Annotated in this window: 109 protein-coding genes, 1 tRNA gene and 1 pseudogene (2 of these 111 running past the window's edge); 26 read left to right on the plus strand and 85 right to left on the minus strand. The window is 43.3% G+C overall.

What is annotated here, in order from left to right; translation table 11 throughout:
- Positions 1-209: the 3' portion of a phosphoenolpyruvate--protein phosphotransferase gene (gene ptsP, locus B9Y67_RS06010; protein ID WP_085505860.1), read on the plus strand. It extends 1,507 nt beyond the left edge of the window; 209 of the gene's 1,716 nt are visible here — the last part of the coding sequence; the start codon falls outside the window, past its left edge; the stop codon is at positions 207-209.
- Between the two features lie 96 nt (positions 210-305).
- Positions 306-479 (plus strand): YtzI protein, encoded by a 174-nt coding sequence (ytzI, locus tag B9Y67_RS06015; RefSeq protein WP_085505861.1) that lies wholly within the window; start codon positions 306-308, stop codon positions 477-479.
- 32 nt (positions 480-511) lie between these two features.
- On the opposite strand, the gene cysI is transcribed toward ytzI, so the two are convergent.
- The 9 genes from cysI to B9Y67_RS06060 form a co-directional block, all read right to left on the minus strand.
- Entirely contained in the window at positions 512-2,227 is a 1,716-nt protein-coding gene (gene cysI / locus B9Y67_RS06020; RefSeq protein WP_085505862.1) for an assimilatory sulfite reductase (NADPH) hemoprotein subunit, read from the minus strand.
- A gap of 34 nt (positions 2,228-2,261) precedes the next feature.
- The gene (locus B9Y67_RS06025) at positions 2,262-4,103 is read right to left on the minus strand and encodes an assimilatory sulfite reductase (NADPH) flavoprotein subunit (RefSeq protein WP_085505863.1); all 1,842 of its coding nucleotides are present in this window, start codon (positions 4,101-4,103) and stop codon (positions 2,262-2,264) included.
- Positions 4,104-4,166: 63 nt separating this feature from the next.
- Positions 4,167-4,970 carry a uroporphyrinogen-III synthase gene (locus B9Y67_RS06030; RefSeq protein WP_085505864.1) on the minus strand — a complete coding sequence of 268 codons (804 nt, stop codon included), beginning with the start codon at positions 4,968-4,970 and terminating at the stop codon, positions 4,167-4,169.
- Positions 4,971-4,975: 5 nt separating this feature from the next.
- On the minus strand, positions 4,976-5,626 hold the full coding sequence (locus B9Y67_RS06035; protein ID WP_085505865.1) for an NAD(P)-binding protein: 651 nt from the start codon (positions 5,624-5,626) through the stop codon (positions 4,976-4,978).
- Positions 5,616-6,374 (minus strand): sirohydrochlorin chelatase, encoded by a 759-nt coding sequence (locus tag B9Y67_RS06040; protein ID WP_085505866.1) that lies wholly within the window; start codon positions 6,372-6,374, stop codon positions 5,616-5,618. The genes B9Y67_RS06035 and B9Y67_RS06040 overlap by 11 nt, the downstream gene beginning before the upstream one ends.
- Before the next feature lie 21 nt (positions 6,375-6,395).
- Positions 6,396-7,163: a uroporphyrinogen-III C-methyltransferase gene (gene cobA, locus B9Y67_RS06045; protein WP_085505867.1), complete on the minus strand. Its 768-nt coding sequence runs from the start codon at positions 7,161-7,163 to the stop codon at positions 6,396-6,398.
- A 50-nt stretch (positions 7,164-7,213) separates the two neighbouring features.
- The gene (gene cysC, locus B9Y67_RS06050) at positions 7,214-7,807 is read right to left on the minus strand and encodes an adenylyl-sulfate kinase (RefSeq protein WP_085505868.1); all 594 of its coding nucleotides are present in this window, start codon (positions 7,805-7,807) and stop codon (positions 7,214-7,216) included.
- Positions 7,808-7,812: 5 nt separating this feature from the next.
- Positions 7,813-8,970: a sulfate adenylyltransferase gene (gene sat / locus B9Y67_RS06055; RefSeq protein WP_085505869.1), complete on the minus strand. Its 1,158-nt coding sequence runs from the start codon at positions 8,968-8,970 to the stop codon at positions 7,813-7,815.
- Positions 8,971-9,000: 30 nt separating this feature from the next.
- A complete protein-coding gene (locus tag B9Y67_RS06060; protein ID WP_085505870.1) occupies positions 9,001-9,735 on the minus strand; it encodes a phosphoadenylyl-sulfate reductase in 735 nt (244 codons plus the stop codon).
- 425 nt (positions 9,736-10,160) lie between these two features.
- On the opposite strand from B9Y67_RS06060, the gene B9Y67_RS06065 reads away from it, so the two are divergent.
- Positions 10,161-11,066, plus strand: coding sequence for a sulfite exporter TauE/SafE family protein (locus B9Y67_RS06065; protein WP_085505871.1), 906 nt, complete (start codon positions 10,161-10,163; stop codon positions 11,064-11,066).
- Positions 11,067-11,183: 117 nt separating this feature from the next.
- Here the strand turns inward: B9Y67_RS06065 and B9Y67_RS06070 are convergent, their stop codons facing one another.
- Positions 11,184-11,762, minus strand: a complete 579-nt coding sequence (locus B9Y67_RS06070; RefSeq protein ID WP_085505872.1) for a nitroreductase family protein — start codon at positions 11,760-11,762, stop codon at positions 11,184-11,186.
- Positions 11,763-12,105: 343 nt separating this feature from the next.
- Here B9Y67_RS06070 and B9Y67_RS06075 point away from each other — a divergent pair, with 343 nt between their 5' ends.
- Genes B9Y67_RS06075 through B9Y67_RS06090 form a run of 4 tightly spaced genes read left to right on the plus strand, consistent with a single transcriptional unit; the run spans position 12,106 to position 16,302 of the window.
- Entirely contained in the window at positions 12,106-13,854 is a 1,749-nt protein-coding gene (locus tag B9Y67_RS06075) for an alkaline phosphatase D family protein (RefSeq protein WP_085505873.1), read from the plus strand.
- A gap of 11 nt (positions 13,855-13,865) precedes the next feature.
- Positions 13,866-14,600, plus strand: coding sequence for a twin-arginine translocase subunit TatC (tatC, locus tag B9Y67_RS06080; protein WP_085505874.1), 735 nt, complete (start codon positions 13,866-13,868; stop codon positions 14,598-14,600).
- Between the two features lie 27 nt (positions 14,601-14,627).
- Positions 14,628-16,064 carry an alkaline phosphatase PhoX gene (locus B9Y67_RS06085; RefSeq protein WP_085505875.1) on the plus strand — a complete coding sequence of 479 codons (1,437 nt, stop codon included), beginning with the start codon at positions 14,628-14,630 and terminating at the stop codon, positions 16,062-16,064.
- A gap of 19 nt (positions 16,065-16,083) precedes the next feature.
- Complete coding sequence (locus tag B9Y67_RS06090; protein WP_085505876.1) at positions 16,084-16,302, plus strand: twin-arginine translocase TatA/TatE family subunit; 219 nt, start codon at positions 16,084-16,086, stop codon at positions 16,300-16,302.
- A gap of 168 nt (positions 16,303-16,470) precedes the next feature.
- Here B9Y67_RS06090 and eno read toward each other — a convergent pair whose 3' ends face one another.
- The 8 genes from eno to B9Y67_RS06135 all read right to left on the minus strand — a co-directional run bounded on the left by eno (position 16,471) and on the right by B9Y67_RS06135 (position 24,921).
- Positions 16,471-17,757: a phosphopyruvate hydratase gene (gene eno / locus B9Y67_RS06095; RefSeq protein ID WP_085505877.1), complete on the minus strand. Its 1,287-nt coding sequence runs from the start codon at positions 17,755-17,757 to the stop codon at positions 16,471-16,473.
- A 25-nt stretch (positions 17,758-17,782) separates the two neighbouring features.
- Complete coding sequence (gene gpmI / locus B9Y67_RS06100) at positions 17,783-19,321, minus strand: 2,3-bisphosphoglycerate-independent phosphoglycerate mutase (RefSeq protein ID WP_085505878.1); 1,539 nt, start codon at positions 19,319-19,321, stop codon at positions 17,783-17,785.
- Positions 19,314-20,075, minus strand: a complete 762-nt coding sequence (gene tpiA, locus B9Y67_RS06105) for a triose-phosphate isomerase (protein ID WP_085505879.1) — start codon at positions 20,073-20,075, stop codon at positions 19,314-19,316. The genes gpmI and tpiA overlap by 8 nt, the downstream gene beginning before the upstream one ends.
- An 18-nt stretch (positions 20,076-20,093) precedes the next feature.
- A complete protein-coding gene (locus B9Y67_RS06110) occupies positions 20,094-21,275 on the minus strand; it encodes a phosphoglycerate kinase (protein WP_085505880.1) in 1,182 nt (393 codons plus the stop codon).
- A gap of 111 nt (positions 21,276-21,386) precedes the next feature.
- Positions 21,387-22,394: a type I glyceraldehyde-3-phosphate dehydrogenase gene (gap, locus tag B9Y67_RS06115; RefSeq protein WP_062441159.1), complete on the minus strand. Its 1,008-nt coding sequence runs from the start codon at positions 22,392-22,394 to the stop codon at positions 21,387-21,389.
- 43 nt (positions 22,395-22,437) lie between these two features.
- On the minus strand, positions 22,438-23,466 hold the full coding sequence (locus B9Y67_RS06120) for a sugar-binding transcriptional regulator (RefSeq protein WP_085505881.1): 1,029 nt from the start codon (positions 23,464-23,466) through the stop codon (positions 22,438-22,440).
- Between the two features lie 148 nt (positions 23,467-23,614).
- Positions 23,615-23,854 (minus strand): glutaredoxin family protein, encoded by a 240-nt coding sequence (locus B9Y67_RS06125; RefSeq protein WP_254901727.1) that lies wholly within the window; start codon positions 23,852-23,854, stop codon positions 23,615-23,617.
- 993 nt (positions 23,855-24,847) lie between these two features.
- Positions 24,848-24,921, minus strand: a tRNA-Arg gene (locus tag B9Y67_RS06135).
- Between the two features lie 211 nt (positions 24,922-25,132).
- On the opposite strand from B9Y67_RS06135, the gene B9Y67_RS06140 reads away from it, so the two are divergent.
- From B9Y67_RS06140 to clpP, 9 genes are all read left to right on the plus strand, one after another.
- On the plus strand, positions 25,133-26,134 hold the full coding sequence (locus B9Y67_RS06140; protein WP_085505883.1) for an ABC transporter ATP-binding protein: 1,002 nt from the start codon (positions 25,133-25,135) through the stop codon (positions 26,132-26,134).
- Positions 26,127-27,128, plus strand: a complete 1,002-nt coding sequence (locus B9Y67_RS06145; RefSeq protein WP_085505884.1) for an ABC transporter ATP-binding protein — start codon at positions 26,127-26,129, stop codon at positions 27,126-27,128. Before B9Y67_RS06140 ends, B9Y67_RS06145 begins: the two co-directional genes overlap by 8 nt.
- Before the next feature lie 39 nt (positions 27,129-27,167).
- A complete protein-coding gene (locus tag B9Y67_RS06150) occupies positions 27,168-28,814 on the plus strand; it encodes an ABC transporter substrate-binding protein (protein ID WP_369668743.1) in 1,647 nt (548 codons plus the stop codon).
- Positions 28,815-28,960: 146 nt separating this feature from the next.
- The gene (locus tag B9Y67_RS06155; RefSeq protein ID WP_085506707.1) at positions 28,961-29,965 is read left to right on the plus strand and encodes an ABC transporter permease; all 1,005 of its coding nucleotides are present in this window, start codon (positions 28,961-28,963) and stop codon (positions 29,963-29,965) included.
- 17 nt (positions 29,966-29,982) lie between these two features.
- On the plus strand, positions 29,983-30,879 hold the full coding sequence (gene nikC, locus B9Y67_RS06160; RefSeq protein WP_394463514.1) for a nickel transporter permease: 897 nt from the start codon (positions 29,983-29,985) through the stop codon (positions 30,877-30,879).
- 307 nt (positions 30,880-31,186) lie between these two features.
- The gene (locus B9Y67_RS06165; protein ID WP_085505886.1) at positions 31,187-31,777 is read left to right on the plus strand and encodes a DUF6305 family protein; all 591 of its coding nucleotides are present in this window, start codon (positions 31,187-31,189) and stop codon (positions 31,775-31,777) included.
- Positions 31,778-31,788: 11 nt separating this feature from the next.
- Positions 31,789-33,153, plus strand: a complete 1,365-nt coding sequence (locus tag B9Y67_RS06170) for a sensor histidine kinase (RefSeq protein ID WP_085505887.1) — start codon at positions 31,789-31,791, stop codon at positions 33,151-33,153.
- Positions 33,150-33,752 (plus strand): response regulator, encoded by a 603-nt coding sequence (locus tag B9Y67_RS06175; RefSeq protein WP_085505888.1) that lies wholly within the window; start codon positions 33,150-33,152, stop codon positions 33,750-33,752. The genes B9Y67_RS06170 and B9Y67_RS06175 overlap by 4 nt, the downstream gene beginning before the upstream one ends.
- A 173-nt stretch (positions 33,753-33,925) precedes the next feature.
- Positions 33,926-34,516: an ATP-dependent Clp endopeptidase proteolytic subunit ClpP gene (gene clpP, locus B9Y67_RS06180; RefSeq protein WP_062441188.1), complete on the plus strand. Its 591-nt coding sequence runs from the start codon at positions 33,926-33,928 to the stop codon at positions 34,514-34,516.
- 123 nt (positions 34,517-34,639) lie between these two features.
- On the opposite strand, the gene B9Y67_RS06185 is transcribed toward clpP, so the two are convergent.
- The 22 genes from B9Y67_RS06185 to hprK all read right to left on the minus strand — a co-directional run bounded on the left by B9Y67_RS06185 (position 34,640) and on the right by hprK (position 54,475).
- Entirely contained in the window at positions 34,640-34,891 is a 252-nt protein-coding gene (locus tag B9Y67_RS06185) for an HPr family phosphocarrier protein (RefSeq protein ID WP_085505889.1), read from the minus strand.
- Between the two features lie 148 nt (positions 34,892-35,039).
- Complete coding sequence (gene whiA, locus B9Y67_RS06190) at positions 35,040-36,005, minus strand: DNA-binding protein WhiA (protein WP_085505890.1); 966 nt, start codon at positions 36,003-36,005, stop codon at positions 35,040-35,042.
- 34 nt (positions 36,006-36,039) lie between these two features.
- Positions 36,040-36,993 (minus strand): gluconeogenesis factor YvcK family protein, encoded by a 954-nt coding sequence (locus B9Y67_RS06195; protein ID WP_085505891.1) that lies wholly within the window; start codon positions 36,991-36,993, stop codon positions 36,040-36,042.
- A 2-nt stretch (positions 36,994-36,995) separates the two neighbouring features.
- On the minus strand, positions 36,996-37,886 hold the full coding sequence (gene rapZ / locus B9Y67_RS06200) for an RNase adapter RapZ (protein WP_085505892.1): 891 nt from the start codon (positions 37,884-37,886) through the stop codon (positions 36,996-36,998).
- Positions 37,887-37,954: 68 nt separating this feature from the next.
- Positions 37,955-38,422 (minus strand): NUDIX hydrolase, encoded by a 468-nt coding sequence (locus B9Y67_RS06205; protein ID WP_085505893.1) that lies wholly within the window; start codon positions 38,420-38,422, stop codon positions 37,955-37,957.
- A gap of 254 nt (positions 38,423-38,676) precedes the next feature.
- Positions 38,677-39,627, minus strand: a complete 951-nt coding sequence (gene trxB / locus B9Y67_RS06210; RefSeq protein ID WP_085505894.1) for a thioredoxin-disulfide reductase — start codon at positions 39,625-39,627, stop codon at positions 38,677-38,679.
- Between the two features lie 133 nt (positions 39,628-39,760).
- The gene (locus B9Y67_RS06215) at positions 39,761-40,768 is read right to left on the minus strand and encodes a tetratricopeptide repeat protein (RefSeq protein ID WP_085505895.1); all 1,008 of its coding nucleotides are present in this window, start codon (positions 40,766-40,768) and stop codon (positions 39,761-39,763) included.
- Between the two features lie 104 nt (positions 40,769-40,872).
- Positions 40,873-41,496 (minus strand): bifunctional phosphoribosyl-AMP cyclohydrolase/phosphoribosyl-ATP diphosphatase HisIE, encoded by a 624-nt coding sequence (gene hisIE, locus B9Y67_RS06220; protein WP_062441214.1) that lies wholly within the window; start codon positions 41,494-41,496, stop codon positions 40,873-40,875.
- Entirely contained in the window at positions 41,493-42,251 is a 759-nt protein-coding gene (gene hisF / locus B9Y67_RS06225; RefSeq protein ID WP_085505896.1) for an imidazole glycerol phosphate synthase subunit HisF, read from the minus strand. Before hisF ends, hisIE begins: the two co-directional genes overlap by 4 nt.
- Positions 42,251-42,979 carry a 1-(5-phosphoribosyl)-5-[(5-phosphoribosylamino)methylideneamino]imidazole-4-carboxamide isomerase gene (hisA, locus tag B9Y67_RS06230; protein WP_085505897.1) on the minus strand — a complete coding sequence of 243 codons (729 nt, stop codon included), beginning with the start codon at positions 42,977-42,979 and terminating at the stop codon, positions 42,251-42,253. The genes hisF and hisA overlap by 1 nt, the downstream gene beginning before the upstream one ends.
- The gene (gene hisH / locus B9Y67_RS06235) at positions 42,976-43,623 is read right to left on the minus strand and encodes an imidazole glycerol phosphate synthase subunit HisH (protein WP_085505898.1); all 648 of its coding nucleotides are present in this window, start codon (positions 43,621-43,623) and stop codon (positions 42,976-42,978) included. Before hisH ends, hisA begins: the two co-directional genes overlap by 4 nt.
- Before the next feature lie 2 nt (positions 43,624-43,625).
- Positions 43,626-44,219 (minus strand): imidazoleglycerol-phosphate dehydratase HisB, encoded by a 594-nt coding sequence (gene hisB, locus B9Y67_RS06240; RefSeq protein WP_085505899.1) that lies wholly within the window; start codon positions 44,217-44,219, stop codon positions 43,626-43,628.
- On the minus strand, positions 44,212-45,489 hold the full coding sequence (gene hisD / locus B9Y67_RS06245; RefSeq protein ID WP_085505900.1) for a histidinol dehydrogenase: 1,278 nt from the start codon (positions 45,487-45,489) through the stop codon (positions 44,212-44,214). Before hisD ends, hisB begins: the two co-directional genes overlap by 8 nt.
- Positions 45,486-46,124: an ATP phosphoribosyltransferase gene (hisG, locus tag B9Y67_RS06250; protein WP_085505901.1), complete on the minus strand. Its 639-nt coding sequence runs from the start codon at positions 46,122-46,124 to the stop codon at positions 45,486-45,488. Before hisG ends, hisD begins: the two co-directional genes overlap by 4 nt.
- Entirely contained in the window at positions 46,117-47,301 is a 1,185-nt protein-coding gene (locus B9Y67_RS06255; RefSeq protein WP_085505902.1) for an ATP phosphoribosyltransferase regulatory subunit, read from the minus strand. Before B9Y67_RS06255 ends, hisG begins: the two co-directional genes overlap by 8 nt.
- Positions 47,302-47,575: 274 nt before the next feature.
- Entirely contained in the window at positions 47,576-49,249 is a 1,674-nt protein-coding gene (locus tag B9Y67_RS06260) for a glycerol-3-phosphate dehydrogenase/oxidase (RefSeq protein WP_085505903.1), read from the minus strand.
- A gap of 772 nt (positions 49,250-50,021) precedes the next feature.
- Positions 50,022-50,564: a glycerol-3-phosphate responsive antiterminator gene (locus B9Y67_RS06265; RefSeq protein WP_085505904.1), complete on the minus strand. Its 543-nt coding sequence runs from the start codon at positions 50,562-50,564 to the stop codon at positions 50,022-50,024.
- Positions 50,561-51,106, minus strand: coding sequence for an acyltransferase (locus tag B9Y67_RS06270; protein ID WP_085505905.1), 546 nt, complete (start codon positions 51,104-51,106; stop codon positions 50,561-50,563). Before B9Y67_RS06270 ends, B9Y67_RS06265 begins: the two co-directional genes overlap by 4 nt.
- Before the next feature lie 6 nt (positions 51,107-51,112).
- Entirely contained in the window at positions 51,113-51,751 is a 639-nt protein-coding gene (gene ppaX / locus B9Y67_RS06275; protein WP_085505906.1) for a pyrophosphatase PpaX, read from the minus strand.
- Positions 51,726-52,682, minus strand: coding sequence for a nucleoside recognition domain-containing protein (locus tag B9Y67_RS06280; RefSeq protein ID WP_085505907.1), 957 nt, complete (start codon positions 52,680-52,682; stop codon positions 51,726-51,728). Before B9Y67_RS06280 ends, ppaX begins: the two co-directional genes overlap by 26 nt.
- 17 nt (positions 52,683-52,699) lie before the next feature.
- A complete protein-coding gene (lgt, locus tag B9Y67_RS06285; RefSeq protein WP_085505908.1) occupies positions 52,700-53,527 on the minus strand; it encodes a prolipoprotein diacylglyceryl transferase in 828 nt (275 codons plus the stop codon).
- A gap of 12 nt (positions 53,528-53,539) precedes the next feature.
- Positions 53,540-54,475, minus strand: coding sequence for an HPr(Ser) kinase/phosphatase (gene hprK, locus B9Y67_RS06290; RefSeq protein ID WP_062441263.1), 936 nt, complete (start codon positions 54,473-54,475; stop codon positions 53,540-53,542).
- A gap of 179 nt (positions 54,476-54,654) precedes the next feature.
- Between hprK and B9Y67_RS06295 the strand changes: the two genes are divergently transcribed.
- Entirely contained in the window at positions 54,655-54,912 is a 258-nt protein-coding gene (locus B9Y67_RS06295; protein ID WP_085505909.1) for a transcriptional regulator SplA domain-containing protein, read from the plus strand.
- On the plus strand, positions 54,906-55,934 hold the full coding sequence (gene splB / locus B9Y67_RS06300; protein ID WP_085505910.1) for a spore photoproduct lyase: 1,029 nt from the start codon (positions 54,906-54,908) through the stop codon (positions 55,932-55,934). The genes B9Y67_RS06295 and splB overlap by 7 nt, the downstream gene beginning before the upstream one ends.
- A gap of 60 nt (positions 55,935-55,994) precedes the next feature.
- Here splB and B9Y67_RS06305 read toward each other — a convergent pair whose 3' ends face one another.
- From B9Y67_RS06305 to B9Y67_RS06370, 13 genes are all read right to left on the minus strand, one after another.
- The gene (locus B9Y67_RS06305; protein ID WP_085505911.1) at positions 55,995-56,339 is read right to left on the minus strand and encodes a phage holin family protein; all 345 of its coding nucleotides are present in this window, start codon (positions 56,337-56,339) and stop codon (positions 55,995-55,997) included.
- Entirely contained in the window at positions 56,336-56,533 is a 198-nt protein-coding gene (locus tag B9Y67_RS06310; RefSeq protein WP_085505912.1) for a PspC domain-containing protein, read from the minus strand. Before B9Y67_RS06310 ends, B9Y67_RS06305 begins: the two co-directional genes overlap by 4 nt.
- 20 nt (positions 56,534-56,553) lie before the next feature.
- A complete protein-coding gene (locus B9Y67_RS06315; protein WP_085505913.1) occupies positions 56,554-57,615 on the minus strand; it encodes a DUF4097 family beta strand repeat-containing protein in 1,062 nt (353 codons plus the stop codon).
- A 705-nt stretch (positions 57,616-58,320) separates the two neighbouring features.
- Positions 58,321-58,989 (minus strand): bacillithiol biosynthesis deacetylase BshB2, encoded by a 669-nt coding sequence (gene bshB2 / locus B9Y67_RS06325; RefSeq protein WP_085505915.1) that lies wholly within the window; start codon positions 58,987-58,989, stop codon positions 58,321-58,323.
- Positions 58,986-59,357, minus strand: a complete 372-nt coding sequence (locus tag B9Y67_RS06330; RefSeq protein WP_085505916.1) for a YojF family protein — start codon at positions 59,355-59,357, stop codon at positions 58,986-58,988. Before B9Y67_RS06330 ends, bshB2 begins: the two co-directional genes overlap by 4 nt.
- Before the next feature lie 75 nt (positions 59,358-59,432).
- Entirely contained in the window at positions 59,433-62,306 is a 2,874-nt protein-coding gene (gene uvrA, locus B9Y67_RS06335) for an excinuclease ABC subunit UvrA (RefSeq protein WP_085505917.1), read from the minus strand.
- A gap of 6 nt (positions 62,307-62,312) precedes the next feature.
- Positions 62,313-64,298, minus strand: coding sequence for an excinuclease ABC subunit UvrB (uvrB, locus tag B9Y67_RS06340; RefSeq protein WP_085505918.1), 1,986 nt, complete (start codon positions 64,296-64,298; stop codon positions 62,313-62,315).
- Between the two features lie 199 nt (positions 64,299-64,497).
- A complete protein-coding gene (locus B9Y67_RS06345; protein ID WP_085505919.1) occupies positions 64,498-66,084 on the minus strand; it encodes a peptide chain release factor 3 in 1,587 nt (528 codons plus the stop codon).
- Positions 66,085-66,307: 223 nt separating this feature from the next.
- Positions 66,308-67,060: an ABC transporter ATP-binding protein gene (locus B9Y67_RS06350; RefSeq protein WP_085505920.1), complete on the minus strand. Its 753-nt coding sequence runs from the start codon at positions 67,058-67,060 to the stop codon at positions 66,308-66,310.
- The gene (locus B9Y67_RS06355; RefSeq protein WP_085505921.1) at positions 67,060-68,010 is read right to left on the minus strand and encodes an ABC transporter permease; all 951 of its coding nucleotides are present in this window, start codon (positions 68,008-68,010) and stop codon (positions 67,060-67,062) included. The genes B9Y67_RS06350 and B9Y67_RS06355 overlap by 1 nt, the downstream gene beginning before the upstream one ends.
- Before the next feature lie 15 nt (positions 68,011-68,025).
- On the minus strand, positions 68,026-68,472 hold the full coding sequence (locus B9Y67_RS06360) for a nitrous oxide reductase accessory protein NosL (RefSeq protein ID WP_085505922.1): 447 nt from the start codon (positions 68,470-68,472) through the stop codon (positions 68,026-68,028).
- The gene (locus B9Y67_RS06365; protein ID WP_085505923.1) at positions 68,469-69,809 is read right to left on the minus strand and encodes a right-handed parallel beta-helix repeat-containing protein; all 1,341 of its coding nucleotides are present in this window, start codon (positions 69,807-69,809) and stop codon (positions 68,469-68,471) included. Before B9Y67_RS06365 ends, B9Y67_RS06360 begins: the two co-directional genes overlap by 4 nt.
- Positions 69,810-69,883: 74 nt before the next feature.
- The gene (locus B9Y67_RS06370) at positions 69,884-70,951 is read right to left on the minus strand and encodes a multicopper oxidase domain-containing protein (RefSeq protein ID WP_085505924.1); all 1,068 of its coding nucleotides are present in this window, start codon (positions 70,949-70,951) and stop codon (positions 69,884-69,886) included.
- 375 nt (positions 70,952-71,326) lie between these two features.
- Here B9Y67_RS06370 and B9Y67_RS06375 point away from each other — a divergent pair, with 375 nt between their 5' ends.
- A complete protein-coding gene (locus B9Y67_RS06375) occupies positions 71,327-74,539 on the plus strand; it encodes a DEAD/DEAH box helicase (RefSeq protein WP_085505925.1) in 3,213 nt (1,070 codons plus the stop codon).
- A gap of 110 nt (positions 74,540-74,649) precedes the next feature.
- Here B9Y67_RS06375 and B9Y67_RS06380 read toward each other — a convergent pair whose 3' ends face one another.
- The gene (locus B9Y67_RS06380; protein ID WP_085505926.1) at positions 74,650-75,540 is read right to left on the minus strand and encodes a COX15/CtaA family protein; all 891 of its coding nucleotides are present in this window, start codon (positions 75,538-75,540) and stop codon (positions 74,650-74,652) included.
- 181 nt (positions 75,541-75,721) lie between these two features.
- Between B9Y67_RS06380 and B9Y67_RS06385 the strand changes: the two genes are divergently transcribed.
- A complete protein-coding gene (locus B9Y67_RS06385; protein ID WP_085505927.1) occupies positions 75,722-76,369 on the plus strand; it encodes a haloacid dehalogenase type II in 648 nt (215 codons plus the stop codon).
- Positions 76,370-76,405: 36 nt separating this feature from the next.
- Here the strand turns inward: B9Y67_RS06385 and B9Y67_RS06390 are convergent, their stop codons facing one another.
- Together B9Y67_RS06390 and B9Y67_RS06395 are read right to left on the minus strand one after the other, a co-directional pair.
- Positions 76,406-77,737 (minus strand): CoA-disulfide reductase, encoded by a 1,332-nt coding sequence (locus B9Y67_RS06390; protein WP_085505928.1) that lies wholly within the window; start codon positions 77,735-77,737, stop codon positions 76,406-76,408.
- 3 nt (positions 77,738-77,740) lie between these two features.
- Complete coding sequence (locus B9Y67_RS06395) at positions 77,741-78,679, minus strand: RluA family pseudouridine synthase (RefSeq protein ID WP_085505929.1); 939 nt, start codon at positions 78,677-78,679, stop codon at positions 77,741-77,743.
- Between the two features lie 120 nt (positions 78,680-78,799).
- On the opposite strand from B9Y67_RS06395, the gene B9Y67_RS06400 reads away from it, so the two are divergent.
- A complete protein-coding gene (locus B9Y67_RS06400) occupies positions 78,800-79,129 on the plus strand; it encodes a four-helix bundle copper-binding protein (protein ID WP_085505930.1) in 330 nt (109 codons plus the stop codon).
- A gap of 161 nt (positions 79,130-79,290) precedes the next feature.
- On the opposite strand, the gene B9Y67_RS06405 is transcribed toward B9Y67_RS06400, so the two are convergent.
- Complete coding sequence (locus tag B9Y67_RS06405; protein ID WP_085505931.1) at positions 79,291-80,403, minus strand: D-alanyl-D-alanine carboxypeptidase family protein; 1,113 nt, start codon at positions 80,401-80,403, stop codon at positions 79,291-79,293.
- Positions 80,404-80,685: 282 nt separating this feature from the next.
- Between B9Y67_RS06405 and B9Y67_RS06410 the strand changes: the two genes are divergently transcribed.
- The 3 genes from B9Y67_RS06410 (at position 80,686) to B9Y67_RS06420 (ending at position 82,847) form a co-directional block, all read left to right on the plus strand.
- On the plus strand, positions 80,686-81,687 hold the full coding sequence (locus B9Y67_RS06410; protein WP_085505932.1) for a F510_1955 family glycosylhydrolase: 1,002 nt from the start codon (positions 80,686-80,688) through the stop codon (positions 81,685-81,687).
- A 96-nt stretch (positions 81,688-81,783) separates the two neighbouring features.
- A complete protein-coding gene (locus B9Y67_RS06415; RefSeq protein ID WP_085505933.1) occupies positions 81,784-82,083 on the plus strand; it encodes a rhodanese-like domain-containing protein in 300 nt (99 codons plus the stop codon).
- Positions 82,084-82,223: 140 nt separating this feature from the next.
- A complete protein-coding gene (locus B9Y67_RS06420) occupies positions 82,224-82,847 on the plus strand; it encodes a class I SAM-dependent methyltransferase (RefSeq protein ID WP_085505934.1) in 624 nt (207 codons plus the stop codon).
- A 78-nt stretch (positions 82,848-82,925) separates the two neighbouring features.
- On the opposite strand, the gene B9Y67_RS06425 is transcribed toward B9Y67_RS06420, so the two are convergent.
- The 19 genes from B9Y67_RS06425 to B9Y67_RS06525 form a co-directional block, all read right to left on the minus strand.
- Positions 82,926-84,428: a multicopper oxidase family protein gene (locus B9Y67_RS06425; protein ID WP_085505935.1), complete on the minus strand. Its 1,503-nt coding sequence runs from the start codon at positions 84,426-84,428 to the stop codon at positions 82,926-82,928.
- A gap of 131 nt (positions 84,429-84,559) precedes the next feature.
- The gene (locus tag B9Y67_RS06430; RefSeq protein ID WP_085505936.1) at positions 84,560-86,653 is read right to left on the minus strand and encodes a heavy metal translocating P-type ATPase; all 2,094 of its coding nucleotides are present in this window, start codon (positions 86,651-86,653) and stop codon (positions 84,560-84,562) included.
- Positions 86,654-86,672: 19 nt separating this feature from the next.
- Positions 86,673-86,915 carry an SHOCT domain-containing protein gene (locus tag B9Y67_RS06435; protein ID WP_085505937.1) on the minus strand — a complete coding sequence of 81 codons (243 nt, stop codon included), beginning with the start codon at positions 86,913-86,915 and terminating at the stop codon, positions 86,673-86,675.
- A gap of 154 nt (positions 86,916-87,069) precedes the next feature.
- The gene (locus B9Y67_RS06440; RefSeq protein ID WP_085505938.1) at positions 87,070-87,321 is read right to left on the minus strand and encodes a hypothetical protein; all 252 of its coding nucleotides are present in this window, start codon (positions 87,319-87,321) and stop codon (positions 87,070-87,072) included.
- A gap of 75 nt (positions 87,322-87,396) precedes the next feature.
- Positions 87,397-88,077, minus strand: coding sequence for a response regulator transcription factor (locus tag B9Y67_RS06445; protein ID WP_085505939.1), 681 nt, complete (start codon positions 88,075-88,077; stop codon positions 87,397-87,399).
- Positions 88,070-89,461: a sensor histidine kinase gene (locus B9Y67_RS06450; protein WP_085505940.1), complete on the minus strand. Its 1,392-nt coding sequence runs from the start codon at positions 89,459-89,461 to the stop codon at positions 88,070-88,072. The genes B9Y67_RS06445 and B9Y67_RS06450 overlap by 8 nt, the downstream gene beginning before the upstream one ends.
- Positions 89,462-89,484: 23 nt before the next feature.
- Positions 89,485-90,216, minus strand: a complete 732-nt coding sequence (locus tag B9Y67_RS06455) for an urease accessory protein UreH domain-containing protein (RefSeq protein WP_085505941.1) — start codon at positions 90,214-90,216, stop codon at positions 89,485-89,487.
- A 232-nt stretch (positions 90,217-90,448) separates the two neighbouring features.
- Positions 90,449-91,633, minus strand: a complete 1,185-nt coding sequence (locus tag B9Y67_RS06460) for a PDZ domain-containing protein (protein WP_085505942.1) — start codon at positions 91,631-91,633, stop codon at positions 90,449-90,451.
- Positions 91,634-91,772: 139 nt separating this feature from the next.
- Positions 91,773-93,284: a S41 family peptidase gene (locus tag B9Y67_RS06465; RefSeq protein ID WP_085505943.1), complete on the minus strand. Its 1,512-nt coding sequence runs from the start codon at positions 93,282-93,284 to the stop codon at positions 91,773-91,775.
- Positions 93,285-93,415: 131 nt separating this feature from the next.
- On the minus strand, positions 93,416-94,792 hold the full coding sequence (locus B9Y67_RS21090) for a murein hydrolase activator EnvC family protein (RefSeq protein WP_085505944.1): 1,377 nt from the start codon (positions 94,790-94,792) through the stop codon (positions 93,416-93,418).
- Between the two features lie 64 nt (positions 94,793-94,856).
- A complete protein-coding gene (gene ftsX, locus B9Y67_RS06475; protein ID WP_085505945.1) occupies positions 94,857-95,753 on the minus strand; it encodes a permease-like cell division protein FtsX in 897 nt (298 codons plus the stop codon).
- On the minus strand, positions 95,743-96,429 hold the full coding sequence (ftsE, locus tag B9Y67_RS06480; RefSeq protein ID WP_085505946.1) for a cell division ATP-binding protein FtsE: 687 nt from the start codon (positions 96,427-96,429) through the stop codon (positions 95,743-95,745). The genes ftsX and ftsE overlap by 11 nt, the downstream gene beginning before the upstream one ends.
- 351 nt (positions 96,430-96,780) lie before the next feature.
- Positions 96,781-97,137: a cytochrome c551 gene (gene cccB / locus B9Y67_RS06485; RefSeq protein WP_085505947.1), complete on the minus strand. Its 357-nt coding sequence runs from the start codon at positions 97,135-97,137 to the stop codon at positions 96,781-96,783.
- A 66-nt stretch (positions 97,138-97,203) separates the two neighbouring features.
- The gene (locus B9Y67_RS06490) at positions 97,204-98,079 is read right to left on the minus strand and encodes a YitT family protein (RefSeq protein WP_441007556.1); all 876 of its coding nucleotides are present in this window, start codon (positions 98,077-98,079) and stop codon (positions 97,204-97,206) included.
- Positions 98,080-99,024: 945 nt separating this feature from the next.
- Positions 99,025-100,464: a sodium/pantothenate symporter gene (panF, locus tag B9Y67_RS06505; protein WP_085505950.1), complete on the minus strand. Its 1,440-nt coding sequence runs from the start codon at positions 100,462-100,464 to the stop codon at positions 99,025-99,027.
- Positions 100,461-100,733 carry a YhdT family protein gene (locus tag B9Y67_RS06510; protein WP_085505951.1) on the minus strand — a complete coding sequence of 91 codons (273 nt, stop codon included), beginning with the start codon at positions 100,731-100,733 and terminating at the stop codon, positions 100,461-100,463. The genes panF and B9Y67_RS06510 overlap by 4 nt, the downstream gene beginning before the upstream one ends.
- A gap of 144 nt (positions 100,734-100,877) precedes the next feature.
- Positions 100,878-101,979, minus strand: a protein-coding gene (gene prfB, locus B9Y67_RS06515) for a peptide chain release factor 2 (protein WP_139823746.1) whose coding sequence is annotated in 2 segments (ribosomal slippage) — positions 100,878-101,906 and positions 101,908-101,979 — 1,101 coding nt in all. Because the reading frame shifts where the segments join, the coding sequence is not laid out codon by codon here.
- A gap of 77 nt (positions 101,980-102,056) precedes the next feature.
- Positions 102,057-104,570 (minus strand): preprotein translocase subunit SecA, encoded by a 2,514-nt coding sequence (gene secA, locus B9Y67_RS06520; RefSeq protein WP_085505953.1) that lies wholly within the window; start codon positions 104,568-104,570, stop codon positions 102,057-102,059.
- Positions 104,571-104,749: 179 nt separating this feature from the next.
- Positions 104,750-104,968, minus strand: a complete 219-nt coding sequence (locus tag B9Y67_RS06525; RefSeq protein ID WP_085505954.1) for a hypothetical protein — start codon at positions 104,966-104,968, stop codon at positions 104,750-104,752.
- A gap of 536 nt (positions 104,969-105,504) precedes the next feature.
- Between B9Y67_RS06525 and B9Y67_RS06530 the strand changes: the two are divergent.
- Together B9Y67_RS06530 and B9Y67_RS06535 are read left to right on the plus strand one after the other, a co-directional pair.
- Positions 105,505-107,126, plus strand: a pseudogene (locus B9Y67_RS06530) (IS1182 family transposase).
- Between the two features lie 104 nt (positions 107,127-107,230).
- Positions 107,231-108,793, plus strand: a complete 1,563-nt coding sequence (locus tag B9Y67_RS06535; RefSeq protein WP_085505220.1) for an IS1182 family transposase — start codon at positions 107,231-107,233, stop codon at positions 108,791-108,793.
- 167 nt (positions 108,794-108,960) lie between these two features.
- Here B9Y67_RS06535 and hpf read toward each other — a convergent pair whose 3' ends face one another.
- The 9 genes from hpf to flgL form a co-directional block, all read right to left on the minus strand.
- Positions 108,961-109,515, minus strand: a complete 555-nt coding sequence (hpf, locus tag B9Y67_RS06540; RefSeq protein ID WP_062441391.1) for a ribosome hibernation-promoting factor, HPF/YfiA family — start codon at positions 109,513-109,515, stop codon at positions 108,961-108,963.
- A 296-nt stretch (positions 109,516-109,811) separates the two neighbouring features.
- Complete coding sequence (locus B9Y67_RS06545; RefSeq protein ID WP_085505955.1) at positions 109,812-110,165, minus strand: hypothetical protein; 354 nt, start codon at positions 110,163-110,165, stop codon at positions 109,812-109,814.
- Positions 110,165-110,554, minus strand: coding sequence for a flagellar export chaperone FliS (gene fliS, locus B9Y67_RS06550; protein WP_085505956.1), 390 nt, complete (start codon positions 110,552-110,554; stop codon positions 110,165-110,167). Before fliS ends, B9Y67_RS06545 begins: the two co-directional genes overlap by 1 nt.
- Before the next feature lie 15 nt (positions 110,555-110,569).
- The gene (locus tag B9Y67_RS06555) at positions 110,570-112,132 is read right to left on the minus strand and encodes a flagellar hook-associated protein 2 (RefSeq protein ID WP_085505957.1); all 1,563 of its coding nucleotides are present in this window, start codon (positions 112,130-112,132) and stop codon (positions 110,570-110,572) included.
- 124 nt (positions 112,133-112,256) lie between these two features.
- Positions 112,257-113,183 (minus strand): DMT family transporter, encoded by a 927-nt coding sequence (locus B9Y67_RS06560; RefSeq protein WP_254901730.1) that lies wholly within the window; start codon positions 113,181-113,183, stop codon positions 112,257-112,259.
- 17 nt (positions 113,184-113,200) lie between these two features.
- Entirely contained in the window at positions 113,201-113,434 is a 234-nt protein-coding gene (gene csrA / locus B9Y67_RS06565; RefSeq protein WP_085505958.1) for a carbon storage regulator CsrA, read from the minus strand.
- Positions 113,406-113,876: a flagellar assembly protein FliW gene (gene fliW / locus B9Y67_RS06570; protein ID WP_085505959.1), complete on the minus strand. Its 471-nt coding sequence runs from the start codon at positions 113,874-113,876 to the stop codon at positions 113,406-113,408. Before fliW ends, csrA begins: the two co-directional genes overlap by 29 nt.
- 11 nt (positions 113,877-113,887) lie before the next feature.
- Positions 113,888-114,475, minus strand: coding sequence for a DUF6470 family protein (locus tag B9Y67_RS06575; RefSeq protein ID WP_085505960.1), 588 nt, complete (start codon positions 114,473-114,475; stop codon positions 113,888-113,890).
- Between the two features lie 726 nt (positions 114,476-115,201).
- Positions 115,202-115,343 carry the 3' end of a flagellar hook-associated protein FlgL gene (flgL, locus tag B9Y67_RS06580; RefSeq protein ID WP_085505961.1) on the minus strand. Its footprint extends 740 nt past the window's final position, so only the last 142 of its 882 coding nucleotides appear in the window; its start codon lies beyond the right edge, outside the window; its stop codon occupies positions 115,202-115,204.

The following is a 115,343-nucleotide window of genomic DNA, read 5'->3' on the forward strand; positions in this document are numbered from 1 at the left end:
GCGAAATGGCCGGAGACGCTATAGCTATTCCTATCCTGCTTGGATTGGGACTTGATGAATTCAGTATGAGCGCAACATCCATTCTTCCTGCACGTACACAGTTGAAGGACTTATCCAGAGAGGAAATGGCTTCTTATAAAGACACCTTGCTCTCTATGGGTACAGCAGATGAAGTTGTGGCATTCATTAAAGAAAAAACAAATCAATAATAGTAATTTGTGGGTAATAATGACACAATAAATGAAAAAGAAGGGGATCCGCTCTCCTTCTTTTTCATTCATCTTTTTAATGAAAGAAGTGTTAACATGACTTATACAATTATCATCATTGTTTCCATCCTCATTGTTTTGGGAATTGCTGCCGCTTTCGGTTTCGCTGTCAACTCTGGCTACAATTATAAGCACACGGTAGATCCACTTCCAGATAATGAAGATAACAACCCTGAACATAAAACTGAAAATGAAGCTCCAAAAAGCTGACACTTTCCTGGAAGGCGTCAGCTTTTTGTGTTTCACTTATGGAAATCAAGGCCCGAATGAACCTCTTCTACATACCCAGCACGGATTACAAAATCTCCGAAATGTTCTTTGTCCTCTTTCTTCTCTGCATAATCGAACAATATAGGTTTTAATTCAGCAAGAATTTCCTCTTCTCCTATATTTTCACGATAAAGTTTATTTAAACGGTCGCCAGTGAAACCGGCACCCAAATACATATTATATTTACCTGGTGCTTTTCCGATGAAGGCAATCTCACCCAATGCAGGTCGTGAGCATCCATTGGGACAGCCTGACATTCGGATGACTATTTCTTCCTCTTCAAGACCTGCTTCTTTCAGAATATCTTCGATTTTATCCAGCAGCACAGGCAGGTAACGTTCGGACTCCGCCATTGCCAAACCGCAGGTAGGCAGAGCAACACAAGACATAGAATTTCTACGCAGTGCAGAATTCTCTTTACCATCGGTCAAACCGTATTTTTGGACAAGTGAATCAATTTCCCGTTTCTTTTCTTCCGTCACATTGGCAATGATTACATTCTGGTTCGGAGTAAGCCGAAAATCACCCGTATGAACTTTGGCAATTTCTCTTAAGCCCGTTTTCAGGGACTGTTCATGGCTATCCTGAATCCTTCCATTCTGGATGAACAATGTCAAATGCCATTTCCCATCACCTTTCATCCATCCATAACGGTCACCGTTATTTTCAAAGTAATACGGATGCTCTTCTGCCAGCTCCCATCCCAGTCTATCGTTCAATTCCCTGATTAGCCAATCCACTCCATGTGCATCAATCGTATATTTAAACCGGGCATTTTTCCGCTCGGAGCGGTTTCCATAATCGCGCTGGATGGTAATGATGGTTTCCGCAACCTCTGTAATCTTATCAGCAGGACAAAAGCCGATGACACGCCCCAATTGAGGGTATGTGTTTGTATCGCCATGAGTCATCCCCATGCCGCCACCTGCAGTTACATTAAATCCTTTTAATTTGCCTGCTTCCACAATCGCAATAAATCCTAAATCCTGCGAAAACACATCAATATCATTAGAAGGAGGCACCGCGATTCCGATTTTAAATTTTCTTGGCAGATAGTATTTACCATACATTGGCTCGATTTCTTCAGGTTCCCGGCTGTCGGCTACTTTTTCCTCATCCAGCCAAATCTCATGGTAAGCTTTCGTTTTCGGAAGAAGATGATCGCTTAATTCCTTCGCAAGATCATAGACCTCTGCATGGGTTTCTGACTGGTATGGCTGAACATTACACATGACATTACGGTTGACGTCACCACAAGCAGCTATGGTATCCATTAGCGACTGATTCATCTTTTGAAGACTTTTCTTCATATTCCATTTTAAAACTCCATGCAGCTGGAACGTCTGACGAGTGGTCAGTTTGAGTGTCCCATTTGCATAATGGTCAGCTATCTCATCCATGGTAAGCCATTGATCCGGCGTTGCTAAGCCCCCTGGGAGACGGACACGCACCATGAATTGGTAAGCTGGCTCCAGCTTCTGCTTTCTACGTTCATTCCGTACATCCCGGTCATCCTGCTGATAGCTGCCATGAAATTTCAACAGCTTGGCATCTTCATCCTTTATTCCCGCTGTAAGCGGGTCGGAAAAGCTTTCGGTAATTGTACCCCGGAGATAGTCGCTTTCTTCTTTTATATTCTCCATTTCACTGGGCGGGCCATGTTGTTGCTTCTTTTTCTGGTCTGTCATACTTAAACTCCTTCCCCTTTATGTCCCTGTTTCCTTAGTAAACGTCACGCTGGTATCGTTTTTCCTGCCTCATTTTACTCAGATAATCTTCTGCTTCTTCCTTTTCCAGACCGCCTTCCTGTGCCAAAACAGTCAGGAGGGCATTTTGAACATCATGAGCCATATGTTTTTCATCGCCGCATACATAGATGACGGCTCCTTCGATCAACCATTGGTAAAGTTCTTTGCCTTTTTCCAGCATCCGATGCTGAACATAGATTTTCTCCTCCGTGTCCCGGGAAAATGCGACATCCATCCTGGTAAGCACGCCTTCCTTCAGCCACTTCTGCCATTCCGTCTGGTAAAGGAAATCTGATCTAAAATGCTGCTCACCGAAAAACAACCAAGTTTTTCCCTCTGCTCCGATTTCCTCCCGTTCCTCCAGGAATGCCCGATAAGGTGCCACCCCTGTTCCTGCCCCGATCATGATGATAGGAGTATCTGGGTTTTCCGGAAGTTTGAAATTAGGATTATGCTGAATGTAGACTGGAAGCGTGTTGCCAGGCTGAGATCGTTCTGCACACTGGACGGAACATACGCCCGATCGGCTTCGCCCATGAGCGTCATACCTCAACGCGCCAATGGTAAGATGTACTTCATCCGGATTCGCCTTCAGGCTGCTCGCAATTGAATACAATCGTGGTGGTATTTTCCGTAATATAGTCACGAACTCCTGTGGTGAAGCTTGTATTTTATAATCCTGGATAAGATCAAGCAGATCCCTGCCTTCCAGATACTCTTTCAAATCTTCTTTCCGTTCAGGTTCAAGGAGTGTGTTTAACTGCTCATTACTAGTTAGATCTGCTGCCTGTTCCAGCAACGGTTTCGTCAACCGGGTAATTTCAAAAAAGGAAAGGAGCGCTTCCCGAACGGACCTTAATTCCCCTTGTTTATCTACCTGTACCGATTCTTCCGGGCTCCACCCCATTCCTTCTATAAGTTGTTCGACAAGAACAGGGTCATTTTGTGGAAATATCCCTAAACTATCGCCTGGTTCATACACAAGATTTGAACTTTCAAGATCCAGTTCCAAATGCCGTGTCTCTTTATTTGATCCTCTGCCATTCAGATTCAGGTTCTCCAATATTTCTGCATCAAAAGGCTTTTTTCTTGAATAGACCTGTTCGGAAGACGCCTCAGCTACTGTTGCTTGAGATGATGTTGCATTTCCTTGCTCTCCCCGGCTTGCATTCAATTTAGTTAATACACCTTCAAACCATTCTTCCGCAGAATCTTCAAAATCGACATCACAATCAACTCGGGGATGAAGCCTTTCTGCTCCTAATTCTTCCAGACGTTTATCAAAATCTTTTCCCGTCTGACAGAAATATTCGTAAGAACTGTCTCCAAGGGAAAGAACAGAGAAACGGACATCTTGAAGCTTTGGAGCCCGTTTACTATGGAGAAATTCGTAGAATGAAAGTGCATTATCCGGTGGATCTCCTTCACCATGGGTGCTGGCGATGATCAATAAATCCTCTGCATCCTTAATGGACTTCGGTTTGAAGTCATCCATGGAAGAAAGTGTGACCGTATAATCTTTTTCTTCCAGTTTTTTCGTCAATTCATCCGCAAGCCCCTGCCCATTCCCTGTTTGGGAACCAAAAAGGACCGTTACTTCACGGACAGCAGCCGCTGCCTCTTCAACCGAAGCAGGTGCAGTTGACGAACCCTCACGGACAGGCCCCTCCATTGTTGCTGCTGATTCCCCGCCAAAAGAAGCAGACAGACAACCGCTTAACCATATTTTCTGCGCCTCTGTCAATGTTGGCAAAAGGCGGTTCAGATATTCTACCTGCTCTTTAGTAAATGGACTATTCTCTACCTGAAACTGCAAAACTATCCACCTCACAAAAATTAATCTTTTTATACTGCAAATACTGCTTAACCTTTAACCTAGTCACGGGCTTTGTGCTTGCCGATAGTGGTGGTCAATGGCCACTACCATCGCCCCCATTTTAGAATCAACAGGCTGAAGAACGTCAGTAATGCCTTGTGCCGACAGCTCACCAGCTGTTACTTTCCCGATGGCTGCTGGTAAAACTTTATGGTTGAAGGCTTTCACTAGAATTTCACGGCCACTTTCATCATGGAATAAGTTTCTGACCTGGGTTTTACTGGTGAACACCACTGTATCCAGGTAGAGATCCGCAATATCACACTTCAGACTATTAATCACTTTATCCAGCGGCTTCTCATAATAATAAGGCTGTGACAGATAAACAGAGTATCCAAGATGATCCAGCGAATCTTTCAATCTGGCATCGTCCTGGTTATAAGCCTGCAAAAAAATACCTTCCTGATTAGCATTCGTAGCAAAAGCTGAAAGAAGACTTTCCATCGTCCCATCTGGTGAAACAATTTCTGCCTGGAGAGAATTCTCCTTCAGCCATTGCATTGTTTTCCTTCCTCTGACTGCCAATTGCGCCTGGTGTAATTTGTTGAGAAATTCTTTATGAACCCCTGCTTTCTTTGCTTCGTCTTCTAGAGTTACCGCTCCTATTCCTGTGGTTAAAACCACCCAGTCAAACGGTTTTTCCAGAAAGTCATGGATGTTCTTCCTGCTCGTATCCTCATCCAGATGCTGCATACCCTGTAGCGGGTAGATAACAGGGATGCCGCCTTTATTCCGAATCATTTTGCTGATGACCTCGGCTTTTCTTTCTGCGGCTATCCCGATACGTCTTCCCTCCAGATTACTCACGCTTCTCACCCTCCTGCTGCCAGTTTCTTAAGCCATAAGATTGTCTGTTGCTGCTTTTCTTCATTCATAAAGGATTCATCTAAGAGTTCATGAAGAAATTGTCGTTTTTCCTGTTTAGTAAGGAGAGAATTCTTAATCAGCTGTCGGCACTCATATAAAAAATCCACATAACCTTCATAATCTGATTCAAATCGATTTTCCAACTCTTCTTTGATTTGAGAAGTAAGCATTGGACTTGCCCCACTAGTCGATACCGCTAGGGTCAATTTTCCTCTTGTCAGAAAAGCTGGAAACTGAACATTCCCCCTGCGTGCTTCCCCCGCAGAATTTACGAGCGGCAAACCTGAAGTGGGGTGGGGTACAGATAAAATCACTGACGGGTCATTCGTTGCCACGACAGCCATGAATGCTCCTTCAAGATCATCAGGCTCAAAAAACTTCTTTTTCCAATTAACTTTCTTTTGCTCCCATAACTTTTCTAATCCCGGTTCCAATGAAGGACTGATGACCGTAATTACGGCCCCGCCCTGGAGGAGCACCCTGGCTCTTTTAGCTGCCACCTTTCCTCCTCCGATAATGACGACGCTCCTGCTGTTGAAGTCGATCATCAATGGCTGGAAATTGACTTCTTGCTGTTCTATGGATTCATTGGGCATAATTTTTCACCTTTTTACCAGGAAGGAGTTCATAGACTCGTTCCGCTAATGCTTCAACCATCATTGGATGATCACCAAGATGATCGCATAAAATCACCTGATGACCGTCCTTCTGATACTCCCTGACTTTCTTCTGCATCGACTGTATTAAAATGCCAGTGAACCATAGATATGGGACAACAATTGTCTGGCTATAACCTGCTTGAATGGACTTTTCCAGACCTTTTTCAAAAGAGGGCTGACAGGCAGCCAAGTAACAGGCATCCACATTCATTCCACTAAGTTTTTGGGAAAGCTGCTTCTGAATCTTCTGTATAGCCGCAGGCGTTTCGGGGTTTCGACTTCCTCTGCCCACCAGGAGAATATTAGCATCTGGACAAATGGGGCCGTGCTTTTCCTTTATACGCTCGATTAAAATATCAATTAGTCGATCCTGGACTCCCAGCGGTTTACCATATTGAAATTCTATATCAGGATACTTGTTTTTAGCTGCTTCGATTCCCTTAGGTATATCTGTATAATAATGGCCTGCACGCAGCAATAATACAGGAATAACTGCAATCTTATCTGCTCCCTTTTCCGCCAGCAGTCTGATTCCTTCCGCCATATCCGGTTGTGCCAGTTCCAAGTAACAGATTTCCTGAAGCCCTATCCCCACCTTGGACTGGACAGAGTGAATGCAATCAACTGCTTGTCGTCTTGCCTCCGGGACCCGGCTGCCATGGCTGACGTATAATATTCCTTGCATAATGACCGGCCCTCCTTATTCCTACCCGACAACAGTCTTTGTTTCGTCTGGTTGCAGCTGCTCGAACCATTGTAACTGATCACGAAGCTTTACTACTTCCCCCACAATGATCATAGCCGGGTTCTTTATCCCTTTCGCTTTTTGTATGATATCTTCCAATGTACCCGTCACTGTGAGCTGATCATCGGTTGTGCCCGCCTGCACAAGGGCCACAGGGGTTTTACTATGACATCCGTTTCGAATCAGCATCTCACAGATTTTTGGCAGTTTGTTTACACCCATATAGATGCAAAGCGTATCCATGCATTTTACAACGTGACTCCAATACGATTCTTCTTCTGGACCGAGCTTGCTTACTCCGGAAATAAAAGCGACAGAAGAACTGTAATCACGATGGGTGACAGGGATTCCGGCATAAGCGGGAGCAGCGACCCCTGAGGTAATCCCTGGGACAATTTCGAAGGGTATCCTTCGTTTGGCAAGCTCCCTGGCCTCCTCTCCTCCTCTGCCGAAGATGAATGGGTCGCCTCCTTTTAGACGCGTGACTGTTTTTCCTTGTAAGGCGAACTTGCAAAGCAGTCCATTAATGCTCTCCTGGGTCAGTGAATGATTATCTGGACTTTTCCCGCAGTAAATAAGTTCAGCATAATCTGGAGCTTCCTCAAGAAGCTGTTCATTAATCAACCGGTCGTACAATATTACGTCTGACTGCTGGATTGCTTTCAGTCCTTTAACGGTAATCAGATCAAGTTCCCCAGGACCTGCCCCGACCAAAAATACTTTTTTCATCGTAAATCATCACTCCTTTTCCCCAAACCAAAACTTATTATTTGGCATCCTTACAGCCATTCATTTTTCTCGAGAAAAGAAATGAGCTGCTCTGCACATTCATCTACACTGTATGCGTTCGATTCCAGTACCAGTTCTGGCGAAGCCGGTGACTCATATGGGGAATCAATTCCCGTAAATCCTTTTATTTCTCCAGTTCTTGCTTTTTTATAGAGGCCTTTCGGATCCCTGGACTCGCATTCGGACAGCGGGCAGTCGACATGCACCTCCAGAAAGTCACCAGGATCGATGATATTCCGTACACGGTCCCTGTCTTCCTGATACGGAGAGATAAATGCGGTCAAAACAATGGTCCCGCTGTCTGCGAACAGCTTGGCGACTTCCCCGATTCTTCTTATGTTTTCTTTTCGATCCTCAGGTTTAAACCCCAGGTCCGCATTCAACCCATGTCGGATATTGTCACCATCCAGAATATAACTTTGAATACCTCTTTCATACAGCTTCTTATTCACTTGATTGGCAATACTTGATTTGCCTGAACCAGACAGCCCGGTAAGCCAGACTACTCCACTGTGGTGTCCGTTTTTGCTCCGGTAATCCTTCGTTTCAATTGTCGCTTGGTGCCAGACTATATTCGAATTCAATCAGCTCACCCTTCCTGTCCTTGCTTTACAGTCTTCTGGCTGTTCAATCCATTGATCAGTATTTCGACGACTTCAGGACGACTGAATGTTTTCGGAGGTTTTTCCCCATTTCTTAACAGCTCCCGTACTTTTGTCCCCGACAATATAACGTGCTGGTCGTCATCATGTGGGCACGTTTTATGAGAAGCCATCCCCTCACATGCCAGGCAGTAAAAGCTATGTTCAAAAAAGAGTGGGGTGATTCCAAGCTCTTCGGGTTCAAAATTTCTGAAGATCTTCTGTGCATCGTAAGTGCCATAGTAATCACCCACACCGGCGTGGTCACGCCCGACTATAAAGTGGGTACATCCGAAATTTTTCCTGACTAGTGCATGGAATATCGCTTCCCTGGGACCTGCGTAACGCATTGCCGCATTAAAGACTGCGAGAGTAACGCGGCCTTCAGGATAATAGTTTTTTAATAGCACCTGGTAGCTTTCCATCCTGACATCACTTGGAATATCATCACTCTTTGTTTCGCCGACTAACGGATTGAGGAATAATCCATCGACCGTTTCCAAGGCTGCTTTTTGAATATATTCGTGAGCCCTGTGGACAGGGTTTCTAGTTTGAAAGCCGACCACACGTTTCCACCCTGACTCCTTGAATAAAGCTCTCGTCTCGGCAGGATCTAAGTAGAATTTCCCCTCATGTTCTCGTTGTGGTCTTTGAAGCAATTGAATCTTTCCAGCTACATAAAAATCAGGCCGGTCAAATAGTTTTTTAACTCCTGGATGTTCATAATCAGAAGTTAAGTATACTTGCTTAGCTTCCTGCTCTTTATCGGGCTGATAAACCTCTTCGACTTTTATCAACCCATATACGGTATCCTCTTTATACAGCTCTGCTACCTCTCCTCTGTTCAAGCGCTCCGCCTGCTCCCGGCCGACCGGTAAAGTGATGGGAAGGCTCCAAGGAGTTCCATCCGCCAGTCTCATGCTCTCCACAACAGATTGATAGTCTTCTTTCGTAAGAAATCCTTCAATTGGGCTATAGGCTCCCGTAGCAATCAGCTCCAGATCGCTTAAAGCCATAGCATCAAGCTCGATACTTGTCGATGCTTCCTCCCAGCTTCCTTTCAGCCGGTTCACTAGCGTTCCTCCATGGGGGTCAATAAGTGTCATGAATAGTTCCTCCTTATGTCAGGTTTATGTCTATTTCTTTTCTTCTGAAGGTACATGAAGACCGCATTCGGTCTTGTTAAAACCGCTCCACCTTCCAGCTCTTGAGTCTTCTGTACCTTCAACAGCAAATGTGCAGGGTATACAACCGATGCTCGGATAATTGTTATCGTGAAGTTCATTGTAATTCAATTCATTTACTCGGATATAATCCCATACGTCTTCCCACGTCCAATAGATGAGCGGGCAAACCTTAATGGACTTGAAACGTTCATCTTTATTGACAAAATCAGTCTTACTCCGGCTTAAGGATTGCTCCCTCCTTAATCCTGAAATCCATGCATCCACTCCGCTAAGCGCATCCTCCAGGGGCTTAATCTTCCTGATATAACAGCATTGGTCCGGATTCTTTTTCCAAAGTGCTGAACCATGTTGTTGCGACTGCTCTTCTAGTGTCAGCTCGGGCTTTTTCATATGAATGATAAGATCAGGATATCTCTTTTTCACTTTCTCAATCAGGTCATAGGTTTCCTGGAAATGAAGACCGGTATCAAGAAAAACAATTTCTGCATCTTTTTTCACTTTTGCAATCAAATCAATTAAAACTATGCCTTCCGCTCCGAAGCTGCAAGCGTAAACAAGAGACAGTCCGTATGAGTTATAAGCCCACTTCAGGATCTCTGACGCCCCTTTTGTATCATCAACAGGCTCCCAGCCTTTAAAAGGGTCTCCTGGAAAATTTTTATAACTAACTGCTGGTTGGTTCATTCGCCCCCTCCTCCTATTCAAGAAATTTTGTTTCTTATTACAAAGTTTCTCAACAAATCCTTAACTTATAAATCCGATAAGTTAACTAGGTTTTATGCGATTGATAAACATGATATGTGTAATTAAAAATAATGTCAATACTAATCAAAATATTTATACTTTTTTCTCAGTTTTGATGATCATATTGGCATGCAGGAAGCTGCTGTTCGTCCCTCTGGTATCCTCGTTTCAAGGTTACTTCGTGCTTTTTTCCCCCAACTAGGCAAGTAGAACCGGTTTTTCATTACTGCTTGACAAGTAATGGATATTCCTTTAGATTGAAAGCTATTATTTCAAATAACAGCACTAGCTACTTTAAATTTATTTTTTTAGCACTTAATCCCGAGTAAACTCATAGGTTTAATATTAATTGGAGGTTGATTCGTTTGAGGAAATTAATCATTTTTACATTAGTAGGTTTTTTTGCCCAATTGATTGATGGTGCGCTCGGAATGTCATACGGTTTAACCTCATCCACATTATTGATTGCATATGGAGTAGCTCCAGCGGTGGTCTCTTCCTCTATCCATATGGCTGAAATTGCTACCACAGCCGTTTCCGGTTATTCCCATTATAAATTCGATAATATAGATAAAAAATTAGTCCTGCCGCTAATCATTCCTGGATCGATCAGCGCTTTTCTCGGAGCAGCCTTTTTGAGCAGCCTTCCCGGGGAAAAGATCAAACCATTTATTTCTATCTTCCTTCTCCTTTTGGGGGTCTACATTGTAGCTCGTTTTTTACTCATGAAAACATCCAATGAAAAGCGAAGAGAGGTTCCTGTTAAAAATTGCTTCCTGTACCCTTTAGGTGCTTTAGCAGGATTTTTTGATGCTGTTGGGGGAGGAGGCTGGGGGCCGATCAACACACCGGTTCTTTTATCCAGAAAAGGGGCATTGCCAAGGAAAGTGATTGGTACGGTTGACACAACTGAATTTGCTATTACTATCTCTGCCACACTAGGATTTCTACTATTCTTAGGTTGGGAACAGCTTCATTGGTTATGGGTAGTATCCTTCATGATCGGAGGGGTAGCAGCAGCGCCGCTGGCCGCATGGCTTGTACGAATCGTCCCGCCATTCATACTTGGAGTAGGGGCTGGAGGTTTTATTATTTTGACAAATTTACGGACTCTCCTGCTTGCATTAAATATACCGGCAGACCTTATGGTTTTAATTTATGTCGTGATGGTACTGGGATGGGTCGCAGCTATTATCGCTTCTATACGGAAAAATTTTCATTTCCAAAAGAGAGAAAGAATTGTGGAGACCAAAGGAGAAAATTTCGGGTAAAAAAATTGTTAATAATACCTGCTGCGTATACACAGAGGAGAGAAATATGTGTATACGCAGCAGGTTTTTTAAATCACCCTTACAGTAATTTTAAAGAGTGCTTCTATTATTTATTTGTCAATCGTTAATAAAATTCACTTTCTGTTCGATTGGTGTCCGTCTTTTTGGCTGGGGTATTCTATTTGGATAACCCATTTGTAATACAGAAACTATTTTATAAAGGTCAGGGTCAATACCACAGGATCGAGAAAATTCCCTATCATAAATATAGGGGTTTGTCGTCCATAATACCCCTACGCCATGACTCCATGCCAGTAATTGTACATTTTGAATAAAAGCACAGACAGCAGCATAATCCTCTTCAAACAGTCGCAGATCCTTTTCTTTTTCCATGTAAATGATAGCATGGTGCGGGATAGACAACAGATGTTGTTGAATGCCTTCCATGAGCTTCCGCTGTTTCTCGTTATCGTAAACTTCCGCATACCCCAAACGCAGATAACTTTCTGTAACCCGCTCAGCATAAGATGCCACCGCTTTATTTTGGATAATATGAACCTCCCACGGCTCTTTCATGCGGTGTGTCGGTGCCCATGATGCCCCAGCGAAAATCGATGTTAGTTTGCTTTCTTCCACATTTTGTGGGTTGAAATCATGAATTGATCTCCTCTGTTTGATTGCTTCATAGATTTCCATCCGCTCCACCCCTTCTGTCTATCAATAAAGTGAAAGTAACGGAAACATAGTAGAATGTCAAAATGTTTATGAAAAAATAATTAAAGTTATTGTTTAGATAATGTTAAAAAAATCAGGCAAAATTGACCAGGAAATAACTCCTCATAGCGACAAAAAATTAACTACTAAAATACTATTATTCCGTCTTAATGGTTGAAAAATAGATTCAGGTACCGCCATTTTTCCTGAGTTTTTATATCTACCCTTTTATTCCTCTATTTACATTACTTAACAACCAGTTAAAATTCACCAGCTATAATGGCAATTGTTCCAAACATTTCACACATGGAAAGGAGCTAATGTCATGACTGAAAAAAGAGTAATGGACGATTTGATCCGTAGATTGAATGAAGAAACATTACAAAAGGATGTCGACCGGAGAGGATTCTTACAGGGTGCTGGCAAAATTGCTGGGATATCTCTCGGAATAGCGGTTGCTCAATCGATGGGAGGCATATCTGTCGAAGCGCAGGAAGAAGAGTTCGAAACCTATCCGTTTACACTTGGTGTAGCTTCCGGGGACCCACTTTCAGACAGTGTCATTTTGTGGACGAGACTAGCTATCGACCCATTGAATGGCGGGGGCATGCCTGACCGTAATATAGCAGTTAAATGGGAGTTGGCTAATGATGCCCATTTCCGTGATATTGTGCAACGTGGTACTGAAGTAGCCAGTCCAACACTTGGACATTCCATTCACATTGAAGCCGAAAACCTGGAGGCGGACACCGTCTACTACTACCGTTTCAAAGTTGGAAAAGATTTTAGTCCAGTCGGAAAGACTAAAACACTTCCAAGAAACAATGAGGCTGTAACAAGCCTTTCGTTCGCTTTTGCTTCCTGCCAGCAATATGAACATGGTTATTACACTGCTTATAAACATATGGCAAAAGAAGAACTGGACCTGGTGTTCCATCTCGGTGATTACATTTACGAATATGGCCCGGATGAATATGTTGCTGCTACCGGCAATGTACGCACCCACAAAGGACCGGAAATCATGACATTAGAAGACTATCGCAATCGTCATGCCCAGTATCGTTCCGATAAAGATCTGCAGTCAGCGCATGCAGCTTTTCCATGGGTAGTGACCTGGGACGACCATGAGGTCGAAAACAATTATGCTGATATGATACCTGAGAAAGGTCAATCTGTAGAAGCATTCGTTAACCGCCGTATTGCTGCCTACCAGGCATACTATGAACATATGCCGCTCAGGAAATCGTCCATGCCTCATGGTCCCGACATGCAGTTATATCGTAATTTTTCTTATGGAAACCTGGCAAATTTCTATGTATTGGATACACGTCAATATCGTTCCGATCAGGCGAACGGAGATAAAAGCTCTCCACAGACGGAAGAATCGCTTGATCCTTCACGCACATTATTAGGTGACAAGCAGGAGCAATGGCTGCTGGGCAACCTTGACCAGTCCCAAGCGCACTGGAATGTACTGGCACAACAAATCTTCTTCGCCAAAAGAAACTACGGGCCAAGTACGGAAGAACCACGCTACAGCATGGATAGCTGGGATGGTTATACACCTGCCCGCCAGCGTATCACTGACTATGCAAGCAGCATCGATATGGACAACCTCATCGTTTTAACTGGTGATGTACATGCCAACTGGGCATCCAACCTGCTGGCCGACTTTGATGATTTGAAATCTCAAGTGCTGGGTGCGGAATTTGTCGGAACCTCGATTACATCCGGGGGAAATGGAGCCGATAAACGTGCAGACACTGACCGTATTTTAGAGCAGAATGATCATATTAAATTTTTCAATGACTACCGCGGATATGTTCGCTGTGAAGTCACTCCTACACAGTGGAGAACAGATTACCGCGTACTTCCGTTTGTTTCCAAACCTGGTGCAGATATTTCCACCCGGGCATCTTTTATCTACGAAAAGGACCAGGCTGGCCTAAAGGAAGTGTCAGCAACCATCGTTCCAGAAGGGAAGCAGTCATCCAGTGAAGTGGAAGATGATCGTCATAAAGCTCATGATCGTGCCCATAAAAAACAATCGAAAAAAGAAAAACAACTGAATTAAAGGAGTAAGTTATGTGTGAAAAAAATCAGCAGCTCATCGGCCATTTAGAAGAAATGAGGAATCGAATAATCATCACGCTCGTGTCATTCATCGGATTTCTTATAGTGGGGTTTATTTTTGTCAAACCAATATATGAATGGCTGATTAGAGGTCTGGACACACAATTGGCTGTGCTCGGGCCAAGTGAAATTCTATGGGTATACTTGATGCTTGCAGCTGTCTTCTCTATGGCAGCGACCATACCGGTTACAGCATTTCAGCTTTGGCGGTTTGTTGCACCTGCATTGAGCCAGGAAGAGCGAAAAGTGACACTCCGGTTCATACCGGCTATGTTTTTTCTTTTCCTGTTCGGTCTTGCATTCGGTTATTTCCTTTTATTCCCCCTGGTTTTAGGGTTTTTGACCTCGCTTTCTGAAGGTCAATTTGAAATGATGTTCACTGCCGATAAATATTTCCGTTTCATGCTGAACATGACTGTACCATTCGGGCTGTTATTCGAGATGCCAATAGTTGTATTGTTTTTGACAAGGCTTGGCATTCTGAATCCAATTCGGTTAAGGAAAGCTAGAAAGTTCGCCTATTTTGTGATGGTGGTAATATCTGTTTTAATCACACCGCCAGATTTTCTATCAGATGTACTTGTCATTCTTCCGCTCTTAACTCTGTACGAAATCAGCATCAGTTTATCTTCATTTGTTTATAAAAAACGTCTGGCAGCAGAGTCATCCAGCCAATCTGCAGCTTAAGAACATGTTTAATTAGGAGGTATAGAAATGAGAAAGAACAAAAACATGAATCGTCGGGATTTTTTGAAAGTAGGCGGTCTAAGTACAGCAGCAATTGCTTTAGGTTCCACAGGGTTGTTTTCATTATCAGACTCCAGAGCACTGGCTTCACCAAGCGCAGCCAAGAATTCCTTCCGTGGCTATGGTCCACTGGTCAAAGACCCTGGTGGCGTCCTCGACCTCCCTCAAGGATTCCAATATCGGATCATCTCGGAGGAAGGCGGATTTATGGCAGATGGGCGCCCTATACCGGAAAAGTTTGATGGCATGGCAGCCTTTCCGGGACAGAACAACTCTACCGTGCTTGTAAGGAATCATGAGTTAAGCGGAAATACGAAGTATCCAGTCATCGGAAGAAACCCTTATCAAAGGGAACATACTGGAGGAACTACTGCATTAGTGGTAGACGCCAACCGCAAAGTCCGGGAAGAGTATGTTACTTCTTCCGGTACCATCCGCAATTGCGCAGGAGGGGCCACCCCATGGGGAACCTGGTTGACTTGTGAGGAAACGTTAGAGGAAGGCCATGGGTATGTTTTCGAGGTCGATCCTTCTGATCCAGAAAATAATTTGTCCAGGACCCCAATCCGCGACATGGGTGCTTTTTCCCATGAAGCTACCGCGATCGACCCTGCTTCGGGAATTGTTTATCTGACAGAGGATGCCGGGCCTAGCTATTTTTATCGCTTTATTCCCAATGACAGAAGTCAACGGGTCGGTGCTCTACAAAAAGGCGGCGTCCTGCAAGCTGCTGCTATGGAGCAAATGAGCTCGGATCATTCCAGCGATTTTTATACTGGTCAACGATTTGGAATAGTTTGGAAGGATGTCGATCCAGAGAAACCTACCATGGACGCAGGTCAAAAAGGATGCATTCCATTCAGCAGACTCGAAGGTGCATATTTTGAGGGAGGGGTCTTCTGGTTTGACGATACTTCTGCAGGTGACAATAATCTTGGACGTGTGTACCGTTATATTCCCGCTACAAATACATTAGAGTTGTTCTACGAGTCAACTGAATCCAATGATTTAGAAATGCCGGACAACATTTGTATTACTCCATGGGGAGATCTTTGGATCGCGGAAGATGGAGGCGGAACCGACCGGATAATCGGAATGACCCCAGAAGGTGAAACGTATGTATTTGCTGAAAACCGGCTGAACGGTTCAGAACTTGCAGGTCCTACTTTCTCTACCAGAGGGGAGACTTTCTTTGTCAATATCCAGTCACCAGGCATAACCTTTGCCATCTGGGGGCCATTCGCTCGTAAAAATGCAGGAAGGCAGCGTCAAATGGGACACGCCGCACCGCCAGCTCCCTATGCACCAAAAGTATCGGATAAGCTGTCAGCGGCTGCTGAGGTGGAAGGGATGTCAAATCTGGAAGCAGCAGCCTTCCAACGCCATGGCATGCCTATTTTATAAAACTTCGGAGGTGTAATAAATGTTATCAAATATCGGAATTCCAGGGTTAATCCTTGTACTAGTCATCGCTTTAATTATCTTTGGGCCTTCTAAACTGCCGGAAATCGGCAGGGCGTTTGGGAGCACATTAAAGGAATTCAAGAATGCCACTAACGATCTTGTAAATGGAGAAGATAACTCCAAAGAAAAACAACAGCTTAAAGCTGTAGAAAAAGACGATCAGAAAACTGGAAGTTAAAAAAGCGGATGTACAAAAAGTTTCTTAGAAATGAACAAAACCACGAAGAAAAAAGGATTTCTTCGTGGTTTTTTGTTTGCTCCTAATCAATCAAAAAAAGCTTGCAGAAAAACCAAAGGTTTTCCTGCAAGCTGAGTATATCGTTATTAACAGTTTTTTATACAACCATTATTTGTTCAAGTTATAGAAAGCTTTGTCGCCAGCGTAATCTGCTGTACCAAGCAGCTGATCTTCGATACGAAGCAACTGGTTGTATTTTGCAACACGGTCCGTACGAGATGGTGCACCGGTTTTGATTTGACCGGCATTCGTAGCAACGGCGATATCAGCGATAGTCGCATCTTCTGTTTCACCGGAACGGTGAGAGATAACTGCTGTGTAGCCAGCTTTCTTCGCCATTTCGATCGCTTCGAAGGTTTCTGTCAATGTACCGATCTGGTTCACTTTGACAAGGATAGAGTTTCCGATTCCTTCTTCGATACCGCGGCTAAGTTTCTTCGTGTTTGTTACAAACAAGTCGTCTCCGACAAGCTGGACACGATCGCCAATACGGTCCGTCAGCATCTTGAAGCCTTCCCAGTCGTTCTCATCAAGGCCATCTTCAATAGAAACGATTGGATACTTGTTGATCATTTCTTCGTACCAATCTACCATCTCTTCAGAAGTACGGACTACACCTTCGCCTTTCAGGTTATATTTACCGTCTTCATAAACCTCAGAAGCTGCCACGTCCATTGCCAGTTTCACTTGCTCATCCGGCTTATAACCAGCGGCTTCGATCGCTTCAATGATGGTGGAAAGTGCTTCTTCGTTGGATTGAAGGTTCGGAGCAAAGCCGCCTTCATCACCTACACCTGTATTATAGCCTTTTTCTTTCAATACCTTTTTCAAGGAATGAAAGATTTCCGCTCCCATACGCAATCCTTCACGGAAGTCCGGTGCACCGACAGGCATAATCATGAATTCCTGGATATCGACGTTGTTATCCGCATGTTCGCCGCCATTCAGAATGTTCATCATTGGAGTCGGAAGTGTTTTTGCAGAGAATCCTCCAAGGTATTTGTACAATGGAAGACCTACAAAGTCAGCTGCTGCATGAGCTACCGCCATGGAAACACCCAGGATAGCATTTGCTCCCAATTTCCCTTTGTTTTCAGTTCCATCAAGTTCCATCATCAAGGAATCGATGACGACTTGCTGTGTAACATCCAGACCCAGCAATTCCGGGCCGATTTTTTCGTTGACGTTTTCTACCGCCTGCTGTACCCCTTTACCAAGGTAGCGGTCTTTGTCTCCGTCACGAAGTTCCACTGCTTCATACTCACCAGTAGAAGCTCCACTAGGTACCAGTGCAGAACCGAATGCTCCGGATTCTGTATAAACTTCCACTTCAATTGTTGGGTTACCACGGGAATCTAATACTTCGCGTGCATAAACATCTGTAATATATGGCATTGAAAAACTCTCCTTTAGGATAAAATTATTTTTTAATTAATGATTGGCCTGTCATTTCTTTTGGCTGTCCTACTTCAAGCAGCTCTAAAAGTGTCGGGGATAAATCAGCGAGAATGCCGCCTTCACGAAGCTCCAGGCCTTCTTTTGTCACAATAACCGGAACAGGATTGGTAGTGTGAGCCGTCATTGGTTTTCCTTCTGGTGTAAGGACCTCATCCGAGTTCCCATGGTCAGCTGTGATAATCGCATGTCCGCCTTTTTCGTGGATTTTATCCACAACCTTGCCAAGGCATTCATCTACAGCTTCAATCGCTTTAATCGTTGGTTCCAGCATTCCTGAATGTCCAACCATATCCGGGTTGGCAAAATTCAGGATGATGGCATTATGCTTTTCGGCATCCAGCTCTTTTAAAAGAGCGTCCGTCACTTCATAGGCACTCATTTCCGGTTTCAGGTCATAAGTGGCTACTTTTGGTGAGTCGATTAAAATTCGTTCTTCTCCAGGAAATTCCGCTTCACGACCGCCACTCATAAAGAATGTGACGTGCGGATATTTTTCTGTCTCTGCAATTCGGAGCTGCTTCATATCGTTTTGTGCCAATACTTCCCCAACAGTATTATCGAGGTTAACTGGCTCATAGGCTACTTCTCCATCGACCGTTTCACTAAACTGGGTCAACCCTACGAAATGGAGATTCTTCGGTGCTTTTTCTCCGCGATCAAAATCACGGAAGTCTTCGTTAGCAAATGTCCTTGAAATCTGGATCGCGCGGTCCGGACGGAAATTATAGAAGATAACGGAATCTTCATCTTCAATTTTAGCTTTCGCGTTCCCTTCCTCATCTACTATAACAGATGGGAGCACAAACTCATCATAGATTTCATTCGCATACGAATCATCTACAACTTCCATTGCGCTGTTATACGTTGGTCCCTCACCGTATACCATGGCATCATAGGATTTCTTGACACGGTCCCAGCGTTTATCACGGTCCATGGAATAATAGCGGCCGGAAATCGTAGCAATTTCTCCTATGCCAAGTTCTGCCATTTTATCTTCCGTCTGCTGGATGTACTTCTTGGCAGATTTTTGACCAACATCACGACCATCCAGGAATCCATGGACATATACCTTTTCCATATCATGTCGGGCTGCAAGTTCTAACAAGGCAAAAAGGTGTTCAATATGACTGTGAACCCCGCCTTCCGATAATAAACCGAAGATGTGCAGGGATTTATCATGCTGTTTGGCATGGTCGATTGCTTTTACAAATGCTTCATTTTCAAAGAAGTCCCCCTCTTTGATCGATAAGTTCACTCGTGTCAGGCTTTGGTAAACGATACGACCGGCACCGATATTCAAATGTCCTACCTCTGAGTTTCCCATTTGCCCTTCCGGAAGGCCGACTGCCTCTCCAGAAGCCTTCAGCTGAGCATGAGGAAACTGGCTCCAATACCGATCAAAATTAGGAGTGTTGGCCAGCTTTACTGCGTTCCCTTTTTCTTCATCACGCATGGCATAGCCATCTAAGATGATCAAGGCCGCTAACTTTTTGTTACTCATGCTTACCTGCCTCCACAAGTTTTAAGAATGAATCAGCCTCAAGGCTGGCTCCACCTACTAATGCACCATCGATATCAGACTGCCCAAGCAGCTCATCGACGTTTGCCGGCTTGACACTACCGCCATATTGGATACGTACAGCTTCTGCAGCTGTTTCTGAAGAAAATTCTTTTACAACTTTACGGATATGGCTGCATACTTCATTTGCATCTTCTGCAGAAGAAGTTTTGCCTGTTCCAATAGCCCATATAGGTTCATAAGCGATAATGACTTGTTGCACTTGCTCATCACTAAGGCCTTCCAGTGCATTTTTCACTTGTGCTTCCACATGGTTCATCGTTTCATTATTTTCACGCTGTTCTAATGTTTCACCAACACATACAATCGGTGTCAGGTCATGTTTGAATGCAGCGTGGACCTTTTTGTTTACGTCCTCATCCGTTTCACCAAAAAGCTCTCGACGCTCGGAGTGTCCAAGTACTACATAAGATACTCCCAAGTCTTTCAGCATGACAGGACTGACTTCTCCTGTGAACGCGCCGCTTTCTTCAAAGTGCATATTTTGAGCACCAACTTTTAATGGAGTACCTTCTGTTTCTTTAATTAACGAATGAAGAAAAGGGAATGGCGCACAAACAACAGATTCTACTTGTTCTTCGCCTGGCACTTCATTTTTGGCAGTCTGTACGAATTGCTCTGCTTCATTTAAAACTTTGTTCATTTTCCAGTTTCCTGCAATTACTTGTTTACGCATATGCTCACCTCTCCTTTTTTACTTATCGTTCAATAGGGATACGCCAGGAAGTTCTTTTCCTTCCATGAATTCCAGTGAAGCTCCTCCACCAGTAGAAACATGATCCATTTTTTCAGCAAATCCGAATTTTTCTACCGCTGCTGCAGAATCACCACCGCCGATTACTGTGTAGCCGTCTGTCTCCGCAAGTGCAGCTGCTACATCTTTCGTACCATTGGCAAATAGTTTAAATTCGAATACGCCCATAGGTCCATTCCAGATGATCAGCTTGGAATCTTTGACCACCTGACTGTATTTTTCCCGCGTCTTTGGTCCAATGTCAAGTGCTTCCCAATCAGCAGGGATACTGTCGATACTCACTTCTTTGGTATTCGCTTCCTCGGAGAAATCATCAGCTACAATGACATCTTCCGGCATTAGGAAATTAACATTGTTATCTTCAGCTTTTTGCATGAATTGCTTTGCCAAATCAATTTTATCTTCCTCGAGCAATGACTTTCCGATTTCATAGCCTTTGGCTTTCAGAAAGGTATAGGCAAGTCCGCCACCGATGATCAAGTTATCGACTTTGTCAAGCAAGTTGTCGATGACACCAATCTTATCTTTGACTTTTGCGCCTCCGATAATAGCTGTAAATGGACGGTCAGGATCAGAAAGTGCCTGTCCAAGCACATTCAATTCCTTTTCCATCAAAAAGCCCGCTACTGCCGGTAAGTGTTGAGCGACCCCAGCTGTAGATGCATGTGCCCGGTGTGCTGCACCAAACGCATCATTGACATAGACATCAGCCATGGCTGCAAACTCTTTTGCCAGCGCGTCATCATTTTTTTCCTCACCTGGTTCGAAACGGACGTTTTCGATCAATAACACATCGCCATCTTTCATATCTTTGATGGCACGATTGACTTCGTCACCGTAAACTTCGTCAGTCTTCGTTACCGTACGGCCCATTAAATCGCTCAGGCGCTTAGCTACAGGATCCAGGCGAAGCTCCTCATGCGCTTCTCCTTTTGGACGACCCAGATGGCTGGCAAGAATGACTTTTGCTCCATCCTGCACTAAATGTAAAATCGTCGGTAATGCTGCTTTAATACGCGTGTCATCGGTAACTTCTCCGTTACTCATCGGTACGTTGAAGTCAACGCGGCAAAATACTTTCTTTCCTTGTACTTTGATATCACGGATTGTTTTTTTGTTCACAGCGGTGGACCTCCTTTTAGGTATAAAAAATTGCCTTAAAAGTGATAAAGGAGGAGGATTATGGACCTCCCCCTTACACTTTACCTCATATTATTCGACTCTAACTCTGAATTAAAGTCCTTTTTCTTTAAGGAATGCAGCCAGATCGACACAACGATTGGAGTAACCGAACTCGTTGTCGTACCAGGAAACTACTTTAACCATGTTATCTTCAATAGCCATCGTAGAGATAGCATCAATGATGGAAGAGTTAGTGTTTCCATTATAGTCGCTGGATACTAGTGGTTCTTCACTGTAACCAAGAATTCCTTTTAGATCACCTTCTGCAGCTTCTTTAAGTGCAGCGTTAACTTCTTCAACAGTAACGTTCTTATCAAGCTCTGCTACCAAGTCCACGATAGAAACGTTTGGAGTCGGTACACGCATAGCCATACCATTCAACTTGCCATCCAATTCAGGCAATACTTTTGCAACAGCTTTCGCTGCACCAGTTGTAGTAGGGATGATGTTTTGTGCAGCAGCACGGGCACGACGGTAATCCTTATGTGGCAGGTCAAGGATTTGCTGGTCGTTCGTGTAAGAGTGTACTGTTGTCATCATACCACGCTTCAAGCCGAACTTGTCGTTAAGCACTTTTGCAAATGGTGCCAGGCAGTTCGTTGTACAAGAAGCGTTAGAAATAACGTGATGGTTGTCTGGATCATAATCAGAATCGTTAACACCCATAACTAGTGTAAGATCTTCTTCTTTTGCAGGCGCAGAGATGACTACTTTCTTAGCACCAGCGTCCAGGTGTTTCTTAGCATCGGCACGGTTTGTGAAACGACCAGTAGATTCGATGACAACTTCTACGCCAAGATCGCCCCAGCCTAGTTGTGCAGGGTCTTTTTCAGATAGTACAGTAATTTCTTTTCCGCCAACGACAAGGTTACTGCCGTTTACAGTTACTTTCTCTTCAAGTTCACCATGTACTGTATCATATTGCAATAAGTGGGCAAGCATCTCAGCGTCAGTCAAGTCGTTTACTGCCACTACTTCTACATCGTTATTGTTTAAAGCGGCACGGAAGACATTACGTCCAATACGTCCAAAGCCGTTAATTCCTACTTTTACTGTCATTATAAAATTCCTCCTTGAATTGGTTGTAATTTATTAAATCTATTTAAAGGGAAATTTCCCTTAAAAGCTTTTGTGCAGCACCCTCATCGGTAATAAGGACATTGCTTTTCCCGGGTTTGAAATAAGAAGCAATAGCCTGGGCCTTCGACTCTCCTCCAGCAACTGCAATGACGTGCTGGGAATCTGAGAGATCTTCCAACTGCAGGCCTACCGTTCTGACTTTATGAACGATTTCGCCTTGCTGGTTAAAGTAATAGCCAAAAGCTTCTCCAACCGCTTGTCCTTGCTTGATTTTCTCTACCTGCTCCGGTGAGGCTTTTCTTCTTTCGGCCATAGTCAGGGCATTTCCTATTCCATGGATGACGGTATCTGAACCTTTAATCAAGTTGAGTATTTCTATGATAGACGGCTCGGAAGTGATCGACTGATATGTTTTTTCACTTAGAGGGTCAGGCACATACAAAAGACGGTAATCCCCTTTTGCTTTCTTTGCCATTTCAGCACAAATGGTATTGGCTTGATTTTCAACTCTCTCGCCGAGCCCACCCCGCGCAGGTACGAACAAGCAATTCGGTGCTCCAGTAAGTGGAGTCATCATTTCAGCAACTGCCGCCATGGTTGTACCACCGGTAATCGCGATTGTACTATCGGAAACGAGAATGCTTTTTAAATAATGGACACAAGCTCTCCCCATTTCCTGTTTTACCCAGGGTAGTTCATCGCTGTCACCTGGAACGACCACTACATGGTCTAAATTTAATTTTTCCCTTAACTGTTTTTCTAAAACCCTAATCCCGGAAACCTCTTTAATGAAATCGGCCAGCTGTTCAAGAATCATCTTTCCATCACGGGTAATATGCATGCCTTTTACCGTAATAGCGATAAAACCTTGCTGGTTAAGAAAATCAACTTCACTGCGGACTGTCCGTTCCGCTAATTCCATATTATCTGCCAGACTTCTTCTTCCTACAGGTTCCATCAACTGGACATAATGCAGGATTTGATATCGTCTCTGCATAACGTCTAGTAAATCAGGGAATAATTTCTTTTGTAAATCAATTAAAGCTCTCATGGAAAAGCCCCTTCAGTTTTAAGAATTCCATCCTCCGGGATGTTTTTGTCCCGACTAGTCAGATTTCGTCCCACGCAGAGCAAAAAAATATTTTCTTCATGATTAAATATACCAGTACCCTTACATTGCCGCAAGTGATAAAAATCGGTTATTTTTCTTGTAAACGTTCTCTTAATGAAATTATATCAATTTGTTCACAATTGAGTTCTTCTTCATCAATTCTCACGACCGGTATTTCGAACTGATACTTTTCAAGCAATGTATCGTCTTTATAAATATCTTTTTCTAAAACGGTGAAATTATAATCTTTTTTTAACATTTTTAACAATTCTTTGGCATCATCACAAAGACAGCAATTTTCTTTTGAATACAAAATGACTTCCTTCAATTCCAGCCCCCCCTGTTCCAGCTTACATTGCCCACACATACATTTTACCACTAATTACATTTTTAAAACAAAGCTCAAGCAGGCATTTCATTGACTTCCCCTAAGTCGTTTATTCAACAAAAGGCCGAAAAGTCGAAGACTTGATTTGAAGAATGATATACCGATGTTTCCGTTTCTCTCATAAACGCAAGGAGTCCGGGAAATTGCGAGACTCCTCGAAAATGCTACGCATTTCCTTCGCGCGGTGTTTATTAAGAAGCTTATTCAAAGTTCTGTGAGATGAACATGAGCGGTGAGATCCCGCAAGGCGGAGCCTGAGGAAGCTCACCACATGCCCACGGAAAGCGAGTGATTTCCCGGGGCTCCACACCGTTACTACCGTAACGGAAACAAACTATATCGAAACTGAGTCTTCAAGAAAAGGGAGCTTAAATGTAAAATCAACAAGGATATTAACAGGTAACTAAACAAAAAAAGAACGCTAAGACGCGCGTCCTTTATTATCATATAAACCTAATTCTATTTTAGTATTTTTGGATTTTAAGAAATTCAGTAATTCTTTCGCCCTTTTATCAGGACTTCGTTTCAGTGAGGCATAATTAAAGGACAGTTTTCGCTGTGACGTCATATCAAAAACATGAATACGGCGATCTTCTGCAATCAATTCGGTATACAAAATTTTATAACGAAGTAATTTCGTAATAAACACCCCATTTTACTTACGACAGATATGTCGCCTACTTGTTTCTTTTATCTATCATAACATGGCTTGCAGTGTATAAAAACATCTGTTCGTTAACGATTCTTTTACAACTTCCGTAATATTTCCTGAAAAGTATTTCATTAGCAATCTTAGAAGCTAAAAAGAAAGTATTAGAAAAAACTTGGCTTATCGACGAGTCCTTATAGCTAATGTCTTAACCCTTTAACAAAGATAAAAAATTAATAAAGTACAAAAAAACACCTGGTATAAAAACCAGGTGTTTTTATTAGCGCGCCCGAGAGGATTCGAACCCCCGACACATAGAACCGGAATCTATAGCTCTATCCAACTGAGCTACGGGCGCAAAATGACATGCATTGATTATTATAATCACATCTGTTCAAAAACGCAAGGGCTAATTTCTACTAGCTGCCCGGGTCCTTCTAATATTTAGATAATATCTTTTTCTCTTAATTAATTTTGAGAAAAAAGAGATTTAATTCGTAATTTTCAGAATTTATGTATAATAATAAGCACATCAAATTTAGAATTCACTCGTCATAAGGAGGTTCGCTATGGCTGACCATCTTCCCATTCTGGAAGTAGAAGATTTACATACCCATTTTTTCACTAAAGCCGGGGTCGTTAAAGCCGTTGATGGTGTCAGTTTCTCTGTCAAACCAGGAGAAACACTAGGGATTGTCGGAGAATCCGGTTCCGGTAAGAGTATTACGGCTATGTCGATAATGAAATTAGTACCGTCCCCCCCAGGCAAAATCGTTTCAGGTGATATTCGTTTCAAAGGTGAAAGCCTGCTGCCTAAGAAGGAAAAAGAAATGAGAAAAATACGCGGGAAAGACATTTCGATGATCTTCCAAGATCCGATGACTTCCCTTAATCCGGTTTTTTCTGTAGAAAAACAGATGCTGGAAACCATTATGACTCATGAAAATATGAATAAACAGCAAGCACGCATTCGCGCAATCGAGTTGCTTGATTTAGTGGGCATCCCCGATGCTGCCAAGCGTTTAAAAAACTACCCCCATGAATTCAGTGGAGGAATGCGGCAGCGTGTCATGATTGCGATGGCACTTGCCTGTAATCCTAAAGTTTTGATTGCGGATGAACCTACGACCGCCCTTGATGTAACCATCCAGGCGCAAATACTCGACCTGTTAAAAAAGCTGCAGCAAGAATTGGGCATGGCTATCATCATGATTACGCACGACCTTGGTGTTGTCGCAGAAGTATGTGACCGTGTCATGGTTATGTATGCTGGTAAACCCGTAGAATTCTCGAGTGTCAAAGAGTTATTTGATAAACCAAAGCACCCTTATACCTGGGGATTGCTATCATCTATTCCTCAAATTCATAACCGAAAAGAAAGACTCGAGGCAATTAAAGGCCTGCCACCTGATTTAAGAGACTTGCCAAGGGGATGCAGCTTCGCACCCAGGTGTTCTCATGTCAAGGATGAGTGTCTGATAAAAGATCCTGCTCTATCAGAAGATGAAACAGACCATTTTGTGCGCTGCTTATTGTATGAACAGGAAGAGAAGGTGACCGTCCATGAGTGAACTTTTACGTGTCCAAAATTTAAAAAAACATTTCCCTATTTATAAAGGAGCTATTTTCCCTAAACAGACAGGCGCTGTTCAGGCTGTCGATGGTATATCCATCACAGTCAATCAAGGGGAGACACTCGGCCTGGTAGGTGAAAGTGGGTGCGGAAAATCCACAGCAGGGCGGACCATACTGAAACTTCTTGAGCCGACAGAAGGCAAGATTTTTTATAAAGGGCAGGACATCACCGATGTGAAGGGGGAAGAATTAAGGAAGCTTCGCAAAGAAATGCAGCTTATCTTTCAAGACCCCTACGCTTCCTTGAATCCTCGTAAAACAATTGAACAAACGGTGACAGAACCGATGAAAATCTTCGGTATGTCAAAAGAAGAACGGCAGCAGAAACTGGATAGGCTGCTCGAAGTAGTAGGGCTGGACAGTTATCATAAATCCCGCTACCCACATGAGTTCAGTGGAGGACAAAGACAGAGGATCGGGATTGCAAGAGCTTTAGCTTTGGATCCGGAATTGATTATTTGTGATGAACCTGTTTCGGCTTTGGACGTATCTATTCAGGCTCAGGTCATCAATTTAATGGAAGATTTACAAAAAGAATTCAACCTCACTTATATTTTTATTGCCCATGACCTCAGTGTCGTCCATCATATCAGTGACCGAGTCGCTGTCATGTACTTAGGCGAGATTGTAGAAATAGGTGATGTGGAAGAGCTGTATGGAAACCCTAAGCATCCCTATACTAAAGCATTATTATCATCCATTCCCGAGGCGCGGCCCGTAGAAAAACGGGAACGGATCACCCTTGAGGGAGATCTTCCTTCTCCTTCTAATCCACCTCAAGGATGTAAATTTCACACCAGGTGTCCTTGGGCCGAAGATATATGCAAACAGAAAAAACCGGTCTTAAAACAGGTTCCAGGTGCAGAGCATCAAGTTGCCTGTCATCTCGTTAAGGAGGTGGTTGAAGACACGGAAGCAACGCTTGTCTAATACTTAATTTATTACATTCTATTTAAGGGGGAACTAATTGTGAAGAAAAAAGCACTTTGGATGTTGTTGACCGTTTTCACACTGATGGTTCTAGTTGTAGCTGGATGCAGCAATAACGATGAAGCCAATTCGGAAGGTGAAGACAGTAACAGCCAGGATACTACAGATTCCGAGTCAGCTGAAGAAGGCAGCGGCGGCAGCAGCACATTCGTATTTGGCCGAGGAGCCGACTCAGAACAGCTTGACCCTTCTAAAGTTACCGATGGTGAATCCATTTATGTCACCAACCAGATTTATGACACACTAGTTCGTTATGAACAGGAAGGTACAGAAGTAGTACCTGCCCTGGCTACAGAATGGGAAACAAGTGATGATGGCCTGGAATGGACATTCCAACTACGTGATGATGTCACATTCCACGATGGAACTGACTTTACAGCTGAAGATGTCGTCTTCAACTTCGAGCGTTGGACAGAAGGAGCAGAATATGTTTACTACGGTTATATGTTCGGGGCATCTGAAGAAAACCCCGGTGGAATCATTGAAAAGGTAGAAGCTACAGGAGATTATGAAGTTACATTCACACTATCTGAACCTAATGCACCGTTCCTGAACACACTTGCTATGCCTCCATTTGGTATCGCAAGCCCGGATGCTATTGAAGAGCATGGAGAGGACTACTTCAAAAACCCTGTCGGTACCGGTCCATTCATTTTTGAAGAGTGGAAACAGGATGACAGCATTACCTTGTCTAAAAACGAAGATTATTTCGGAGAAACAGCTAAAGTCGATACAGTGATTTTCCGTGTTATTCCGGATAATGGTGCTCGTTTCATGGAATTGCAATCAGGTTCTATTGATGCAATGAATGGAATGAACCCACAGGATATCCAGCAGGCAGAAGATGATGAAGCATTACAAATCATCCGTCGTCCTTCTATGAACGTATCCTATATGGCTATGAATACGGATAAAGAAGGTCCATTAAAAGACAAGAAAGTCCGTCAGGCAATCAACCTTGCCATTGATAAAGAGAAATTACTTTCCTTGTTTGAAGGTATTGGAAAACCTGCTAAAAATCCAATGCCGCCATCCCTATGGGGCTATAACGATAACGTAGAAGATTACGGTTACGATGTCGAAGAAGCAAAATCACTACTTGCTGAAGCAGGATACGGCGATGGCATGAGTATCACTCTGTATACCATGTCCAATCCACGCCCTTACCTGCCACAGCCGAAGTTCGCTGCACAGGCGATCCAGGAAATGTTGAAAGAAGTCAACATTGAAGTTGAAATCGTCGAAAACGAATGGGATTCTCATTTAAGCGCAACTGAAAATGGCGACCACGATATGGCGTTCTTAGGATGGACAGGTGACAATGGTGACCCTGACAACTTCCTCTACGTATTGCTGGATAAAGATAATGCTAAAAAAGGCTCTGCAGGAAACATCGCATTCTATAAGAATGATGAACTGCACGACATTTTAAAACAGGCGCAAACAGAGCTTGACCAGGAGAAGCGTGTCGGGCTATATGAAGAAGCACAGGAAATCATTCATGAAGATGCACCATGGTTCCCGATTGCTCATACGACACCACCACTTGCCGTTAAGAAAGAAGTTCAGAACTATATTCCTCATCCAACAGGAAGTGAACCTTTCAACTACTTAGAACTGAACTAATTGAGGTTAAGGGAAGGGATATTCCTTTCCCCCTCCCTTTTAATCAGGCTATGAAAAAGGCTGTGAAAACCAAAGGGGCGCTTCGCGGCAGACAACTGCCAGCTAAAGCCCCTTTGAACAGCTTTTTAAATTTGGAGGAATGCAGTATGCTCAATTATATTATTAGACGTCTTGTATCATTGATACCCGTTATCATCGGTGTATCGATCATCGCCTTTTCCCTGATGCATCTGGTTCCCGGAGATCCAGCCAGAAGTATTCTTGGAGAAAAAGCGACAGAAACGCAGCTGGAAATGTTGCGGGAAGAATTGAACTTAAATGACCCTTATATTGTCCAATATGGAAACTTTATGGGTAAAATCGCTACTGGTGATCTAGGTGACTCTATCAAATCCAAAGAATCGGTCGCTTCAGAAATAGGCAGCCGACTGCCAGCTACGATTGAATTGACCCTATTTGCCATGACCATTGCTGTTGTTATCGGAGTACTTGCCGGAGTGATCGCAGCTGTTAAGCAATACTCCTGGTTTGACAATCTGAGTATGAGTGGAGCATTATTCGGTGTCTCGATGCCAATATTTTGGCTTGGTTTAATGATGATTTGGCTATTTTCTGTGGAATTGAATTGGTTACCTCCATCCGGAAGGCTATCCAATGATATTGAGTTGACAAAAATCACCAACTTATATTTGGTAGACAGCATTCTGACCTTGAACGGAACGGCATTCGTCGATGCATTCCGACACCTATTGATGCCAGGCCTGGCCCTTGCCACCATCCCAATGGCTATCATCGCGCGTATGACTCGTTCAAGTATGTTAGAAGTTATGAAGCAGGACTACATACGAACTGCCAACGCAAAAGGGTTAGCCGGCCGGTTGGTCATCTTCCAACATGCCCTGAAAAACGCTTCCCTTCCAGTTCTCACTGTCATTGGATTGCAGTTTGGATTTTTATTAGGGGGAGCCGTCTTAACGGAGACGATTTTCTCATGGCCAGGGGTCGGAAGATATGTAGTCGATGCCATCCTCAGCCGGGATTATCCTGTCGTCCAAAGCACTATTTTAATCATCGCTATCATTTTCGTATTGGTAAACTTGATCACTGATATCCTTTATACGTTATTCGACCCAAGAATCAAACTGGATTAGGAAAGGATGTGAAAACCTTGGCTGCTGAAGCAAAAGCGGATCAGATGGATCCCGCACTAAAAAGTAAAAAGAACTCAAGCCTCTGGCTTGATTCCTTATCCAGGGTAATCAAAAGTAAAACGTCTTTAATCGGCTTGGTCATCATAACATTATTGATTGTGGTTGCTATATTCGCACCTCAAATTGCAACCCATTCACCAACAGACCAAAGCATCATCGACCGCTATCAATCTCCTTCCTCTGAACATTTGTTAGGAACAGATGAACTTGGAAGGGACATCTTCTCACGGATTGTCTACGGATCACGGATAACTATTCAAATTGGTGTCATCACTGTAGGAATCTCAATGATTGTCGGTGTATTTCTAGGAGCTGTTGCCGGATTTTTCGGACGGTGGGTCGACCAGATTATCATGCGGCTGATTGATATCATGATGGCTTTTCCTAGTATTCTATTGGCGATTGCATTAGTTGCTGTCTTAGGGAAAAGCCTGACAAACGCTATGATTGCCGTTGGAATCGTGGGTGTACCCCATTTTGCCAGGATTGTACGATCGACCGTGCTCTCTGTCAAAGAAACGGAATATATTGAGGCTTCCCGTGTAATTGGTGCGAAGAATGGAAGAATTTTATTTTCTCACGTATTACCGAATTGCCTGGCGCCAATTATTGTCCAGGCAACTCTAACGATAGGTACGGCTATTTTGGATGCAGCAGGTCTGAGTTTCTTAGGGTTAGGGGCACAGCCACCTCTCCCTGAATGGGGAGCCATGCTTAGTGATGGCCGCTCCGCCCTGCAGACTGCTCCATGGGTAGTCATGTTCCCTGGCTTTGCTATCCTTCTCGTTGTTTTAGGTTTCAACCTGTTGGGTGATGGACTGCGAGATGCACTCGATCCACGCTTAAAGCAATAAAAAAAGTAGTTCCAGTAGTTGATGGATAAACAATTAAATCAGCAGATGTAATCGAGTATAAAATCAATAGATTTTATACTCGATTTTTTTGCCATATGGAGGCCCCTCTATTATCAGTCCACGGGATCCAAATATTAAATCTCCCTCCTATTAGTTCAGCTCCATTCTCCTTCTTTTTAACCAGGCTGATTAAATGCACCTTTCATTATTCAGAATATTTAAGTAAAATAAGAGTAAAAGTGCCTTTCACTTCTGATTTACCGCTAAAGCTTATAGATTTGATACACCAAATAAGGGGAAATGCCTTTTGAAGAAATACTCCATCATATTGTTATGCTTCGTTATCAGTCTTATTGTGATCGGACACCATTCCTATCAGGCATCAGGACAAACGACATATATGTATCCAAACCTTCCTGCACCAATCGGGAAACAACCCGTCTTAATCACTTCAGCAGGACAAACGGTGGAAGGCGGGATTGTCCAAAAGCTTGCCCAACAGCTCCACCTCGATGCCGAATACCGCCCAAGGGCGTTGGCAACAGATTTATACGAATACGAGACGCTGGTCATTGTGGCTGGCTATAGCTACAACGGGTTGCTACATAAAAATAGAAAGTTGGCTCAGGAGAAAGAACGTATCGTTGAGTTAATGAAAGAAGCAGAAGCAGAGCAAGTACCGGTAGTGATTTTTGATTTGGATGTCCAATATAGGGATTATGAAGAATCGTGGGAGTTTTTAGCGATGACTCTTCCTTATGCAGATTATTTTATTGGAAAAAAGCATGAGATCCCTCCTCAAAATTTAATGGACATGATTCAAGACTATAAAGTAAAGTCCACCTTTGCAAATGAAATAGAAGATATGAAAACACCATTCAACTCGGTGTTCAGGTAGGGGGATTCAGAATGAAGCAGCAAACACACCCTTTCTGGGGAACCCTTGGAATTGTACTTGTTTTTTACGGAATGCTGATACCAGCATTGACGATGGACTGGTCCATGTACATCTATGAAGAGATCGACCGCAGCCTTATTGAGGAAGACAGCGGGAAGCTGCTTGTTACTGCTTTTGCCTATATTTCACGGAACGTACTGATGTTTTCTATGATTTTTTTCGGTACATTATTTCTTACTAGATATTTTGTCAAAAACAGCAGTACCGTCCGCTTCCAAATAGTGTATGCCATTCTGTCATTAATGGCAGTTTGGGCGCTGAACTTCCTTTATGCTGAATATTATGCGTACCTTCCGCAATTACTGACGATCGGCTTTATCCTATTATTTAGTACCTACCTTCCACAGCAGCGCTATTTCGCCTTAACCTTTCTCGTTTTGTTGATTTTGACAACCACCTCGCTTCAATGGCTTAACTTGATTCCGTCTTTAAGCCATTATGGATTTGGAACAAACGACCTGGCTGTGAGCTTAAAGACTGTAGATGAATTCTTGACCGATCATAACCTTTTCAGCACGATTGCCTTAGTATTTTTCCTTATTTTCTTTATCATTGCCTTGATTTTTACTACGCTGATTCACTTATTCAATAAACAAATCGCTACTTTAAAATTATACCAGGCACAAGGAAAAGAACTGCAAAGGACCAGAAATGATTTAATTGAGTCCAAGGTTTATCAGGAGATGCATACATTAGTCCACGATTTAAAAACACCCTTGGTAGCGATTGAAGGGCTATTATCTTTGATGGAAATGAAGGTAAAGGCAGATGACCACAAGTCAAAAAGTTATTTTAGCCGAATTAATCAATCGGTCGTGAAAATGAAAGAAATGATTTCGGATATACTTTATGAAGATATTCGAAAAGAAATACCAGTAGAAGAATTGCTTGATTATGTGATGAGTCATTTGAACACAGATGACCTGCCAATTGACTTTGAAGTTCATATCGATGAAGCTGTGCCTCCTTTATATGTTAACAAAATACGATTTTCCAGGGCAATATCCAATGTGCTGGAGAACTCGATGATTTATTTACATGACCGCGGGGGGAAAATCAAGGTGGATGTAACTAATCAAGCTAATAGAACCTGCATCAGAATAGAAGATAACGGACCTGGTATCGACCAGGCTAACCTTGTTCACATTTGGCAGGAAGGTTTCAGCACTAAAAATTCTTCCGGTATCGGTCTGCCGTTTGTTAAGCGGGTAATAGAGAGTCATTCTGGCAGTATTGAGGTATCAAGTGAACCGGGTTCTTATACGATCACCACGATCACTATCCCTCAGCACTCAAGAAAGGAAGCGATAGGATGATTTTGATCATCGATGACAATGAAGACATACGTTTCACCCTGAAAGAAATATGCGAATTTTGTGAGTGGCCATCCACCGAAGCTTCCAATGGAAAAGAGGGGGTGGCATTATTGCAAAAGCTCGACCCTGACCTGGTGTTAGTCGATTATCACATGCCGGAATGGGATGGGTTGAAAACTGTCAAAGCCATTAGAAAGGAAAACAAGCATATCCCTATCATCGTTTTAACTGTGGATGACCGACAGGATATTGCCAACACTTTTTTAGAAGCAGGTGCTACAGATTTTGCCATGAAGCCAATAAAGGCACCTGATTTAATATCACGGATCAAACTGAATATGAAATTCGCTAAACTGGCTCATACAGAGCAGGATATATATGTAGACAAAGGAATCAACAAAGAGACACGCAAGTCGATTAAACACTTCCTCTATAATCAAAACCAGCCAGTAACTATCAATGAGATTCAGCAGCAACTGCCAATCGCTTATCAGACCGTCCATCGCTACCTCCATCACATGGTGGAAAAAGGGGAAATCGAAGTTGTTTCTGATTATGGGAGTCGGGGAAGACCCAAAAACAAATATCAACTACTGTAAACAGCTGGAAAAACCTATAGAGGCAGGTTTATTCTGCCTGATTTAGGGAATCATGGTAGAAGGAATTTTGCCTGATAAAGTCGAAGTATTTTGTTTGACCTTTATTGACCTTGGATGTATGATAAAACTATCACATCATTCAATGATAATAAGTGATGAAGGAGGAATTTACATTGAATTTAGTACCTACAGTTATTGAACAAACAAACCGCGGAGAACGTGCATACGATATTTACTCACGCCTGCTGAAAGACCGAATCATTATGCTGGGAAGCGGAATCGATGATAACGTATCCAACTCGATTGTATCTCAGCTTCTATTCCTGGCAGCTGATGACCCGGACAAAGATATTTCTCTTTATATCAACTCGCCAGGCGGATCCATTACAGCTGGAATGGCAATTTACGATACGATGCAATTCATCAAACCAAATGTATCTACCATTTGTATCGGTATGGCAGCATCTATGGGAGCTTTCCTATTGGCTGCTGGTGAAAAAGGTAAGCGTTATGCACTGCCAAACAGTGAAGTTATGATTCACCAGCCTTTAGGTGGAACGCAAGGTCAGGCAGCTGACATCGAAATTCATGCTCGTCGTATCTTGCAAATGCGTGAAAAGTTGAATAAAATCCTTTCTGAGCGTACTGGACAGCCATTAGAGGTTATCGAGCGGGATACCGATCGTGATAACTTCATGCCAGCGCATACAGCGAAAGAATATGGATTGATCGACAAAGTAATGGAAAAGAAACCAACCGAATAATAATTATTTTTTCATTCAAAAAGAGACCCTGACCTCCCGGTCAGGGTCTTTAGTATGGAAGCTTTTTTCCTGAACACACTATACCCAATGTTCATTTATTCACATAAGTAGCATCAACCATTACTATTTTATAACGAAAGCCTGCAGTTCTTCCATAGCCGGTTCTTCATCAGAACCTTCGGTAATCAGCAGTACTTCTTCATCGGCTCCAATAGCAAGACTCATCAATCCCATAATGCTTTTGGCGTTTACTCTTTTTCCGTCCTTTTCAATGAATATATCGGATGAAAAACGATTAGCTAATTGCACGAATTGGGCTGCTGGTCTCGCTTGCAGACCTGTTTCCAATTCCACTTTCAACGACCGTTCAACCACCTGAATTCTCCTCTCTTCTACACTCCTATATGGGAAGCGCTATCATAGTTGGTGATAGAAAAAACGCTCTCCTTGAAAGCGTTTTTTAATTGCATTCATTATAGCATGAATCTTCTATCAATAACATGGATTATACTTGGAAATCACCTTATTGCTGGGAAGTCGGATAAATCTCTCCTTTTTTCACCTTCTCAGCAAATTCATCAATTTTCCTTAGCCGGTGATTTACTCCGGATTTGCTGATTTTCCCTGTAGAAACCAATTCACCTAATTCCTTCAAAGAAACATCCTGATGCAACAGACGCAGCATTGCTACCTCCTGCAGTTTTTCTGGCAGAGCTTCAATACCCACGGTATTTTTAATAAACTTAATGTTTTCCACCTGACGGAAGGCGGCTCCAATTGTTTTATTCAAGTTTGCCGTTTCACAATTGACAAGGCGGTTGACAGAGTTTCTCATATCACGGACTATTCGCACGTCCTCAAACTTGAATAATGCCTGATGGGCTCCCATATTACTGAGAAATTCTGTTATTTTTTCTGCTTCTTTGATATAAGTGATATACCCTTTTTTTCTTTCCAGGGTCCGGGCATGTAAATTAAACTCATTCATCAACTCACATAGAGCTTCATTGTGTTCTTGATAAGAATTATAAATTTCCAAGTGATAAGAAGATGTTTCCGGATTATTGACAGAACCACCTGCAAGAAAAGCCCCCCTAAGGTAGGCGCGTTTACAGCAGATATCCTGTTTATGATTTTCCGAAATGGTTCGGTTGAAGGAAAAAGGACCATCATTCATAATTTCCAATTTTTCTAAAAAGGCCTTTACTTCCTCTTTCATCCGAACGATATAGACATTATTCTTTTTTAAACGCATTTTCTTTCGGACAAGCAACTCCACTGGTGAGTGGTAGACTTTTTTAATCAATGTATAGATCCGCCGGGCAATAGCAGCATTTTCCGTTTGAACGTCCAGCACGTATGTTTTATTTGAATTCAGAGATACGGAGCCATTCATACGGATCAGGGCCGCCAATTCGGAATGAATGCAGCACGGTTTTTCCATTTCCGCATTCGTCAGCTCTTTCTTAATTTCTGAAGCAAAAGACACGACGTTCACCTCCCTGCATAAAACTCCTTGCTATCTACAGCATACTGTAGAGCAGGTTTGCAATTTTTTTAGTATCATGGCGCAACATCGCTTTGGAATGGTCGATGATATCTTCTTCAATGACTTCCAATTTCATCCGGCGAATTCGCTCATTATCATAGATGACAGGTTCTGCCTGTTCTTCAGCATAAATTTTCCTTACATCATGTTCGATTGGCTGGTTATGAACTATGATGGAATGGACACATCCTTGACCCACATGATCAATAATTGCTTTGACATGATCGCCTGCTGAATAGCCATCTGTTTCACCATGCTGCGTCATAACATTACATACGTAAGTTACTTTTCCTGATGTTTCTCTCAAGGCTTGAGAAATTTCGGGTATGATAATATTAGGAAGCGTACTTGTATAGAGACTTCCTGGTGCAATAACAATTAAATCCGCATGTTTAATTGCTTCCACCGCTTCCGGGAGCGGTTTTACGGGATCCGGCTCCAGAAATACCCGCTTGATTCTGCCGGGATATTTAGGAATATTCGATTCCCCTGAAACTAATGTCCCGTCTTCCATTTCCGCATGTAGATACATATTCTGATTAGCGATTGGATAAATCTTCCCCTTCACATTAAGAACACGGGAGATCTCTTTGATGCCTGTAAAAAAGTCGCCTTTCATGGAGGTCAGCGCGGCTAATAGTAGGTTACCCATGGAGTGGCCGGACAATCCATTTCCACTTTCAAACCGATGCTGGAATAATTCGAGCAGCATTGGTTCTGCATCAGACAATGCAGCAATCACATTCCGTATATCTCCTGGAGCTGGAATGGACATTTCGTTCCTCAACCGACCGGAACTTCCCCCATCGTCGGCAACTGTCACGATAGCAGAAAGGTCAATTGGCAGGTCTTTGAGACCACGGAGTAAAACAGGCATGCCGGTCCCGCCACCCAAGACGACCACTTTAGGCTTTCTATTTATTGTCATGATCAATGGCCCTTTCTTTTATCGATATCCCGATGGCTGGCATGGGTTACGTAATCGGTTGAAAAATGCTTGCGTAAATGTTCAGCTATCGCCACCGAACGGTGCTGTCCACCTGTACACCCGATTCCGATGATTAGCTGGCTTTTTCCTTCCCGTTTGTATTGCGGAAGCATGAACTGCAGCAGATCAATCAGTTTTTCGAGAAACTTCTGTGTATCAGACCATTTGAAGACATACGATGACACTTCACTATTAAGTCCGGTGAGCGGCTGCATGTGTTCCACATAATGTGGGTTGGGTAAAAACCTTACATCAAATATTAAATCCGCATCAATCGGGACCCCGTATTTGAAACCGAAGGAAACCATTTGAACCGAGAATATCTCACGTTTCTTTTGCGTATTGGCATACGTCTGGATGATTTGCTCCCGTAACTCTCTCGGTTTCAAATCAGTCGTTTCTATAATTGTTTGCGCTCTTCCACGTAACTCATCGAGCATCCGGCGCTCTTGTTTTATGCCGTCTAAAGGCAGTCCATCCTTCGCGAGAGGATGAGAACGTCGTGTTTCCTTATACCGGGAAACCAACGCCTGATCCTGTGCATCCAGAAACAGGATGTGTTCCTGCAGCCATGGCTCATCCACAAGCTTATCCAATACTTCAAATAATGCATCAAAAAATTCCCGTCCTCTTAAATCCATCACAAGTGCTACATTCTCAATGTTGTTAGAAGAGTCCTTCATCAATTCAAGAAACTTTGGCAGCAAAGCTGGCGGCAGGTTATCCACACAGAAAAAACCTAAGTCTTCAAAGCTTTGTACCGCCACTGTTTTACCAGCCCCAGACATTCCCGTGATGATTACCAGCTGTGTCTCTTGTTCTTTTTTAGTCATATTATATCCACTCCAATCAGGCAGCAGTCTCCATCGATATGGCATAAACCTTGCTGGCAAAATACTAATTATTCAGGATCTGTAGGATCTAAGTCTACTTCGAGCAGCTGATAATCAGGCGTATAAACAAACGTTCCATAAACTTGCTCGTCACTCGTCAGTATATGGTTAAAAATATGCCGATCGCCTTCTGCCATAGGCTTGCTAAGTACCTCAGCCACTGGCACCCATTCCAGCTCACCTTCTTCGCTTTCCTCTAACAGTGATCCCTCATATTCGGTGCAATAAAAAGTAAACATCATCCACTCCTGGACAGTTTCGTCGCCATCCCGGATGATGAAAGTGAATGACCCTCTCATTTCAGGGTTTTTAATTGCTAATCCGGTTTCCTCCCTGAATTCCCGGACAGCTGATTCTTTAATCGATTCACCAGGTTCCATTTTACCGCCAGGGGCTACATACCATCCCCTTCGCGGTTTTTTCAACATCAAAACTTGATCATCTATGTGCAAAATACAATTCGTCACTCGCTGCAATTACGTCACCTCATCCTTAGTCGGAGGACATCATATATTATTATACAATGAATCAGATTCGTCCCACAATGTTACCAGCCACAAAAAAAATGCACAGGCGGCTAGGCACCTGTGCGCAATAGATCTATCTATTAAAAGGGGGTCAATTAATTAATTATATTGTACCCCACAATTATTTCATGCGTGTTACAGGAGAGTTAAGTTGCAATTACTATTCCAAAAGTCCTGCACACCCGCCAACAGACGGCCATTGGTTACTTATTGGCAACCTTCAATTCTTCCATCAGGTTTTCGATATAATGCTGGGCAGATTGGGCCGCAATACTTCCGTCTCCTGTAGCTGTCACAATTTGACGGAGCGTTTTTTCACGAATATCACCGGCTGCAAAAACCCCTGGAATCTTTGTTTCCATATTTTCATCAGTCGGTATATAGCCTTGTTCATTTGTAATACCTAAACTTTTAAATGGTTCACTTAGCGGAATCATTCCAATATAGATGAATACCCCATCTGTATCAAACTCGTATTCTTCTTCTGACTTCTTATTGAATAAGGTTACACTGCCTACTTTTCCATCTTTTTCATTGATGGATTTTAATACAGTATCCCAGATGAATTCCACTTTTTCATTATCAAATGCACGTTGCTGCAGGATCGGCTGTGCTCTCAATTCATCACGACGGTGGACAATGGTGACCTTGCTGGCAAAGCGAGTCAGATACACTCCTTCTTCTACAGCAGAGTCTCCCCCACCAATGACAACCAGCTCTTTATCACGGAAAAATGCCCCATCACATACAGCACAATAGGATACACCGCGTCCTCCCAGTTCTTTTTCACCAGGAACACCGATCTCTTTATATTTAGCGCCAGTACCAATGATGACAGCACGTGCTTTATATTCTTTATTTCCTGCTACAACCGTTTTATATTCTTTGCCGTCTTTGATTTCCTTGATATCTCCATAGGCATATTCGGCACCGAACTTTTTGGCATGCTCGAACATTTTGTTGGAAAGATCCGGCCCAAGAATGCTTTCATAACCAGGGTAGTTTTCGACATCTTCTGTGTTAGCCATTTGACCACCTGGAATTCCACGCTCAATCATAAGCGTATCTAAATTCCCACGCGAAGTATAGACAGCAGCTGTCATTCCAGCCGGCCCTGCACCTGCGATGATCACATCATAAATATGCTCTTCCATTTTAATTCAGCCCCCTATATATACATTGACTCGAACTAGTCAGTTTCATACTATCATCCTATAAAAATGTATCTCCTGCGTCTATTAATATGCTCACTAGGGTATTTGCGGAACGTCATCTCCCCATATGCTGTCAAGATGCGTTCCAAGGGCCGCCTTCCTCACTCATTTCCGGGTATTTCTTACACCCTTCTTTCCACAAATGCAATGCCTTGGAAGGCTTTCCAGTATGATAGGATGCGATGCTGTGCCATTTATAAAATGTTTTCGTACGTTTAACATCTTTCGACCGGATGGATTGGAACCGCTCGCATGCTTCCTGGTAATGACCAGTTCTTGTCAATGCCTGGGCAATATAGAGTTTTTGATGGTCATGGATTGGAAAAATCTTTTTTACCATCTTAATATGTTCATCACTGCGATCGTCATTTCGTTCTTTGTAAAAAATAGCAAGGTTGACATGGCTGTGCAAATTGTTCGGCTGGTTTTCCAGCCACTGCTGCTCTAACTCGATCGCCTCATCTTCATCTCCACGATGGAATAGCGCAAATGTGTACTCATGCTTTGCCGCTGTATAATCAGGGAAAAGCTGCATCATTTCTTCGAGGAGTACCAGGGCTTCTTCCCATTCCTGACGCTGGAGATGGTAGAGTGCGGTTTCCTGGTAAATGAGCAATTCATCCTCATCTTCCAGCGTCCAGTCATCATCTTCCTCTTCTTCCAAAGATGTAACTAACTCTAATAATTGTTCAGCAGCTTCTTTGAAATCGCCTTGTTTCGTCTTTTCCAAATAGGCTTCTGCATATTTTTTCGCATCTTTAAATAAACCGAGATGCGCATAATTATTTGCAATTAAGTAATAACAATCAACATATTCTTTTCCGAATACCGAAAGTACTTCGGTCAATAATTGATTCGCTTTATGATAGGAGCCCTGCTCTGTGTGGACGACAGCCAGTTGACAAGCATATAGGGGTTCATCGGGAGATTTTTCTATCGCTTTTTTCAGCCATTTGACAGCCATGGTGAAATTCCTTTTTTGGAAAGCCTGCACACCATAACTGAAATAAAACTCCCCATCCGCTACAAAATGAATCACGTTATCTATGTTTTTTGTGGCTCCATTCCTAGAAGTAGGCATCAATATCCTCCTATCACCGTTTCAGTACGTATGACAGTATAACACAGATGAATAATAGGATATAGACTATTTTTTGACAAAAACAGTAAAATAGCCGGATAGGATCAACGATGCCTTTCTTCCAGTACGCCAAGAACTTTATCAAAAGAAACGTCACGGTCTGTCAGGAGCACTAATAAATGAAACAACAGGTCTGCAGATTCCAGGGAAAGCTCTTCTGCGTCATTGTTTTTAGCGGCAATAATGACTTCTCCTGCTTCTTCTCCAATTTTCTTGGCAATCCTGTCGACACCTTCTTGAAACAGCTTACTTGTATAGGAGCCTTCCGGATTGGTCGCTTTCCTGTCAGCAAGGACCTGTTGCAATTGATCAAGTATTTCATAACGATTTTCCGAAAGTGAAGCCTTGTCACTTGTGATAGCTTCAGAAAAGCAGCTGTAATCCCCTTTATGACAAGCTGGTCCGTTCGGTACAACTTGTACCAGTAAAGCATCCTGGTCACAATCATAATGAATGCTGGTAACTTGCTGAGTGTTGCCGGAAGTTTCTCCCTTATGCCATAACTCCTGACGTGAGCGGCTGTAAAATACCGTCTCGTTTGTTTCCAGGGTTTTCTCCAATGATTCCTTATTCATATATGCCAGTGTCAGAACTGATTTGCTTCGTGCATCCTGGACGATTGCAGGTACCAGCCCCTTTTCATCGAACTGTATATTATCTAAATTCATCGCACGACCACTCCTTTTTCTTGAAGATAATCTTTCACACGTTGCACGGATGTTTCCTTATAATGAAAAATCGATGCCGCCAGTGCTGCATCTACACCTGTTTCCTGAAAAACTTCAAGGAAATGTTCTGCTGAACCAGCCCCGCCGGAAGCAATAACCGGAACGTTGACAACTTTTTGGACAGCTTGCAGCATCGCGAGATCGAAACCTGTTTTTTCACCGTCCTGGTTCATTGAGGTCAGCAGAATCTCTCCCGCTCCTAATCGAACAGCCTCCTTAGCCCAATCCTCAAGAAGCCAGTCCGTCGGTTTTCGTCCGCCATGGGTATATACCCTCCAAGTCTCAACTTCAGAATCAAACCGGGCATCAATTGCCACGACAATACATTGAGTACCAAAGTAGTCGGAACTTTCTTTGATCAAATCCGGTCTTCTGACAGCAGCAGAATTTAAAGAAACCTTGTCCGCACCTGCACGGAGGATCGCCCTGATATCTTCCAGTGATCCGATTCCACCACCTACAGTAAAAGGAATCGCTAATTCAGAAGCAACTTGCCGGACCACATCGATCATCGTCTTCCTTCCCTCATGAGTGGCTGAAATATCCAAAAAGACAAGCTCATCGGCACCTTGTTCATCGTAAACCTTTGCCAGTTCGACTGGGTCACCGGCATCTCGGATTTCTACAAACTGGATTCCTTTCACCACTCTTCCTTCCTTGACATCCAGGCAAGGAATAATTCGTTTGGCAAGCATCACGCTTCCTCCTTCAAGGCATCTTCAAGGGAGAATTGGTTTGTATAAAGAGCTTTTCCTACGATGGAACCGATCACTTTGCTTGATTGATATTGTTTCAGTTCACGAAGATCTTCCAGACCCTTAATACCCCCTGATGCGATAACATTAGTGTTGGTCTCTTCAGCTAAACGGACAATTTCTTTTGTGTTAGGCCCAGAAAGCATCCCATCCTTGGCAATATCAGTGTAAATAAATGTTTCGGCTCCGGCTTCAGCCAGTTCCTTTCCAAGAGATACGGCAGTTACTTCAGAACTTTCCAGCCAGCCGTCCGTGGCAACATAACCATCTCTGGCATCGAGTCCGATGGCAATCTGGTGTTTGAATTTAGCGAGCAATTCTTTAGTAAGCTCCAGATTACGAATAGCCAGGGAGCCGATAATTACACGATCGACACCTTGTTCTAAATAAAAACGGACATCCTCTTCCGAACGGATGCCTCCTCCAATCTGTACGGAGCACGATAATTCTTTAGCTGTTCGAATCACATGCCTGGCATTCTGTCTGGATCCCTCTTTCGCCCCATCGAGATCGACCATATGAATCCAGCTGGCTCCAGCTTCCGCAAACCCTGCCGCGACTTCGAATGGATTTTCTCCATAAACGGTTTCTTTATTAAAGTCCCCCTGCTCCAGGCGGACGCATTTCCCATCCCGCATATCGATCGCCGGGTAAATCGTAAAACTCATTCCTGGGTCCCTCCTTGTTCAGGTACAATTTTCTTGCAAAAATTCTCTAACAACTGCATGCCGGCTCTGCTGCTCTTCTCCGGATGGAACTGGCTGGCGTATAACGAACCTTTGCCCACTATGCCAGGAACTTCCACATGGTAATCCGCAGTAGCAAGCAATACCGAACGATCTTCCGTAAAGACATAATAGGAGTGGACAAAATAGACGTATTCGTTATTAATATCTTCCAGTAACGGATGGTCAGGCTGCTGGATATCAAGCCGGTTCCACCCCATATGTGGAACTTTATAAGAAGAGCCCTGTTCATCTATCCCAGGAAATCTTACTATTCTGCCAGGAAGAAGACCAAGTCCTTCCGTCAGCTGGTTCTCTTCGCTTTCTTCGAATAATAATTGCATGCCGAGACAAATCCCATAAATTGGAACTCCAGCTTCCGCTTTTTCCTTAATGAATTCTACAAAACCATGCTGCTTTAAAGCCTTGACAGCATCAGGAAAAGCTCCTACACCTGGAAGAATATATCCGTCACAATCAGCAATATGCTCAGGTCGGTCTCCGAATTTATAAGAGACATCCAGCCGCTCTAATGCTTTGGACACGCTGAACAAGTTGCCCATGCCATAATCAATGATACCTATCATAATCAAAGACTTCCTTTCGTGCTTGGCACCCCTTGAATTCTTGGGTCAATTTGTGTCGCTTCATCCAAAGCACGCGCCAGCGCTTTGAACATAGCTTCTACAATGTGATGACTGTTGTGCCCATGGTGAAGGACGATATGTAAATTGATCCTGGCTTCCAGGGCGAATTTCCAGAAAAACTCGTGCACATTTTCCGTATCAAAGGTTCCTATTTTCGCAGCAGGAATCTCTGCCTTCCATTCCAAATGTGGACGGTCACTTAAATCGACGGCAACCGTCACCAATGTTTCATCCATCGGCAGGGTCATCGAACCATACCGTTTGATACCTGCCTTATCTCCAACCGCCTGACGAAATGCTTGGCCAAGACAGATGCCAATATCTTCTGTCGTATGATGATCATCAACATCCACGTCCCCGTGACCTTTTACTTCCATATCAAATAACCCGTGCTTACTAAACAGCTCCAGCATATGAGCTAAAAATGGGACCTGGACATCAAGCTCCTGTTTGCCACTTCCATCCAGGTCAATTTTAAGACTGATGTCAGTCTCTCTTGTTTTCCGGTCGATGGCAGCCATACGCTTATTACTCATCTTTTGTCTCCTTTCTAGACTCCACTGCTCTGGCATGTGCTTCCAGCCCTTCGAGTCTGGCAAAACGGGCAATCTTTTCGTGGTTTTCACGCCAGGCTCGTTCACTGTAAGAAATAATGCTTGATTTCTTTATAAAATCGTCAACGTTCAGCGGACTTGAAAATCTTGCTGTTCCATTGGTCGGTAATACATGGTTTGGTCCGGCGAAATAATCACCGATCGGTTCACTGCTGTACCTTCCAAGAAATATAGCGCCCGCATGCTTAATTTTTGCTAACTGTTCGAACGGAGCAGATGTAACTACTTCCAGGTGCTCAGGAGCAATTTCGTTGATGGTGTCTTCCGCTTCTTCCATCGATTCACACAGAACGATCGCTCCATAGTCTTCCACGCTTTTCCGGGCGATTTCTTCTCGGGGTAATGCTTGCAGCTGGCGGTCCACTTCGGCTTGAACTGCTCCTGCCAGGAATTCACTGGTTGTGACCAGTACGCTCGAGGAACGGACATCATGTTCAGCCTGTGAAAGTAAGTCAGCGGCTACTTCTTCCGGTCGTGCGGTATCATCTGCAAGAATAGCGATTTCACTTGGCCCTGCAATCATATCAATAGCAACGTCACCGAAAACTTCCCGCTTGGCGAGCGCAACAAAAACGTTTCCTGGTCCCACAATCTTATCAACAGGAGCAATGGTATCTGTTCCATAAGCCAAAGCAGCCACGGCTTGTGCTCCGCCGACTTTATAGATTTCATCGACACCCAGAAGGTCAGCAGCCACCAATACTCCTGGCGGCAGTGTTCCATCAGGGCCTGGAGGAGTAGTCATGGCTATCCGTTCCACACCTGCTACCTGAGCAGGAATGACATTCATAAAAACAGAAGATGGATAGGCTGCTGTTCCGCCCGGTACATAGACTCCCGCAGCATCAATCGGTGTGATTTTCTGCCCGAGAATCGTGCCATCCTCCTGCGCGTCAAACCAGGAAGTGGACTTCTGTTTCGTATGGAAGCTACGTATGTTGGCAGCAGCTTCTTTCAATACCTCAACCAGTTCTCCATCCATTAGCCTGTATGCCTGTTCAATTTCCGCTTTTTCAACCTTAACATTATCCAAAGTCACGCCATCAAATTTTTCCGTATAAGAGCGGAGAGCCTCTTCGCCTTTTTCTTTCACGTCAGCGATGATTGCTTTGACGGCCGCTCGTTGTTCTTCTGTTCCTGCATCCACACTGCGTTTGAATGAAGTGATTTCATTCTTTTTCAGGATTTTCATACATAGTCCTCCCCTACCACTTCACTCAATTGGTTGACCATTTCATCAATTTCCTTGCTTTTCAATCGGTAGCTCACAGGATTGACAATCAACCGCGATGTAATTCCGACAATTTTTTCATACTCTACTAACCCGTTTTCTTTCAAGGTTCTTCCAGTAGAAACGATATCCACAATCCGGTCTGCGAGCCCGATTAACGGAGCGATTTCAATCGAGCCGTTCAGTGGAATGATTTCAATTTGCTCTCCTTGCTCACGAAAGTAATCAGAGGCTACTTTTGGATATTTTGTCGCTATCTTCGGAGCGATTTTGCTGAGCGGCTGATCCGGAAGGCCGGCCACAGCGATGTAACAAGGACTGATGCCAAGGTCAAGCACTTCGTAAACATCACGGTCCTGCTCCAATAGGACATCTTTCCCGGCGATCCCGATATCGGCTGTCCCATATTCTACATACGTCACCACATCCATCGGTTTGGCCATCATGATCCGTAAATTCTGTTCCGGGAACTCCAATATCAATTTCCTTGATTCCTCTTGGTTGGACAGGAGGTCATATCCTGCTTGCTTCATCAGCTCAGCTGCTTCTTCAAAGATCCGTCCTTTTGGCATAGCAATTGTCAAAGGTTTACGCATCATGGCCACCTCCTGTCGTCAAATCAATCGCTTCTACAAGTTCTGCTTTGAATTGCTGCAGGTCAGGAACCTGATCTACATGCTGTAGTAATACTCTTTTCCCTTCTTGTCGAAGATTTTGTGCCTGTTTTAATCCATCAGTAAATGTGTCGTCATCAACCAGGATGCCAATCCGTTCGTCTCCGTTGGACTGTTTGGCAAGCGCTTCTACCAGACGTTCAAGATGGATGGCGAATCCGGTAGCAGAGGCATTTAATTGGAAAGAAGGAAGCAATTGATCATAACGTCCGCCATTACATAACAAGGAGCCTAAGTTAGGGGCATACCCTTCAAAAAGAATGCCAGTGTAATAGTCCATATGACTGATCAAGTTGAGGTCGAAACTGACGTACTGCTCCACTTGATACTGCTTCAGTATCTTGTACAGCTGCTTCAGTTCATTAATAGCCTGCAGGCATTCCTGATTACGGGCAAGTGACTTGCTTTGGTCGAACACTTCATCTTCTCCCCGCAACTTCAACAGCCCCATCAACGCCCGCTTTGCTTCGTCATGTAATGGGAGAGCTTTAACCGCTTCCTGATAGCCAACGTGATTTTTCCGATAGAGGTAGCTCATCAATTCTTCTGTTAACGCCGAATCGTCATCACCAAGTATTTCTTTGAAAAAGCAACGGACATATCCGACATGACCGATTGTAATCTGAAAATCTTGCAAACCTGCCCGTTGAAGAGAACGGATCAACAGGGCAATTACTTCGGCATCTCCATAAGAAGAATGATCGCCAATCAGTTCTGTTCCAACCTGTTCAAATTGGGCCGGCTTTCCTCCTTCTGTCTGCTGCGCACGAAAAACAGGTCCATCATAAGCTAAACGAAGCGGGAATTCTGCACGCTTGAGCTGAGACGCCGCCACACGCGCAATCGGAGCAGTCATATCCGGTCGCAATACAAGGGAATGACCTTGTTGATCCAGTAGTTTGAACAATTGCTGGTCCAAGGTAGCACTCGCTTCTCCAACTGTCTCATAATACTCCAATATTGGTGTATCCATAAACATGTAACCGAAGTTTGAGATTTCTTCTGTCAATAATTCACGAGCTTGTTTCTTCTGATTATAAAAAAAGGGAAGCGTGTCCCGCATTCCCAGTGGCTTTTCAAACATTAACCGCTTTGCCATGGAGTGCATCCTTTCTTTTTGAGAATCCATTCGAATCCTTTAGCTTGCTAATATGATAACGTAATAAAGATAGTCCGTCAAACAAAACTGGCTATTTTATTTGTTCCCTTTTCGTGACCGAGTAGAACCCCTTTGTCGCTTAATTAATCAAATTAGTATATGTACCTCTCCTTATATTAGCCGATTTTAGCATGTTTTAGCTTATTTTATGGGCCAAATGAAAAACCCCGGTCAGGAAAACACTCGTTTTCCTGACCGGGGTAACCATTCAAAACTAGGCCATCATTGGCTCTGCAGGTTCTACTGCTTCTTTCAATAGCTGGTCTAGTTCTTTTGTATAAGCATTTCTCTGCGTCTCATTCCAGTTCAGTTCTTTTGCCATATAAGCAATTACCGCATCCTTGTGCTGGTGGACCCAGGCAATGTTAAAGAATAAAGCACCGGTCCGGCGAACGAAAAAGTCAACGGGCCGATAGACCAGTTCGTATTCCAGCCCATATTGCAGCATCGCAAATGTGACACGCTCGATACCTGCAGCCTCTGCTCTCTCTTTTCCTTGTTCATAAAAATCAAAGACAAGACCGACGTTTGATCCATATAAATCTGCCAGTTCTCGTGCCTTTTCCTCGGGAAGCCCGATCGCTTTTCCCTGGCTCGTTTTCTCCTCCAGAAAGCTGTCAAATCCTTTTGCTCCGCCAACGTTTCCGCCTGATATTGGCATATACTTTGTCTCTGAATCAGAATAACGGATTCCTTCTTCTTCCGTAAACATGTCACGAACAATATCGATAACTGTTTCCGCCATTTTGCGATAGCCGGTCAGTTTTCCACCAGCCATGGAAATAAGTCCGGAATCGGAAATGAATATTTCATCTTTTCGGGAAATTTCAGATGGGTCTTTCCCTTCTTCATGAATCAACGGTCGTAAACCTGCCCAGCTCGATTCGACATCTTCCACGGTGATATCTACCGTCGGGAACATATAATTGATCGAATCGATTAAATACGTACGATCTTCTTCCGTCATGGTTGGATGTGCAATATCCCCTTCATAAGTTGTATCGGTGGTACCGACGTAGGTTTTTCCATCACGGGGAATCGCGAAAACCATTCGTCCGTCTGGAGTATCAAAATAGATTGCTTGCCTTAAAGGGAAACGTTCTCCATCAAAAACCAAGTGGACACCTTTCGTCAAATGAAGTGTTTTCCCCTTTTTGGAACCGTCAATTTCCCGCAGCTGATCCACCCATGGACCTCCTGCATTGATTATTTTCTTCGCTCGAATGGTGTAACGCTTCCCGTCGGTTTGATCTTCTACTACAGCCCCGGTAATTTTAGCTTCATCGTCGTAGTTGAAATCAACTACTTTAGCATAGTTGGCTGCCAGGGCGCCATGCTCTACTGATTTTTTCATTACTTCCAATGTCAAGCGTGCATCATCCGTTTTATATTCCACATAAAAACCTGCGCCCCTCAAATTATCACGTTTAATCAAAGGCTCCCGTTCTATCGCTTCTTCTGCTGAAAACATGGTTCTCCGTTCTGATTTTTTCACACCGGCAAGGTAATCATAGACACGCAGGCCAAGGTTGGTGGAAAGAGGTCCGAATGTTCCCCCTTTGTGGAAGGGCAGCATCATCCATTCAGGCGTAGTTACATGCGGACCATTTTGATAGACAATTTCTCTTTCTTTCCCTACTTCTGCCACCATTTTCACTTCGAATTGTTTTAAATATCGCAAACCACCGTGGACCAGCTTCGTCGATCTGCTGGAGGTTCCTGCTGCAAAATCCTGCATTTCTACAACTGCTGTTTTCATCCCACGCGATGCGGCATCCAGGGCTATACCCGCTCCTGTAATACCTCCCCCTATGATCAAAACATCCAATGTCTCTTCGGTCATGCTTTTCAATGTTTCCTGACGTTCATAACTTGAAAATTGACTCATGATTAAACCTCTCCTTGTGTCTATACTTATGATGCGGTTGAATTCACCCTATATTTCCTTTCCCCATAAACGCTTATTTCATGTATGGCAAAAGAGCAGGTTAACGAAAAAAAGAGACCACGAACATGCTTTATAGCCGTATCTATAAAGCAGCGTGGTCTCTCCGTTTCTCCAACCGAATCTTATTAACTTACTTTTATTATAGCAGTAGCTGTTTCATTATACAATCAAGATCTACAAAACAGACGCACATTCAACTATCAGGCCAAAAAGTCGAAGACTTGATTTCGAGATGATTGTGGGGAGTTTAGGGGCGTTGGGGAAGGATTCGCTTTCCGCGGGGAAGACGGCAAGCCTCCTCGAGCTAAAGCTCTGCGGGGTCTTGCCAGTCTATCCTTTCCCGCAGGAGTCTCACCCTTCCCCCACGCCCCTTGCCATATAAGATACTCGAAATCGCGTGTGGAAAGTCCAGCCCTATTTTGTGATGAGAATCCTATTACAATGGTAAATTGACCGTATATTCTGCTCCAAAAGCACTCTATTTCTGATGGATGTTTCGAGAAACTAACGAACGTATGGTGGCTGGGAAAACGGTGAGACTCCTGTGGGATGAACATGAGCGGTGAGATCCCGCAAGGCGTCGCCTGAGGAAGCTCACCACATGCCCACGGAAAGCGATCCGTTTTCCTAGTCACCATAATTACTACCTAACGTCTCGAAACTGAGTCTTCCATTAAAGGGAGCTTATCTGTAACAAGAAAAAAGCAGCGATTTAGAAATTCCATAAATCGCTGCGTGATGTTGAAATAGCAGCGGCACCGGCTTCAATCGCCTGGTCAACTTCCTGCTGATTGCGGATAAGACCGCCTGCTATGATAGGGATCCCCAGGGTTTCTTTGATAAATGCTATTTGCCCTGGTAAGATTCCGGGGAGCAGCTCGACATAATCCGGCTTCGTTTTCTGGATCAGTTTCAGGTTATGATCTATCGCATGACTATCAATCAAAAACATGCGCTGTATGGCTGTCATACGATACCTTTTACCCTGTTGAATCACGCTGGCTCTTGTAGAAATGACACCATCCGGCTTGATATCCTGACCGAGGAATTCCATGCCATAATCGTCCGTCTTTAAACCTTGAATTAAATCCGTGTGGACGAACACACGCTTCCCTGCCTTTTGGCCGTATCGAACCAAATGCTTCAACTGGGAAACTCTCGTATCCAATAAAACGATATAATCACTGTCGCTCTCCAGCAGCTTTTCAAAATCCTTCATCTTTTTCACCGCAGGGAGAATTTTCTGTTCAATCATATCTCCGGCCTGCCTTCCGTTGCAAAGAATTCATCCCGGTCCATCCGTTCCTGCAACTCCTCTTTCGTATAGATGATCCGCATTGGATTACCCCCGACGAAGCATCCCGCGGGCACATCTTTATGAACCAGGGTGCCTGCAGAAACAATGGCGCCGTCACCGATTTCCACTCCTGGGAGAATGGTTGAGTTTGCGCCGATCATGACTTCATTCCCGATTCTGACGTCCCCAAGCCGGTACTCTTTAATTAAATATTCATGAGCAAGTATCGTAGTATTATATCCAATCACGCTATTTTCGCCGACAAAAATCTTTTCCGGGAACATGACATCGAGCATCACCATCAGAGCAAAAGCTGTCTGATTCCCTACCTCCATACGGAGAAATTTTCGGTATAACCAATTTTTCATCCCTAGAAATGGGGTGTATCTGGCAGCCTGGATGACAAGGAAATTCTTGACTACTTTCCAAAAGGGAACTGTTTTATAGATATGCCATAATGAATTGCCATGATCAACACGATACCTCTCTGTCTTACGCATGGGTGTTCATCCCCCTATGATATCTAATATCTCCCTCATCTCGGTCAACATAAAATCAGGTTCCAGTGCTTCCAAAACTTCCTTCCCCTTGATTGTCCAGGCAACGCCCGCTGTTTTTGTCCCGGCATTCTTGCCGGCTAATATATCATGGGTATTATCCCCAACCATCAGCGTCTCGGAAGCATGGGAGTCCAGTTGCTCAAGCGCCTTATTTATCGGTTCAGGATCTGGTTTCGCATTGGTCACATCATCCAGGGTGACAACAACCGGAAAAGATTCTTTTAATCCAGTTAATTTCAGTCCCATCTCAACGGTTTGACGCATCTTCGTGGTAACAATTCCCAGTTTATAACCTTTTTCTTTTAACGTTTCGATAGTTTCAACTACTGTTGGATAAGCTTCCACTAACTCATCATGATGCTTCATATTATGCTCACGGTAAACATCAATCAGTTCTTCTACCCTGTCTTTATCTACCTTCGCGAGGCTTTCCCTAAGTGGTGGCCCGATAAAGCTCATGATTTCTTCACGGGAGTACAACCTGTCCCCGTATTGATCCGTAGTGTGTGTAAAAGACGAGATAATCAATTCATTTGTATCTATTAATGTACCATCTAAATCAAAGAGTATTGTATTTATGCTCATGGATGTGTTCCTCTCTATTCTTTTCTAGCCTATTCCAAATAAAACCGATAGCCGCGGTTAATAAAATAGCGGTAATAAGCCGGAATGCCAGTAGCGGCCATACCGGGATACCGAGCGGAATAAATATCAATGTATCCTCTACAACGGCGTGGCAGGAAACCAGGAATATCATTGCCAGGTACATATCTTTCCTGGAAACTCCATCTTCCTTTACTGCCTGGATCATCATGCCGGCTCCATAAGCCAGGCCGATCGTCAAACCAGCAACCAAGGTCATAGAAGTATTTCGATTCATCCCTAAAAACTTCGTCGCTGGTGCTACCCAGCCTGAGAATATGTCCAGCCAGCCTTTTTCCCTTAAATATTGCATGAATACCATCAACGGAATGACAATCAACGCCAATTGCAGTATGCCCATTGCCGCTGTCTGAAGGCCTTGCAGCATTATTTCTCCCCAGCCATCAGGTGCAGCTTCCTGTTTGGGTGCAAGTCCGTAAACAGCCATCTCATTGCCACCCTTCCACACCAGGTTGATGACTGCTGCAGAAATGACAGCCAGACTAAGCCGGAAACCGATGACGAACCACCAGCTGACACCTACTCTTGAAGCAACGGTGGATTCAATCAGCAGATTGTGAGAAAACGATAGCATAACAGCCAGAATAAATACTTCTTTTACGGTAAAATCAAAGGAAAGGATGGCTGCGATGCCAGCATATAAATTCAAAAAGTTACCTAATACCAGGGGAACCGCTGCTTCTCCAGACAACCCCAGCCATGCCATGAACGGAGCAATTTTCTCCATAGCCCATGGCAAAACCGGTGTGAATCGGAGGATGGTGACAATCAACGTAACCGGAAAAATGACTTTCCCTAATGTCCATGTCACGGATAAGCCCTGTTTTAAACCTCTCATGATGATCCCTGTCACTAGTCCTCCCCCTTATCTCAAGCTTTCTTTCCATTGTAATGCTTGTCCGCCATTTTCGATTTGCGGCGATAAATGATAGCTGCGATACTCGCAACTACTAATACAATTGAAATCGCCTGTGCTGTACGGATATCTCCTACTAAGTACAAGCTATCAGTCCGCAGCCCTTCAACGAAAAAGCGGCCGATTGAATACCAGATGACATAACTTAAGAATACCTCGCCACGCAATGGATTATAGCGTCGCAGGACTAAAAGTAATACGAAACCGATAATATTCCAGACCGATTCGTACAAAAATGTCGGATGATACATCGTTCCACCGATACACATCTGATTGGTGATGAATTCAGGTAAGAACTGCATAAAGTTGTTATAAAAACTTTCTGATACAGGGCCGCCATGGGCTTCCTGGTTCATGAAATTACCCCAGCGTCCAATCGCCTGACCTAGAAGAATACTTGGTGCAGCAATATCAAGCAGCATCCAGACCGATACTTTTTTCACACGGGCATAAATGATAGCAGTAATTACCGAACCAATCAACGCCCCATGAATTGCTATACCACCTTCCCATATAGCGAATATATCCAATAGAGAACCGCCGGCATAACGTTCCCATTCAAATATGACGTAATAAATCCTGGCAGATATAATAGCAACCGGGATAGCAATGACGACTGCATCGATCATCAAATCTTTTTTTAATCCCAGCCGCTCCGTTTCACGGACAGCAAGCCAGAGACCCAAATAAGCACCAGCAGCAATGATAACACCATACCAGTAAATCGATAATGGGCCTAACTGTAAAAACACCCGGTCAAGGGCTTCAGCACTACACGACACACAAACTCCTCCTTACTCTTCCATATGCTTTTCACGATCGATGACATTCGTCAATCGCTGTGAAAATTCCTCTGCCGCGTTGACTCCCATACGCTTTAAGCGGAAGTTCATCGCCGCCACTTCAATGATGACAGCCAGGTTTCTTCCAGGACGGACAGGAATCGTTGCTTTTGGTATTTCCACATCCATGATCTTCATCGTATCTTCATCCAGGCCCAATCGATCATATTGCTTTTTCGGATCCCATAATTCCAGGTTCATTACCATGGAAATCCGTTTATAATTCCGGACTGCGCCCGCTCCAAACAAGGTCATTACATTGATAATGCCCAGCCCCCGGATTTCTAACAAATGTTCGATCAAAGGCGGACTATTCCCGATCAATGTATCAAAGTCTTCCTGGCGAATTTCCACACTATCATCGGCTACAAGACGATGGCCGCGTTTCACCAGTTCCAGTGCTGTTTCACTTTTACCTACACCACTTTGGCCGGTGATTAAAACTCCGATACCATAAATATCGACCAATACCCCGTGAATCGCAGTAAACGGTGCAAACTTTGTCTCCAGAAAATTGGTCAACCGGCTGATGACCCGAGTCGTTTTATAAGGAGAACGCATTAACGGCACTCCAGCTTCCCTGGCGGAATCAATCAATTCTGGTGGAATATCCATACCTCGGGTAATGACGATACCAGGGGTGACATCTGTACATAGTTTTTCCGTTCGGTCTTTACGCTCTTCCGTATTCAATTCATTGAAATAAGATAATTCCGTTTTTCCTAATAACTGCAGCCGTTCTTTCGGGTAGAACTTAAAGTAACCGGTCATCTCTACCCCTGGCCTGGAAATATCACTCGTATGTATTTCACGATGGACGCCGTCCTCGCCCGTCACCAATTCTAGTTCGAATCTGTCCAATAAGTCCTGGGTGCGAACTTTCGACATATCGTCTCCTCCTCTACTATCATCTCAATTACTGTATCCTATTGTAGCATTTTTTCCAAATAACTTGGACAAAAACCGGTTATTTAAGAATGGCGTCATATTTTACCACCCACAACTGTTCATAATCGAATGTTGGAGAGGAATAATGAAAAAAAGACGTAAAAGGCTGGTGTTACTTTATGGAAATTCAAAACCCGCAGGATTCCATGGATGCAGGGGATATCGTTTATGTCATCTATCGCAACCCACATACACAAAATGTAGCAAATATACAGGAAGCAGCTGTAGTCCGTAATCCGGAAGAGCCGGAGCAGCTCGCTCTCTTTTTATACGAAACCTATTATCCGCTCACAGAAGAAATAGCTATTTATCGTACCGAAGCTGAAGCGGAACAGGCATACGCTGATCACTTCGGCGGGAGTGAGCTCACGTGGTAAAACCCTTCATTCCACAACTCGTGTATATTGAGCCAAGGGCGTTGGATTACCCGCTTGGAAGAGAACTTAAGGAAAAGTTCCAAAATATGGGAATAGAAATAAGAGAAACCACCTCCCATAATCATGTCAGGAATCTGCCAGGAGACAATCATTTTCAGCAATACCGTGTAGCCAAATCCACTCTTGTCGTAGGAGTAAGAAAAACCTTAAAATTCGACACATCCAAACCTTCTGCTGAATATGCCATTCCATTAGCTACCGGATGCATGGGCCATTGTCACTACTGTTATCTTCAAACCACCATGGGGAGCAAACCGTATATTCGAACATACGTCAACATAGAAGAAGTTTTCGAATCTGCAGAAAAGTATATGAAAGAGCGAGCTCCAGAACAAACAAGGTTTGAAGCCTCCTGCACCTCCGATATTGTAGGCATAGACCATTTGACTCATTCCTTAAAAAGTGCAATTGAATATTTCGGAGAGTCGGAATATGGAAAGCTCCGTTTTGTAACGAAATTTGCCCACGTCGATCATTTATTGGATGCCAATCACAACGGCAAGACACGTTTTCGCTTCAGTATGAATGCTGATTATGTCATCAAATATCTGGAACCCGGTACCTCCAGGCTGGACGACCGGATTGAAGCCGCTGTAAAAGTAGCCAACGCCGGCTATCCTTTGGGGTTTATCATCGCCCCGATTTATTTATATGACGATTGGAAAGAAGGATACCGTGAATTATTTGAAAAGCTGGAGGCCGAATTGCCCGATTTCGCCAAAAAAGATCTTACGTTTGAATTGATCCAGCACCGCTTCACACAGCCTGCTAAAAAGACGATTCAAAAAAACTATCCGATGAGCAAACTGGAGATGGATGAAACAAAGCGACAATACAAATGGGGGAAATACGGAATCGGGAAATACGTTTATAAAAAAGAACAGCAAGAGGATATGAAAGATACGTTAAAGGGATACATTGAGAGATATATTCCTGAAGGCAAGTTTGAATATTTCACTTAAAAAAATAAAAATCGAGTATAAACAAGAAGTTATACTCGATTTTTTGTCGTATTATGAGGATTATTTTTTAACAAAAGAATTCAAAATCAAGTTGAGGAGGGATATGACGATGGCAGCGAGAATTGCCATGAAAAATCCGTCAATTTCGAACATGCTTCCTAATATAGCATCCGTCAGCAATAAGGTGATTGCATTGACCACAAATAAGAATAAACCGAGCGTCAATATCGTAATTGGTAATGTAAGGACAACCAAAATCGGGCGCACAATTGCATTCAGAATAGATAAAATAAATGCGGCCAGCAATGCTCCAGCTACCCCATCGATGTGCACCGCCTGGAACAATGCAGCGACAATGAATAGCGCTAAAGCGTTTAAGATAATATGGAGCAGCCAATTTTTCATGAATCCATTCTCCTTTCATTCGGCATAATGAATATGGCCGCAAGGTAGACAAGAATCAAAGGAGAGATAGGAATCGTCAACACGACAAAGATAATACGAAGCAATGTAGCATCTATATTAAAATATTCAGCTAAGCCGCCCAGCACCCCGGCAAGCATACGATCTGATTTTGACCTCATTAATTTTCCTTCCATTCTCTTCTACCTCCTTTATATTATTCAACAGTGACCGAACCTGTCTTAGTCTCTGCCTCTAAATAATATTCCTTTTCTTTCTGTTCGTTAATCACAAACAGTAATTCTTTACGTACCACTTCATTTTTCTCTTTATAGATTTTCGCATGATCTAAATTACATTTAAGACTCCCCATATTGGTTTGGAGCTTGCCATCTACTTTGACATGATGAGGAAGATGGACGTTAATGCTGCCTGTTGTCGTTTGGAAAAATCCTGTATGCGCTTTGTCTCCGAAGTATTCACATGTCACACCTCCGGTGACAGTAGAAGCATCCAGCTTTCCGAAATCTCCGCTTAATTTTACAGAACCATTTATGGTATCCGCTTCAAGCTCATCAAAGGAGCTTCCTTTAACATGAATGGTCCCATTGGACGTTTCGATATCACCATCTACACCGTTAACTCGATCCAAATGTATCGAACCGTTGGAGGTCTTCAATTCCATGTCATGCAGCTCTAGTCTTTCTAAAGAAATCGCCCCGTTGAACAGCTTGGCATGAACTTTTTCATAAAGTGATTCAGGGACATAGACAGTAACATCTGCTTTAATTTTCTTTTCTTCTAAACTTAAGGTGAGGTGATTATCCGCTACTTTGAAATCAACTTGTTTGAGCAAGCTTTTTTTAGCTGCATCATAGTCCTCCGCCTGATAAACTTTCGCTTCGCATTCCACACGAGTGGCAGACTCCTTCCAGGACTTCAAAGTTAATGAACCATTCGCAATAGAAAGTGTCAGGCGATCATAGGAATCATCCACGTTTTGATAGATATGGGAAACTTCCACATAGTCACCAAAATTCAAGTCAAAATCAGCATTCTTTATTTTTTGAAAAGCCTGTTCAACATAATCCATGATATTCTTTTTCTTTTTATCGGGCTGCTTCTTCTCTGATTTAGCGCCGTTTTCCCAGTCTACCTGTTTCGAAACAGTATGTGTTTGTTCATCTGTGTTTAATGCATCCAGCAGTTTTGATCCTTCTTCTGCAGAAATGGTGCCGTCTTCTATCATTTTCAAAATCCGCAATCGTTCCTCTTTCATCGTTAGCCTCCCCTTTCAACTACACGATTATCTACCTTTATTATACGTCAACCATCCTATAATTTTATGCTTAATTTGTGACTTTATGTTATAGATCTGTTAAACCTTGTTGTTTATTTTTATAAAAGTCTTATTCAATTAAAAGGCCGAATAGTCGAAGACTTGATTTCGAGATGTTATTTGGGAGTTTAGGGGCGGTGGGGAAGGATTCGCTTTCCTGCGGGGGAACTGGCGAGCCTCCTCAGGCAAGCCTTGCGGGGTCTCGCCTTGCTCCTTCTCCCGCGGGAGTCTCACCCTTCCCCCACGCCCCTCGCCATATAAAATACTCGAAATCACGCTTGGAAAGTACAGCTCTATTTTGTGAAGAGTATCCTATTACAATGCTAATCTGATCGTACTTTCTGTTCCATAAGCTCGCTATTCTTGATAGAAGTTTCGAGACTCTAACAAACATATGGTGGTTGGGAAAACGGTGAGACTCCTGTGGGATGAACATGAGCGGTGAGATCCCGCAAGGCGAAGCCTGAGGAAGCTCACCACATGCCCACGGAAAGCGATCCGTTTTCCCGGCCACCATAATCGCAATCAAAAGTCTCGAAACTGAGTCTTCAGCAATTGGGAGCTTTAATTAAGAAGAACCCCTGCATTGAAGAGAACGAAAAAGCACCTCAAGATTGCTGGCATGAGGTGCTTTTCTGGAAGTATTCAATCCGTGAAATTCCAACGGTAAAAACGTTCGTAGCGCAGATGTTCTAATTCCTCGTTCTCATTGAAGTCGGGTTTTTCCTTAATCAGACTCATCATACCTGAAGCCTGGGAAAGATGCGTTTCAATAGCGGCCATCTTTTTGTCCCAGTAGGGTTTAACATCATGCCTGATGTGTGGTTCACCCAGGTCTTTTTCATAGTTAGTCGCAATAGCCTGTACCCATAGTTCCGGGCGCTGAGAATCCTTGATATTGCTGACAGCTTCTATTACCGCTGCTCCAAGCGCGTTATGATCCGGGTGAACCGCGTAACCCGGATAGTGGGTAATGACCAATGTCGGATTGATTTCTTCCAGAATCGACTGGATATGCCCGGCTACCTGATCCATTTGTTCGAATTCCAATGTCTTATCCCGGTATCCAAGCATGCGGACATCGACATCCAATGCTTTACAGGCTTTCAATAATTCTTGTTTACGGAAACTGGACAATGTCTCCCGGTTCGCAAATACAGGGTTACCCATATTACGGCCCATTTCTCCTAATGTCCCACAAAGATAAGTGACTGGAATCCCTTTTTCCCGGTAGCTTGCAATGGTGCCTGCCGCCCCAAAGGATTCATCATCCGGATGGGGATAAATAACTACTACATGTTCCTGGCTGCTCATGATTGGGCCACACTTTCATGGGAGAATGGCTTTTCGCTGATTTGCAAGGCTACCATCAAGCGCCCTTCCCGATCGTGCCCTGCCATCAAGAGCCGCCCTTGATCATCGACTTCATAGTCTGTTACCCCTTCCGCATAAACCCATCCTAAATTGAGCTTCAGTCCGACACGATATGCACCGCCAGTTCCAACTATTTTTCCGTGCTCATATTTAACCTTGGCATTACGGATAAAAGCACCGACATTATATGCATTTTCATCAAAATGACTGGCATATGCGCCATTTGTAGTTTCCAAGTGAACATAGACTTCTTTTTCCGCTAATTGATCAATCACTTGCTGCACTTTTTCTTTTACAATTGCTTCCATTAGGCAAGACTCCTCCCGTCAAACTATCTCTCGTTCAACGATACTCAATATCCTCACCTGCGTCAAAAGATGTACTTATTTCGCGACTTTCTCTTTTTCCTTAATCTTATTTTCCATACGTTCTCTATCACGTTCAAGAATTGGTTTTAAGTAATGGCCAGTATGAGACTTCTCGTTGTCAGCTACTTGTTCCGGAGTTCCTGTAGCGATGACTTGGCCACCCTTATCCCCGCCTTCTGGACCGAGGTCAAGAATATGGTCGGCTGCTTTAATAACATCGAGATTATGTTCGATGATCAAAACAGAATCACCATTGTCGACCAGCCGCTGCAATACCTCCAGGAGTCGTGCGATATCATCAACATGAAGACCGGTCGTCGGCTCGTCCAGGATATAGAACGATTTACCGGTCGAGCGACGGTGTAGCTCACTTGCCAGCTTGACACGCTGCGCTTCCCCGCCTGACAAGGTTGTCGCCGGCTGACCCAGCTTGACATAGCCTAGTCCGACATCAAAAATAGTTTGAAGCTTACGGCGGATTTTCGGAATGTTGGAGAAAAAGTCGAGCGCTACTTCAATTGTCATATCCAGAACGTCGGCAATATTTTTTCCTTTATATTTAACTTCCAGTGTTTCCCGGTTATAGCGTTTGCCATGACATACTTCACATGGTACATAGACATCAGGCAGGAAGTGCATTTCGATTTTTATAATTCCATCGCCCCGGCATGCTTCACAACGTCCGCCTTTTACATTGAAACTGAAACGTCCTTTTTTATAACCGCGGATTTTCGCCTCATTGGTCTGGGCAAAAACATCACGAATGTCATCAAAGACACCAGTATAAGTCGCCGGATTGGAACGTGGCGTACGCCCAATCGGTGACTGGTCGATGTCGATCACCTTTTCCAAGTGCTCCACACCTTTTAGCTCTTTATGCTTGCCAGGCTTATGCTTGGCCCGGTTCAGTTTCATCGCCAGCGATTTATATAAAATTTCATTGATCAACGTACTTTTTCCTGAACCGGATACGCCTGTAACAGCTGTAAAGAGTCCGAGAGGTATTTTTGCGTCGACTTTTTTCAAATTGTTCTCTTCTGCTTTTTTGATTTCCAGATAACGGCCGTCCGGCTTTCTTCGTTCATAGGGGAGCGGGATGAATTTTTTCCCGGATAAATATTGCCCGGTCAATGACTTACGGTCCCGCATTACCTGTTTCGGGGTCCCTTGGGAAACAATCTCTCCCCCGTGGACACCGGCACCCGGACCAATATCAATCAAATGATCGGCAGCAAGCATGGTATCTTCGTCATGCTCCACTACAATCAGTGTGTTATCAAGGTCGCGCATCCGCTGTAAGGTAGAGATCAGCCGGTCATTATCACGTTGATGCAGGCCGATCGAAGGCTCATCAAGTACATATAATACCCCAGTCAATGCAGAGCCGATTTGTGTGGCCAGACGAATCCGTTGTGCTTCCCCGCCGGAAAGCGTACCGGCAGAACGGGACAGCGTCAAATAATCAAGACCGACATTGATAAGAAACGTTAATCGCTCACAAATTTCTTTTAAGATCATCCGGGCGATTTTCTCTTCTTTCTCGGTAAGCTCGAGCCTCTCGAAGAAATCTTTTGCTTCTGTTACTGCAAAATCGACAGTATGGCCGATATGCTTGCCGTTGATCAGCACAGACAACGCTTCTTCTTTCAAGCGGTGTCCTTTACACTTCGGACATGGCTTCTGTGCCATGTACTTTTCCATTTGCTCCCGAACCCAATCGGAGGTGGTTTCCTTATAACGGCGGGCAATGTTATTTAATACACCTTCAAAATAGATTTTATTTTCCCGCACCCTGCCGAAATCATTTTCATAACGGAAATAGACTTTCTCTTTTCCACTGCCATGAAGGATTTTGTCCATTTGATGTTTCGGAATATCTTTAACAGGGACATCCATATCGATGCCATAATGAGTGCAGACGCTTTCCAGTAGTTGCGGATAATATTGAGAACTTGTCGGTTCCCAGGCTGTAATTGCGTGTTCCCGAAGTGTCTTCGTCCAGTCCGGAATCACGAGGTCCATGTCTACTTCCAGCTGTGTTCCAAGCCCGTCACAGCGCTGGCAGGCACCGAAAGGACTATTGAAAGAAAACATGCGTGGTTCCAATTCACCAATGGAAAATCCACAAATCGGGCAGGCATGATGTTCGCTGAACAACAATTCTTCCTCCCCAATCACATCGACAATCACTTGGCCATCGCCGAGGCGAAGTGCTGTTTCAAGTGAATCAGACAGGCGGGATGCGATGCCCTCTTTTACGACAATCCGGTCGATGACTACTTCAATGGAATGTTTTTTATTTTTATCTAAATTGAATTCCTCGGAAATCTCGCGCATTTCCCCGTCCACACGCAGACGTACGTACCCTTCTTGCTGTAAGTTTTCGAATACTTTTACATGTTCGCCCTTTTTTCCGGAAACGACTGGAGCCATAATTTGCAGTTTTGTGCGGTGTTCATATTCCATGATCCGATCAACCATCTGCTGGACCGTCTGGGAACTAATTTCGATGTTATGTTTCGGACAGGTCGGCCGTCCGATACGAGCGAATAACAAACGTAAATAGTCATAAATCTCTGTCACTGTTCCAACAGTCGATCTTGGGTTTCGGCTTGTCGTTTTCTGGTCAATCGAAATTGCAGGGGACAAACCTTCGATGGCATCGACATCAGGTTTGTCCATCTGTCCAAGGAACTGACGCGCATAGGCAGATAGAGACTCGACGTAACGGCGCTGCCCCTCGGCATAGACGGTATCAAAGGCCAGGGAAGACTTCCCTGACCCTGACAAACCAGTCAAAACGACAAGTTTATTTTTAGGAATTTCTACATCGATATTCTTAAGGTTATGGGCTCTTGCCCCTTTGATACTTATTGATTTGCTGGCCATATGCCATCATCCTTCCGCTTTAAGTTCCAGAAGTACGTCACGAAGCTCGGCGGCTCGTTCGAAATCGAGATCGCGAGCTGCTTTCTTCATTTCTTTTTCCATATTCTCGATCATCTTTTCCCGCTCTTTCTTTGTCATCTCTTTTGGCTTCGGTGTGGTTTCATAGTTTTCTTCATCTTCAGCAGCCATGGTCGCGCGGATGACATCTCGCACTTCTTTTTTAATCGTAGTTGGTGTAATCCCATGTTCTTCGTTGAAAGCGATCTGCTTTTCTCTTCGTCGCTGCGTTTCTTCCATTGCCATGCCCATGGAGTCGGTAATTTTATCGGCATACATGATAACACGGCCGTTTTCATTACGCGCCGCTCGTCCTGACGTCTGGACGAGTGAACGATGGGAACGCAGAAAGCCTTCTTTATCTGCATCAAGGATAGCAACAAGGGAAACTTCCGGAATATCAAGTCCTTCACGAAGCAGGTTGATCCCTACAAGAACATCATATTTTCCCAGTCGCAGATCACGAATGATTTCAATTCGTTCCAATGTTTTGATTTCCGAATGCAGGTAAGCTACTTTGATCCCAAGCTCCTTCAAATAATCCGTCAGGTCTTCCGACATCTTTTTTGTAAGGGTAGTAACCAATACCCGCTCGTCCTTATCGATACGCTTATTGATTTCACCAATCAAGTCATCAATCTGGCCTTTGATCGGCCGCACTTCAATTTCCGGATCAAGCAGGCCTGTCGGACGGATGATCTGCTCGACCATTTTCGGTGTATGTTCAAGCTCATAGGGACCAGGAGTAGCTGATACATACATGCTTTGGTTTACTTTACTCTCAAATTCTTCAAACCTGAGAGGACGGTTATCAAGCGCCGATGGCAAACGGAATCCGTGGTCGACAAGGACCTGCTTCCGAGCCCTGTCCCCGTTATACATTCCGCGAACCTGCGGAAGCGTCACATGAGACTCATCTACCATCACAAGAAAATCTTCCGGGAAATAGTCGATTAATGTATAGGGGGTCGCCCCTTCTTCTCGCAACGTCAGGTGGCGGGAATAATTTTCGATACCGGAACAGAAACCCATTTCCTGCATCATTTCCAAATCATAGTTCGTCCGCTGTTCCAGGCGCTGGGCTTCCAGTAATTTGTTCTCCTCCCGGAACTTCTTCAGCTGCTGTTCTAATTCCTTTTCGATATTTTTAATAGCAATTTTCATTTTCTCTTCACGGGTTACGAAGTGGGATGCCGGGAAAATGGCTACATGTTCCCGGTCGCCAATTATTTCCCCGGTCAATACATCGATTTCACGAATCCGATCGATTTCATCACCAAAAAACTCGACCCGGATGGCATGCTCTTCCCGGGATGCCGGTATGATTTCCACCGAGTCACCGCGGACACGGAACGTACCGCGCTGGAAATCAATATCGTTCCGTGCATACTGAATATCGACCAGATCACGAAGCAATTCATCGCGTTCTTTTTCCATATCTGTACGGATGGAGAGCACCTGGCTGCGGTATTCATCCGGATTACCTAAACCATAGATACACGAAACACTAGCCACAATGATGACATCATTCCGCTCAAATAAGGCAGATGTCGCAGAGTGGCGCAGTTTATCGATTTCATCGTTGATGCTGGCATCCTTTTCAATAAAAGTGTCCGAAGACGGCACATACGCCTCCGGTTGATAGTAGTCATAATAACTGACAAAATACTCGACCGCATTATTCGGAAAAAACTCTTTGAATTCACTATATAATTGACCAGCCAACGTCTTGTTATGAGCAATGATAAGCGTCGGCTTGTTCACTTGCTGAATCACATTCGACATGGTGAACGTCTTCCCGGTACCTGTCGCACCAAGTAAAGTAAGATGCTTCTCCCCCTGGTTGATCCGTTCTACCAGTTCTTTAATTGCATGGGGTTGATCCCCTTCTGGTTGATACTGTGAAACAAGCTCGAATTTGTTCTCGTTCTTCACAAAGCAACCTCCGTTCCTTGAATATACAACACTAGTTTACCACAATATTATACAATTCTAACATGAATACGAACAAATATTCGATTAAAATGTCTTTGGAACATATTTCTAACTTTATATTAGTTTTTTTGACTAAAAAATTCATTCCTTACACAAAAAGAAGCGAAACCCTAGTTTCGGGTATCGCTTCTTTTCTTTATTAATACGATTGATCGTACTGATTCACTTCAAACAAATCAATCAGATCGACATTAGGGTTTTTATCCTGGAACCAGCGCAGGGAGAAATCGTTTTTGAATAAAACTAGCGGGTTCCCTTCCCGGTCCTGGACAAGCATATTTCGTTCGTCGAACAGGGATTCATCCACCTGATCTTCTTTAAGCCAGCGTGGAATCCGCTCTCCCAGAGGCTGAAGTTCGACTTCAACATTATATTCGTTTTTCATCCGGTATTCGAAAACATCATATTGTAATTGACCAACGGCTCCAAGGATGTAATCCTCAAAGCGATAACGCTTGAACAACTGAATGGCGCCTTCCTGGACGAGCTGCTCAATCCCTTTTTTGAACTGTTTTGATTTCATGACGTTCTTTGCGGTAACTTTTTTGAATTCTTCCGGCGGGAACTGCGGCAGTTCGTCATATTCAAAGTTGGTTTTTCCCGTTAAAATTGTATCGCCGATCCGGTAGACATTCGGGTCATAGATACCAATAATGTCGCCGGCATAAGCTTCCTCTATTGTTCCTCTGGAGGAAGCGACAAATTGCTGAGACTGTGCCAGCTTAAAAGTTTTTCCCGTACGTCCCAGGGTTACGTTCATCCCTCGCTCAAACTTTCCGGAACATATCCGTACGAAAGCGACTCGGTCTCGATGCTGGGGATTCATGTTGGCCTGGATTTTGAAAATGAATCCAGAAAACTCCGGGTCGTCTGGTGACACGATACCTTCCGTGGAACGGCGCGGTGCCGGGGCAGGGGCCATGTCGATAAATGTATCGAAAAAGCCTTCTACTCCAAACGGCGCTAACGCGCTGCCGAAGAAAACAGGTGTCTGTTCTCCACGCATCACTTTTTCCATACTGAATTCGTCTCCCGCTTCATCAAGCAGCATCAATTCTTGTAGGGTTTCCTGATAAGTAGGGTGTTCGACTAAATCCTGGTGTTCCGGTTTTTCCAATTCCGAATAAGGAATATATGTTTCTTCCTCGTTGCCGCTATACGCGATGAATTGTTCATGATGCCGGTCAAATACACCAAGGAACCGCTTGCCCATACCTGCCGGCCATGTCATCGGATACGTTTCAATATCGAGAACTTCCTCGATTTCTTCCATCAATTCAAACGGCTCCCGACCTTCACGGTCCAGTTTATTAATAAAAGTGAAGATTGGAATTCCCCGCATTTTACAAACCTTAAACAGTTTCAAGGTTTGAGCTTCAATCCCTTTGGTGGCATCAATAATCATCACCACGCTGTCCACGGCTGTCAATGTACGGTACGTATCTTCACTGAAATCTTCGTGGCCCGGGGTATCGAGAATATTTACCTGATAATCCCGATATGGGAAGTTCATTACACTGGACGTTACAGAAATTCCCCGCTGCTTTTCAATTTCCATCCAGTCAGAAGTAGCGAACTTGCCGGATTTTTTTCCTTTTACTGTACCAGCGGAGCGAATCAGATTACCGAAGACTAATAATTTTTCAGTCAACGTGGTTTTACCCGCATCCGGGTGAGAGATGATAGCGAAAGTACGCCGTTTATTCATTTCTTCATTGATACTCATATTTATATCCTCCAATTTATCTTCTCTATAATTTTCATTCGTTTATCAGGCAGGATATAAAATCACATCGGTCTTTTCAACTCCATATTATTATTCCTCGCATAAATAAATCTTTCCATAATATTATGGAAAGCAAAAAAGCCGCACCCTGCATTCATGGCCAGGAGCGGCTTTGTGTATGACAACTCCATATCTTGAAAAATAGCACAAAACCGGTGGAAAATCAATCGGCCATCTGCCCATTCCACTCCGGTATCTCTCTGGCAGGTGGTGGTGCAAGATCGTTGTCCATAATCTTCAAAAAAACTTCTTCCAGGTTATTGGATTGATATGTCTGATATAAACCAGTAAGTGTATCATCCGCTTTAATTCTGCCATCAAACAACAGGACGACACGGTCAGCGATATCCACCACATCCCTCATGATATGACTAGTCAGCAGTACAGTTTTACCCTTACTTTTCAATAATCTCACCATATTCTTGAACTCCATTACCCAAAACGGGTCAAGCCCATTGGTCGGTTCGTCAAATATATAAAGTTCAACATCAGCCAGTAAGGCCTGGGCCAGATTAAGGCGCTGGATCATCCCTTTAGAGAACGCACCTACTTTTTGATCCCGCTTCTCCCATAATCCCACTTCACGGAGAACTTCTCCCACATTCCGTTGAATACGCTTATCGATAAAGCTACGATAATAATTAAGAATTTCGAGGGAATTCAGTTCTTCAGGAAATTCCATATGATCGGGCATAAATCCGTATGATTTGCTTTGATCCGCCTGGTATTCCACCTTGCCGGTGCTTGCTTTTTCAATACCAGTCAACACACGTATCAGGGTGCTTTTTCCTGCTCCATTTCCTCCACAAAGAACGACACACTCCCCAGCATCCACATAAAAGTCACTTGGATTCAGTACTTGTTTCTTTCCATATCGCTTAGAAACATCTTTGGCATTCAGTAATTTCCTCCCCATCACTGCCACCTCCATTTCAGCTTGAACAGCGCGCCCAGAAGTGTTAGGCCTATGATAATAACTACCGAAGATAACAAAAATACCGTCAGCAGGCCGCTGTCTCCCCATTGTTCGATTAATAGAAACTGAGGCCCGAAAACATAGGCAGCATTCAATTGATCAATTGCCCATACTCGGAGCGACTCGACAGGGTTCAAAAATATCATGACGATGAGATTATACAATTTATACGCATAAGGGATATGTTCAATAATAGAGAAAATAAGAAATTCATAGACAAACAGGAGGAAACTCCAGGCCGCCAGAGCAAAGCTCAGTCCCTGCATACGATTATTGCTCCAAGTTCCTAATAAGACAGCAAGAGCCCCGAAAACGCCGATCAATAAGAAATTCAATATAAGAAAGGTCATAAACAATTGCACGCCCTGCATTTTCCCTAATAAAGCCATTCCTGTTCCAAACAAACCATAAGAAAGGGCAGTAGCCGTAGAGACACTTAGAAACAAGGCCACATATTTACTTATCAGGTAATAACCTCCCGGTACGCGGTAGGTCCTGAGTAATGCAAGCCTACCTGACTCTTTGTCAGCGGTTACCGAGGTTACTCCAATAACCAGCGTGATGATCGGCACAATCCATAACGTTACATTCATCAAAAGGGCTACGGATCGACTAAAACCGGTAATGACGCTGTCCCCAGCTTCATTTGCCGCAGGCATTTCCTCAAGTCCGTATATTGAAGGGTCTACATTTCCAGTATCAATATCGCTGCCCACACCTTCCAACCCATAACTCACCATGGCTGGATCCATGGAAGTCGACTTCACCCCATACGCATAGAATAAAATTGCCATAAGCAAAAATAATAAGATACTGCTTAGAAGCCATTTGCTGCGCATCAGCAGTTTCCACTCATACCGGATCATTGGTATTAACTTCGCAGCTTTCATCACTTTCACCCCGCTTTAGTGATGCATCTTCATTCGTTTCAGCTCGACATCCATCACCTTCATGCCCTGGAATATTTCTCCGTTATGTTCTTGTGTGAATGTCGCGGCATCCGCTTTTTCTTTAAAAGCAATAAAGCCGTAACTCATCGGAGTTTCTATTCCATTTTCCTGGACGATATAAGCATCATCCAGCTTTAGCCACTGGTGTGAGTGATAGTCCCGGACAAAGGCCTGCTCCACTTCATTTCCCTTCATAAAGGTGAGCATACATCCGATATCATCAAATTTTTCGGGTGTGCCATCCTTCATGATGACCTGGCTTGCAGCTTTCTCATCGTTGATACCCATATGACATAAAGCACAGCTGTCAACGGATGTATTGATTTCTTCCGGGCCGGCAGCCTCTCCGACCGCACACCCCGCAGTAATGAGTAATAAAACGAACAGCAGCCATTTTTTCATGTTCTCCTCCTCCTCGAGCCGAGGATCAAACCACCGCTCACCACTATCATAGATAGAAAAAATAAGGCAGGAACTAACATAATCGCCTGATCTGCCTCGTGAGTGGTTTCCCGTGTGGAAAAGTCCATTGGAACCGGTTCTGACAATGGGTAAGGATCTGTGATGAAGGTGTCGGAAGGGATTGGTGTAAAATGTTCCACAGTATTCCACATCTCAATAGCAGGACTTCCTGCAAACGCCTGTAATAATGGCTCCTCTGCAATCATGTGATGGAACGAATCTCCGCTCTTATATGCAAATTCAACTACTGGACTATCATCAAAATTGACATGACGCTGGTCATCCCAATAATTTCCATACCCACTTAAATAGAAATCATTTTCACTATCAACAGCAGCTGCCACCTGCTGATTATTAGCTATGAAATTATTCAGGTAGATCGTATTTCCTTTGGACGCTTCACCCGCCTCCAGCCCCAAGTGATTTCCAGATATTTCGTTAAAAGATAGATCATTGGCAATCGCATTTTCCAGGTAGAGGCCACGACGATTGGCAACAATGCGATTATTTTTCACCTGGGAATCAAACGTATCAAATATAAAAATCCCAGCACCGTCCAATAAGGTATTATCATGTAAATGGTTTCCTTTAATGCGGACTTCATAGCTTTGCATGATCATCAGGCCATTTCTGCTGTCAAACACCTCATTATCGTTTATTACCACGCTCGTCGAATCCATTGTATGAACGCCGTAACGCGCCTTCTGAATCGTATTGCCGGTGACTTGGCATAGATCAGAAAAGGAAACATAGACACCATCCTGCAAATGGGATAGATCATTCCCTTTAACCACCGCATGCGGGCTTTCAACGAGATAGACGCCGAACCCTTTATGACGGTCGTCTGTGTAACTGCGTATGATGTTACTTTCTATGACAGCACCATAAGCATCCTTGACCTCTATACCATTGAATACGTCTTTTATAATGTTTCCTTTCACTTGAACCCGATCTCCTTTTATTGCTATGCCCGGGTTTTGTGAGCCACTTTGCTCTATAGTCAGACCTTCTACAGTTGTGTCATCTGCCATAACCTTCAGCACAAACCCTTGACTGTCCCCCACCACTCGGGCGCCTTTTTCACCTTTGATAGCAACTGTTTCATTGATGATAAAAGGGCCTTGATAGGTTCCTTCCTCTAAATAGATGGCATCTCCTGAAGTGGCGTTATCCAAAACGGATTGGACGTCGTCTTTTACGGAGACATGAATGGTATCTGCCAGGACAGGAAATGGCTGCAGACAGAGGAAAAGGAACAAAAAGAGCAACACCCTCATCCGGACACACCCCCTCACTTTCTGCCTTCAAGCGACAGGAGCAGTGCGTCTTGGTATAACGCACTGCCCTTCTATTAATGACTCATGGTTGCTTTGCCGTCATCTTCCCCTGTTTCTGTCACCTTCAAAATAGCAACCGCTCCCTTTTGAGCGTGGTTGAACTGATGCGTCACAATCGGATAGCTTCCTTCCTCTGTTACCGTGAATTCCACTACCGCACCTCCACTCGCTGGAAGCATCACGGTTTGCAATCCTTGGAAGTGGTTATATGGATTGCCATCCATATAGACGTCATCGAAAATCGTCCCCACAACATGGAAGGAGCTTACTTCATTTGGTCCCACGTTGTTAATATACATCCGGATGCGGTCCCCTACTTTGGCGAGAAGCGGTTCATCTTTCAAAGAGAAAGTGTCTCCATTGGTATTGCGGCCATCTTCGTCAAAAGATTTGACAGAGAATACAACCTGGCTTGGTTCCCCATTGGAAAAGTCATCAAGATCGTTATATTTATACCATTCATTTTGAATCATGATGAATTCACGATCGATCACATCATCATTTGGATAGCCATCTTTTGGTTTTACGATAATCGTTCCATGCATGCCGTTTGCGATGTGGCTCAAAATCGGGCTGGTGCCGCAGTGGTACATGAATACCCCAGGTTTCGTAGCAGGAAAACGGAAGGTACCTGTTTCGTCAGGTTCGACATTTGCGAAGTTCTTCGATGGAGCGGTATGAACAGCATGAAAGTCCATACTGTGTGGGATAGCAGGGTCCATATTTTTCAAGGTGAAGTTGATCATATCTCCTTCTTCTACGACGACAACTGGTCCAGGAGCTTCCCCATTGAACGTCCAGGCCTTATAAAAATAGTCCTTTTCAATTTCAATATCTGTGATTTGAGCGGTCATTTCGACATTAACTTCATTTTCTCCGACTCTTTCTACCTTCAATGGCACAGGTTCCTGGTTCAAATCCTGATGCGGTTTAATTGCCTCTACTGCATCCCCCGATGCCGCTTCCACTTTTCCACCTGCATCTGTTTCACCTTTTTCTGCTGAGTCTTCTCCTGACTGGGCACAGCCCGCAAACAATCCTAGCAATAAAAGGAATCCTATCCACACTGCCAACTTTTTCATTGCATTCACCTCTCTAGTTTTATTTAAGACCTCTTCTTGAAAAGAAGAGGAGATGAATAATGATTGATGCAGGCCGAAAATAAACTTTTTTAATCAAAAAGTTTCGAAATTAGTCGGCTCTTGGCTTCCTCATCTTTTCACCTTCATTTTATCTTCATAACCTCCTGGGCAGTGTGATAGGAATCACGCACAATAGGTCAAAATGTGTATACTTCATGGCGTACTTGTGAATGAATTGTAGATAGTGATTCTAATTATTTATTAATAGTTATCACCTGTTTAGAATGAAACAAATTATCACTAACCAGCTGGGAAATGATTTGCCATCCCTGATATAATAGAACGTAAATAATGCAATCAGTTAGGATGCTCATTATGCAGTCATATTTACTGGAACCGAAGGATATCAAAAAAATCACCGGCAATACTTTTTATACAAGAGGCCTTCGTTATTACAACGGAAGAAAGGTACATGGATTAACGCATAACGCTGCGATTAATTCATGGCGTGCAGTCGTTACAGGTACCGAAGACTACGAAGTACGCGTGTTTTTCTTTGATGATGACGACCTGGAAGCAAAATGCGAATGCCCTGCTTACAGCAGTTTTTACAGTTGCAAACATATAGCTGCTGTCTTGCTGGCCATCAGGGATCATGCATTGAAGGAATCAGGCTTGAAGGATATTAAAACGGAAACATACGAATCTCAATTTTTACCGATCGATCGCGACCATTTTTCTAAGCGATTAACAGAAGTATTCATGCAACAGTCTCCAGAGCAGCAGTCTTTCAATGAGCGCGTTACTCTGAACGTCCATTATCAGCTTCATTTGCAAACAGCGATGGGAAAAAACATGCTTGGCCTGGAAATGAAGCTTGGCAATAATTATCTATATGTCATTAAAGATTTAGGAGAGTTGCTGGAGCATATTCTTGAGAATAAGCCTTATGCGATTACCAATAAATTCAGCTACCGGCCAGAAGAACATCACCTTGAGGAGAAGGACCTGGAGATTTTTCAAACGCTTCAAAAAATAGTTCATCAGGAACAGTTCTATAAAGATTCGTACTGGAATCACTCCGTAGAAAAGCGGCGTTTAACCATTCCGCCTGCATTTGCCGAAGCTTTGCTGGACAGACTGGCTGAACGCGACAGCAGTCTTCATGAGATAAAAGCCAATCATGACCAATGGACGCTGCACGATGAACTTCCTCCGTTCACCATTGAAGTGACAAAGGATGAAGAAAACTTTCAGCTGCATCTTTCCGATTTGAAGCAGTATGTATATTTATCTACCTACAGCCTGCTGTACCGTGACGCGGAGTTCTATAAAATTACCGATCAGCAGAAGTCTATTTACGAAAACATCATGAGTGTATTGCCTTATCGTTCAAACGGAAATCATACGATTTCACGTAAATATATGGAACCGGTTCTCTCAGAAGTAATGCCCGCGCTAGAAAAAATCGCCACTGTTTATTATGCCGGGCCGGTTCAGGAAACGGTAGTACGTGAACCATTAAAAGCGGAAGTCTACCTCGATATTCATCAAGGTGCCCTCACTGCTGATTTATACTTTAATTACGGTGATTATCAACTGCGTCCCTTTCTCGCTGCCGAACCGGAAGGGGATAGGATCATTCAAAGGAACACCGCCGAGGAAAATGCTATTATGCATGTCATTGAAATGAGCGAATTCAAGTTTGATGGCGAACATATCCACCTGACGGATGAAGACGAAATTTTCTACTTCCTTATAGAACAGCTTCCAAGATTAAAACAATTGTCAGATGTTTACCTGTCAGGGGCGGTCAACAATATGCTCAAGTTTTCAGAAACCGAACTTGTGCCTGCCATAGAAATGTCTGAGGAGGGGAATTGGCTTGATATCGCCTTCTCCATGGATGGAATTACAACCGATGATATTTCCGAAGTGATGAAAGCTGTCATTGAAAAGAAACGATATTATAAATTATCAGAAGGAGCATTACTTGCACTGGACACACCAGCCTTTGACAGATTTCGAAGGCTCGCGGATGAATTTGAGCTTGAAACCGAAGATATCGATGCCAACCACGTACAGGTAGCGCAAGCCAGGAGTATGCAAGTGGATGAAGTTTTGCATACCACCAAAGAAGAACGCAACGCTGATTTTGATGCTTTGCTCCACCGTCTGCGGGATCCTTCCACCTATGAAGTCGCGCTACCAGACAATCTTGATGCTGACTTACGTGACTATCAATTGACTGGGTTCCGATGGATGAAAACGCTGGCTAACTACCGGATGGGCGGTATTCTTGCCGATGATATGGGATTGGGCAAAACATTGCAGAGTATTACTTTTCTCCTTTCCGAAAAACAAGAAGGGCATATGAAAGATCCAGCATTGATCGTTGCACCCGCCTCCCTTGTTTTTAACTGGAAAAAAGAAATCGAGCGATTTGCTCCCGCATTTAAAGCACAGGCGATATCCGGTGATCCAGAGACCAGACAAAGCCTGCTTGATGCTACTGAAAAGAACGATATTATCATTACCTCGTATCCGTTATTGCGACAGGATATTTCCGTTTATTCCGATAAGAAGTTCCATACGATGATTTTGGATGAGGCACAAGCAATTAAAAATGAACAAACCAAAACCGCACAGGCGACACGTTCGATCAAAGCTACCCACCGCTTCGCTCTAAGCGGGACACCGATTGAAAACTCGCTTAACGAATTATGGTCGATATTCCGAACAATTATGCCTGGGTTCTATACAAATAAGAAAAAATTCCTTGCCATGAAACCGGAAAAAATCGCCCAGATTACTCGTCCTTTCATCTTAAGGCGACTGAAAAAAGATGTGCTGGAGGAGCTGCCAGATAAAATCGAAACGAACCAGTATTCCGAATTGACGACAGAACAAAAACAGGTTTATCTGGCATATCTGGAAAAAATCCAGTCGGAAGTCAAAGAGACGATTGCAACGAAAGGGTTCCAACGCGGTAAACTGGAAATCCTGGCAGGATTGACACGACTCCGGCAAATCTGCTGTCATCCGGGGCTGTTCCTCGAAAACTACCAGGGTGAATCTGGCAAGCTGACACAATTGAAAGAGCTTGTTACCGAATTGAAAGAGGGAGGCCATCGCCTGCTCATTTTCTCTCAATTTTCCAGTATGTTGAAGATGATGTACAACGAGCTGGAACAGATGGGGGTGGAGGCATTCTATTTGGATGGAAGTACTAAATCAGAAGACCGCCTTGAACAGGTCGACCGATTTAATGCTGGAGAAAAAGATGCCTTCTTTATTTCCCTGAAAGCTGGGGGCACCGGGCTGAACCTTACCGGAGCCGACACAGTCATCCTTTACGATTTATGGTGGAATCCAGCAATAGAGGAACAAGCGGCTGGCCGCGCCCATCGTATCGGACAAAAAAAGGTCGTCCAGGTCATCCGGATGCTTGCAGAAGGGACAATTGAAGAACGTATCCACCAGCTGCAGCAGAAAAAAAGGGACCTCGTTGATCAGATTATACAGCCAGGCGAAACCATGCTGACCAGCCTAAAAGAAGACGAGATACGCCAGCTTCTGGATATGTAAAACACTTTTATTTGAATGTAATCCTACTAAAACCAAAAAAATATAAGAAAAGCCTGGAGTAATTTAACTACTCCAGGCTTTTTAATGACTGAACGACTTCCCAGCAGTGTTCAGGCTTTCTTTATAGGACGTTTTTTCAGTTTGAACCAATACCCCCCAAGTACACTGGCTCCAACCATCATGGTAAGCGTCGATACAATCATATGGATGGATGAAAGTAAGACCGTATTTTTTGTTACCACAATCATAATGCCGACTACGGCATTCAATACAATAAAAATCATATAGGCCCAGGCTAATGGGAGATGATAACGGAATTTCGATGAATAAATCAAAAACCATAAAGCAGCTACAAACACGATGACCGTAGCCACCCAATGTAAGGAATAGACCACATTAGCGATACTTTCGCTTGTAATTAAATATTCATGGGCCGGGATATCCAAGATCACATTGGATGCACGACTATGCTTGAAGAAAGCACCCAGCACAGTTTGGAAAATATAAAACAGGAAGCCTACCGTAAAAGCTTTATAACTCATCGCAACAGCATCCCTATGATGAGGCTCTACTGGAGATTCCCTTTCATGCAGACTGTAGCTCAACAACACCATCGTCACAAGGAGCAGCTGACTGAACATGACATCAAATGTAGAAAAGCCGGGAGGGGTTCCTAATAATACATTAAGACCGCCTATTACAGATTGGAAGATCAATAACCCAAAACTAAGCATAGATAACCAGCGTACGGCTTTTGATTGACGGTTTGTAATAAAGGCACCAACCGCGTTAATCAAGATGACAACACCCAGAAGTGTAGTGAAAATTCGATGAGAATATTCAATCACAACGTGATAATCAGTAAAAACTGGTATCAGGGAGCCATTACAGAACGGCCAGTCCGTTCCACAAGCATCTCCGGATTCTGTGGCAACGACCAGGTTGCCTAATATTAAAGCGAGAAAAGTAAATATAACGGTAAAAATTGAAAATTTTCGCATCAGCTTATCCCTCTATTTCAGTCGAATGAACTCGATGACCAATTACATAACTATAGGAATCATATCATGATATTCTACCATATAAGAAGCAATTAGACATATTTCGCCCATGAACATTTTGTGAACCCACTGTTTTATCGTATCACTCAAGGGTAAATTTTAACCAAAAGGAGGATGTTGTATGTTTAAAGCTTATGTATTCGATGCTTATGGTACCTTGTTTGATGTTCATTCTGTCACGGAAAAGCTGGAAGAAGTTTACCCCGAGAAGGGCCATGACGTCAGCCAGGAATGGCGAAAAAGACAAGTGCATTATTTTATGATCCGCCAACTGATCGATAGTTATCAGCCCTTCGATCAAATTACCCGACACGCCCTTATCGACGCTTTAGAATTTAATCAGGCAGAATATGATACGGGTACATTAGAAGAATTGATGGAAGCTTATCGGCACTTAAAGCCGTTTGAAGAGGTGAAGCGTCTTACCACAAATTTACCTGACCATCGGTTGACGATATTTTCGAATGGTACCAACGATATGCTCCTTCCATTATTAAAAAATAATCGGCTTGATCAAACTTTTTCTATTTTAAGCGCAGATGAACCGGGGATATATAAGCCCGATCCAAAGGCGTACGCATTTGCCCACCGACAATTGGAAATAGCAGAACCAAAAGAGGTATTATTCCTTTCAAGCAATCCCTGGGACATCGCAGGCGCTAAAAACTACGGATTCTCAACCGCCTGGGTAAACAGAAGCCAGCAAAAGTGGCCTTCCTTAGGTATACAGCCCGACTTCATCTACCAGGACCTGAATGAATTATCATAAAACCAGAAGCCCCAGTCACTTCGACTGAGGCTTTCATTATTTCGCTTTTCTTGCAGCTCGTTGTAATGGATCCCATACGCCGTTAAAAGGAGGGGCATAGGAAAGGTCAAGATCAAGCAGATCTTCTGTTGTCATTTCGTGGAATAAGGCCGTCGCTAACACATCTATCCGTTTATCAACACCATTGCCACCAATGATCTGTACACCAAGGACCTGCAGATTTTCCTTATGATAAGTCAGTTTCAGTGTCATTTTTTCTGAACCCGGATAATAGCCTGCCCTATCGGTCGCTTTAATGGTTACACTCTGGCAGGGGATGTTCATTTGTTGAGCTTCTGACTCAGAAATACCAGTCCTGCCCAGGTTCAAATCACAGAATTTGATGATTGAGGATCCTACGACTCCTTTGAAAGCTTTCGTTCGACCGGCCATATTCAACCCTGCAATCCCGCCTTGTTTATTAGCATGGGTGCCAAGCGGAATGTAGTCATCTTTCTTCTTGATCCGGTGGAACTGCGTAGCACAGTCACCTGCCGCATATATATCCTTAATGTTCGTTTCCATATAAGCGTTGACTTGAATGGCATCCTTAAAAGTCAAATAGATGCCAGTCCCCCTTAAGAAAGAAGTGTTCGGTGCTACACCTACAGCAACCAGCACAAGGTCCGTGTCATAGGACCCCTTGTCTGTCACAACTTTTTCTACCTTGTCTGTCCCCTCGAACCCTTCGACATTTTCTTCTAAATTTAATTGAATATGCTGCTTTTTTGCTTCTTCGTGGATGTGAGCAGCCATATCTTCATCGAAAATTTTAGCCAGCTGGCTTCCACGTTCGATAATTCTTACATTTTTATTCAGGTGGACAAAGCTTTCTGCCATTTCCAGTCCGATATAACCTCCACCGATGATCGTCACGTTGTTAATCTCTTTCCCCATATACTCCATAATCCTCTCGGCATCAGGGATGGTTTTCAACTGATAAACTCCCGGCAGTTCCACCCCTTCCCATGGTGGACACACAGGACTGGCCCCGGTCGCTACCAATAATCGATCATAGCTTTCCTGAAAAGGTTCATCTGTCTCCAGATTGGTACCATGAATTATTTTTTGTTCACAATCAACACGGGTAACCTCGTGCTTCGTTCTTGCATCGATTCCATACTTTTCCCGGAATGTCTCCGGAGTTCTGGCGATCAAATCATCAGTCGAATCCACTTCACCGCTAATAGCATATGGCAATCCACACTGTCCATAAGAATAAATGCTCCCCCTCTCAAGGGTAACGATTTCGTGGTCATCACTGTTCCGTACAATTTGCATGGCTGCACTCATCCCGGCTGCATCTCCACCTATAATGACATATTTCATCTATTAATCCCTCCTATTATCAGCTGTCATTCGATCAATTTCCTTTTGTAAAATTAATGGCAAATCATCACTGGGTGCCACACTGGTCAGTTGTTCCCCTGTAATCGGATGGGGGAAAGATATTTTTGCCGCATGCAGCGCCTGTCGATCATAACCATCATTCTTTTTGCCATACAGCCGATCTCCTGCAACAGGGTGACCAATATGACTCATATGTACACGGATCTGATGCGTCCTTCCAGTGTAAAGTTTCAGCTTCACAAGGCTGGCATTTTGCTGGGTATCATAGTTGACAACTTTAAACTCAGTCACAGCCTTTTGACCACCTGGTGAAACTCGTCTTCTTGTCGGATGATGACGATCTTTGCCTATCGGCTTGTCTATCATTCCTTCTCTGTGTTTAATCTCCCCATGTACCATGGCAAGATACGTGCGGCTGATTTTTCTTTGCTCCAGATAACGATCCATTGTGGCTCCAGCCAAGGCATGCTTGGCAAACAGCACGGCACCTGACGTTTCTCGATCCAGCCGATGAATATGCCTTACCTTAGTCAGTACCCTATTTTCCTGAAAATAAAAAGCTACTCGATTCGCAAGGGTCCCTGTTTGTCCATGTTCATTCGGGTGGGTATCTATACCCGCCGGTTTATTCACGACAAGCAGATGATTATCTTCAAATAAGACATCCAGCTCTGAGTTGTCCAGCACAATCCCATACTCTTCTTCTTGAAACAGTCGTATTTGAAGGATATCTCCCCGTTTAAGTTCCCTTGACCATGACACCGTTTCACCGTGAACTGTTACATCTTTATTCATCCGTAACTGATGGAGCAATTTTTTAGGAGTCTTTAAATCTTCTTTTAAAATTTGTTCGATCTTTTTGTATTTCCATTCTTCCGGGACAATGATTTCACACCATTCTCCCGCTTTTTTCATTTGCATAAGCTACCAACTTTCTACTTATTTAATACATATAACTTTTTTCTTAATTGTCAGAAATCCTGTTTATTTTTTTCGAAACTGGTTATTTTATCTACGTAACATACTAAAGGAGGTAATTGTATGAGTCATGAAAAGTATTCGACAGTAATAGAAACGTTGCACGAATGTATGGAGTCATGTAACCATTGCTACATTTCCTGTCTAGGAGAAGAACACGTGAAGGAAATGGCCGAATGTATTCGTCTTGACCGAGAATGTGCTGATATTTGCTCTCTGTTCGAACAATCCTTGACCCGTGACACCCCTTATGTTCAAGAGCTTGCCCAATTATGTGCCAAAGCATGCCGTGACTGTGGTGAGGAATGCGCGAAGCATGATCACGACCATTGCCAGAAATGTGCTGAAGCTTGCCGTAAGTGTGCAGATGAATGTGAAAAGCTGATTGCATAATACAATAACTTAAAAACACTTGGCTTATCGCCAAGTCCTTATGGCGAAATCCCTAAATGTTTATTATACTTTAACCCTTTTACAAAGTTAAACATTCTTAAAGTATGAAAAAAGCTGTCAGTGAAAAGTTTATCGCTTTTCTCATGACAGCTTTTTTGTGTTTATTTTGAAGGAAAGAGACTGGCAAACCACTGGAATATAGCATCCTTCCAGGAAGAATTATCTTCCGAACCATTTTCTTCCAATTTTACAGGCCCTCCATTTGAAGCTTGTACTACTTCCAATTTACCTGACGTCAGAATTTCATCGTCAGACTCAATTAATAAATAGCCCTTTCTTGTTACTTGTTCCGTAATCTCGGAATTATTTTCTTTAGTATATGCCAGCGTTTCTGGCAATTCATACTCTTCTCCATTCGACTTATATGTCTTTCCAGCAGGAATGGAAGAAGTTTCATAATTTTCAAAGCCATAGTCAAATAATTTTCCGGCTTCCGTATAAGCATGTTCTGCATTGTTTGCTTTCAGCACTACAGCGATTAATTCCATCCCATCACGTTCAGCGGATCCTACCAGCGTATGGCCTGATTTAGAAACCCAGCCGGTTTTTACTCCGGTAGCATCATCATATCTCCAGAGCAGACGATTATGATTGATGATGGTTGTCTCCCATTCTTCGCCTTTCCAATCTAACTCCTTTGTGCCCACAATTTCCTTAAACGTCTCATTTTTCATCGCGTATTTTGTGATCTTCGCCATATCCTCTGCCGTAACGTAGTGGTTATCATCATAAAGCCCATGCGGATTAGTGAAGTTGGAATCCTTTACCCCAGCTTTTTCTTCAGCAAAAGTATTCATCACTTGCGTAAAGTTTTCCACATTGCCCGCCAGGTGTTCTGCAATGGCCACGCCTGCATCATTCCCTGAATTCATCAACAGTCCCTGAACTAATTTCTTAAGCGGCACTTCTTCTCCTTCTTTTAAATATACCCTGGTGCCTTCTGCATTTCTCGCCTCTTCACTAATAATTACTTTATCCTCCAGGTTTCCTTGTTCAATAGCAATGATACCTGTAAGGATTTTTGTAATACTTGCCGGGTACATCTTCTTTTCACTATTTTTTTCATATAATACTTGGCCGCTCTCCCCATCTATCAAAATAGCAGCCTCACTTTGGATGGATAAGTTTTCGCTTTTTTCTGCAAAACCTGCCTGTGGAGTAAAGGCAGACAGTAATAGGACAATCATTGATATAACCTTGATCCGTTTCATCATCTTGTTTCCTCCAGCATGTCTAATAGTTGTCTGACTTTTTCCTTTCTTGATTATAAACGAAGATTCCTTAATTGAAAAAGGAAGATGCAGGAAGCTTCCTTAATAGCGCAAACTTTTTCTTTCTGCACAAAATCTCGATATAAACCAGTTATATTTACCCTGTATGAATCTTTTTATTCCTTAAGAAAGATTAAAATTGTCAAAGTTATAAAGTAAAATAAAAACTAAGGCTTTCGCTATAAGGATTTGGTGACAGTCAAGTTTTTTCATGGAGGAGCTCTTATGATTAAAAAATTAATTCTTATAACAAGTATCAGCACAGCAATTATCATGACTGGATGCAGTCAAAATGAGGAAAGCCAGCCAGATGCAGAAACACAGAACGAGAACACAGAAAAAACAGACAAACAGGAAAACCAGGAGAAAACTGGCGATCTATCTGCCTTCCTACAGTCTTTTGAGGGAACTGTCAATCATGTTCATGGGATCGGCTACATACAACCTGATACCGGCACGGCGTTCGCCACCCATAGCGGACTGAAATTTTATCAAGATGGCGATTGGCTGGAAACAAAAGAACAATTTAATGATTATATGGGTTTCACAGCGGTGGATAATGGCTTTTACACATCAGGGCATCCCGGTGAAGACTCCGACCTTCCTAACCCGCTTGGATTGAAGAGAAGCACGGATGGCGGTCAAACCTTGGAAGATTTAGGCTTTGAAGGAGAAAGTGATTTTCATACGATGGGAGTCGGTTATAAAAACCACGCCGTTTACCTGATGAATATCCAGCCCAATTCTGAATTGGATGCTGGCTTCTATCGGAGTCTTGATGATGGTGAAACGTGGGAAGCCATTGAGGCTGCCGGTATAAGCACAAGTCCGTTCGCTTTGGCGGTTCACCCAACAGATGAAAATGTCGTTGCTGCCTCTACTCAAAATGGAATATACCTCAGTAAAGACGGGGGACAGACTTTTGAACCTGTCCAAGAAAATATCCAGGGTACTGCATTATATTTTGAAGAAGAACGTTTATACTTTGCGACGTATTCCTCTGAGCCCAAACTGAAGTCTATTAACTTGAAAGATACGACAACCGAAACATTGTCCTTGCCTGAAATCGGAAACCAAGCCATCTTATACGTGGTAAAAAATCCAGATAATGAAGAAGAAATCACCCTTCTTTCCAGTGACGGGGAGACAGATCATGCCTTCATCTCTACAGACGGGGGAGAGAACTGGAAACAGATTCTTGATCAAGGAAAAACGATTTCGGAGTAATATAACTGTCATATAAAAATATGTTTCTCTTTTTACCCGAAGAGGTATACCTATTATATAACAAGATATTTCATCTTAGATAAGGAGGTATTATAAATGGCAGCAAAAGTACAACCGACAGAAGCTGAAGAGAAACGTCAACAGGACGATGTGGAGGTACTTGATGTACGGACGGAAGAAGAAGTGGAAGCAGGTATGATTCCTGGTGCCATTCACATCCCATTAGATGAAGTAGAAAACAAGATGGACGAGTTAAATCAAAAAAAAGAGTATATCACCGTTTGTGCTTCCGGAAAAAGAAGTGACCAGGCCGCTGACCTATTGAATGAACAAGGTTACCAGGCAAAGACGCTGGACGGTGGCATGCAAGAATGGAATGGTGAAGTTACTCAATAACCATGGGAAAAGAGTTGGCCTTGTGCCAGCTCTTTTGCTTTTCCTATGGTAGAAACCGTATAATAGATCCCATTCTCAAAACTACATATAATTCCAATAGCTTTAATCTAGAAGTATACTTATAAAGGGGAATTTTTATAATGGATAATAAGCACACAAATACGATTAAACGAAGATATAATCGCATTTCTGGTTTATTTGATATGATGGATCGGATGATTCGGGAGAAATGGAGGAAAGAACTGCTGGAACATGCTAGTGGAAAAGTGTTAGAAGTAGGCGTGGGAACTGGAGCTAATCTTAAATACTATCCCGATCACGTGGAAGTGACAGGAATTGACTTCAGCCCTATGATGTTAAAAAAAGCTCGTGAAAAAGCAGATAATCTGCCTCCATCATTTGAGCTTGTGGAAATGGATGCCCAGCAGATGGATTTCCCTGATAATACATTTGATACGGTGGTCTCCACCTGTGTCTTTTATTCTGTCCCTGATCCAATCCAGGGTTTAAAGGAAATACGCCGGGTGACGAAGCCTAAGGGGAAAATCATCATGCTGGAACATATGCGCAGTGATAATGAAATGATAGGCAAAGCAATGGATGTGCTGAACCCAATCGGCCTCCATATCGTCGGAGCCAATATCAATCGGAAAACAATGGACAATATTAAGCAGGCAGGTTTAAAAGTGGTGAAAGAAAATTACTTAATGTCTTCAATCATGCGACGCCTGATACTCTCACCTGATAAAAATGAGAATCAATAAATGAAAGCTGAGCTGCCTTCAAATGTCAAGTGCAGCTCAGCTTCTTCATTTAAAATCAATATAGCGATTATCTCCCCCTTATTGAGGGTGATTATCATTTTCCCCGCCTAATTCAAAAGGAGAATATACACTTTCGTAATCAACGATCGTTACCATTCCTCTTTCTGCATGATTATTATCATGACAATGAAATAACCATTCTCCTTTATTATCAGCTATGAAATAAACCGTATATTCTTCTCCAGGCTTCACATGGATTAAATCTTTGACGATTGGATTTTCATACGCTGTCCCATTTCTAGCCATTACCTGGAATCTATGACCATGCAGATGCATCGGATGATTCATCCTGCCTGAATTTGTAATGTTCACCTTAACAATATCGCCATTCTTCACTTTAATTGGAGGAGTGTCAGGGAAAACCTCATTATTGATTTGAAACGACATTCCTTCCCCCATATTCATCCCCATGCTCAAATCCATATCATAGGTGACATCGGCTTCTGGCACATCTTCAAATATCAATTCTTCACTGCCATAAGAAACACCATTTGCTATATCCGAGCTCGTCGGTACTTCTGCTGTATTCTCTCCAATGTTTTCCGTATTTTCTTCTGGCATGACTTTTTGTGCGATTACTTCTGAGTCATTGTTCTGTTTCGTGAATTCAACATCAATCCGCTCCCCGGGTGCAAGTTCAATTACATTTGAAGAATCTTCTGTGCCAATAACTTTTTCCGCATCATTTGCTATCACTTTCATCGAACCTTCCGGGAAGACTAGCTGATGCTGTTGGAAGCCAGCATTCATAAAACGTAGTCTTGCTGTTTCGCCTTCTTCCATGATAAGCGGATCAATGGCATTACCCGATTTTCCATTGACAGTGAAGGTATCATACATCTGCTTTGTATCAGCTTCCCCATCGCCGGACATGCCGCCCATCATCATGCCCCCCATATTAGAGAAATCCCGCTTTTCCTGGTTGACTGCCCATTCATCCAGGATAAAAAATTCATCGCGCTCATATTGCTTATCTTTTTCTTCGATTACCAGAGAACCATACAACCCCATATCCACTTGAGTGGAACTGTGCTGATGAGAATGATACCAATACGTGCCAGCATCATTAGCGATAAATTCATAAGTAAATGATTCCCCTGGCTGCACGGCATCTTGAGTCAATCCCGGAACACCGTCCATTTTATTCGGCAGCAGAACGCCATGCCAATGAATGGTGACTGGAACGTCCAATTCATTTTTTAAGTTGACCTTTACATAGTCTCCTTCTGTTACTCGTAAAGGCTCACCTGGAACTGTACCGTTATATGTCCATGCATCAACTGCCTCTCCATCTTTGATCTCCCATTGTGTTTCCTCGGCAGTAAGATCAAAAGTTTTCACTGGACGATCCCCTGGTTCTTGTGCACCTACTTCTAAAATACTGGTACCTTCATCGTTTAAGATGTCTTTTGGCAGTGTCCCATCATTGGTTCCATTATAAAATGGCGAAATAAAATACAGACCTGTACCTGCCCCAATTAATAAAACGATTAATATAGATCCTATTACTTTCCTGTTCACCTTGTTTCACCCTCATACTTTTTATAGTTCCTTAGTTTATTACCCGGAAATATTGCAGAAATCGTGCATAATTCATAAAGAAAATATGAAAGGCTGTGGAGGACTCATCCTCACACAGCCTAAAATAACAATTAAGCTTTCAACAGTTTGGCATTTATGGCTACAATAACCGTACTGAGACTCATCAGAACCGCCCCGACAGCCGGGCTCAATAACAAGCCCATGAATGCCAGTGCCCCGGCGGCAAGCGGGATGGCAACTATATTGTAACCTGCTGCCCACCATAAGTTTTGCAGCATCTTCCGGTACGTCTTCTTCGAGAGATCCATGATACTGACAACATCTTTAGGATTACTTTTTACAAGGACGACATCAGCTGTTTCCATCGCAACGTCGGTTCCGCTGCCGATTGCAATCCCTAAGTCGGCTGTAGCAAGTGCCGGGGCATCGTTGACCCCATCTCCTGTCATTGCCACTTTCCAGCCTTTCTGCTGGATCTTTTTGATTTGATCCGATTTATTGTGAGGAAGTACTTCTGCATAAACCTCCTCAATACCTAATTGATCCGCTACCCAATCAGCTACTTTTTGGTTGTCTCCTGTTAACATGATTGGATGAATATCCATTTCTTTGAGTCTTTCAACCGCTTCCTTGGCAGAATCACGTACCATATCAGCTAAAGCGATCATCCCGATAAGCTCATCATCTACAAGGACAAAAACTACTGTCTTCCCTTTTTCAGATAAAGAATTAAATTGGTCTTTATCGTATTCATACGAACGCTCATTGACATATCCGGGGCTGACGACCAGTACTTCTTTTCCTTCTACTGTTCCTTTTAATCCTTTACCTGTCATGGATTCAAAATCTGATACTTCTTTCAGCTTCAGTTCCTGTTCCTCTGCTTTATGGAGTACCCCTTCTGCTAACGGGTGCTCGGAGTTTTGTTCCGCGCTGGCTGCCCAAAGCAGGACATCATTTTCATGATGGGATCCTGCAGGGATAATATCGGTTACTCCGAACTCTCCTTTTGTCAAAGTTCCAGTTTTATCAAAAACAACAGCATTCAGTTCCCGGGCACCTTCAAAGTTGGTTCGGTTTCTGATCAGCAGGCCTTTTTTAGCAGAAATAGATGTCGAGACGGCAACAACCAATGGTGCAGCAAGTCCAAGTGCGTGTGGACAAGTGATGACCATGACCGTTACCATGCGCTCTAATGCCACGTCAAAGGCGTAACCCAGCGCAAGCCAAATGAACAATGTTCCAAACCCTGCTGTCAACGCAATATAGAACAGCCATTTCGCTGCACGGTTCGCTAAATCCTGGGTTCTTGATTTAGAATCCTGCGCTTCTTTTACCAATGTGATGACTTGGGATAAATAGGTATCATCACCCGTCTTCTTGACTTCAATCGTCAGCGAGCCTTCCTGGTTGACGGCACCCCCGATAACCTCTTCATCTGGATTCTTTTCTACGGGCATCGATTCTCCCGTCAGCATAGACTCATCAATTGCTGATTTCCCTTCAAGAATGACACCATCGACGGGTATTTTTTCACCAGGTTTCACTAATACGTGATCGCCTGTTTGCAGGTCTGAAACAGCTATATCTTCTGTTTCCCCATTCTCCTTCACTCTGTGTGCTTCATTCGGCATCAGCTTGACCAATTCTTCCAGCGCATTGGACGCTCCCATAATTGACCTCATTTCAATCCAATGACCAAGAAGCATGATATCAATTAATGTAGCGAGCTCCCAGAAAAAGTTCTTTCCGCTCCAGCCAAAGACTACTAATGAACTGTAGCCGTAAGCGACGAAAATAGCTAATCCGATCAATGTCATCATACCTGGATTTTTTTGCTTCAATTCGCTGACTGATCCAGTCAGGAAAGGCCAGCCACCATAGAAAAATACAATAGTAGAAAGCCCAAACAAGATCCATTGATCAAATGGAAATCTCCAATCCACACCCATGAAATCCTGAATCATCGGCGAGAGAATCAAGATTGGTATCGTCAGAATCAGCGAAATATAAAATCGTTTCTTAAAATCAGCAACCATATCCCCATGGTCGTGGTCGTGATGATCGTGACCGCCACCATGCTCATGCTGATCATGTTCTTCATGGGCCTCGTGATGACCGGTTGCCGAATGTTCACCTTTCTCATGTTCTTGAGTATGCTCTTTATGATTATCCTCTGTATGATGTTCGTGCTTATCAGCCATCATGATTCCCCTTTCTCTTTTATTCTTCTAATTTCCGTTTTAAGCGATCATATTCTTCTTCTGAAATTTCTCCTCCTGCCAATCTATCTTTCAATGTCTCAAGTGATTTATTACCAGATGAGGAACGAGTGGTATTGTTATTAGACCCTGGTTTCATCATCCATACAAAAATGGCAATGATTGCGATAATGATAATAATCCAGATAAATCCAAAGCCGAAAAAACCACCCATTCCTCCGTTCATTCCACCGCCACCCATCATAACTAACACTCCTTTAAATCTGTTTTACAGTATACCCATTCCACGGTAGGTATTATTCTAATCAAAAAAATCCTTATGAAAAAAGACAGTCGCGTCATCAACTGTCTTCTTTATCTGAGTGAGTCACGAGGAAGGGAGCATACCCCCTCCCTGATTAAAAGTTGTTCATCATACCTCTATCGCCATTGCCTGGACCGTTTTGTCCATGACAATCCTGATACATTTCTTCCAATTGAGAATCGTCAAAATTTGGGTGCATTTGTTTCATAAAAGGGAGCATTTCTTCAAAACTTCCCTGCCAAAAACCCTCACCTTGTACCGGCTCGTCCCCATCAGCCAGTACGATATTTCCAAAACCTAACACTAAAGCAGCTGTAGCTATCCCTGCCAACAATTTTAGCTTCACAACCATCCCTCCTTTCTTACTTTTTACTTTACCCACTAATTATGGAGAAATGGTTGAGAGGATGTTACAAATCTTTTAACTTTTTGAAGGCTGGACCCATTTATACCCTACTCCCCAAACCGTCTGGAAGTAGTCATCGATCGGGAAACCAGAGTTCCTTATTTTCTCCCGCATATTACGGACGTGGGAGTCGATTGTTCTTCCTTCTGTATCGGAATCAAACCCCCAAATCAGTTCGATTAACTGATGACGGTCATAAACGCGGTTCGGATGATTCATCATGTATCCAATAACCGCGAACTCTTTCGGTGTCAACTTGATAGGTTTACCCTTATAAGTTAGCTGGTGGTTATCTCCATCCCAGATCAAACCATCTGTTTCGACAGCATTTCCTTTTCCTGTTCTTCTCAACAAAGCTTCCATTCTGGCAATCAGTTCATCAGCATCGAATGGCTTGGTTATGTAATCATCGGCTCCAAGCTTCAAACCCTTAACGATATCCTCTTTTTGCTCCCTTGCTGTAACCATAATGATAGGAACTTCTGAGATTTCCCGTATGGATTGACATACTTCCCATCCGCTCATTCCTGGCATCATGATATCTAGCAGCACGATATCAAATGACCCTATTTTCACCTTTTCCACTGCTTCTTCTCCAGATACTGCCTGGTCACATCGAAAACCCTCGGGCTCCAGGTATAGCCGGATCAGATCGATCATCCTCTGTTCGTCGTCTACTAATAAAGCTTTAATCATTATTTTCACCTCCCGGAAGATCTATAATAAAAGTTGTTCCATTACCCAGGCTGCTCTCAACGCTAATTTGCCCACCATGCAGCCGGATGATTTCTTTCACAATGGCTAATCCTAATCCCGAGCCACCACTCGCCCGCGAGCGAGATTTATCAACCCGGTATAATCGGTCAAAAATGAACGGCAGCTCCTCAGAAGGAATCCCGCTACCTTCATCCCTTACTTTCACAACTGCACGTCCCTCTTTCTGGTTGGAACTAACGTGAATCGTTCCACCCGCAGTTGAATGCTTCAAGGCATTATCCAGTAAATTGAGAATGACCTGCTGAAAACGTTCCGGGTCTACCCAGCCTTCTACTTCTTCCGGGCATTCCAGCTCCAGTCCCACTTCTTTTTCTTCAAATACAGGATGCAGACGATTAATGACTTTGTCCAAAGAGTCACATAACTTCACCTGTTCTGGTAAGATTGAAAATTGATTTTGATCCATTTTAGCCAAGGCAAACAAGTTTTTCACCAGCATTGTCAGTTGTTCAGATTCTTCTTTTATGATGTTCAAGTAATGCTCCCGGTCTTTTGACGTCAAGCTGCTTCTCGAAGCGATATCCGCATACCCTTTTATATAGGTGAGCGGTGTACGTAATTCATGAGCGATATTAGCAAGAAAGTCATTGCGTTCATTTTTCAAGTGCTCTAAATCTCTGGCTAATGTTTGAATCGCGGCAGCAAGTTCGCCTAATTCATCTTTTCTTTTTGTCATTTCCAGTGATATATTAGTTTCTCCCATGCTCATTCGCTCGGTCGTCTGTTTCAAATGAAGCAACGGTAAAGTCAAAAAGCGGGTTAAAATAAATATAGTGATGATTGTCAATAAAACGGTAAACAAACCAATAATGATAAATTGTCTGGTCAGCTCATGCACTACTTGCTGGACAGAATCAGAAGGTGAAAACATATAAACATGCCCCATCATTTTTCCTTCAACGACAATCGGAGACAATGTAGCAATATACGGTGCAGATCTCCACTTTTCTTCAATGACTCTTCCAATGTGCCCTGTATTCTGATAATCATTGTCTTTAATCAAATGAGTGATTTCATCTGTGGCAGCTGTAGATTTAGAGAGGATTTTCCCTTCATTATTAGTGATGATGACATCTGTAGCGGCCTCTGTTTCCATCAATGCTACATGATTCAAAGTAACATCATCGAAGCTTTTCTCCAGTACATCCCGGTGGCTATTCCCGCGTGCGAGCAGCCCGTCCAATACCTCATCCACTTGATCAGAGACAAGATTCGTATAGAGGACAGAAAAGAGCAATACTTCCACAATCACAATAAATATAAAAAATATCGATGCGACTTTCCAGGATAATTTATTCAGCATAATACCAGCCTCAATTCATTCATTTACCAGTAAGTCAATGTATCTAAAATCCCGACAAGGATTAGAAGAATACCTGCTACCCTTTGGACAATTGCTCCGGCACGCCGTCCTTTTCTTAACAGGTTACCACTTAAACCAAAATAAGCAATTAATCCAATAAACAGCAGCAAGGGTATCGAAGTCCCTAACCCGAAAACTGTTGGCATGATTGCCCCATAAGAGGTCGCCACTACAATCGGCATCAACGTAAGGAAAAACAATACGAACATCGTAGGACAAAAAGCTAACGTAAAGCCTGCACCTAAAAAAAAACTTCCCCACGGTGATGGATTCGACATCAAACGGTCTGGAACTTTAAATAAAGTAATCGTTTTGCGGAATTTTATCCATCCTATTAAAAATACGCCGATTAAAACCAACAAAGGCCCAATCGCTTTCCTCATCCAAGGGAACATAGCCTGGAGTTCCTGGAAGATATCCCTGCCCAGCCACCAAAAAAGGAACCCTAACCCAGAGAAAACGATGATTTTTCCTAACAGGAACATCCCAATATGTCCCCACGGTATTTTTGTGCGAAGCGATTGGTTTCCGTAAACGGTCATTGCACCTATATTACTTGTTAATTGGCACGGTGCAGCTGCACCGACCAGTCCCAGCATCAACGCATATAACAATGGCCATTCTTGTACGCTGTAAGACAACTGAATGACCGGCTCCATCACTACTCTGCTGATCCAGTTTAATAATTCATACATAGCTGTCCTCCTCTTGTTATAGAGTAATCGTTTATTTTGCAGAAAATGTGCAGGTTTACTATGTAGAAAAACTAAAAAACTTAGAGGAACAATATCTCCTCTAAGTTTTTACATATACAAGTTTATTTCATAATCCGTATTTACAACTATTCGTTTTGTTTCATATCGTTAAATGAGGTGGGACTGGCTGGGAGACGGATCGCTTTCCTTCGTGCCAAAAAGGAATGTTGAATTAATGGGAGACGGCTTTTTTTCTTACATCCGCTTTGACGAAAAGCAACCCCAGGTCATAGGGATCGTGCTGATAAATCGCTCGTTGGGTAAAGCGAATTTCACCATGTTGATCACGTATTTCCATTTTACATAAGGCGCGGTTAACGTTCATGGCGTGGTAGAACTCTTCTTCATTGGTCACTTTCACCTGATTTACACGTTCGATAAGGTCTCCGACACCTATTCCCATCTGTTCGGCTGGACTGTTTTTGATAATTCCTAATACCGTCAGCCCCTGATCATTCGCCGAAAAATAAGGAGCTTTTTTATCACGAACGCGATACAACGTATGAATAAATAACTTTCCTACGACAGCTAGGCCGACTGCAGCTATGGATAAGAATTCCCACCAATAACTGACTATCGCAACTGTTGTGACAAGGAACGCCAGTAAAAACAAACCGCTTCCCAGCTTTTTTGCAGCAGTGACAGGATGGTGACCTTTTGTTACTACGTCAAAACCACTCAGAAAAGGTACCACCATCAATCCATAACTGCCGCCTGCTATATCAAGTAATGGCCACCAAGTCATAAAGGGGGTAATGGCACCGCCTGGTATCAAAACAAATATAGGCATCATCCCCAGCTTTTTCAACCGGTGCTGGCCGATCCACTTTCCCCGGGATCCTGCCACCAGCTCTGGAAATGTCTCCTTGTGGTTCAGCCGGAGTACCCATATCGCTTCCAGGAATAATCCCCCCGCCATGATTACCGTTATACTGGTAAGCGATACGCCGGAGAACGCTTGCTGCCATTCCTCAGGTATAAAAGAAACAGAAATATTTTGTAAAAGAAAAATAATTCCATATCCTACAGTGAGTGTATAAGCGGCAGACAGCACGTTTAAACGTAATATCAGGCTCATCAAAAGTATGAGGGCACTTAACAATAAAATGACTGGAAATGGAATGACAATACCTGCTCCTACCATCACTAGTGACAAGGTAATCCCGGTAAGGAACCCTGTTACCCATGTCCCTTTCGTTTCTGCAAAGACATCAAAAATACGAATACCGAACATGTCTCTTTCCTTTCTGACTCTCTTAAAGGAAACAATTAGACCCAACAGGATAAACCAATAAAGAAGCGGCTGCATCATTAGTCGTCCTGGTATTTGTGTAATTTCCTGAAGCCATCCTCCCACCTTTTATAACCTCCTTCGATAGAAAACTTGGCTTGTAGCCAAGTCCTTATCTTTAATACAAACTTGCTTAGGCAGCAAAAAAAATATCCGCAGTCACTGACTACGGATATAATTCGCTATCCACTCGCTAAATCCTGCTTTACTGCTGGAATAAAACGTCCAGCGCTTTTTCCATTTGTTTATCATTCTTACCATCTTGTATGAGTTCCACAATTTTTGCTTCGATTGACCCGCCGGTTTTTTGATCAATGGCTCCAGTCACTTTCAGGTTTTCGTCTTCCTGAAATTGCTTTACTGCTTCCTCTGTTTTCTTATCAAAATAACCATCGGAGCGTTCCACATCATAACCCAGTCCATCAAGCATTATCTGGATATTTTTTATTTTGTCGTTGTTTTGATCATACTCCAAAGGCTCTTCTATCTCTACTGGATTGGTGTAGAAATAAGCGGGTTGTTTTACTTTCACAGTAGGTTGGACACCCTTCTCATGTATCCAATTGCCGTCAGGCGTCAACCACTTGTATAATGTGATTTTTATAGTGCTGCCATCCCCCATCGGAATAGCTTGTTGAACGGTACCTTTTCCGAAAGTGTTCTCACCGACCAGTTCATACCCCCCTGCTTCCTGCATGGCAGCAGCCAATATTTCAGAAGCAGAAGCACTACCTTCATCCATAAGTACCGTAACCGGGTAATCTTTTTTATCTTTCATTTTAGAGAAATAACGCTCTTTTTCTCCATTTTTATCTTCTACTTGTACGTATGGAACATCTTCAGGAATAAAGTTCTGTAAAATTTCCTGTACATCGGTAAATAAACCGCCTGGATTGCCTCGGACATCGATGACCAATCCTTCCATGCCTTTACTCTCTAATTCATTCAATGCTTCTTTAAATTCGTCCGATGTTTTTTCTGAAAAAGAGGTGATCTCAATAACCCCAGCTTTCTTACCATCCTTTTCTTTAATTTCCGAATACACCGTTTCTAACGGTATATCATCACGTACAATATCGATGGACAATGAATCCGATACGCCTGGGCGCTGGATTGTCAGAGTGACTTCTGTACCTTTCTCCCCACGGATTTGTAGAACAGTCTCATACAGATCCAGCCCTTCCACACTTTCACCGTCGACAGCAAGAATCTGGTCATTTGGTTTCAGGCCCGCTTCCTCAGCAGGGGATCCCTTAATCGGTCCGACAATGGTCACCTTCCCGTCGACCATACTGACTTCAGCGCCAATTCCTTCAAATGAGGACTCAATGGATTGATCGAATTGCTCCATTGTTTCTTTATCCATATATACACTATACGGATCATCCAGTGTTTCAAGCATACCCTGGATAGCACCTTCCATCAGCTGTTTATCATCGACTTCCTCCACATAATTCTCTTTGATGACATTGTAAGCCTGCTCAACCTTTTTCATATCACCAGAGGCATTGTTGCTGTCGCTGCCTGCTGCAAAATTCTCTAACAGTTTTTTTTGTTCACTTTCACTTAAGTCAGCAAATCGCTCAACCTTTTGCTCGGATTCTGACCCTGTATCAGGTTCTGATTGGGCAAGCTGGATGCCAAAATACGAGCCGGCAGCTCCAAGCAGTAAGGCTGCTACCAGCAAAATCACAATATGACTCTTTTTTAAATTCATCACCTTCACCCTTCTATCCTTAGAGTTCCATGGAGCCGGCTGTCAATTGCAGAAAAAGGCATCACACCGAAAATGTGCGATGCCTTTTCTATTATAGTTTATGGTCTGCTTGTCCCGTAAATACCAAGTAATTACTTAAGATATGGCATAGGGTTGATTCCGCCATTTTGACTCCACTGACCATTGTGTACTTCGAAATGTAAGTGGCTGCCGAAAGACCTTCCCGTATTACCCATATCACCTATGCGTTGACCGTTACTTACAGACTGACCAAGTGAAACAGAACGTTTAGACAAGTGTGCATATACGGTACTCTTATTATACTGCGGATGATAAATATATACAACGTGTCCATAACTGCTTGAATAAGCAGAACGGGTTACTGTTCCTGCTGCAGCGGCTTTAATCGGTGTACCGGTAGCATTCGCAATATCAATTCCTTTATGATCGCCTAAACTTCGCTTTCCATAGCCAGAACTCAAACGACCAGCTGCCGGCCAAGCGAAAATTCCGCTGCCACCGGAGCTAAGATTACTACTGGAGCTGCTGCTAGTTGATGTCTGTTTCGGTTGGCTCTTTTCTTCCTGTGCTTTCAAAGCTTCTAAACGCTCGCGCTCTTTACGAGCAGCTTCTTCTTTTTCTTTTTCCTTTTTCAAGCGCGCCTGGCGTTCTAATTCTTTTTGGCGTTCAATTTCTTTCTCGATCTCGGTTTTCTGTTGATTAGCCTGCTGCATTGCCTTTTCAACTGCAGCTGCCTGGTCTCTCAATACTTTTTCTTCCTCTTCCAGAGACATTTTGTGTTCATGCAGTTCATCATGCTGTTCTTCAAGCTTCTTCAGAAGTTCTTTCTTTTCTTTCTTCTGGCTGTCTAACTGTGCTTTTAAATCTTCCAATTCTTTTTTCTGTGCTTTTAGTTCGGCCATTTTTTCTTCTACTTGCTGCTTCTTTTCTTCTAACTCTTTCTTTTCTGCAATATGGGTATCCATGATGTTTTTATCCTGATCCATAATGGTAGTTACTGCAGTAGCCCTGTCCAGGAAATCACCGAAATCCTGTGCTCCTAAAAGCACTTCCAAATAGCTCACATTTCCACCGTTGCTTTGCAGTGATTTCAAACGGTCTGTCAACACTTCTTCACGCTTTGCAATTCGTTCTTTCAAAGCTTCGATTTCCTTCTTCAATTGTGCAATTTCTTCTTCTGTCTTTTTAATTTCAGCTTGTTTAGCATCCAGCTTTTCCTGAGTTTTTGATAGTTTTCGATCCAAAGCAGCAATCTGCTCTTCCGTGTCTGCTTGTTTGGACAAATTCTTATCAATTTTACTTTCCGTTTCATTCTTTTCACTTGTTATGGAATTTTTATCTGAATCGATTTTCCCTTTTTCCTGTTCTAACTGGTTTAGTTCTTTCTTAATTTCATCAAGTTCTTCGTTAGCGAATACCTCTCCTGCTGAGAAAAAAGTAGTTGCTGTAACCATTACTGTAGTAAGTACAGTGAAAAACTTCTTCATCTCGTAGTTCCTCCCCATTTTTTGAAACATGTTTTTCTCTCTGTCACACCGGGTAACTTTATCACTAGACTCTCAAGAATTTTCGTACACTCATCACGCTTCCCCAGATTCCGATGATGACTCCGATACCGAGAATCAGCAGGGAAAGCTGCCATGCAAATGGGTCGAATGGAAGCAACTGGATAAATTCGAATTGAATTTTATCCCTCAAATTGTAGTATAAGTAATAATAACCTGATACTACTGCCGCAATAGGAATAATCGACCCTAAAATTCCCAGCAGCATACCTTCTATGAAAAATGGCCAGCGGATGAATCCGTTTGTTGCACCCACCAGTTTCATAATGCCAATTTCCTTTTTCCGGGCAATGATTGTAATTTTAATGGTATTGGAAATCAAAAATACGGCGGTCAAGACTAGCGCAACAATTAATGCTAAACCGATGGTACGTGCATAGTCGTTGAATTGCAGAAGCCTTTGTACGATTTCCCGGCCATAGTTGACCTCAGATACCCCTTCGATTCCTTTAAGGTCATCGGCAATTGCCATCGTATTGGTTGCATCTGCCGGTTTAACTACAAATGCATCTTTTAAAGGGTTGCTTTGGTCAAACAACTCGAATGCTTTACCTTCATCGCCCATACTTTCAACCAGGCGCTCCAATTCTTGCTCTTTAGATGAAAACTCTACGGTACCGACATCTGAAATTGACTTTATTTTTTCTTCCACTCTATCAATTTCGCTTTCATCTTCAACTGTCCGATCGAGCAGAACTTTAATTTCTACATCCTTCTCGACTTCCTGTGTAATCTGATTCAGATTCAGCATGATGGCCAGAAACACTCCGACCAATAACAGGGTGGTAGTCACAGCTCCCACAGATGAAACGGTCATCCAGCCGTTTCGCCATACACTCTTACTGCCTTCACGAAAATGCCTGCTGATTGTCCTAAGCTTCATAACCGTATTCACCTCGGTGCTCATCACGCGCAACCAAACCATCTTCAATGGCGATGACCCGTTTTCTCATTTTATCGACAATGTCTTTACTGTGAGTGGCCATCACGACAGTTGTGCCTGCAGCGTTGATTTCTTCTAAGATGCTCATTATTTCCCATGATGTATCAGGGTCAAGATTTCCTGTCGGTTCATCTGCTATCAGCAGTTTCGGATGATTGACGATAGCTCTGGCTATCGAAACCCGCTGCTGTTCGCCCCCAGACAGCTCGTCCGGAATAAAGCGGGCTTTATTTTTCAGACGGACTTGATCTAAAACTTCCATCACTCGTTTCTTGATGTTTTTAGGAGACTCTTCAATCACTTCCAACGCGAATGCGATGTTTTCATAGACTGATAGTCTTGGAAGCAGACGGAAATCCTGATAAACTACACCGATTTGGCGGCGGAGTTTTGGGATTTTGCGCTCCTTTAGGCTGGAAAGGTTAATACCATTTACCAATACGGTGCCTTTTGTGGGTTTTTCTTCCCGGAACATCAAGCGGGTAAATGTAGACTTACCTGCTCCGCTCGGCCCCACTACATACACAAATTCGCCTTGTTCAATATGTACATCTATACCATTTAAGGCCGTAACCCCATTGGGATAGGTCTTATATACAGATTGCATCTCTATCATAAATAAATCACCTTTAATTTCCTTGTTGTAATTCTCCTGGTGCTCTTCCAAGAATTTACCAAAACTGAACTCTGCTGGAATACCATAAATATTATAACATCACGATTCGCCTTTTTATGACACAAAATTATTACATTTTCATTTCAAAAGCTTATATCATTTAATTAAATTGCAATAATCATCATAACTCGACATAAATCCTTACGCAAAATCCCTTATAAATACAGATTTATTGACATACCTTGAAACCACTTCATAATAATCCTTTAACAAGGTTAGATTTCTTAGTACACAAAAAAACTTGAGCAAGCAATGCCCAAGTTTTTTTGTTAAGTATTACGTTCTTTACAATTACTCTTGTGTAGCCAACCAGCCGGCAATCATTTCTGCATCTTCACCAGTAGCTTGCTCGGCAGGCATAGAGCCTTTACCATTCTTGATGATGTCAAGAATTTCATCCTCAGAGTATTTGGATCCAATACTGTCTAGAGCTGGACCGGCACCTCCTGAGAGATCGCCACCATGACAGCTGGCACAACTTTCTTGATAAGCTTGTTCAGCTGCTGCAACATCGACTTCGCCACCGCCGCTTTCTTCTGTGCCGGCACCTCCGCCGCCATTTTCTTCAGCACCTTCATCTCCGCCGCCACCGCAGGCACCGAGCACAAGCGCTGAACCGAACAGTACAGCCATTAACGCTTTTTTCATTTCGTTACTCCCCCAATCGAAGTAGTTTATGATAGCGAATACACCATCAAGGATATTATAACCAATTCAGGAAGTTTTAAAACCCTTGCCCAATACCTCAGTGGCATTCATTGCCACTACAAAAGCCTCGGAATCAATCATTTTAACCGTTTGTGTCAATTTAATGAATTCGTTCTGCTGGACAACACACATCATCACTTTACGGCTTTGTTCTGTATATCCCCCTGAACCTTCCAATACGGTAACGCCCCGGTCTATTTCATTTAAAATGGCTTGGCGGATTTCTTCCACATGTTCTGAAATGATCATGACATTTTTCGACGTATTCAATCCAACCTGGACAAAATCAATGGTTCGACTTGTCGCAAATAAACCGATCAGCGCATATAATCCTGCTTCCAGGGAGAAGACAATTGCTGAAGTTATAACGATCATTCCATCCAATAATGCCACACTTACTCCTAAAGGAAGATGCGTATATTTATGGAGGATCTGTGCAGCCAAGTCGATTCCGCCAGTCGAGGCACGGCCCCTGAATACAATACCAAGACCGAGACCAACACCCATCCCTCCAAATATTGCACCTAATAAAGGGTTTGGTGTTGCTGGTGATAATCCACTAGTCATATAAACAAACAACGGAAGAATCAAAGTCCCGATGAATGATTTTATTCCAAAATTCTTCCCTAGTATAATAACTCCGGTAATGAATAACGGGACATTAAGCAGCCCCTGGACAAGTCCTGGCTCCCATCCAAAAACTCCTTTAGTAATGGTACTAATTCCGGCAACTCCACCGGATGCAATGTTATTGGGCAGTAAGAAGACGTTAAAAGCCAGCGCCACGAAAAATGAACCTATGATTACAAAACTGTATTCTAAAACATGCCGGAGCATTTCAGGCATCGGCTCCCTCCGATACCGTTTGGCCATCATCATCATTTTTTCCACCTCTAGTATGTTGAATTCTGCGAAGTAACGATCCTTCGTTTCTCTATTATCTTTAGCTCACGAGATAGGAGTATAACACTGGATTCTGAAGGTGTAAACGACAACAAAATAACGCATTAACACGGTGAAGCAATATTATAAGTGGCTTATTCAACTAAAGGGACGAAAAGTCGAAGACTTGATTTCGAGATAACAAGGGTTCTTTACCATAATAGCGTCAGGGCTGGTCGGGAAACTACTCGCTTTCCAGCTCCATCGCCTAGACACTCGCGACATAAGCAGTCCCTCAACGGGAAGAAAGATCACTTCCCTTTTGCTGTCCTGCTTATGCGTGTCGTGTCTCCCAAGGCGATTACGCATTCATTTCTTTCCTGCGGGGGACCTGGCAAGCCTCCTCAGGCTTTCGCCTTTGCGGGGTCTTGCCTAGATCCTTCTCCCGCGGGAGTCTCGCAGTTTCCCAACCACCCCATCCGAAGAATGAGAGCAACGAACCCCTGCCATATTTGAAGATGTCTTCTACTTTTAATGGATAATTGAACAAAGACGCGGTTTTTAGCTCACATTTCATGTGTAGCTCGTCGCTCACTCTTTGTTTAAAGATTACCGATGTTTCCGTTTCTCTCATAAACGCAAGGAGGGCCGGGAAATTGCGAGACTCCTCGAAAATGCTACGCATTTCCTTCGTGCGGTGTCTATTCAAGAAGCTTATTCAAAGTCCAATGGGATAATAGTACATGGTGAGATCCCGCAGGACTTTAGCCCGAGGAAGCTCACCGTACGCCCATGGAAAGCGAGTAATTTCCCGGACCTCCAAACCGTTACTACCGTAACGGAAACAACATATCTCGAAACTGAGTCTTCCATTAAAGGGAGCTTTAATGGAAGATTTAATAAAACTAAAATAATAGAAAACACTGGAAGTGATTCTCCAGTGTTTTACTCAGGAACAGTAGTACGTGAACTGGTTGCGATACTCACAACAACGTAACCTGCCAAGGAAAGTAATACAGGCATCACAACGGTGTGCATATCGAAAAGGTTCGGCAAGTAAAGATGGAATATTATATAGGAAAGAATACCAATCAGCATAGAAGCGAGAGCACCATATTTATTTCCTTTTTTCCAATATAACCCTAAAACTACCGGCCAGATAAAAGCAGCCTCCAACCCTCCAAATGCAAATAAATTCAGCCATATCAATAAATCCGGCGGATCGAGCGCCATCAAAAACACCAGTATCCCCAGGATAGCAGTTATCGAAAAACTGAGCTTTTTCACTTTTTTAGGTGTAGCTTTCGGCTCGATATAATTTAAATAGACATCTTTTACGACAGCCGAACTGACAACCAGCAAAAGCGAATCGACCGTTGACATGATGGCTGCCATGGGGGCAGCAAGGACAACACCGGCTAGCCAGGCAGGCAATACTTCCAGGGCAATCAATGGCATTACTTTGTCCCCTACCTCGATGCCAGGCATTATGGGACGGGCAAATACACCAATCAGATGCATATTCAACATGATGAAACCTACCACAACTGTACCGATAATCAAAGCCCTGTGCATGGCCTTGGAATTTTTATAGGACATCGCCCTTACGGTGACATGGGGAAGTCCTACGACCCCCACTCCGACCAATATCCAGAATGAAGATACATAACTGGCTGACAATGTACCTTCAGCCCCAAAGGGCGTAATCAAATTCGGGTTTTCTGCCTGAAGGTCAGCCATTATATTATCAATACCACCACCTGCAGCGATGGTTGCAATTAAAAGTATCAGGGTTCCTAACAGCATGACGATTCCCTGGACAGTGTCTGTTAAAGCAACTGCACGAAAACCTCCAAGAATAACATAAACTAGCACGGACAGCGCGAATATGAAGAGGGCAGATATGTAACTGAGACCGGTCAGCGATTCAATCAGCCGGGCGCCTCCTACCCATTGAGCTGCCATGGCTGAAAATAAAAATATGATAATACTGAATGCGGAAACCAGCACCACCCACTTACTCTGATAGCGCCCTTTCAGGAAATCAATCAGTGTAACGGCTTTATAGCGCCGGCTCATGATGGCGAATTTCTTTCCCAGCACCATTAATACAAAATATCCGGTGACTACTTGAGACATGGCAAGCAGCACCCATCCCAGCCCTTCCGTATACGCAACTCCAGGCCCACCGATAAAACTGCTGGCACTTCCATAAGTGGCAATCATGGTCATGGCCAGAATTAAACCACCTAATTGTCTTCCCCCAAGAAAATATTCCGATAAAAAGGAGGTATTGGTTGTTCTTATATGTTTGCTTGCCCAAAAACCAATAACGAAAATCAATAGAAGGAACAGCATCAGAGGGATTACTACAGACCAATTCATGAATCTTCTCCCCCTTCTTCCTCAAACGGGACCTCTACAAACCAGAACTTCACCACAAGTATGACGAGAACGGCCATGATGATAAATCCTAACACGCAGCTAAAGAAAAACCAGGATGGCAGGCCAAATATGTAATCGTAGGATGCTGGAGAAGCACCGCCTAAACCATAGGCAAAACCAAACCACCAAATAAAGTTGAATACAGCCAGACCGACTCCAATCCATGCTTCCCGGTGGGCAATCCGAAACCTTTCTTTATCTTCTGACATCACACAGCCCCTCCTTTCTTTTGAAATTACTTCTTTCATTGTAAGTGGAATCCTCGTATTTTTCACTATTTAACTGGGAAAAACCTGGTTCTAAGACAAAAATAAGACCCCGCTCTTCTTATGTGAGCAAGGTCCAGGCAGTCATTAATTCATTTGGGAACGCAGGTAGGCATTGATGAATGGATCAATATCGCCATCCATAACTCCCTGCGTATTCCCAATATCCAGGTTCGTACGATGGTCTTTTACCATAGAATATGGGTGAAAAACATAGGAACGAATCTGGCTTCCCCAGCCGATTTCTTTCTGCTCTCCACGGATCTCATCCAGTTCCTGCTGTTGTTTTTCGATTTCCAGCTGATATAGCTTCGCTTTCAGCATTTTCATCGCCTGTTCCCTATTTTTAATCTGGGAACGTTCTGACTGGCAGGTCACGACCGTGTTTGTCGGCGTATGGGTAATCCGGACAGCCGAGTCTGTCGTATTGACATGCTGGCCACCCGCGCCGCTGGAACGGTAGGTGTCGATCTTCAAATCTTCTGTACGCACATCAATTTCGACCTGGTCATCAAATTCTGGCATAACCTCACAGGAAACGAACGAAGTATGACGCCGTCCTGAAGAGTCGAATGGAGAAATCCTCACTAGACGATGTACTCCTTTTTCTGCTTTCAAATAGCCATAAGCGTTATGCCCTTTAATCATCAAGGTTACACTTTTGACACCTGCTTCATCTCCTGGCAGATAATCCATCGTTTCTACTTTGAAGCCTTTTCGTTCCGCCCAGCGGGTGTACATACGTAAGAGCATGCTTGCCCAGTCCTGGGATTCTGTCCCGCCTGCCCCAGGATGTAACTCCAGGATAGCATTATTTTTATCGTAAGGTTCACTTAACAGCATGTTGAGCTCAAATTGGTTCAAGTCTGTCTGCAATTGTTTGACTTCTTCTTCCAAGTCAGCAGCCAGCTCTTCATCATTTTCTTCTTTAACGAGTTCATAAGAAACCTCCATGTTCTCATGGGCTTCTTCGTGGTTCTCGAGGGTATGCACCATATCTTTTAAACCATTGACCTCATTAATGACTTTTTGAGCGTTATTCTGATCATCCCAAAAATCAGGGGCTGTCATTTCTTCTTCCAGTTCAGCAATTCGGGCCTTCTTTTGATCGACGTCAAAGAGACCCCCTAAAGTCCGCTAATCGCTTAGCCATATTGTCTAACTCATGACGAATTTCCGCCATATCCATAACAATCACCTCTACATTAATTTATTATCTTTTACAGGGGAAGACACTCCCCCTGAATGAGAGAGTGTCCTTCCAATCTACTTGCCGTGGCAGTTTTTATATTTTTTGCCGCTTCCGCATGGGCAAGGGTCGTTACGACCGACATCTTCTTTTTTTACATAAGGCTTACGTGTCTTCTTTTCTTCGCTCTGCTGGCTGCCGGAGACCGCCTTCGCTCCCTGAGCGACTTCCTGACGCTGCAGATTATTACGGACCTCCGCTTTCATGACGTAGCGGGAGACTTCTTCTTCAATGTTCTGAATCATTTGTTCAAACATGGAGAAGCCTTCCATCTGATACTCACGAAGTGGATCTGTCTGTCCGTAAGCTCTTAGGTGAATACCTTGACGCAGCTGGTCCATCTGATCGATATGATCCATCCATTTCTGGTCGACGGTACGAAGCAATATGACACGTTCAAATTCACGCATCTGGTCTTCTTCCATCTCTGTTTCTTTCTCGTCATACCGTTGCTTCACTTTTTCCATGAGGAGTTCGGTCATTTCTTCCGGCTCTTTTCCTTTTAATTCACCTTCTGTAATATCACCCTCATGAAGGAGGTTAGCTTGCATATACTTGACGATGGAATCTAACTCCCAATTCTCATCGAGTTCGTCCGTTGTATAAGCTTGGACAGTGCGTTCAATCGTTGATTGAATCATCTCTTCAATAATTCCACGGAGATTCTCGGAGTCCAGCACTTCGAAACGCTGCTTGTAAATAACTTCACGTTGCTGACGTAATACATCGTCATAGGAAAGCACCGTTTTACGGGCATCGAAGTTGTTGCCCTCGACTCGTTTTTGTGCCGATTCCACCGCGCGTGAAACCATTTTACTTTCGATTGGCTGGCTGTCGTCCATGCCTAAACGATCCATCATGTTGCGCATATTATCTGAACCAAAACGGCGCATCAGTTCATCTTCCATGGACAAATAGAATAGGGACATACCAGGATCTCCCTGACGACCGGAACGTCCACGGAGCTGGTTGTCAATCCGGCGGGATTCATGCCGTTCTGTACCGATGACGGCTAATCCGCCAAGATCACGAACACCATCTCCAAGCTTAATGTCGGTTCCACGTCCCGCCATGTTTGTTGCGATAGTGACAGCACCTTTTTGACCGGCATTCTCAATGATTTCTGCTTCCCGGAAATGATTTTTCGCATTCAGCACATTATGTGCCACTCCAGCCTTTTTCAAATAGCGTGAAATCAATTCAGACGTCTCGACAGCAACGGTACCAACAAGTACTGGCTGTCCCTTTTCATAACGCTGTTTGATTTCTTCAACAACTGCTTTAAACTTGCCTTCCATCGTCTTATAGACAAGGTCAGCCTTATCATCACGGATGATTGGTTTGTTCGTCGGAATAGCAATAACCCTCATATTATAAATATTCAGGAATTCTTCTTCTTCTGTTTTTGCGGTACCCGTCATACCAGCCAGCTTGTCATACATACGGAAGAAGTTCTGGAACGTAATCGAAGCTAGTGTCATGCTTTCATTCTGGATTTCCAGCCCCTCTTTCGCTTCAATAGCCTGGTGCAGACCATCGCTGTATCGCCGGCCTTTCATTAAACGGCCGGTAAACTGGTCGACGATGACCACCTCTCCGTCATCCACCACATAATCCGTATCACGGTGCATTGCCGCATGAGCTTTCAAGGCCTGGTTGATGTGATGGATAAGCGACACATTGGAAAGGTCAAACAAGTTTTCAATCGCAAAATAACGCTCCGCTTTATTGATTCCTTCCTCTGTCAATTGTACGCCTTTTGTTTTTTCCTCATACGTATAATCTTCTTCATTCTCAAGAAGCCGGACAAAAGCATTTGCTTTCACATATAAATCAGCAGACTTTTGCGCGGTACCAGAAATAATCAACGGGGTACGCGCTTCATCAATCAAAATCGAGTCCACTTCGTCAATGATGGCAAATGGCAACGTACGCTGCACCATTTGTTCCTTGTACAGCACCATATTGTCCCTTAAGTAGTCAAAGCCAAACTCATTGTTCGTCCCATACGTAATATCTGCATCATATGCTTCCCGTTTTTCTTCTTTAATCATGCCGTTTAAGTTCAAACCGACAGTTAATCCAAGAAAATCGTAAAGCTTGCCCATTTCACCAGCATCACGGCTGGCCAGGTAATCATTTACGGTAATAATATGCACACCATTGCCGCTAATGGCATTCAAATAGGCAGGCATCGTCGAAGCAAGGGTTTTACCTTCCCCTGTTTTCATTTCGGCGATATTACCTTCATGTAATGCAATTGCTCCTAACAGCTGTACGTTGAATGGGCGCATGCCTAGTACACGCTTTGCCCCTTCGCGGACTACCGCAAAAGCTTCAGGAAGCAAGTCATTTAGACTTTCACCATTTTGATAGCGTTGTTTAAATTCTTCTGTTTTATTACGCAGCCCATCGTCTGATAATTTTTCCATCTCAGGCTCCAACGCTTCAATTTCATCGGCTTTCTTTTGCAGCCGGTTGATCTGGCGCTGGTTGCCGTCACCAAAAATATTCTTTAGGGTTCCAAGCATTGCAACCGCTCCTCTATTAAATTGGTAATAATCCGGTTGTATAGTTTAATCCACACTTAATAATAACACTTCCTTTAGTTGCCTGACAACAAAGGGCACACAGCATGTCCTAACGACCAAAGAGCAGCCCGGGGATGGGCTGCTCTTTGGTCTGGAGACGTATGAGGTTTTGCGGGGTATCATTCAGCAAGGGATGTTGACCGCTTTGCAGAACTTGTCAGTGATAAAGTATGCTCACGTACAAGCAGCCGGTGTTCATAGCCCAATTGCCTGCGATCCAAATCATAGATTCGCTTGTTTGCAGCTGCAATGATTTCTACAAGCTGAGCGATCGTTTTTTCTTGCTGCTTTAGCTTATGAAACAATTCCTGGTATTCCTTCGTCATATAAGTATCCAATAGGTACGCCTCCTAGGAAAGGATAATAATATTTGCCGGCTATTTTGTTATACCATGACGGGAGATTTATCACCAATGACGCTTTTAGCGAAAACAGCCGCAGTTTTTGTCGAAAATGGACATTTGTCAGGCTATTATTCGACTTTTAGGCTGTTTTGCATGGTAGTTTTGCAAAAAGGCACGTTTTTCTTATCTTTATAACTATAAGGGAAATAGTGATTACTCTGAATTGAAAAAGGGGCTGTCCCATAAGTCTAAAAAAGACTTATAGGGGCAGCCTTTTTTCATTATTGTTGATACCGAAAAAGTGGGGCTGGGAAACGATTCCCTTTCCACGGGGAAGACGACAAGTCTCCTCGGGCTTCGCCCTGCGGGGCCTCGTCAGCCTTGCCTCTCCCGTAGGAGTCTCATCGTTTCCCTGCCCAAATTAGCAATCAACAATGCAGAAACTTCATTTTTACATACAAAAAAATCGCCTCATTCGTTATAATGTAAGCGACCAAACAAACAAAAAACGAAAAGTGAGGCGATTTTTTATGAGTAACTCTTCAGCTACTTTTATTGATTATAACATGGGGCAGTTAGTTCTACCAATGGACTTCAGTGATTTAATTCCTGAGGACCATGTGGTCCGTGTCATTCATGCCATNCCTATCATCCCAAAATGATGACAAAAGTTATCTTATACGCCTATACGCAAAAAATCTATTCCTGCCGTGAAATCGCCAAATCCCTTAGAGAACATCTGCCGATGATGTGGCTGGCCGGCCAACAGACACCAGATTTCCGAACTATCAACCGGTTCCGTTCAGAACGGATGAAAGCGATCATTGAACCTTTATTCACGGAGTTGATTAAACTTCTGATCGACCAAGAATACATATCCATGGACAACTACTTCCTCGATGGAACCAAAATCGAGGCGAATGCCAATAAATACACGTTTGTGTGGAAAAAATCCGTCCAAGGTTACGAAGAAAAACTACAGGAAAAATTGAATCAAATGTTCGCGGATATTGAAGATGCCATTGAGTTGGATGAAAAAATACTCACTGATGAGGGGTCTTCTGCCAAGCGAGTAACTTCCGAACAATTAGAAAAAGTTGTCGAGCAGGTAGAAGCACAGGTAGAACAAGCGGAAAAGGCGGTCGAAGAGGAAACTGATAAGGTGAAGAAGAAAGAAAAAAAGGAAATATTCCGTGCCAAACGACGTATCTATAAATCGTTGAGACAGGACTACCTTCCTCGTTTGAAAAAGTATGAAACCCAGCTAGCCACCTTCGGTGATCGCAATAGTTTTTCCAAGACAGATACCGATGCCACTTTTATGCGAATGAAAGAAGATCACATGAAGAATGGGCAGTTAAAACCTGGTTATAATGTGCAGGCAGGAACAGAAAACCAATTCATTATCGGCTACTCGATCCATCAGCGTCCTACGGACACCCGTTGTTTTGAACCGCATATTCAAAAGCTACAGGCTGCAGATCTTCCATTCCCCAACACAATTGTCGCTGATGGAGGTTATGGCGGAGAATCCAATTACAAATACGCGAAGAAGGAAAGGTTTGAGACACTCATCCCATACAACACGATGCGAAAAGAGCAGTCTCGTTCGTTCAAAAAAGACCTGAGTCAGGTTATGAACTGGGAGTACAAGGCAGATGGAGATTATTACATTTGTCCGAATGGACGCAAGGTTCCTTTTCAATTCCATTCTCACCGTACCGACCGGTATGGATATACGCGAAGATTCAAGGTCTATGAATGTGAAGAGTGTACCGGATGCCCTTTAAAAGAAAAATGCACGAAAGCAAAAGGAAACCGGCGTGTTTACTATAACCCGGAATATGAAAAACTGAAGAAGGAAGCAAGAGAAAGCCTTTGGTGTGACGAAGGAGCACGCATCTATGCCAGACGAAAAGTTGAGGTAGAAAGTGTGTTCGGTCATATCAAAGGCAATCGGTCGTTCCGGAAATTTTCTCTCCGGGGCATGGATAAAGTGAATATAGAGTTTGGGCTGGTCGCCATCGCCCACAACTTCCTGAAACAGGCGGAGTGGAACCGCCTGTTTCACTGGGGAAATAAGCTCACAACGAAAAAAGAGGCTGGGACAAAACCCAGTAAATTAAACGGAAAGTGGTCGGCATCAACATGATGCCGACCACTTTTTTATGGTTTTCTTTTATTTTCAATAAAGAAAATAAGGACAACCTCTGATAAAATTAAAGTTACCACACAACAACCATCGGAGGTGTCCTTATGTTTAAACAGTATAACATGAACCAAGTAATCTTGCCTATGGATGTGGAAATGAAACTTCAAGATAATGATATCGCCTATGCCGTGCATGAGTTGGTGGAAAGTATTCCGGATGAAGCCTTTTCAGCATTCCTGCGTGACACGGGATGCCCGGCGTATCACCCACGCATGATGATGAAGGTCATTTTATGCGCCTACACCCAATCCGTGTTCTCTGGAAGAAAAATCGAAGGGCTACTCAAGGATAGTGTGCGTATGATGTGGCTGGCTCAAGGTTATGAGCCCAGCTATCGAACCATTAATCGGTTCCGTGTCCACCCCGCCGTCAAAGATCTTCTTCGCCAGAGCTTTGTCCAGTTTCGTTCCCGACTGGTTCAAGAAGATATCATTGATGCGGAAGCTATTTTTATTGATGGAACCAAGATAGAAGCAAACGCCAACAAGTTTACGTTCGTCTGGCGTAAGGCCGTCGAAAACTACAGCGACAAGCTAATAGAAAAGTCCAACCAAATGTATGATGAATTAGTGGAAAAGGAAATCATCCCTGAAATAGAAAGGGAAAATCCGGAGGAATTATCGGTCGACGAACTTTCTGATATAGCCGAAACATTAGATGAAAAAGTCGAAGACTTGAACCGGAAAATTGAAGAAAGCGAAGACACAAGTGAACGAAAACAAATTCGTTCCGAACGCAAAGAACCGAATCAGGCCAGGAAACAGTTCAGAGACTTTGCGGCGCGCAAGCAAAAATATGCGAACGACATGGAAATCTTCGGGAAAAGGAATAGTTATTCGAAGACAGACCACGATGCGACATTTATGCGGATGAAAGATGATTATATGAAGAATGGGCAATTGAAAGCCGGCTATAATATCCAAGTTGCGACGGAAGGTCAATACGCCCTCGCTTATGATATTTTTCCGAACCCCACGGATATGCGTACCTTCGGTCCTTTCCTTGATCGGATCGAACAGGATTACTTTGAACTTCCGAACTACATCGTCGCCGATGGGGGCTATGGGAGTGAAGAAAATTATGAAGATGTCCTGGAAAACCGGGAGCGTGAGCCTCTGATTACATACAACTCTTATCGTAAAGAGAAGACGAAGAGCTTTCAAAAAAATGCCTTCCACTCCGCGAATTGGTCATACAATGAAGAAGAAGATTCCTATACGTGTCCTAACGGAAAACAAGTGACGTTCCGTTACCGATCCCAGAAAACCGATCGAAACGGTTATACTCGGGAGTTCAAAGTGTACGAGAGCGAAGATTGTACGGGATGTCCGCTCCGTTCCCAGTGCACGAAGGCAAAAGAAGGGAACAATCGAAAAATCTATTATAATGAAAAGTGGGAGCAACAAAAAAATACGGTGAGAGAGAAGCTTTCGGATGAGAAAACCGGCGAACTCTACGGCAGACGCAAAGTAGATGTAGAGCCAGTTTTTGGATTTCTGAAGGCTAATTTGCGTTTCACTCGCATGTCCGTTAGGGGCAGCGATAACGTTGAAAATGAATTAGGTTTTGCCTTTTTGGCCGTGAACTTGAGAAAGTACACGGCCTGAAACGGAAACCGTCTAACCAATTATGAGATTGACTCAGTAAAAAAGGTTCCGGTCATCAAAATTCGATAATCGGAACCCTTTTTTTACTATTTTCGGCTAGTTATGTCCCAGACTCTTTTTTTCATTTTAAAGAGACTTTTGGGACAGCCCCTTAATTACATTCATAATCAGCTTGGTTCAATTAAACCATACTTACCATCGCGTCGACGGTAGACCACGTTCGTTTCGTTTGTTTCCGCATTTGTATAGACATAGAAATTATGACCCAGCATATCCATTTGCAGTACCGCTTCTTCGGAATCCATCGGCTTCAAATCAAAACGTTTTTGACGGACGATTTCGATGTCATCATCGTCACTTGCACCATTTTGCCGCTCGGCTTCCTTCTCCAATTCTGCAAACACATATTTCGGAGCACCTTCCTGACGGAACTTGCGGTTCACTTTTGTTTTATGCTTTCGGATTTGCCGTTCCAGTTTATCAACCACAAGGTCGATGGCAGCGTACAGATCGGTGTGTCTTTCCTCTGCACGTAGAAGCAGATTCTTCATTGGAATCGTTACCTCGATTTCCTGCTCATCATTATAGACACTTAAATTAACATGGACCTCGGAAGTTACCGGTTCATCAAAGTAGCGCTCTAGCTTTCCTACTTTCTTCTCCACGTAATCATTAATAGCCTCGGTCACTTCTAGGTTTTCACCACGAATGTTATAGTTCATATAGAAGTGTCCTCCTTTCATCCTTATGTGATTATTATTCTATCATACCCTGGCATATTCCTGCACAAACTTTCGAAATTTTCCGAATTAATTGTGTCGGAATTTGTTGGAAATTACAGAAATATGATGGAGGGTCTACTTATATCATACCCGATTTTACCTATGATTAAGGTAGATAAATTGTGAACATCTTCGCAGAAAAAAGTCATCTTAAAAGGCATTTTCATTGACTTTTGCATATTAAATATTCTAATTAAGAAACCTGCTCTCCATTAGGAAGCAGGCTTTAACTCTGGTTATTTTTTCTGATCTAGAAAGATACCATCGTGATTACTGACATTGTCGTAAGGATTGGAATATTTCCGAGCAGAGGTCTGATGTTTCTTGTTCATTCGGATTTCTTGTTTCAAATCTTCAAAACTCTTTTCTAAATGTTCTTGAATTCGAATTTCCCTCGTCAAAATTTCCTCCATCATCACTTTTTCTTCTTTTTCTACAGGCTTGTCCAATAGGTGGATGATACTTCCTCTTTGATCGATCAGCTGGTTTATTTCTTCTATTTGTTGATGACGCCCGTTCGATGATATTTCTGCTTGAAGGAGTTCATCCAGTTGTACCGTCAGCTTATGAAACTCAGGCAGCGGACCCACTAGACATTACCGCCTTCACCGTATTGTTGTTGGCGAGTCTGGCGGATGACCTCTTTCCAAGTGTCGCGTAGTTCGGTAACCAGGTCTTGTGCCTCTGACAGGATAATTAGGTCATTATTTAAGTTCGCATCAAGCAGACGTCGGTTGATGAATTCATATAGTGGCATGATTTCTTTAGAGATGGAAGCGCCCTGATCAAGTGTAATCATGAGCTCCTGGATGATTTTTTGTGCTTTTTGAATATGGATATTCTTTTGTTCGTAGTTTTTCATTTCCATAGCTTTTCCAGCTAATTTGATGAATTTCAAACACCCATTGTACAGCATTAATGTCAGCTCCCCAGGGGAAGCTGTTTCAACAGAATTCGTCTGATAAGCTTGTATGGACATACCAACACTCCTTTATTAAAATCCGCCACCAAACTGCTGCATCAGGTAAGTGGACTGTGAATTCATTTTTTGTATCGCTTTTTCCATTTCGGTAAATTGCTTCCAATATCGATCTTCCACCTGGACCAGACGATCTTGAAAAGCCAGCATTCGACTATTAATATCTTTTAATTGATTTCCCAGTGCAAAATTATTATCCAGACTGGTGGATTTACCCGCTTTCCTTTCAATTGACTTCACCGTGCGATCCAGGGTTTCTTCCAGGCGTCGGACAATCCCTTTTTCCGCACCTTCCCCATTATTCCCAAAAAGTTGGTGAACAGAATCAGGGTCATCTCTTAACGCATTCCGTAATTTATCTTCATCAATCAACAATTTTCCGCCATCCCGGTAATTAGGTGAGGTGGTAATACCGATTTGTGCCAATTGATTATACGCTCCCGCTCCTTCCACTGTGCTATACCAGTTATTCCGCATTTCAGATAGAGCGCCTCGAATAGCGGCATCACCTGAGAGCATCCCTTTTTTTGCCTGTTCTTCCCAGAGCTCAATTTCTCTCTCTTCCATGCCCTCTCGCTGTTTCTCCGTTAATGGCTTGTAATCCCGGTTTTTTCGTTCACTGACTTTTTCATTGAGATTCCCAATAATGCCATTGTATTTATCGACAAAATTTGTGATCTTTTCCATTGAGCCATCGATATCACTGGTCACGTTGATTTTTGCCTGCCCAGCCGTAACATTATTAAAGTTAAAAGTTACTCCGTTCATCGTATAGGTGTTTTCAAATGATTCTAACTCAAGAGCACCATTATAGGTAAACTGGGCATTTTCTCCACCTTGTTCAGCTTTTGTCCAGCTGCCATCGGATTGTTGCACCCCATTTTTGATTTGTAAAACATCAACAAAGAAACCCGAGTTCGTGGTGGAATCAAACCCAATCTCAGCTCCCAGGAAGGCATCCGATTTGTTAAAGTCCCCCGTGTCTGTCCGTTCCAGCACCACTTTATCCGCCTGGCGATCATAAAATGCACGGACACCATTTTCAGCAGTCGTAATACCCTTTAAAACATCGTTCAATGACTGATCTTCACTTACTTGAAACTTATGGTGCTGTTCATTTCCGTCTTCATCGTATGTAAAAAACTCATATTCTGTACCAAACTGGATCCCGGCCCCATTCTTTAAATGAGCAGCAGCATCACCCAGACGCTGATTAGGGTCGAAGGGCTCTCCATCGGCAGTAATACCCTTTTGACTGACATTGATGGCAGAAGAAGCCAGTTGCTTAACCTCGACATTGTAACTTCCAGCAGAAGCGCTGGCGTTTGCGGTGGCTGTTACCGCATCTTCCTGGGATGAACTTGTACTTTTTGAGTTAAACGTACGTTGCAGCTTCATATCCAGTGTCAGATTGTCCAGTTCTAATAGCTGTTTGTTTACATCTCTATACGCATCACGCTGCCAAGTGAGCCAGGTTTTATCCTGTTCCATTTTATCCAGTGGCATCCGTTCCGCTTTCATAAGATCTTTAACAATACCATCTATATCCATTCCTGAAGCTAACCCACCTACACGCATTTTAATAACACCACCTTATATTTTACGATCTACGTTGAAGCCCAGTATTTACTTTTTATATCGGCTGTAACCTGCAGGAATTAAAGCAAAAAAACAACCTCACCATCGTGCTCATTATTGAAAGTCACGATGGTGAGGTTGTTCGTTTGTAAAGCTGAGAAACTGCTATTCCCGCCAAAATCATCGCCGAACCTGAAATCACATTGATCCCCAGCTTTTCATTTAACAGTACCGCTCCAAATATCATTCCAAAGACGGGTACTAACAGTGTCGAAAGTGTTGCAGTCACCATATCAATGCTATTCAATATGACAAACCAGAGTGTGAAACATAACGCAGAAGCTAATACTCCAGTAAATAAGACATAGTATACGCTCTCCGTTGTCAGATGAACCGCATCGCCCCATTCCGTGATTAAGGCAGCAATGATAAGTCCAAGAGAACCGAATAACATCTGATAAGCAGAAACCTGCAAATTGGTAACATTTTTTAGCTTCTTGCGATAATAGACATTCGATATTCCCCACGAAACAGCCGCAAGGATAATCAATAGCTCCCCTGCCAGCACGGTCAAATCCTGCTGAACAATCACGTCCCATCCAAGGATGGTTAAAAGACCTGTCATCCCAAGGACAAGGCCGAGACCTTTTACCTTCGGAATTTTTTCACTAAGGAAGATTGAGGCGAGCAGGCTGCTCCAAATAGGCATCGAGTAGAGCAGAACGGAAGACTTCCCTGCATCGACAAACTTCAACCCGTACATTACAAATAAAAAAACAACGGTGGTCTGTAAAAGACCGATGACAGCCAAGTGCTTCCATTGCTCTTTTGGTGGAGGTCCAACCTTCAAAATGAATAAAATCACAAACATTGTAACAGCGCCAGTACTGAATCGCAGGGCTGAAAAGGTAAAAGGCCCCATGAAAACAAGTGATGCTTTCATGAGCACCCATGCATACCCCCATATAAGTGTAACCAATAGAATCAATATGGCTAATAAGAACTTTTTATTATGTATGGAAGAACTAAACTCATCTATTTTTCGCAGCAATACCCGCCCCTCCCACTCTACAAATCTGTTTTCTCATTTTCCTTTAGGAGGTTTATCCAATCTGCCGGTGCATGCATTGCAGCCTCATTTTCTTCTGTAATTTTTTCATAGACTTCCTGACGGTGGATATCGATATCCCTCGGAGCAGCTATTCCAATCTTAACCTGATCTCCTTCAATAGCAATCACCTTCACTTCGATATCATCACCGATTTTCAATGATTCATTTATTTTCCGATTCAGCACTAACACGCTGTTTTTCCTCCTTCCTGAAAGAAGCGAGTAAATGTCTGGTATGATAGGAGGTATCATTCAGGATCACTTGTTTCCCTTTGTTTCGATTATAATTAACCACTACTGGGGCCTGAAGATTCACCGTTGTTTCGGAAAATGGGGTCCTTAAAGTAACTACTGATAAAATGATAACATCTTTAGGTGATTCTATCTCCAGTAATTCCAGTGTCTTTCCATCTAAATCAAAAGAATAATCTTTCAAAAATAAATAAGGATTGGTGACAATCAAAGCCACCTGGGGTTGGTCGATGGATTGCAGCACCTGGTAGATTCCTTTTTCCTCCATATTCAATAACACAAACCTTTTAACATCTTCGAATCCAGGCAAACCACCCGGAAATTCCAGTATATCCTGTGGCTTGATTTCTATATCACCAAAAAATTTAGTTGCAATTATCATAGTAACCATCCTTATATTTCAGTTTCAAAGCGATAGCCTTTATATTTCAAATTCACAAAATCAATATCCAATGCTGCATATTTTTCCATAAATACATCTACATTCCCTGGTTGATAATCATATCGGACTTTTTGTGGTACAGCTTCTATGACAGGTTCCTTCTTTGCAAAAGAAATCTCTGGCTCGTTTGCCTGATAATCAATGGAAACTAATCCATAGACCGGCATGCCGTCCAATGGATAATCGAACTGCCATATCGCATTTCTTGCAGCTTGATCAGCCAAAGGCTCGCCGCCATTTTCGATACGCATCAGTTCATCCCCTTCTTCTGCCATTCTCGCCGTCCCTTCTAATACCGTCCGTTTGGCATGATCTGCCGTTTCCTCCGTCCGTACCCTGGAACTCTTCAAGCCAAGGTTGTGCCAGGCGTTTGTCTGGTCAATCGTCAGTTTGCCGGCTGGCTGCTTTATTGACATGTCTGCCTTAGGCTGCTGAATATGGAGTTCAGCTTTCGGCTGTTCAATGGATTGATGTCCCTTCTCCACCCTTATACCAAGAGAAGCACGGTCACTGGACAATCTTATTTGTGGAAGCTCCATCCCCTCACCTCTTTTGCTAGATTGCAATATATCAACGCTGATATTACAGTTAAGCTCCCTTTTACTGAAGATTCAGCTTCAAGATAAGTTGTTTCCGTTACGGTAGTAACGGTTTGGAGGGCCGGGAAATTACTCGCTTTCCATGGGGGTACGGTGAGCTTCCTCGGGCTAAAGCCCTGCGGGATCTCACCATGTACTATCCTCCCATTGGACTTTGAATAAGCTTCTTGAATAGACACCGCACGAAGGAAATGCGTAGCATTTTCGAGGAGTCTCGCAATTTCCCGGACCTCCTTGCGTTTATGGGAGTAACGGAAACATCGGCATATCTTTAAACAAAGAGTGAGCGACGAGCTACACATGAAATGTGAGCTGAAAACCGCGTCTTTGTTCAATTAACCATTAAAAGTAGAAGAGATCTTCAAATATGGTAGGGGTTCGTTGCTCTCATTCTTCGGATGGGGTGGTTGGGAAACTGCGAGACTCCCGCGGGAGGAGGATCTAGGCAAGACCCCGCAAAGGCGAAAGCCTGAGGAGGCTTGCCAGGTCCCCCGCAGGAAAGCGAGTAGTTTCCCGACCAGCCCTGACGCCATTATGGTAAAGAACCCTTGTTATCTTGAAATCAAGTCTTCGACTTTTCGGTCCTTTGGTTGAATAACTGACTTAGGGTAATTCAACTACGTTTAACAGAGCTTTATTAAAAAAAGCTCTCTAATGTCAGATAGCTTATCGTAAAAAATCCATCAAGGTTGGCTGAATGATTCGCGCGCCTACGCCAAGTGCTGCCCGATGCACACTTTCCTGAGTTTTCAAGTTTGTGATTACTTTTTCCAAATCCGCATCTTCATTATCTGATAAAATTTTCGTG

The organism is Thalassobacillus devorans, assembly GCF_900176565.1.
Lineage (GTDB): Bacteria > Bacillota > Bacilli > Bacillales > Halobacillaceae > Thalassobacillus > Thalassobacillus devorans_A.

Excerpts from the sequence above, each read along its gene's own strand:
- ytzI (WP_085505861.1), top strand. The coding sequence starts at position 306 with ATGACTTATACAATTATCATCATTGTTTCCATCCTCATTGTTTTGGGA.
- cysI (WP_085505862.1), bottom strand. The coding sequence starts at position 2,227 with ATGACAGACCAGAAAAAGAAGCAACAACATGGCCCGCCCAGTGAAATG.
- B9Y67_RS06035 (WP_085505865.1), bottom strand. The coding sequence starts at position 5,626 with ATGCCCAATGAATCCATAGAACAGCAAGAAGTCAATTTCCAGCCATTG.
- B9Y67_RS06040 (WP_085505866.1), bottom strand. The coding sequence starts at position 6,374 with ATGCAAGGAATATTATACGTCAGCCATGGCAGCCGGGTCCCGGAGGCA.
- cobA (WP_085505867.1), bottom strand. The coding sequence starts at position 7,163 with ATGAAAAAAGTATTTTTGGTCGGGGCAGGTCCTGGGGAACTTGATCTG.
- sat (WP_085505869.1), bottom strand. The coding sequence starts at position 8,970 with ATGACACTTATTGACCCCCATGGAGGAACGCTAGTGAACCGGCTGAAA.
- B9Y67_RS06060 (WP_085505870.1), bottom strand. The coding sequence starts at position 9,735 with ATGAACCAACCAGCAGTTAGTTATAAAAATTTTCCAGGAGACCCTTTT.
- B9Y67_RS06070 (WP_085505872.1), bottom strand. The coding sequence starts at position 11,762 with ATGGAAATCTATGAAGCAATCAAACAGAGGAGATCAATTCATGATTTC.
- B9Y67_RS06075 (WP_085505873.1), top strand. The coding sequence starts at position 12,106 with ATGACTGAAAAAAGAGTAATGGACGATTTGATCCGTAGATTGAATGAA.
- tatC (WP_085505874.1), top strand. The coding sequence starts at position 13,866 with ATGTGTGAAAAAAATCAGCAGCTCATCGGCCATTTAGAAGAAATGAGG.
- B9Y67_RS06085 (WP_085505875.1), top strand. The coding sequence starts at position 14,628 with ATGAGAAAGAACAAAAACATGAATCGTCGGGATTTTTTGAAAGTAGGC.
- B9Y67_RS06090 (WP_085505876.1), top strand. The coding sequence starts at position 16,084 with ATGTTATCAAATATCGGAATTCCAGGGTTAATCCTTGTACTAGTCATC.
- eno (WP_085505877.1), bottom strand. The coding sequence starts at position 17,757 with ATGCCATATATTACAGATGTTTATGCACGCGAAGTATTAGATTCCCGT.
- gpmI (WP_085505878.1), bottom strand. The coding sequence starts at position 19,321 with ATGAGTAACAAAAAGTTAGCGGCCTTGATCATCTTAGATGGCTATGCC.
- tpiA (WP_085505879.1), bottom strand. The coding sequence starts at position 20,075 with ATGCGTAAACAAGTAATTGCAGGAAACTGGAAAATGAACAAAGTTTTA.
- gap (WP_062441159.1), bottom strand. The coding sequence starts at position 22,394 with ATGACAGTAAAAGTAGGAATTAACGGCTTTGGACGTATTGGACGTAAT.
- B9Y67_RS06120 (WP_085505881.1), bottom strand. The coding sequence starts at position 23,466 with ATGAGAGCTTTAATTGATTTACAAAAGAAATTATTCCCTGATTTACTA.
- B9Y67_RS06140 (WP_085505883.1), top strand. The coding sequence starts at position 25,133 with ATGGCTGACCATCTTCCCATTCTGGAAGTAGAAGATTTACATACCCAT.
- B9Y67_RS06145 (WP_085505884.1), top strand. The coding sequence starts at position 26,127 with ATGAGTGAACTTTTACGTGTCCAAAATTTAAAAAAACATTTCCCTATT.
- B9Y67_RS06155 (WP_085506707.1), top strand. The coding sequence starts at position 28,961 with ATGCTCAATTATATTATTAGACGTCTTGTATCATTGATACCCGTTATC.
- B9Y67_RS06170 (WP_085505887.1), top strand. The coding sequence starts at position 31,789 with ATGAAGCAGCAAACACACCCTTTCTGGGGAACCCTTGGAATTGTACTT.
- B9Y67_RS06175 (WP_085505888.1), top strand. The coding sequence starts at position 33,150 with ATGATTTTGATCATCGATGACAATGAAGACATACGTTTCACCCTGAAA.
- B9Y67_RS06195 (WP_085505891.1), bottom strand. The coding sequence starts at position 36,993 with ATGACAATAAATAGAAAGCCTAAAGTGGTCGTCTTGGGTGGCGGGACC.
- rapZ (WP_085505892.1), bottom strand. The coding sequence starts at position 37,886 with ATGACTAAAAAAGAACAAGAGACACAGCTGGTAATCATCACGGGAATG.
- trxB (WP_085505894.1), bottom strand. The coding sequence starts at position 39,627 with ATGGAAGAGCATATTTATGATGTGATCATCGCAGGTGCAGGGCCGGCT.
- B9Y67_RS06215 (WP_085505895.1), bottom strand. The coding sequence starts at position 40,768 with ATGCCTACTTCTAGGAATGGAGCCACAAAAAACATAGATAACGTGATT.
- hisIE (WP_062441214.1), bottom strand. The coding sequence starts at position 41,496 with ATGAATTTAGATAATATACAGTTCGATGAAAAGGGGCTGGTACCTGCA.
- hisF (WP_085505896.1), bottom strand. The coding sequence starts at position 42,251 with ATGCTTGCCAAACGAATTATTCCTTGCCTGGATGTCAAGGAAGGAAGA.
- hisA (WP_085505897.1), bottom strand. The coding sequence starts at position 42,979 with ATGAGTTTTACGATTTACCCGGCGATCGATATGCGGGATGGGAAATGC.
- hisH (WP_085505898.1), bottom strand. The coding sequence starts at position 43,623 with ATGATAGGTATCATTGATTATGGCATGGGCAACTTGTTCAGCGTGTCC.
- hisB (WP_085505899.1), bottom strand. The coding sequence starts at position 44,219 with ATGAGTAATAAGCGTATGGCTGCCATCGACCGGAAAACAAGAGAGACT.
- hisD (WP_085505900.1), bottom strand. The coding sequence starts at position 45,489 with ATGAAAATCCTGAAAAAGAATGAAATCACTTCATTCAAACGCAGTGTG.
- hisG (WP_085505901.1), bottom strand. The coding sequence starts at position 46,124 with ATGCGTAAACCTTTGACAATTGCTATGCCAAAAGGACGGATCTTTGAA.
- B9Y67_RS06255 (WP_085505902.1), bottom strand. The coding sequence starts at position 47,301 with ATGGCAAAGCGGTTAATGTTTGAAAAGCCACTGGGAATGCGGGACACG.
- B9Y67_RS06260 (WP_085505903.1), bottom strand. The coding sequence starts at position 49,249 with ATGAGTCAATTTTCAAGTTATGAACGTCAGGAAACATTGAAAAGCATG.
- B9Y67_RS06265 (WP_085505904.1), bottom strand. The coding sequence starts at position 50,564 with ATGATTGAACAGAAAATTCTCCCTGCGGTGAAAAAGATGAAGGATTTT.
- B9Y67_RS06270 (WP_085505905.1), bottom strand. The coding sequence starts at position 51,106 with ATGCGTAAGACAGAGAGGTATCGTGTTGATCATGGCAATTCATTATGG.
- ppaX (WP_085505906.1), bottom strand. The coding sequence starts at position 51,751 with ATGAGCATAAATACAATACTCTTTGATTTAGATGGTACATTAATAGAT.
- hprK (WP_062441263.1), bottom strand. The coding sequence starts at position 54,475 with ATGTCGAAAGTTCGCACCCAGGACTTATTGGACAGATTCGAACTAGAA.
- B9Y67_RS06295 (WP_085505909.1), top strand. The coding sequence starts at position 54,655 with ATGGAAATTCAAAACCCGCAGGATTCCATGGATGCAGGGGATATCGTT.
- B9Y67_RS06305 (WP_085505911.1), bottom strand. The coding sequence starts at position 56,339 with ATGAAAAATTGGCTGCTCCATATTATCTTAAACGCTTTAGCGCTATTC.
- B9Y67_RS06310 (WP_085505912.1), bottom strand. The coding sequence starts at position 56,533 with ATGGAAGGAAAATTAATGAGGTCAAAATCAGATCGTATGCTTGCCGGG.
- B9Y67_RS06315 (WP_085505913.1), bottom strand. The coding sequence starts at position 57,615 with ATGAAAGAGGAACGATTGCGGATTTTGAAAATGATAGAAGACGGCACC.
- bshB2 (WP_085505915.1), bottom strand. The coding sequence starts at position 58,989 with ATGAGCAGCCAGGAACATGTAGTAGTTATTTATCCCCATCCGGATGAT.
- B9Y67_RS06330 (WP_085505916.1), bottom strand. The coding sequence starts at position 59,357 with ATGGAAGCAATTGTAAAAGAAAAAGTGCAGCAAGTGATTGATCAATTA.
- uvrA (WP_085505917.1), bottom strand. The coding sequence starts at position 62,306 with ATGGCCAGCAAATCAATAAGTATCAAAGGGGCAAGAGCCCATAACCTT.
- B9Y67_RS06345 (WP_085505919.1), bottom strand. The coding sequence starts at position 66,084 with ATGAGTATCAATGAAGAAATGAATAAACGGCGTACTTTCGCTATCATC.
- B9Y67_RS06350 (WP_085505920.1), bottom strand. The coding sequence starts at position 67,060 with ATGGGGAGGAAATTACTGAATGCCAAAGATGTTTCTAAGCGATATGGA.
- B9Y67_RS06355 (WP_085505921.1), bottom strand. The coding sequence starts at position 68,010 with ATGAAAGCTGCGAAGTTAATACCAATGATCCGGTATGAGTGGAAACTG.
- B9Y67_RS06360 (WP_085505922.1), bottom strand. The coding sequence starts at position 68,472 with ATGAAAAAATGGCTGCTGTTCGTTTTATTACTCATTACTGCGGGGTGT.
- B9Y67_RS06365 (WP_085505923.1), bottom strand. The coding sequence starts at position 69,809 with ATGAGGGTGTTGCTCTTTTTGTTCCTTTTCCTCTGTCTGCAGCCATTT.
- B9Y67_RS06370 (WP_085505924.1), bottom strand. The coding sequence starts at position 70,951 with ATGAAAAAGTTGGCAGTGTGGATAGGATTCCTTTTATTGCTAGGATTG.
- B9Y67_RS06375 (WP_085505925.1), top strand. The coding sequence starts at position 71,327 with ATGCAGTCATATTTACTGGAACCGAAGGATATCAAAAAAATCACCGGC.
- B9Y67_RS06380 (WP_085505926.1), bottom strand. The coding sequence starts at position 75,540 with ATGCGAAAATTTTCAATTTTTACCGTTATATTTACTTTTCTCGCTTTA.
- B9Y67_RS06385 (WP_085505927.1), top strand. The coding sequence starts at position 75,722 with ATGTTTAAAGCTTATGTATTCGATGCTTATGGTACCTTGTTTGATGTT.
- B9Y67_RS06390 (WP_085505928.1), bottom strand. The coding sequence starts at position 77,737 with ATGAAATATGTCATTATAGGTGGAGATGCAGCCGGGATGAGTGCAGCC.
- B9Y67_RS06395 (WP_085505929.1), bottom strand. The coding sequence starts at position 78,679 with ATGCAAATGAAAAAAGCGGGAGAATGGTGTGAAATCATTGTCCCGGAA.
- B9Y67_RS06400 (WP_085505930.1), top strand. The coding sequence starts at position 78,800 with ATGAGTCATGAAAAGTATTCGACAGTAATAGAAACGTTGCACGAATGT.
- B9Y67_RS06405 (WP_085505931.1), bottom strand. The coding sequence starts at position 80,403 with ATGATGAAACGGATCAAGGTTATATCAATGATTGTCCTATTACTGTCT.
- B9Y67_RS06410 (WP_085505932.1), top strand. The coding sequence starts at position 80,686 with ATGATTAAAAAATTAATTCTTATAACAAGTATCAGCACAGCAATTATC.
- B9Y67_RS06415 (WP_085505933.1), top strand. The coding sequence starts at position 81,784 with ATGGCAGCAAAAGTACAACCGACAGAAGCTGAAGAGAAACGTCAACAG.
- B9Y67_RS06420 (WP_085505934.1), top strand. The coding sequence starts at position 82,224 with ATGGATAATAAGCACACAAATACGATTAAACGAAGATATAATCGCATT.
- B9Y67_RS06430 (WP_085505936.1), bottom strand. The coding sequence starts at position 86,653 with ATGGCTGATAAGCACGAACATCATACAGAGGATAATCATAAAGAGCAT.
- B9Y67_RS06435 (WP_085505937.1), bottom strand. The coding sequence starts at position 86,915 with ATGATGGGTGGCGGTGGAATGAACGGAGGAATGGGTGGTTTTTTCGGC.
- B9Y67_RS06445 (WP_085505939.1), bottom strand. The coding sequence starts at position 88,077 with ATGATTAAAGCTTTATTAGTAGACGACGAACAGAGGATGATCGATCTG.
- B9Y67_RS06450 (WP_085505940.1), bottom strand. The coding sequence starts at position 89,461 with ATGCTGAATAAATTATCCTGGAAAGTCGCATCGATATTTTTTATATTT.
- B9Y67_RS06455 (WP_085505941.1), bottom strand. The coding sequence starts at position 90,216 with ATGTATGAATTATTAAACTGGATCAGCAGAGTAGTGATGGAGCCGGTC.
- B9Y67_RS06465 (WP_085505943.1), bottom strand. The coding sequence starts at position 93,284 with ATGAATTTAAAAAAGAGTCATATTGTGATTTTGCTGGTAGCAGCCTTA.
- B9Y67_RS21090 (WP_085505944.1), bottom strand. The coding sequence starts at position 94,792 with ATGAAGAAGTTTTTCACTGTACTTACTACAGTAATGGTTACAGCAACT.
- ftsX (WP_085505945.1), bottom strand. The coding sequence starts at position 95,753 with ATGAAGCTTAGGACAATCAGCAGGCATTTTCGTGAAGGCAGTAAGAGT.
- ftsE (WP_085505946.1), bottom strand. The coding sequence starts at position 96,429 with ATGATAGAGATGCAATCTGTATATAAGACCTATCCCAATGGGGTTACG.
- cccB (WP_085505947.1), bottom strand. The coding sequence starts at position 97,137 with ATGAAAAAAGCGTTAATGGCTGTACTGTTCGGTTCAGCGCTTGTGCTC.
- B9Y67_RS06490 (WP_441007556.1), bottom strand. The coding sequence starts at position 98,079 with ATGATGATGATGGCCAAACGGTATCGGAGGGAGCCGATGCCTGAAATG.
- panF (WP_085505950.1), bottom strand. The coding sequence starts at position 100,464 with ATGAATTGGTCTGTAGTAATCCCTCTGATGCTGTTCCTTCTATTGATT.
- B9Y67_RS06510 (WP_085505951.1), bottom strand. The coding sequence starts at position 100,733 with ATGTCAGAAGATAAAGAAAGGTTTCGGATTGCCCACCGGGAAGCATGG.
- secA (WP_085505953.1), bottom strand. The coding sequence starts at position 104,570 with ATGCTTGGAACCCTAAAGAATATTTTTGGTGACGGCAACCAGCGCCAG.
- B9Y67_RS06535 (WP_085505220.1), top strand. The coding sequence starts at position 107,231 with ATGTTTAAACAGTATAACATGAACCAAGTAATCTTGCCTATGGATGTG.
- hpf (WP_062441391.1), bottom strand. The coding sequence starts at position 109,515 with ATGAACTATAACATTCGTGGTGAAAACCTAGAAGTGACCGAGGCTATT.
- fliS (WP_085505956.1), bottom strand. The coding sequence starts at position 110,554 with ATGTCCATACAAGCTTATCAGACGAATTCTGTTGAAACAGCTTCCCCT.
- B9Y67_RS06555 (WP_085505957.1), bottom strand. The coding sequence starts at position 112,132 with ATGCGTGTAGGTGGGTTAGCTTCAGGAATGGATATAGATGGTATTGTT.
- fliW (WP_085505959.1), bottom strand. The coding sequence starts at position 113,876 with ATGATAATTGCAACTAAATTTTTTGGTGATATAGAAATCAAGCCACAG.
- B9Y67_RS06575 (WP_085505960.1), bottom strand. The coding sequence starts at position 114,475 with ATGGAGCTTCCACAAATAAGATTGTCCAGTGACCGTGCTTCTCTTGGT.